This window comes from Candidatus Sarcina troglodytae, from assembly GCF_015708635.1.
In the GTDB taxonomy this organism is placed as follows: Bacteria; Bacillota; Clostridia; order Clostridiales; family Clostridiaceae; genus Sarcina; species Sarcina ventriculi.
In genome coordinates this window covers 1,787,816-1,903,158 of record NZ_CP051754.1, presented here as the reverse complement: position 1 = coordinate 1,903,158, position 115,343 = coordinate 1,787,816, and the positions used below count along the sequence as shown (strand labels likewise).

The 115,343-nt window shown below is 27.4% G+C and carries 109 protein-coding genes (2 of these 109 running past the window's edge); 98 read left to right on the top strand and 11 right to left on the bottom strand.

What is annotated here, in order from left to right; genetic code table 11:
- The 29 genes from HH195_RS08685 to rlmD form a co-directional block, all read left to right on the top strand.
- A protein-coding gene (locus HH195_RS08685; RefSeq protein ID WP_196370871.1) for a DUF262 domain-containing protein crosses the window boundary here: on the top strand, positions 1-1,008 show its 3' portion. 735 nt of this gene lie to the left of the window's left edge; only the last 1,008 of its 1,743 coding nucleotides appear in the window; the start codon falls outside the window, past its left edge; it ends in the stop codon at positions 1,006-1,008.
- 231 nt (positions 1,009-1,239) lie between these two features.
- On the top strand, positions 1,240-2,169 hold the full coding sequence (locus HH195_RS08680; protein WP_196371926.1) for a 3'-5' exonuclease: 930 nt from the start codon (positions 1,240-1,242) through the stop codon (positions 2,167-2,169).
- Between the two features lie 98 nt (positions 2,170-2,267).
- Positions 2,268-2,684: a CBS domain-containing protein gene (locus tag HH195_RS08675; RefSeq protein WP_055259498.1), complete on the top strand. Its 417-nt coding sequence runs from the start codon at positions 2,268-2,270 to the stop codon at positions 2,682-2,684.
- A gap of 118 nt (positions 2,685-2,802) precedes the next feature.
- Entirely contained in the window at positions 2,803-3,006 is a 204-nt protein-coding gene (locus HH195_RS08670) for a heavy-metal-associated domain-containing protein (RefSeq protein ID WP_055259496.1), read from the top strand.
- Positions 3,007-3,156: 150 nt separating this feature from the next.
- Positions 3,157-4,305 (top strand): 30S ribosomal protein S1, encoded by a 1,149-nt coding sequence (gene rpsA, locus HH195_RS08665; protein ID WP_196370870.1) that lies wholly within the window; start codon positions 3,157-3,159, stop codon positions 4,303-4,305.
- Positions 4,306-4,453: 148 nt separating this feature from the next.
- Positions 4,454-5,908, top strand: a complete 1,455-nt coding sequence (locus HH195_RS08660; protein ID WP_196370869.1) for an aminoacyl-histidine dipeptidase — start codon at positions 4,454-4,456, stop codon at positions 5,906-5,908.
- A gap of 188 nt (positions 5,909-6,096) precedes the next feature.
- Entirely contained in the window at positions 6,097-6,900 is an 804-nt protein-coding gene (locus tag HH195_RS08655; protein ID WP_196370868.1) for a hypothetical protein, read from the top strand.
- A 168-nt stretch (positions 6,901-7,068) separates the two neighbouring features.
- Positions 7,069-7,647 carry a Maf-like protein gene (locus HH195_RS08650; RefSeq protein WP_196370867.1) on the top strand — a complete coding sequence of 193 codons (579 nt, stop codon included), beginning with the start codon at positions 7,069-7,071 and terminating at the stop codon, positions 7,645-7,647.
- 75 nt (positions 7,648-7,722) lie between these two features.
- The gene (radC, locus tag HH195_RS08645) at positions 7,723-8,403 is read left to right on the top strand and encodes a RadC family protein (RefSeq protein ID WP_055259486.1); all 681 of its coding nucleotides are present in this window, start codon (positions 7,723-7,725) and stop codon (positions 8,401-8,403) included.
- A gap of 256 nt (positions 8,404-8,659) precedes the next feature.
- Positions 8,660-9,295, top strand: coding sequence for a septum site-determining protein MinC (gene minC / locus HH195_RS08640; RefSeq protein WP_055259484.1), 636 nt, complete (start codon positions 8,660-8,662; stop codon positions 9,293-9,295).
- Between the two features lie 37 nt (positions 9,296-9,332).
- Complete coding sequence (minD, locus tag HH195_RS08635) at positions 9,333-10,136, top strand: septum site-determining protein MinD (RefSeq protein ID WP_055259483.1); 804 nt, start codon at positions 9,333-9,335, stop codon at positions 10,134-10,136.
- A 12-nt stretch (positions 10,137-10,148) separates the two neighbouring features.
- The gene (gene minE / locus HH195_RS08630; protein WP_055259481.1) at positions 10,149-10,421 is read left to right on the top strand and encodes a cell division topological specificity factor MinE; all 273 of its coding nucleotides are present in this window, start codon (positions 10,149-10,151) and stop codon (positions 10,419-10,421) included.
- Between the two features lie 176 nt (positions 10,422-10,597).
- Positions 10,598-11,479, top strand: coding sequence for a site-2 protease family protein (locus HH195_RS08625; protein WP_196370866.1), 882 nt, complete (start codon positions 10,598-10,600; stop codon positions 11,477-11,479).
- 110 nt (positions 11,480-11,589) lie between these two features.
- The gene (locus HH195_RS08620; RefSeq protein ID WP_055259478.1) at positions 11,590-13,449 is read left to right on the top strand and encodes a TIGR03960 family B12-binding radical SAM protein; all 1,860 of its coding nucleotides are present in this window, start codon (positions 11,590-11,592) and stop codon (positions 13,447-13,449) included.
- Positions 13,433-14,134 (top strand): TIGR03936 family radical SAM-associated protein, encoded by a 702-nt coding sequence (locus HH195_RS08615; RefSeq protein ID WP_196370865.1) that lies wholly within the window; start codon positions 13,433-13,435, stop codon positions 14,132-14,134. The genes HH195_RS08620 and HH195_RS08615 overlap by 17 nt, the downstream gene beginning before the upstream one ends.
- A gap of 20 nt (positions 14,135-14,154) precedes the next feature.
- Entirely contained in the window at positions 14,155-15,600 is a 1,446-nt protein-coding gene (locus tag HH195_RS08610) for an Rne/Rng family ribonuclease (protein ID WP_196370864.1), read from the top strand.
- A gap of 119 nt (positions 15,601-15,719) precedes the next feature.
- The gene (rplU, locus tag HH195_RS08605; protein WP_055259472.1) at positions 15,720-16,031 is read left to right on the top strand and encodes a 50S ribosomal protein L21; all 312 of its coding nucleotides are present in this window, start codon (positions 15,720-15,722) and stop codon (positions 16,029-16,031) included.
- Between the two features lie 7 nt (positions 16,032-16,038).
- On the top strand, positions 16,039-16,413 hold the full coding sequence (locus HH195_RS08600) for a ribosomal-processing cysteine protease Prp (RefSeq protein WP_196370863.1): 375 nt from the start codon (positions 16,039-16,041) through the stop codon (positions 16,411-16,413).
- Positions 16,414-16,417: 4 nt separating this feature from the next.
- Positions 16,418-16,714, top strand: a complete 297-nt coding sequence (gene rpmA / locus HH195_RS08595; RefSeq protein WP_055259468.1) for a 50S ribosomal protein L27 — start codon at positions 16,418-16,420, stop codon at positions 16,712-16,714.
- A gap of 186 nt (positions 16,715-16,900) precedes the next feature.
- Positions 16,901-18,187 carry a GTPase ObgE gene (gene obgE, locus HH195_RS08590; protein WP_058992633.1) on the top strand — a complete coding sequence of 429 codons (1,287 nt, stop codon included), beginning with the start codon at positions 16,901-16,903 and terminating at the stop codon, positions 18,185-18,187.
- Positions 18,188-18,206: 19 nt separating this feature from the next.
- Positions 18,207-18,512 (top strand): ribosome assembly RNA-binding protein YhbY, encoded by a 306-nt coding sequence (gene yhbY / locus HH195_RS08585; RefSeq protein ID WP_055259625.1) that lies wholly within the window; start codon positions 18,207-18,209, stop codon positions 18,510-18,512.
- Position 18,513: 1 nt separating this feature from the next.
- Positions 18,514-19,125 carry a nicotinate-nucleotide adenylyltransferase gene (gene nadD / locus HH195_RS08580; RefSeq protein ID WP_055259464.1) on the top strand — a complete coding sequence of 204 codons (612 nt, stop codon included), beginning with the start codon at positions 18,514-18,516 and terminating at the stop codon, positions 19,123-19,125.
- A 3-nt stretch (positions 19,126-19,128) separates the two neighbouring features.
- Positions 19,129-19,704, top strand: coding sequence for a bis(5'-nucleosyl)-tetraphosphatase (symmetrical) YqeK (gene yqeK / locus HH195_RS08575; protein WP_055259462.1), 576 nt, complete (start codon positions 19,129-19,131; stop codon positions 19,702-19,704).
- Between the two features lie 131 nt (positions 19,705-19,835).
- The gene (locus HH195_RS08570) at positions 19,836-20,981 is read left to right on the top strand and encodes an LCP family protein (protein WP_196370862.1); all 1,146 of its coding nucleotides are present in this window, start codon (positions 19,836-19,838) and stop codon (positions 20,979-20,981) included.
- A 2-nt stretch (positions 20,982-20,983) separates the two neighbouring features.
- Positions 20,984-21,874: an RluA family pseudouridine synthase gene (locus tag HH195_RS08565; protein WP_055259459.1), complete on the top strand. Its 891-nt coding sequence runs from the start codon at positions 20,984-20,986 to the stop codon at positions 21,872-21,874.
- 136 nt (positions 21,875-22,010) lie between these two features.
- Complete coding sequence (locus tag HH195_RS08560) at positions 22,011-22,871, top strand: fumarylacetoacetate hydrolase family protein (protein WP_196370861.1); 861 nt, start codon at positions 22,011-22,013, stop codon at positions 22,869-22,871.
- A 99-nt stretch (positions 22,872-22,970) separates the two neighbouring features.
- Positions 22,971-23,627 carry a helix-hairpin-helix domain-containing protein gene (locus HH195_RS08555; RefSeq protein ID WP_196370860.1) on the top strand — a complete coding sequence of 219 codons (657 nt, stop codon included), beginning with the start codon at positions 22,971-22,973 and terminating at the stop codon, positions 23,625-23,627.
- A 146-nt stretch (positions 23,628-23,773) separates the two neighbouring features.
- Positions 23,774-24,022 carry a hypothetical protein gene (locus tag HH195_RS08550; protein ID WP_055259453.1) on the top strand — a complete coding sequence of 83 codons (249 nt, stop codon included), beginning with the start codon at positions 23,774-23,776 and terminating at the stop codon, positions 24,020-24,022.
- Between the two features lie 12 nt (positions 24,023-24,034).
- The gene (gene rlmD / locus HH195_RS08545) at positions 24,035-25,390 is read left to right on the top strand and encodes a 23S rRNA (uracil(1939)-C(5))-methyltransferase RlmD (RefSeq protein ID WP_196370859.1); all 1,356 of its coding nucleotides are present in this window, start codon (positions 24,035-24,037) and stop codon (positions 25,388-25,390) included.
- A 59-nt stretch (positions 25,391-25,449) separates the two neighbouring features.
- Here the strand turns inward: rlmD and HH195_RS12665 are convergent, their stop codons facing one another.
- Positions 25,450-25,575, bottom strand: coding sequence for a hypothetical protein (locus HH195_RS12665; protein ID WP_256437741.1), 126 nt, complete (start codon positions 25,573-25,575; stop codon positions 25,450-25,452).
- A 47-nt stretch (positions 25,576-25,622) separates the two neighbouring features.
- Between HH195_RS12665 and HH195_RS08540 the strand changes: the two genes are divergently transcribed.
- A complete protein-coding gene (locus HH195_RS08540) occupies positions 25,623-26,210 on the top strand; it encodes an aldo/keto reductase (RefSeq protein WP_196370857.1) in 588 nt (195 codons plus the stop codon).
- 90 nt (positions 26,211-26,300) lie between these two features.
- Here HH195_RS08540 and HH195_RS08535 read toward each other — a convergent pair whose 3' ends face one another.
- On the bottom strand, positions 26,301-26,648 hold the full coding sequence (locus HH195_RS08535; protein ID WP_196370855.1) for a winged helix-turn-helix transcriptional regulator: 348 nt from the start codon (positions 26,646-26,648) through the stop codon (positions 26,301-26,303).
- A 222-nt stretch (positions 26,649-26,870) separates the two neighbouring features.
- Here HH195_RS08535 and HH195_RS08530 point away from each other — a divergent pair, with 222 nt between their 5' ends.
- The 7 genes from HH195_RS08530 to HH195_RS08500 all read left to right on the top strand — a co-directional run bounded on the left by HH195_RS08530 (position 26,871) and on the right by HH195_RS08500 (position 33,301).
- On the top strand, positions 26,871-27,344 hold the full coding sequence (locus tag HH195_RS08530; RefSeq protein WP_055259443.1) for a flavodoxin family protein: 474 nt from the start codon (positions 26,871-26,873) through the stop codon (positions 27,342-27,344).
- A gap of 124 nt (positions 27,345-27,468) precedes the next feature.
- Positions 27,469-27,678 (top strand): TOBE domain-containing protein, encoded by a 210-nt coding sequence (locus HH195_RS08525; protein WP_055259441.1) that lies wholly within the window; start codon positions 27,469-27,471, stop codon positions 27,676-27,678.
- Between the two features lie 208 nt (positions 27,679-27,886).
- Positions 27,887-28,696 (top strand): molybdate ABC transporter substrate-binding protein, encoded by an 810-nt coding sequence (modA, locus tag HH195_RS08520; RefSeq protein ID WP_243278496.1) that lies wholly within the window; start codon positions 27,887-27,889, stop codon positions 28,694-28,696.
- A gap of 38 nt (positions 28,697-28,734) precedes the next feature.
- A complete protein-coding gene (gene modB, locus HH195_RS08515; RefSeq protein WP_196370851.1) occupies positions 28,735-29,412 on the top strand; it encodes a molybdate ABC transporter permease subunit in 678 nt (225 codons plus the stop codon).
- Between the two features lie 32 nt (positions 29,413-29,444).
- Complete coding sequence (locus HH195_RS08510; protein WP_196370843.1) at positions 29,445-30,500, top strand: sulfate/molybdate ABC transporter ATP-binding protein; 1,056 nt, start codon at positions 29,445-29,447, stop codon at positions 30,498-30,500.
- 132 nt (positions 30,501-30,632) lie between these two features.
- Positions 30,633-31,547, top strand: coding sequence for a helix-turn-helix domain-containing protein (locus HH195_RS08505; protein WP_196370840.1), 915 nt, complete (start codon positions 30,633-30,635; stop codon positions 31,545-31,547).
- 86 nt (positions 31,548-31,633) lie between these two features.
- Positions 31,634-33,301: an alpha-glucosidase gene (locus tag HH195_RS08500; RefSeq protein ID WP_196370838.1), complete on the top strand. Its 1,668-nt coding sequence runs from the start codon at positions 31,634-31,636 to the stop codon at positions 33,299-33,301.
- Positions 33,302-33,392: 91 nt separating this feature from the next.
- On the opposite strand, the gene HH195_RS08495 is transcribed toward HH195_RS08500, so the two are convergent.
- Both HH195_RS08495 and HH195_RS08490 read right to left on the bottom strand, forming a co-directional pair.
- On the bottom strand, positions 33,393-34,760 hold the full coding sequence (locus tag HH195_RS08495; protein ID WP_055259432.1) for an SLC45 family MFS transporter: 1,368 nt from the start codon (positions 34,758-34,760) through the stop codon (positions 33,393-33,395).
- 268 nt (positions 34,761-35,028) lie between these two features.
- A complete protein-coding gene (locus HH195_RS08490; RefSeq protein ID WP_196370836.1) occupies positions 35,029-35,667 on the bottom strand; it encodes a VC0807 family protein in 639 nt (212 codons plus the stop codon).
- 202 nt (positions 35,668-35,869) lie between these two features.
- Here HH195_RS08490 and HH195_RS08485 point away from each other — a divergent pair, with 202 nt between their 5' ends.
- The 10 genes from HH195_RS08485 to HH195_RS08440 all read left to right on the top strand — a co-directional run bounded on the left by HH195_RS08485 (position 35,870) and on the right by HH195_RS08440 (position 47,035).
- On the top strand, positions 35,870-36,415 hold the full coding sequence (locus tag HH195_RS08485; protein WP_055259428.1) for a DUF6512 family protein: 546 nt from the start codon (positions 35,870-35,872) through the stop codon (positions 36,413-36,415).
- Between the two features lie 122 nt (positions 36,416-36,537).
- On the top strand, positions 36,538-37,800 hold the full coding sequence (locus tag HH195_RS08480) for a 2-hydroxyacyl-CoA dehydratase subunit D (RefSeq protein WP_196370834.1): 1,263 nt from the start codon (positions 36,538-36,540) through the stop codon (positions 37,798-37,800).
- 10 nt (positions 37,801-37,810) lie between these two features.
- Complete coding sequence (locus HH195_RS08475) at positions 37,811-39,469, top strand: acyl-CoA dehydratase activase (RefSeq protein WP_196370832.1); 1,659 nt, start codon at positions 37,811-37,813, stop codon at positions 39,467-39,469.
- Between the two features lie 35 nt (positions 39,470-39,504).
- Positions 39,505-40,284, top strand: a complete 780-nt coding sequence (locus HH195_RS08470; protein WP_196370830.1) for a histidinol-phosphatase — start codon at positions 39,505-39,507, stop codon at positions 40,282-40,284.
- Positions 40,285-40,468: 184 nt separating this feature from the next.
- Positions 40,469-41,023: a flavin reductase family protein gene (locus HH195_RS08465; protein ID WP_196370828.1), complete on the top strand. Its 555-nt coding sequence runs from the start codon at positions 40,469-40,471 to the stop codon at positions 41,021-41,023.
- 346 nt (positions 41,024-41,369) lie between these two features.
- The gene (gene yjeM, locus HH195_RS08460) at positions 41,370-42,893 is read left to right on the top strand and encodes a glutamate/gamma-aminobutyrate family transporter YjeM (protein ID WP_196370826.1); all 1,524 of its coding nucleotides are present in this window, start codon (positions 41,370-41,372) and stop codon (positions 42,891-42,893) included.
- Between the two features lie 124 nt (positions 42,894-43,017).
- Complete coding sequence (locus HH195_RS08455; protein WP_070101197.1) at positions 43,018-43,185, top strand: (2Fe-2S)-binding protein; 168 nt, start codon at positions 43,018-43,020, stop codon at positions 43,183-43,185.
- A 244-nt stretch (positions 43,186-43,429) separates the two neighbouring features.
- Complete coding sequence (locus HH195_RS08450) at positions 43,430-44,680, top strand: YceG family protein (protein WP_196370824.1); 1,251 nt, start codon at positions 43,430-43,432, stop codon at positions 44,678-44,680.
- A gap of 117 nt (positions 44,681-44,797) precedes the next feature.
- On the top strand, positions 44,798-45,259 hold the full coding sequence (locus HH195_RS08445) for a PIN domain-containing protein (RefSeq protein ID WP_196370821.1): 462 nt from the start codon (positions 44,798-44,800) through the stop codon (positions 45,257-45,259).
- A gap of 216 nt (positions 45,260-45,475) precedes the next feature.
- On the top strand, positions 45,476-47,035 hold the full coding sequence (locus tag HH195_RS08440) for a MutS-related protein (protein WP_055259414.1): 1,560 nt from the start codon (positions 45,476-45,478) through the stop codon (positions 47,033-47,035).
- A 96-nt stretch (positions 47,036-47,131) separates the two neighbouring features.
- Here HH195_RS08440 and HH195_RS08435 read toward each other — a convergent pair whose 3' ends face one another.
- Positions 47,132-48,469 (bottom strand): lipid II:glycine glycyltransferase FemX, encoded by a 1,338-nt coding sequence (locus HH195_RS08435; RefSeq protein ID WP_196370818.1) that lies wholly within the window; start codon positions 48,467-48,469, stop codon positions 47,132-47,134.
- 214 nt (positions 48,470-48,683) lie between these two features.
- On the opposite strand from HH195_RS08435, the gene HH195_RS08430 reads away from it, so the two are divergent.
- Together HH195_RS08430 and HH195_RS08425 are read left to right on the top strand one after the other, a co-directional pair.
- Complete coding sequence (locus HH195_RS08430) at positions 48,684-49,559, top strand: hypothetical protein (protein WP_196370810.1); 876 nt, start codon at positions 48,684-48,686, stop codon at positions 49,557-49,559.
- Positions 49,556-50,326 carry a protein-glutamine gamma-glutamyltransferase gene (locus HH195_RS08425; RefSeq protein ID WP_196370808.1) on the top strand — a complete coding sequence of 257 codons (771 nt, stop codon included), beginning with the start codon at positions 49,556-49,558 and terminating at the stop codon, positions 50,324-50,326. Before HH195_RS08430 ends, HH195_RS08425 begins: the two co-directional genes overlap by 4 nt.
- 135 nt (positions 50,327-50,461) lie before the next feature.
- Here HH195_RS08425 and HH195_RS08420 read toward each other — a convergent pair whose 3' ends face one another.
- A complete protein-coding gene (locus HH195_RS08420; protein WP_196370806.1) occupies positions 50,462-51,220 on the bottom strand; it encodes an exodeoxyribonuclease III in 759 nt (252 codons plus the stop codon).
- Positions 51,221-51,446: 226 nt separating this feature from the next.
- Positions 51,447-52,064, bottom strand: coding sequence for a sporulation membrane protein YtaF (gene ytaF, locus HH195_RS08415; RefSeq protein WP_196370804.1), 618 nt, complete (start codon positions 52,062-52,064; stop codon positions 51,447-51,449).
- Positions 52,065-52,543: 479 nt separating this feature from the next.
- Between ytaF and HH195_RS08410 the strand changes: the two genes are divergently transcribed.
- From HH195_RS08410 to HH195_RS08360, 11 genes are all read left to right on the top strand, one after another.
- Positions 52,544-53,944 (top strand): glycosyltransferase family 2 protein, encoded by a 1,401-nt coding sequence (locus HH195_RS08410; RefSeq protein ID WP_196370802.1) that lies wholly within the window; start codon positions 52,544-52,546, stop codon positions 53,942-53,944.
- A gap of 210 nt (positions 53,945-54,154) precedes the next feature.
- Positions 54,155-56,104, top strand: coding sequence for a DNA gyrase/topoisomerase IV subunit B (locus HH195_RS08405; RefSeq protein ID WP_196370800.1), 1,950 nt, complete (start codon positions 54,155-54,157; stop codon positions 56,102-56,104).
- Between the two features lie 18 nt (positions 56,105-56,122).
- The gene (locus tag HH195_RS08400) at positions 56,123-59,059 is read left to right on the top strand and encodes a DNA topoisomerase IV subunit A (RefSeq protein ID WP_196370798.1); all 2,937 of its coding nucleotides are present in this window, start codon (positions 56,123-56,125) and stop codon (positions 59,057-59,059) included.
- An 11-nt stretch (positions 59,060-59,070) separates the two neighbouring features.
- Positions 59,071-59,631 carry a DJ-1 family glyoxalase III gene (locus tag HH195_RS08395; RefSeq protein ID WP_196370795.1) on the top strand — a complete coding sequence of 187 codons (561 nt, stop codon included), beginning with the start codon at positions 59,071-59,073 and terminating at the stop codon, positions 59,629-59,631.
- A gap of 112 nt (positions 59,632-59,743) precedes the next feature.
- On the top strand, positions 59,744-60,970 hold the full coding sequence (locus tag HH195_RS08390; protein ID WP_196370793.1) for a M16 family metallopeptidase: 1,227 nt from the start codon (positions 59,744-59,746) through the stop codon (positions 60,968-60,970).
- A 13-nt stretch (positions 60,971-60,983) separates the two neighbouring features.
- Complete coding sequence (recJ, locus tag HH195_RS08385) at positions 60,984-62,753, top strand: single-stranded-DNA-specific exonuclease RecJ (RefSeq protein ID WP_196370791.1); 1,770 nt, start codon at positions 60,984-60,986, stop codon at positions 62,751-62,753.
- A gap of 24 nt (positions 62,754-62,777) precedes the next feature.
- The gene (locus HH195_RS08380) at positions 62,778-63,851 is read left to right on the top strand and encodes an undecaprenyldiphospho-muramoylpentapeptide beta-N-acetylglucosaminyltransferase (RefSeq protein ID WP_055259390.1); all 1,074 of its coding nucleotides are present in this window, start codon (positions 62,778-62,780) and stop codon (positions 63,849-63,851) included.
- A gap of 167 nt (positions 63,852-64,018) precedes the next feature.
- Positions 64,019-64,447, top strand: a complete 429-nt coding sequence (locus HH195_RS08375; RefSeq protein ID WP_196370789.1) for a flavodoxin — start codon at positions 64,019-64,021, stop codon at positions 64,445-64,447.
- 167 nt (positions 64,448-64,614) lie between these two features.
- Positions 64,615-68,139: a pyruvate:ferredoxin (flavodoxin) oxidoreductase gene (gene nifJ, locus HH195_RS08370; protein ID WP_196370787.1), complete on the top strand. Its 3,525-nt coding sequence runs from the start codon at positions 64,615-64,617 to the stop codon at positions 68,137-68,139.
- 252 nt (positions 68,140-68,391) lie between these two features.
- Complete coding sequence (locus tag HH195_RS08365) at positions 68,392-68,751, top strand: DUF1292 domain-containing protein (RefSeq protein ID WP_196370785.1); 360 nt, start codon at positions 68,392-68,394, stop codon at positions 68,749-68,751.
- 53 nt (positions 68,752-68,804) lie between these two features.
- Positions 68,805-69,446 (top strand): HAD-IB family hydrolase, encoded by a 642-nt coding sequence (locus HH195_RS08360; RefSeq protein WP_196370783.1) that lies wholly within the window; start codon positions 68,805-68,807, stop codon positions 69,444-69,446.
- Positions 69,447-69,491: 45 nt separating this feature from the next.
- Here the strand turns inward: HH195_RS08360 and HH195_RS08355 are convergent, their stop codons facing one another.
- Positions 69,492-71,141, bottom strand: coding sequence for a putative manganese-dependent inorganic diphosphatase (locus tag HH195_RS08355; protein WP_196370781.1), 1,650 nt, complete (start codon positions 71,139-71,141; stop codon positions 69,492-69,494).
- 310 nt (positions 71,142-71,451) lie between these two features.
- Between HH195_RS08355 and HH195_RS08350 the strand changes: the two genes are divergently transcribed.
- Positions 71,452-74,001 (top strand): calcium-translocating P-type ATPase, SERCA-type, encoded by a 2,550-nt coding sequence (locus HH195_RS08350; protein WP_196371925.1) that lies wholly within the window; start codon positions 71,452-71,454, stop codon positions 73,999-74,001.
- Positions 74,002-74,062: 61 nt separating this feature from the next.
- Here HH195_RS08350 and HH195_RS08345 read toward each other — a convergent pair whose 3' ends face one another.
- Positions 74,063-74,470 (bottom strand): hypothetical protein, encoded by a 408-nt coding sequence (locus tag HH195_RS08345; protein WP_196370778.1) that lies wholly within the window; start codon positions 74,468-74,470, stop codon positions 74,063-74,065.
- A gap of 204 nt (positions 74,471-74,674) precedes the next feature.
- Here HH195_RS08345 and deoC point away from each other — a divergent pair, with 204 nt between their 5' ends.
- The 10 genes from deoC to holA all read left to right on the top strand — a co-directional run bounded on the left by deoC (position 74,675) and on the right by holA (position 84,050).
- Positions 74,675-75,328 (top strand): deoxyribose-phosphate aldolase, encoded by a 654-nt coding sequence (gene deoC, locus HH195_RS08340; protein ID WP_196370776.1) that lies wholly within the window; start codon positions 74,675-74,677, stop codon positions 75,326-75,328.
- A 180-nt stretch (positions 75,329-75,508) separates the two neighbouring features.
- Positions 75,509-77,791 carry an AAA family ATPase gene (locus tag HH195_RS08335; protein WP_196370774.1) on the top strand — a complete coding sequence of 761 codons (2,283 nt, stop codon included), beginning with the start codon at positions 75,509-75,511 and terminating at the stop codon, positions 77,789-77,791.
- 115 nt (positions 77,792-77,906) lie between these two features.
- On the top strand, positions 77,907-78,242 hold the full coding sequence (gene spoIIAA, locus HH195_RS08330; RefSeq protein WP_055259371.1) for an anti-sigma F factor antagonist: 336 nt from the start codon (positions 77,907-77,909) through the stop codon (positions 78,240-78,242).
- Between the two features lie 13 nt (positions 78,243-78,255).
- Positions 78,256-78,678, top strand: coding sequence for an anti-sigma F factor (gene spoIIAB / locus HH195_RS08325; RefSeq protein WP_055259369.1), 423 nt, complete (start codon positions 78,256-78,258; stop codon positions 78,676-78,678).
- A 27-nt stretch (positions 78,679-78,705) separates the two neighbouring features.
- Positions 78,706-79,455 (top strand): RNA polymerase sporulation sigma factor SigF, encoded by a 750-nt coding sequence (gene sigF / locus HH195_RS08320; protein WP_371811692.1) that lies wholly within the window; start codon positions 78,706-78,708, stop codon positions 79,453-79,455.
- A 164-nt stretch (positions 79,456-79,619) separates the two neighbouring features.
- A complete protein-coding gene (gene spoVAC / locus HH195_RS08315; protein WP_196370770.1) occupies positions 79,620-80,093 on the top strand; it encodes a stage V sporulation protein AC in 474 nt (157 codons plus the stop codon).
- 4 nt (positions 80,094-80,097) lie between these two features.
- Positions 80,098-81,117, top strand: coding sequence for a stage V sporulation protein AD (gene spoVAD / locus HH195_RS08310; RefSeq protein ID WP_196370768.1), 1,020 nt, complete (start codon positions 80,098-80,100; stop codon positions 81,115-81,117).
- Between the two features lie 18 nt (positions 81,118-81,135).
- Positions 81,136-81,495, top strand: coding sequence for a stage V sporulation protein AE (spoVAE, locus tag HH195_RS08305; protein ID WP_055259362.1), 360 nt, complete (start codon positions 81,136-81,138; stop codon positions 81,493-81,495).
- Between the two features lie 46 nt (positions 81,496-81,541).
- Positions 81,542-82,936, top strand: coding sequence for a ComEC/Rec2 family competence protein (locus tag HH195_RS08300; RefSeq protein WP_196370766.1), 1,395 nt, complete (start codon positions 81,542-81,544; stop codon positions 82,934-82,936).
- A gap of 70 nt (positions 82,937-83,006) precedes the next feature.
- Complete coding sequence (gene holA, locus HH195_RS08295) at positions 83,007-84,050, top strand: DNA polymerase III subunit delta (RefSeq protein ID WP_196370764.1); 1,044 nt, start codon at positions 83,007-83,009, stop codon at positions 84,048-84,050.
- 38 nt (positions 84,051-84,088) lie between these two features.
- Here holA and rpsT read toward each other — a convergent pair whose 3' ends face one another.
- Complete coding sequence (rpsT, locus tag HH195_RS08290; RefSeq protein ID WP_196370762.1) at positions 84,089-84,343, bottom strand: 30S ribosomal protein S20; 255 nt, start codon at positions 84,341-84,343, stop codon at positions 84,089-84,091.
- A 202-nt stretch (positions 84,344-84,545) separates the two neighbouring features.
- Between rpsT and gpr the strand changes: the two genes are divergently transcribed.
- The 26 genes from gpr to cls all read left to right on the top strand — a co-directional run bounded on the left by gpr (position 84,546) and on the right by cls (position 112,403).
- A complete protein-coding gene (gene gpr / locus HH195_RS08285; protein ID WP_196370760.1) occupies positions 84,546-85,520 on the top strand; it encodes a GPR endopeptidase in 975 nt (324 codons plus the stop codon).
- Between the two features lie 56 nt (positions 85,521-85,576).
- A complete protein-coding gene (locus tag HH195_RS08280; RefSeq protein WP_055259354.1) occupies positions 85,577-86,635 on the top strand; it encodes a stage II sporulation protein P in 1,059 nt (352 codons plus the stop codon).
- Between the two features lie 74 nt (positions 86,636-86,709).
- Positions 86,710-87,063, top strand: a complete 354-nt coding sequence (locus tag HH195_RS08275; RefSeq protein ID WP_196370758.1) for a hypothetical protein — start codon at positions 86,710-86,712, stop codon at positions 87,061-87,063.
- Positions 87,064-87,192: 129 nt separating this feature from the next.
- Positions 87,193-88,992: a translation elongation factor 4 gene (gene lepA / locus HH195_RS08270; protein ID WP_055259350.1), complete on the top strand. Its 1,800-nt coding sequence runs from the start codon at positions 87,193-87,195 to the stop codon at positions 88,990-88,992.
- A 142-nt stretch (positions 88,993-89,134) separates the two neighbouring features.
- Positions 89,135-90,268 (top strand): radical SAM family heme chaperone HemW, encoded by a 1,134-nt coding sequence (gene hemW, locus HH195_RS08265; protein ID WP_196370756.1) that lies wholly within the window; start codon positions 89,135-89,137, stop codon positions 90,266-90,268.
- Positions 90,269-90,439: 171 nt separating this feature from the next.
- Positions 90,440-91,462 (top strand): heat-inducible transcriptional repressor HrcA, encoded by a 1,023-nt coding sequence (hrcA, locus tag HH195_RS08260; protein ID WP_195925747.1) that lies wholly within the window; start codon positions 90,440-90,442, stop codon positions 91,460-91,462.
- A 43-nt stretch (positions 91,463-91,505) separates the two neighbouring features.
- A complete protein-coding gene (grpE, locus tag HH195_RS08255) occupies positions 91,506-92,117 on the top strand; it encodes a nucleotide exchange factor GrpE (RefSeq protein WP_055259346.1) in 612 nt (203 codons plus the stop codon).
- Positions 92,118-92,143: 26 nt separating this feature from the next.
- Positions 92,144-93,994, top strand: a complete 1,851-nt coding sequence (dnaK, locus tag HH195_RS08250; protein WP_196370754.1) for a molecular chaperone DnaK — start codon at positions 92,144-92,146, stop codon at positions 93,992-93,994.
- A 117-nt stretch (positions 93,995-94,111) separates the two neighbouring features.
- Positions 94,112-95,263 (top strand): molecular chaperone DnaJ, encoded by a 1,152-nt coding sequence (gene dnaJ / locus HH195_RS08245; protein WP_196370746.1) that lies wholly within the window; start codon positions 94,112-94,114, stop codon positions 95,261-95,263.
- A gap of 169 nt (positions 95,264-95,432) precedes the next feature.
- Positions 95,433-96,374 carry a 50S ribosomal protein L11 methyltransferase gene (gene prmA / locus HH195_RS08240; RefSeq protein ID WP_196370744.1) on the top strand — a complete coding sequence of 314 codons (942 nt, stop codon included), beginning with the start codon at positions 95,433-95,435 and terminating at the stop codon, positions 96,372-96,374.
- A gap of 23 nt (positions 96,375-96,397) precedes the next feature.
- Positions 96,398-97,147, top strand: coding sequence for a 16S rRNA (uracil(1498)-N(3))-methyltransferase (locus HH195_RS08235; RefSeq protein ID WP_196370742.1), 750 nt, complete (start codon positions 96,398-96,400; stop codon positions 97,145-97,147).
- Positions 97,147-98,451, top strand: a complete 1,305-nt coding sequence (mtaB, locus tag HH195_RS08230) for a tRNA (N(6)-L-threonylcarbamoyladenosine(37)-C(2))-methylthiotransferase MtaB (RefSeq protein WP_055259337.1) — start codon at positions 97,147-97,149, stop codon at positions 98,449-98,451. The genes HH195_RS08235 and mtaB overlap by 1 nt, the downstream gene beginning before the upstream one ends.
- Before the next feature lie 99 nt (positions 98,452-98,550).
- Entirely contained in the window at positions 98,551-98,895 is a 345-nt protein-coding gene (locus tag HH195_RS08225; RefSeq protein WP_055259335.1) for a histidine triad nucleotide-binding protein, read from the top strand.
- A gap of 153 nt (positions 98,896-99,048) precedes the next feature.
- Complete coding sequence (rpsU, locus tag HH195_RS08220; RefSeq protein WP_055259333.1) at positions 99,049-99,225, top strand: 30S ribosomal protein S21; 177 nt, start codon at positions 99,049-99,051, stop codon at positions 99,223-99,225.
- A gap of 371 nt (positions 99,226-99,596) precedes the next feature.
- On the top strand, positions 99,597-99,869 hold the full coding sequence (gene yqfC, locus HH195_RS08215) for a sporulation protein YqfC (protein WP_070101196.1): 273 nt from the start codon (positions 99,597-99,599) through the stop codon (positions 99,867-99,869).
- 1 nt (position 99,870) lies between these two features.
- Entirely contained in the window at positions 99,871-100,998 is a 1,128-nt protein-coding gene (gene yqfD / locus HH195_RS08210; protein WP_196370741.1) for a sporulation protein YqfD, read from the top strand.
- A 37-nt stretch (positions 100,999-101,035) separates the two neighbouring features.
- On the top strand, positions 101,036-103,120 hold the full coding sequence (locus HH195_RS08205) for an HD family phosphohydrolase (RefSeq protein ID WP_055259620.1): 2,085 nt from the start codon (positions 101,036-101,038) through the stop codon (positions 103,118-103,120).
- Between the two features lie 5 nt (positions 103,121-103,125).
- Complete coding sequence (ybeY, locus tag HH195_RS08200; RefSeq protein WP_196370740.1) at positions 103,126-103,629, top strand: rRNA maturation RNase YbeY; 504 nt, start codon at positions 103,126-103,128, stop codon at positions 103,627-103,629.
- Between the two features lie 17 nt (positions 103,630-103,646).
- Positions 103,647-104,348: a diacylglycerol kinase gene (locus HH195_RS08195; protein WP_055259326.1), complete on the top strand. Its 702-nt coding sequence runs from the start codon at positions 103,647-103,649 to the stop codon at positions 104,346-104,348.
- 72 nt (positions 104,349-104,420) lie between these two features.
- Positions 104,421-104,819 (top strand): cytidine deaminase, encoded by a 399-nt coding sequence (locus HH195_RS08190; protein ID WP_195925501.1) that lies wholly within the window; start codon positions 104,421-104,423, stop codon positions 104,817-104,819.
- A 10-nt stretch (positions 104,820-104,829) separates the two neighbouring features.
- The gene (gene era / locus HH195_RS08185) at positions 104,830-105,714 is read left to right on the top strand and encodes a GTPase Era (protein ID WP_055259323.1); all 885 of its coding nucleotides are present in this window, start codon (positions 104,830-104,832) and stop codon (positions 105,712-105,714) included.
- Positions 105,715-105,728: 14 nt separating this feature from the next.
- The gene (gene recO / locus HH195_RS08180) at positions 105,729-106,469 is read left to right on the top strand and encodes a DNA repair protein RecO (protein ID WP_196371924.1); all 741 of its coding nucleotides are present in this window, start codon (positions 105,729-105,731) and stop codon (positions 106,467-106,469) included.
- A gap of 5 nt (positions 106,470-106,474) precedes the next feature.
- Positions 106,475-107,119: a DUF4342 domain-containing protein gene (locus HH195_RS08175; RefSeq protein ID WP_196370739.1), complete on the top strand. Its 645-nt coding sequence runs from the start codon at positions 106,475-106,477 to the stop codon at positions 107,117-107,119.
- Between the two features lie 171 nt (positions 107,120-107,290).
- Positions 107,291-107,923, top strand: coding sequence for a transcriptional regulator CcpN (gene ccpN / locus HH195_RS08170; protein ID WP_055259318.1), 633 nt, complete (start codon positions 107,291-107,293; stop codon positions 107,921-107,923).
- A gap of 71 nt (positions 107,924-107,994) precedes the next feature.
- Positions 107,995-110,625 carry a pyruvate, phosphate dikinase gene (gene ppdK / locus HH195_RS08165; RefSeq protein ID WP_196370737.1) on the top strand — a complete coding sequence of 877 codons (2,631 nt, stop codon included), beginning with the start codon at positions 107,995-107,997 and terminating at the stop codon, positions 110,623-110,625.
- Between the two features lie 233 nt (positions 110,626-110,858).
- On the top strand, positions 110,859-112,403 hold the full coding sequence (cls, locus tag HH195_RS08160) for a cardiolipin synthase (RefSeq protein ID WP_196370735.1): 1,545 nt from the start codon (positions 110,859-110,861) through the stop codon (positions 112,401-112,403).
- A 36-nt stretch (positions 112,404-112,439) separates the two neighbouring features.
- Here the strand turns inward: cls and HH195_RS08155 are convergent, their stop codons facing one another.
- Entirely contained in the window at positions 112,440-113,477 is a 1,038-nt protein-coding gene (locus HH195_RS08155) for a CotS family spore coat protein (protein ID WP_196370733.1), read from the bottom strand.
- 554 nt (positions 113,478-114,031) lie between these two features.
- Between HH195_RS08155 and dnaG the strand changes: the two genes are divergently transcribed.
- A protein-coding gene (gene dnaG / locus HH195_RS08150) for a DNA primase (RefSeq protein ID WP_196370731.1) crosses the window boundary here: on the top strand, positions 114,032-115,343 show its 5' portion. Its footprint extends 476 nt past the window's final position; 1,312 of the gene's 1,788 nt are visible here — the first part of the coding sequence; the start codon lies at positions 114,032-114,034; the stop codon falls past the right edge of the window.

The window sequence follows — 115,343 nt, the reverse complement described above, 5'->3', positions numbered from 1 at the left end:
GAAAATTTAAGAGTTATAAGTGAAGATAAGAGAAATATCTATACTGATATGTGGGAAAACATAGAACAAGAATTAGGTAAGGATAAATTAGAGCAAATAATTGGCTTTATGAGGACTATGAAGCAAAATAGAAAAGCAACAGCTACTGTTTATGAAGAATTCAGTAAAAAGATATTTGTTTCTGAACCAGATTATATAGGAATCAATTTTGTAGAGCATTTAAAAGAAATTAAAGATTTATATAATAAATATATAAATGAAGGAAATATAGAGCTTTCAAGTAAAGAGAATTCTATATACTATCAAAATTTAGTAAGAATCATGAGAGATTTTATTCCATATGATGAATGGATGGTTGCTTTAATTAAATTTATTGAGAAATTCAAAAATGATGAAGATATATTAGAATTCTTGAAAGTATTAGAAAAGAGAATAGTAATTGATTGGGTAAATGGAAATTCTTTTGCAGATAGATTAGCAAGGGTTTATAAAATATTAGAGGTTATAGATTCAAGCTCTTCTTTAGAAGAAATTAAAAAGTCTAATGTGTTTATAAGTGATTTAGAAAGAACTACTGCATATTTTAGAAATTCTTTAGATGATATTGAGTTTTACAGTAAAGGAAGGATGTTAGTTCCAAAATATATTTTAATAAGACTTGATATGGAAAAAAGAAATGGTGAAATTTTAGATTATACAAATAAAATAATGTTAGAACATATTTTACCTAGAAATGCTAAAGATGCTTATTGGACTACTAATTTTACAGTAGATGAGAGAAAAAATTGGTGTAATAAGCTTGGAAATTTAGTTATAATAAACGGAACTAAAAATACAAAATTAAATAATAAGGCTTTTGCTGAAAAAGTTGAACAATATTTAAGTAAGAAGAGCGATTTTGAGATAACTAAAGAAGTTTTAGCTCTTAATGATTGGAAAATAGAGTCTGTAGCTGGTAGACAAGAAAGTTTAACGAATAGAGCTTTAAATCTTTGGACAAAATTCTAGTTTGAGTTTAATAAGATGTAAGTAAATTTATATAAATGCTATATTAAAGTGAAATGTTATTCATTTTGATATAGCATTTTATTTAAAATTTGCTAAAAGTAATAATTAAATAAAATATGATTAATTTTAGGGACTTTTAGATATAATTTTTAAAAATATAAAATAAGAGTGAAAAATACCTAAATCCATGGCATAATTATATATGTATTAATGGTGAAGGGATGTAAAATGATGGGATATATAATTATTGACTTAGAGTTTAATAATATGCAGAGTATAACTAAATATTATCCTAAGATTTATGATGAATATGCGGAAATTAAAAATTTATCTATAGATAACGAGATAATAGAGATTGGGGCAGTAAAGCTTAATAAATTTATGCAAAAAATAGATGAATATAAAACTTATATAAAACCTGAAGCATTTAAAATTTTAAATCCTAAAATAACTGAAATAACAGGAATAACAGAAAAGGATTTAAAAACAGGTAAAAATTTCAAAAGTGCAATGGATGAATTAAAAAGTTTTGTTGGAGAAAACCAAATAATATGTTCATGGGCAACAGATGATATAGTTCATATTATAGATAATGCAAATTATCATAATTATAAAAATATACAATGGATAAAGGAATATTTAGATATACAAGAATATTGTACAAAGATATTAGCTCATAAAAAGGTGCTGAGTTTGAAAAATGCCCTAGATGAACTTAAAATAAAGGTGGATAAATCAAAACTTCATGATGCTTTAAATGATGCAAATTATACAGCAGAGGTTTTTAAAAGGCTATATAACAATAAAATAGTTAAAAATTATATTGTAAAAGATGTATACAATATGCCATCTATAAGGATTAAAGAACTCAAAAAATATAATATAGAAAGTTATAATATAGATTTTTTATGCCCTAAATGCAATATAGAAGTTGATAGAGAGCACCCCTTAAGGCTTTTTAGCTGGAGATTTTTATCTCTTGGGAAATGTCCAAAGTGTAATCATAAACTTTTACAAGAAGTTGTATTAAAGAAAACTTTATCTGATGAGGTGGTTTTTAATAAGGTGAATTCTATTTTAAGTGATATAGAATATATGGATATGGCTTATAAGTTTAAAAGAGCACAAAATCACAGTAATAATAAAGTAAATAAATTATAAATTTAATATTTATTTAAAGTAAATTATCAAGACTTATGATAGTATATAAATTGATAAACAATAAAAAAGAATAAATTAAAATAGAGAAGGGATTCAATATGAATATTGCATTTTTTCTAACGCCAAAAAGCGAAGTAGTTTATGAAAATATAGATGCAAACATGCGACAAGTAATAGAGAGAATGGAACGACATGGGTATACTGCTGTTCCTATGATAGATAAAGAGGGAAGATATGTTGGAACGTTAACAGAAGGGGATTTGCTTTGGAAGTTAAAAAACACTCCAGAATTAAATTTCCAAAATGTAAATACTGTAAAACTTAAGGATATACCAAGGCGTGTTAGACATAAAAGTGTTTGTATAAGCGCAAATATAGAAAGTTTAATTTCCTTAGCTATATCTCAAAATTTCGTTCCCGTAATAGATGATAATGGGATTTTTATAGGAATAATAAAAAGAAGTGATATTATAAATTATTGTTATAATAATTTATATAAAGATAAAATAAATTAAATTAATTTGCCTTTTAATATTTAAAAATAAAAGTTTAAATATTATATTGACAATAATTATAAAATGAAATATTTTATAATTGTAATTAATAATTTTAAGGTTAAAAGGGGCGAATTTTATGAGTAAAATTATTTTAGAGATAGACGGCATGGCAGGGACTCATTGTATTAATCATGTGAGAAATACACTTCTAGAATTAGATGGAGTAGATAAGGTTTCAGAGGTTGAAATTGGTAGTGCTGTACTTTATGGAGAAATTTCAGAAGATGAGATAAGAGAAGCTTTAGAAGAAGAAGGCTTTGAACTTTTAAATATTGATTAGATAATTTTGGCTGTATCGATTATGATTAAGTTTTAAAAAACGAGTTTGTAATTTTTAGAATTTTTTAATAATTGATTCAGCTTTTTTCTTGTGCAAAGAAAAGTAATTATGTAAAATAAATGTATGATGTAATCTAAGGAGTTGATATTTTTGGATAAAGAAATAACAATGGAAGAATTAATGAGCGACTTTGAATTGAAAAATTTTCATAAAGGAGAAATAGTAAAAGGTAAAGTTGTTAGCGTGAAAAATGATGAAATAGTGGTTAATATAGGTCATTTTGCAGATGGAATAATACCTAAAAATGAAATTTCCAATAATGACGAATTTGATATCAATTCTCTAAGTATAGATGATATTATATATGTTATGGTTTTAAGTGGTGATGATGGGGATGGAAATGTTTTATTATCAAAAAAGAGAGCTGATAAAGAAAAAACAATAGAAAATATAGAAAAATCATTTGAAGAAAATAAATTAATAAGTGTAAAGGTAAAAGAAGTTATAAAGGGCGGTTTATCTTGTGATGCTAATGGTGTAAAAGTATTTATGCCAGCTTCTCAGTGTAGTATAAGAAGAATTGAAAATTTTAATACTTTGCTTGGAAAGTCATTAGATGTTAAGGTTATAGAGTTTGAAAAAAGAAATAATAAGATTGTTGTATCAAGAAGAGTTGTGGAAGAGACTTTAGCTAAAGAAGAGAAAGAAAGAATATGGAATAGCATAAAATCAGGAGAAAAAAGACAGGGTGTTGTAACTAAACTTGTTAAATTTGGAGCTTTTGTAGACATAGGAGGAGTTAATGGACTAATTCATCTAAATGATATGTCTTGGTCAAGGGTTAATAAGCCAGAAGATGTTGTAAGTGTCGGAGATAATGTTGAAGTTTTTGTTCAAGAAGTTGATAAAAGCAAAGGAAGAATTTCTTTGTCTTTAAAGGATATTTTACAAAATCCTTGGGATAATATAAAAACTAAATATAAGGTTAATGATGTTTTAGATGGAGTTGTAAGCAAATTTATAAAAGTTGGTGCATTTGTAGAAATAGAGCCAGGTGTTGAAGGATTTGTTCATATATCAGAAATAACAGATGAAAATATATCAAAACCATCTGATGCTTTAGAAATAGGTAAAAAGATTAAAGTTAAAATATTAGATATAAATAGTGATGAAAATAAAATAGCCTTAAGTATAAAAGATGCCATAGAAAAATCAAAAGAATATATGCAATATAATGATGAAAATGAAGGTTTTTGTTTAGGAGAATTATTTAAAGATTTTAAATTTACCAATAAATAAAGAATGAAAAAGAGGATTCTAAATTAGAATTCTCCTTTTTTATTGCTCTAAAATTATTAGTTATTATAAGAAAGTTCTGTTATAATAAATAAAAGAATAAATTTGATAACTATATTTTATAATATGATTGATGGAAGGAGTATATATTATGAATATTTTAAAAGACTTGCAACCAAATGATGTATTTAAATATTTTGAGGAGATTTCACAAATTCCTAGAGGATCAGGAGATGAGAAAAGAATAAGTGATTATTTAGCTAAGTTTGGTAATGATTTAGGTCTTGAGACAATACAAGATGAAGCTTTAAACATTATAATAAAAAAACCAGCAACAAAGGGTTATGAGAATGCTCCGACTGTAATCTTACAAGGACATATGGATATGGTATGTGAAAAAAATATAGATACGGTTCATGACTTTACAAAAGATCCATTAGAGCTTAAAGTTGATGGTGATTTTATTTATGCAAATGGTACAACTTTAGGGGCTGATAATGGTATAGCAATAGCTTATGGAATGGCTATATTAGCATCAAATGATATACCACATCCTAATTTAGAACTTTTAGTTACAACTGATGAGGAAACTGGAATGAGCGGAGCTATGGCTCTTAACGGAGAGTATTTAGATGGAAAAATATTATTAAATCTTGATTCAGAAGAAGAAGGTTTTTTCCTTGTAAGCTGTGCAGGTGGAGTTAGAACTAATGTATCTTTAGATATAAAATGGGAAGAAACAAAGGAAAATTTAAGAGCCTTAGAAATTTCATTAAGAAATTTAAAAGGTGGCCATTCAGGAATGGAGATAAACAAGGAAAGAGGAAATTCTAATAAACTTATGGGAAGGGTTTTAAATGCTCTTTTAGAAAATGTAGATTTTTCATTAGCATATATTAATGGAGGTTCTAAAGATAATGCTATTCCAAGAGAATGTGATGCTTTAATAGTTTTAGAAGAAAGCAATATTGAAAAAGTCATAGAAATATGCAAAGAGTTTGATTTAATGTTTAAGAATGAGTTAGAAGCTAATGATAAAGATGTTACTGTTAAGGTTTGTGAAACTTTAGAAATTCCAAATGAAGTATTTTCTAAGGATTCAACATATAAGGCTATAAAGATTCTAAATCTTATACCAAATGGAGTAGATACCATGAGTATGGCAATAAAAGATTTAGTTCAAAGTTCAACAAATCTAGGAGTTGTTGAAACAAATAATAAATCAATAATATTTAAAAATGCTACAAGAAGTTCAGTTGGAACATTAAAAGAAAAAATAGTTAAACAAACAAGTGATATTGCAGAAGTTTTAGGGGCAAAATGTGAAATAGCAGCACCGTACCCAGAGTGGCAATATAACCCTAAGTCAAAGATAAGAGAACTTTGTAAAAAAGTTTATAAAGATGTAACAGGAGAAGATGCTAAAATTATAGCAATTCACGCAGGACTTGAGTGTGGACTTTTAGGTGAAAAAATAAAAGATTTAGATATGATATCTTTTGGACCTAATATGTTTGATGTGCATACACCAAATGAACATCTAAGTATATCTTCAACAATGAATGTGTGGAAACTTTTATTAGAAATATTAAAAGAAATAAAATAATATTTAATATATTAAAATATAGTCTATAAAATAAGCTAGTTTATAAAGTATTAATTGCTAAACTTTATAAATAGCTTATTTTTTTGTTCATTTTTACTAAAAAAATTACTTGTTAAAGAGGAAATTTCAAATATCTGTAAAATAAATATATATAGAATTTTATTAAAGGGTATGGCAGGTGAAGTGAGATGAAGTATACAAGGTATGACTTGAACATAAAAAAAAGGAAGAATGAACGAAAGAAAATGTTAGTATCTGTTTTAGGGGTTATTGTTGTTGCTTTAATTGTAGGTATAGGGTTGTATAGATTTGTTATTTTACCAACTACGGCAGGAGAAAATATAAATAAGATTTTATCTAAGGATACAAATACTAGTGATGCTACATCAAATAGTGAAAATTTAGGACAAAATAAAGATACAGGGAGTGGAGAAGGTAATATTTCAACGGGTAATAAAGAACAAGCTACAAGTGGTCAAGCGATACAAAATTCTAGTAAAGAGCAGTATGTTATGGTACAATGTGGGGTATATTCAAAGGCAGAAGGAGCGCAGAGTGTTTTAAGTAGCTTACAAAATATTAGCTTAGGAGCAATTATAGAGGAAGATGGAAAGTATAGAGTAATTTCTTATATTGGAAATGAAAGTGAAGCAAATAATATTGTGAATACTTTAGAGAGTAATAATATAGCAACTAGCAAAACAAAATTTTCTATATTAAAGTCAGATAATTGTAATAATAAAATAGCTGAAATGTTAAATGGATATATTCAAATTTTAAATAAATTAGATGATGATGCAGTAAGTGGTATTAAAACAGCTGAATTTAAAGAGTGGACTAATGCTTTAGAAGAGGATAAAAATGCTGCAAATAATTCTATATTTAATCAACTAAAAGAAAATATAAATTCATTAAGTGAAGAGATAACAAAAAATGATTTAGAAGCATCATATAATTCAATATATAAAGTTTTAACTAATTTTAGAGAATAATTTTATTTAGGAGGCTATATAAAAGTAAACACTTTTATATAGTCTTTTTACATAATTTTAAATGATTAATGTATAATTATTTGATAGGGTATGATTTTAAAATAAGTATTTATATAAAATACATTATGAAATTTAAAATATAAATAAAAAGAATGGAGTTGAATTTTAATGGAAATAGTTTTAGCATCTAAATCGCCTAGAAGAAAAGAACTTTTAAAGAGAGTAGTGAATGATTTTAAAATAATAGAATCAGATTTTGATGAGGATAGCATAACATTTAATGGAGATGTGGAGGAATATGTAAAGTTATTAGCAAGAGGGAAGGCGTTAGCCGTTAAAGAAAAAGTTAATAATAAATCATTAATTATAGGAGTAGATACAATAGTTTTTTATAATAACAAAATACTAGGAAAACCTAAAAATTATGATGATGCTTATGGTATGTTATCAGTTTTAAGTGGTAATACTCATAAGGTGTATTCAGGAGTTTGTATAGTAAATACTGAAAATTTAGATATAGAAAGTTTTGTCTGTGAAACGAAGGTTAAGTTTTCTGAGTTAACTGGTGATCAAATTGATAGATACATAGAGTCTAAAGAACCTATGGATAAAGCAGGAGCTTATGGAATACAGGGATTAGGAGGCGTTTTTGTAGAGAAAATAGATGGGTGTTATTACAATGTGATGGGCTTACCTATAAATAAATTAAATGCTTTTTTATGTAGTTATAAAATTACTAATTTATAATATAATTTCTGATTAATGTTATAAAAGTATAAGCTATAACTAATTTTAATTTACTTGTTGATATTAGGAGGGTATATGAAAGAAAGTATTAAACTTTTAGATACACCTAAAGATGAAAGACCAAGAGAAAAACTTTTAAAATATGGTAGTAATTTTTTGACAGATAAAGAATTATTAGCTATTATACTAGGTACAGGGAATAAAGATGAGAATGTTTTAGAATTATCGAAAAGAATTTTAAATGATATTGGAGGAATACATGGTCTTTTAACCTGTTCAGTAGAGGATCTTATGGGTATAAAGGGGATAAAAACTGCAAAAGCTACTCAAATTTTATCAGTGTGCGAAATTTATAAGAGATTATCAAAACCTAGAAAAAGAATTACAATAAAAAAACCTTCAGATATTGTTTCATTAATAATGACTGATATTTTTTTTATGCAACAAGAAGTTTTTATGGTTATAACATTAAATGGTAAAAACAATATATTATCTAAAAAAGAAATATTTAAGGGAAGTTTAAATTCATCACTAGTGCATCCAAGAGAAGTTTTTAAAGAAGCTTTAAAAAATAGTGCAGCGTCTATAATAGTTTGTCATAATCACCCATCTGGAGATCCAACACCTAGTAAAGAAGATATAAATGTCACTAAGCGAATTAAAGAGTGTGGCAATATAATGGGAATAGAACTTTTAGATCACATAATAATAGGTGATAATAATTATATAAGTTTAAAAGAGAGAGGTTATTTATAGATGAATAAAAATATTACTTGTATTGTAAAATATAAGTAATATTAAGGTGAAAAATGAAATTAATACAAAATTATTTCCAAAAAAACAAAAATAAAAAACAAATTTTTAAAGTTTTATTTTTATTTTGACAAAAAGACTTTTATTGATAAGGAATTATCTATATAATATATATGAGTCTTGTTGAAATTTATTAATATATTCTAAGTTTCATTAATAAAAAAGCTAGTTATAAGTTAATTTGGAGGACAATTTTACTATGTATGATGAAAGAATTGCTATAAAAGGAAATAAAGATGGATTTAATGTCATAATCCAAATGGATAAATTTGGCGATTTTAATGAAATGCTAGAAGCATTATTAAATAAATTAAAAAAAGGAAAAAATTTTTTTACAGGAGCTAATTTAATCATTACTACAGAATTAAATAGTATTAATGAAAGACAGGCTAAAATATTAAAAGATTCTATTTTTGATCAGATTGCGGTTAAAAATTGTGAATTTAGGCAAAAAGAAGAAAATGTAAAAAAAGTTTTTGATGGAGTCTATGAAGGAAGAACAAAATTTATAAGAACTACCGTTAGAGGCGGTCAAATGCTAACATATCCAGGTAACATAATAATAGTAGGAGATGTAAACCATGGAGCAGAAGTTAAAGCATTAGGCAATATTATAGTCTTAGGAAGTTTAAATGGTAGAGTGTATGCTGGAGATAATGGTAACGAGAAATCAATAATAGCAGCTTTTAGTATGTCACCAGAGTTACTGTCCATTGCAGGAAAAATCACAGTATCACCGGATAATTTTGAAAAATCCGGATATCCAGAAGTTGCAAGTTTAAAAGATGGTGAAATGATTCTTGAACCATACTTACCAGATAAATATATATATTAAATTAAAATCAAACTATATTAAGGAGAGGAATTTTATTATGGGAATATCTATAGTTGTAACATCAGGAAAGGGTGGAGTTGGTAAAACAACTACTAGTGCAAATATAAGTACAGCACTTGCTGCTGAAGGAAAAAAAGTTGTTGTGGTAGATGGAGATACAGGACTTAGAAACCTAGATGTATTAATGGGCTTAGAAAATAGAATAGTATATACAATAATAGATGTAATTGAAGGTAGATGTAGAACAAAACAAGCCTTAATAAAAGATAAAAGATTTCCAAATCTTTGCTTACTTCCAACTGCCCAAGTTAAAGATAAAGATGATATAAGTACTCAACAAATGTTAAAACTTGTTGCAGAACTTAAAGAAGAATTCGATTATGTTGTTATAGATTGTCCAGCAGGAATAGAACAAGGTTTTGAAAATGCTGTAGTAGGAGCTGATAAAGCTATAGTTGTTGTAAATCCAGAAGTTACATCTGTAAGGGATGCTGATAGGGTTATAGGAAAACTAGATGCTAAGGGATTAAATGATCATCAATTAGTAATAAATAGATTAAATTATACTATGACTCAAAATGGTGATATGTTAGATATACCTGACATATTAGAAATTCTTTCAGTAAAATTATTAGGAGTAGTTCCAGATGATAGAGATATAACTATATCTACTAATAAAGGTGAACCAATAGTATTAACAGATGCAAATGCAGGACAAGCATTTAGAAATATTGCAAAAAGAATAATGGGTGAAGAAGTTCCAATAATGGATTTAAGTGGAACAAGTGCAAGTAATGGAGGATTCTTTAATTCATTAATGAAATTATTTAAAAGGGGATAGGAGGAACAAGAGATGGCATTTTTCAATAAAGTATTTTCAGGTAATAAAGCCACTCCAAAGCAAGTAGCTAAAGATAGATTAAGATTAATATTAATACACGACAGAGGAGAACTTCCAAATGAAGTTTTAGAGAAAATAAAAACTGAATTGTTAGAAGTACTTGCAAAATATATTGAGATAAAAGATGAGGATATGGATATAACAGTAGCTAGTCAAGATAGTGTTGAGGGTGAGGCAGGCCCAGCATTAATAGCTAATATTCCAATAAAAAATGTTAAAAGATAATTTTAGTGTTCAACTAATATAAAATTATAGAGGAAATAAGCCTAAGTTAAAATTACAATTTTAACTTAGGCTTATGTAGTTATACTTTGCAAATTTAAATAAGTTTGTTCTATAAATAATTTAAAGAAATATAATAAAATATAGATCTTTGAATAATACATAAAGGAATTTACTATATGGAAAGTTATAAATCAACAGGAAAATTAAATCTAAAGATTAGTAAATGGCTAATTTTTCAGCTTATTATACTTTTCATATTTGGATTAAATAAAAAATTTATTGCTTGTTTTTTCTTTATAGTATTGCATGAACTTACTCATTTAGTAGTAGCAAAGTTTATGAATTTAGAAATTAGACAAGTGAAGTTACATTGTTTAGGAGCAACTTTAGAAATAAAGGATTATGACAATTTAACCCTTAAAGAACAAATAGTTGTGTGTATAGCAGGACCTTTGTTTAATGTTACAATAGGATTGATTTTTTTTGTAATATGGAAATTTTTAAATAAAGATTTTTTTATGACTATAGTTGAAATCAATTTATCTTTAGCATTTTTTAATGTTATGCCTATATGTCCACTTGATGGATTTAAGTTGATTTTATCAATTTTTTCTTTAAAATTTTCTTATATAAATGCTAATAATATAGCCACTTTCATTAGCTATATTACTAATATTTTTTTAATTGTATGCGCTATAATTCTTTTAGTATATAAATATGTATTAGCAATTTTTATAGTGTTTATATGTGTATTTAGTATTTTCACTACAATTAAAAACAGAAAAAGAGCAATGTATATAGTTATGCAGGGATTGTTGAAAAAGCAAGAAATAATATTAAGAAAAAAATATATGAAAAATAAAAGTATCTCAGTATATTGTGAATCATATAGTGTAGATTTGTTGAAATTTTTAGAAAAAGATAAGTTTCATATATTTTATGTATTAGATAATAATATGAAAATTTTATATATTCTTAAGGAAGATGAATTTATAAATATTTTAAACAATTATGGAAATATTAAATTGAAAGATTATTATAATACTAGAAATAAATAAATATTGGTTATTAATTTACTTTGTGATAAAATAAAGAATGATAAAGAGAAGTATTTATGAATACTTCTTTTTTTTTCAAGCATTAAATTAGAAACTTAGGAGGATCTAAATTGGTAAGAATAAGTGATGATATTTTATATAGAGTTGAAAAACCTTCTAGATATGTTGGAGGAGAATTAAACGAGATAATAAAAAATCCAAAAGATGTAAATATAAGATTTGCTTTTTGTTTTCCTGATGTTTATGAGGTTGGAATGTCTCATTTAGGAACAAGAATACTGTATCACACATTAAATGAAAGAAAAGATACTTATTGTGAAAGAGTTTTTGCACCATGGCCAGATATGGAAAATTTAATGAGGGAAAATAATATAGCTTTATATGCTTTAGAATCAAAAGATCCTATAACAAATTTTGATTTTTTAGCATTTACTCTTCAATATGAAATGAGTTATACCAATGTTTTAAATATGCTTAATATGGCAAAGATACCATTAAGAGCATCAGAGAGAAAAAATGATGACCCAATAGTTCTAGGAGGAGGGCCTTGTGCTTATAATCCAGAGCCTGTTTATGATATATTTGATATATTTCAATTAGGTGAAGGTGAAGAGGGATTAGATGATGTTTTAAATCTTTATAGAAAACATAAAGATAGTGGAAATTTTAATAGAGAAGCATTTTTAAGAGAAGCTACAAAAATTGAAAGTGTATATGTTCCATCCCTTTATGATGTTACTTATAATGAAGATAAAACGATAAAAGAATTTAAACCTAAATATAGTGATGTACCTAAAAAAGTTAAGAAAAGGATAATTTACGATTTTGACAAAGTTCCATTCCCAGAAAATGAAATAGTTCCTTATGGGGAAATAGTTCATGATAGGGTAGTGTTAGAGCTTTTTAGAGGGTGTACAAATGGATGTAGATTTTGCCAAGCAGGTATGATTTATAGACCAGTTAGAGAAAAATCAAGAGAAACACTTTTAAAGCAAGCAAGAAACATGGTAAATAAGACAGGATATGATGAAATATCTTTGGTATCTTTAAGCACATGTGATTATTCAGACATTAAAGGGCTTGTTACAGACCTTATAAAAGAACATGGAGTAAATAATACAAGTGTGGCATTACCTTCAATTAGAGTAGATGCATTTTCTGTTGACCTTTTAAAAGAAATTCAAAAGGTTAGAAAAACAGGATTAACATTTGCACCAGAGGCTGGTTCACAAAGAATGAGAGATGTTATAAATAAAGGTTTAACAGAAGAAAGAATTTTAGAAGCGTCAAGAACTGCCTTTGAATCAGGCTGGAGTACATTAAAATTATACTTTATGTTAGGACTTCCTTATGAGACAGTTGAAGATGCTAGAGGAATTGGCGATTTGGCAGAGAAGATAGCTAACGAGTATTATAGCATTCCAAAAGAAGTTAGAAATAAAGGTTTAAAAATAACAGTAAGTACATCAATATTTGTTCCAAAGCCATTTACACCATTCCAATGGGCACCGATGGAAAAAATAGATTCAGTAACAGAAAAGATAAGTGCAGTTAAAAGTTCTATAAAAACAAGGGCTATAAATTACAATTATCATCATCAACAAACATCATATATGGAATCAATCTTTGCAAGAGGAGATAGAAGGCTTTGTGATGTTTTAATAAAGGCTTATGAAAAGGGTGCTAAGTTTGATGGTTGGTCAGAACATTTCAAGTTTGATGCATGGATGGAGGCATTAGAGGAATGTAATGTAGATGGAGATTTTTATGCATACAGACAAAGAGAATATGATGAAATACTTCCATGGGACTTTGTAGACATTGGTGTTAATAGAAAATACTTAGAAAACGAGAATGAAAAAGCTAAAAAATGCGTTCTTACACAAAACTGTAGAAAAGGATGTACAGGATGTGGAGTTAACGTAAACTTTAAAGAAGGAGAGTGTTTCTACGGTGCGATATCTAATTAAATTTACTAAGGGTGATGACATAAAATTTATATCTCACTTAGATCTTATGAGAACAATTCAAAGGGTAATAAGAAGATCTAGAATAAATATAGAATACTCAAAAGGGTTTAATCCACATATGGCACTTGGAATTGCTCAGCCACTATCAGTTGGAGTGTCTTCAGAGGGAGATTATTTAGACATTAATTTAGAAGAGGATATGAAGGAAATAGATGTAAAAAACATTCTTAATGAGAATACAGTAAATGGAATTAAATTTTTAGAAGTTTCTAAAAGTCCCGTCATAGAAAATGTTAAAAGACTTCCTCAAGCTATGGCTCTTATTGATGCTGCAAGTTATATAATAAAGATAAAATATAATGATACAAAAAATCTTTTAGAAAGCCTTGATGAATTATTTAAGAAGGATGAGATAACAGTTCTTAAAAAAAGCAAAAAAGGCGAAAAAATGGTTGATATAAAGCCTATGATAAAAAATATAAAATATTGGGTTAAAGATAATGAACTTGTTGTAAATGCTCTTATAAGTTGTGGTAGTCGTGAGAATTTATCAGCAGACCTTTTAGCAACTCTTATTAAAGATAATACAAAAAATTATGCAGAAAATACTTTCACTTATATAAAAAGGGTAGAAATGTATGCTTATAAAGGAAAAAAATTAGTACCTTTATGCAAGTATATTTAAAATTTTAAGGAAGTTTTATTATGAATGATATATATGTTGAAAGACGAGAAAAAAATTTAAGAGTAGCAATTAAAGAAAATGATATATTAAAAGAATGTTATATAGATGAAGAAAAAGAAGGACCTTCTTTAGGAAGCATATATAAAGGGATTGTAAAAAAGATTGTTCCAGGTCTTAATAGTGCTTTTATAGATATAGGTTACAAAAAACAATGTTATATGATAATAGATTCAAAGCATAAAAATTTAAAACGTGGAGATGAACTTATTTTAGAAGTCATTAAAGAAGGTGTAGGAAGTAAAGGGGCTAAGGTAACACCTAACTTTTCATTGCCAGGAAGATATGTAGTTTTAGAAAATGGAGAAGATTCTCTTATTATATCTAAAAAAATTCAAGATAATAATTTAAAAATGTTTTTTAAAAATAACATAAATACAAATGGTATAAAAGTAACTATTAGAACTAAAGGTCAGTTTGCACATTTAGAGGACATACAAGATGAGATAAATAAGCTCTATACACTTTATGAGGATATCTTAAGACAAGGAAAGTATTCTTTAAAGCCTAAAAAGCTTTATGGTGATGATGATTTTATAGGGAAAATTATAAGGGATAAAATATCTGATAATACTAAAAACATATTTGTTGATTCTAGAGAAGATTATGTTAAATTAAAAGAGTTTTTAGATAAAAATAAAAGTTTAGATGTAGATATTAAGTTATTTGAAAATGGTATAACCTTGTTTGATTTTTATGGAATTGAAAAAGAAATTTTAAGTTTTAGAAATAACAAGGTTTCCTTAAGATGTGGAGGCTCTATAATAATAGAAAAAACTGAAGCTATGTATGTTATAGATGTTAATTCTGAAAAACATATAAATCAAAGAAATATTGAAAAAACTGCTAAAGAAACTAATTTAGAAGCGGCAAGAGAAGTTGCAAGACAAGTAAAGCTTAGAAATTTAGGTGGAATAATTTTAGTAGATTTTATAGATATGCATAAAGATGAAGATAAAAAGCTAATTATAGATACTTTAAAAGAAGAATTTAAAGATGATAAAAATAAAACAAAAGTATTTAACTTTACTGAATTAAATCTTGTGCAAATTTCACGAGCTAGGTTTGGCAAGAGCATTTATAATTATATAGAAGAACCGTGTACAACTTGCAATGGTCATGGTAAAAGACTTAAATTATCATATATATACCTTCTTATAAGAAATGAAATATTAAAAAGAAGTAGCTTAGGGCAAATTAAGGATTTTTATATAGAAATTAATAGTGTATATGAAAAAGACATAAAAGAAGACATATTTGGTTTTTTAAAGGATATTAATGGATTAAATTTGAATATATATTTAGAATTTAAGGAAAGTAATGGATTTTATAAAGTTGAACCTTTAATATTTAAAAATCAGATAGAAAATGTAAAACAATATCTAGTTAACAATATAGAAAAATGCTAAAATTAGCTTTACAAAAGATTATAGCTATGTTAAAATGGCATTTGTAAACCGCACACGACTGGGTTTAAAACAGAGTTTCTGTACCTTAAGTGGCGAGACCGTTATGAGGAGGTGTTTTTATGTACGCAGTATTAACTACAGGAGGAAAACAATACAGAGTTAGTGAAGGAGACGTTTTATTCGTTGAAAAACTAAATGCTGAAGTTGACTCAACTGTTGAATTAACTGAAGTTCTTGCAGTATCAAAAGACGGAGAATTAAAAGTTGGTGCACCAGTAGTAGAAGGTGCTAAGGTTGTTGCAAAAGTATTAGCTCAAGGAAAAGCTAAGAAAGTTGTTGTATTTAAATACAAGAGAAAGAAAGACTATAGAAGAAAAAATGGTCATAGACAACCTTACACTAAAATAGTTGTTGAAAAGATAGAAGCTTAATTTTGTTATGATAAAAGTAAGTATTCAATCTGACAAACAAAAAAATATAATATCGTTCACTATGAAAGGGCATGCTATGGAAAACAGAGATGCCATTTTAGCAGGAGAGGCTTATGATATGGTATGTAACTCTACATCTGTGCTATCTCAAAGCGTCATAATTGGTTTAGATGAGGTTTTGAATCTTAACGTAAATTATGAAATTGGTGAAGGATACCTTAAGGTAGATCTTAATGGATTTACTAAAGAGGAAATAAAAAAAGCTCAAGTGTTGTTAAAAACTTTTGAGAAGAGTTTAGAAAGTTTAATTTTAGGATTAGACATGAGTTTAGGTAAAGAAACTCGTTGCAAATATATAAAGATAAAGAAAGAGGAGGTGTAGTGGTATGTTAATAATGAACCTTCAATTATTTGCTCATAAAAAAGGGGTTGGTAGCTCTAAGAATGGTAGAGATTCTGAGAGTAAAAGACTTGGTGTTAAATGTGCAGATGGACAATTTGTTCTAGCTGGAAATATATTAGTTAGACAAAGAGGAACTAAGATTCATCCAGGTACTAACGTAGGTAGAGGTAAAGATGATACTTTATTTGCTATGGTAGATGGAATCGTAAGATATGAAAGACTTGGAAGAGATAAGAAAAAAGCTTCAGTTTATGCAACAGAAGTTGAAGTAGCTGAATAATTTTTATGCTTTATATAAAAGGAAGCGCCCTATAAATTAGGGGGCTTTTTTTTATGAAATATTAAAATTAATATTTTTCACAATAAATTTCAATCATACACTTGATTTTTTTATGACAGGTAAGGTTATAATATAATGGATTGAGTATATTGTTTTTTAACATTTAGAAGAAAGGATGATAGACATATGTTTATAGATACGGCCAAGATTTTTGTTAAATCAGGGGATGGTGGACATGGTTGTATTTCTTTTAGAAGAGAAAAATATGTACCACTTGGAGGCCCAGATGGTGGTGATGGTGGTAGAGGTGGAGATGTAGTCTTTAAAGTCGATACTAATATCACTACGCTTTTAGATTTTAAATATAAAAAGAAATTTGTAGCCGATAAAGGTACAAATGGGGAAGGATCTAAATGCTACGGAAAAGATGGATCTAAGCTTATTATTAAAGTTCCAATGGGAACAATAATAAGAGATATAGAGACTAATAAAATAATGGCAGATCTTTCTCATAGTGATGATGAATTTGTAGTTTGTAGAGGTGGTAAAGGTGGCAAAGGAAATGTAAAATTTGCAACCCCAACAAGACAAGCACCTAATTTTGCAGAACCTGGTATGCCAGGAGAAGAAAGATGGGTTGGTTTAGAACTTAAGCTTTTAGCTGATGTTGGACTTTTAGGTTTTCCAAACGTAGGAAAATCAACTTTCCTTTCAGTAGTAACTAAGGCAAAGCCAAAGATAGCTAATTATCATTTTACAACATTAAAACCTAATCTTGGAGTTGTTGCGGTAAAAGGAATAGAGCCTTTTGTAATGGCAGATATTCCAGGAATAATTGAAGGAGCATCTGAGGGTGTTGGTTTAGGAATAGATTTTTTAAGACATATAGAGAGAACAAGACTTTTGATTCATGTGGTTGATATATCAGGGTTAGAAGGAAGAGATCCTATTGAAGACTTTAAAAAAATAAATGAAGAGCTTAAAAAATATAATGTAAAGCTATGGGATAGACCTCAAATAGTTGTAGCTAATAAATGCGACATGTTATATGATGAGAGTGTTTATGAAAATTTTAAAAAGGCTGTACAAGAAATGGGATATAATAAGGTATTTAAAATGTCAGCAGCCACATCACAGGGAATAGAAGCTGTTATGCAAGAAGCTTCTAAACTTCTTAAAGAAATACCATTAACTGATTTAGAAATCGCAGATGATGAAAGATTTATACCAGAAGAAAAGAGATTTACTTATACAATTAATGAAGTTGAAGAGGATGGATTAAAAGTATTTGTAGTTGAAGGTACATTTGTAGATAGATTGCTTTTAGCAGTTAATGTAAATGAGCCAGATTCTTTAAGGTATTTCCATAAAGTTCTTAAAAATAAAGGAATATTTGACGAGCTTAGAGAAATGGGAATAGAAGATGGTGATGTAGTAAGAGTAAATGACTTTGAATTTGAATATATGCTATAAGATAAAAGGAGAAATTTATATGATAACAACTAAACAAAGAGCTTATTTAAGAGGATTAGCGAATGATTTATCACCAATATTCCAAATTGGAAAAGGTGGAATAGAAGAAAATTTTTTAAAACAAGTTAAAGATGCATTAGAAGCTAGAGAACTTATAAAGATAAAAGTCTTAGAAAATAGTGGTTTAGAGACAAGAGAAGCTTCAAATTATATATGTGAACAATTAGGTTGTGAAGGGATTCAAGCAATAGGAAGTAAAATAGTCCTTTTTAAACAATCAACTAAGAAACCTAAAATAGAACTTCCTGTTAAAAATTCAAGATAATATGAAAAAAATAGGAATTATTGGAGGAACATTTGATCCAATTCATAATGGTCATATTTATATAGCGTATGAGGCATATAAAAAATTAGGACTAGATGAAGTAATATTTATGCCAAATGGAAATCCTCCTCATAAAAGGGGCAAAAACATAACGGATGATAAAATAAGATGTGATATGATAAAAAAAGCTATAGCCCCATATAGCTTTTTTGCTATAAATTATTATGAAATAGAAAAACAGGGTTTAAGTTTTACGTATGAAACTTTAAAATATTTAAAGCAGAGTTTAGGTGAAGTTGAGCTTTATTTTATAACAGGAGCTGATTGTTTAATAGATTTGCATCTTTGGAAAAATGTTGATCAGATAATGAAGTATTGTAATTTTGTTGTTTTTAATAGACCTGGATTTAGCAAAGAGAGTATTTTAAAGGAAAAGATAAAGGTAGAAAAAAAATATAATACTAATATAATATTTTTAGATTTGCTTGAATTAGATATAAGTTCTAGTTTAATAAGAGAGAGAATAAAAAATGGTTTAGAGGTTAGATTTTTTATGCCAGAGGATGTTTTATCTATTATACAAAGAGAAAATTTATATTTAAAGGAGAAGTAATTTATGTGGACAGAAGATAAAATTCATGATTATCTTAAAAAAAATATAAATGAAGCTAGATATATTCATACATTAGGTGTTGTGGAAACTGCGATAAAATTAGCAAAAATGAATAATGTAGATGAAGAAAAAGCGAAAATAGCAGCTCTTATTCATGATATGGCAAAGTGTATGCCAAAGGATAAACAGTTTGAAATCTTAAAAAATAATGGAGTTAAAATGGATAAATATCTTTTAAATTCTCCTCAAATATTACACGGTGCTGTAGGAGCAATTTTAGCAAAAGAAATTATGGGCATAGAAGATATAGATATTTTAAATGCAGTTAAGTATCATACAACAGGAAAAGAAAATATGACTACTTTAGAAAAAATAATATATATAGCAGATTATGTTGAACCAAATAGAAAATATGAGGGTGTAGATAAAATTAGAGAAGTGGTATTTAAAGATTTAGATAATGGCGTATTTATGGGTATAGAAAATACTATGCTTCATCTATTAAAGGAGAGGCAACTTATACACATAGATACAATAAATGCGAGAAATTACTTATTACTAGAGATAAAGAATAAATAGAGATAGTGGGTTTGGTATCTAGTATGGGGTAGAATATGGGAGTTTTGGAGAGGTTAATAAATATTTTTCAAAATTTAAACAAAGGAAGAAAGAAAGTATATATAATATCTTTTATTATTTTTGTAATCATTATGTTTATGAATTCTGTGCATATTTTCAATAAAAATTTAACTAGTGCAATGCAAAGTGAAACTTTAGATGATACTTTAACAGTTTTGCTTTTAGGAATAGATAGTGAAGATTTTAAGGATAGTGTAGGAGAATTAGATAGTACATTTTTAGTTAATTATAATTTGAAAACGCAAAATTGTCAGATAATATCATTTCCAAGGGATACTTTAATTCCTTATGAAAATAGCAATATGAAATTAAGGTATATATATAAAACTGGAGGAGAAACTCTTGTTAAAAATAGTATAGAGGATATGTTAAATAACATATCATTAGATGGAATAATAAAAGTAAATTTAAATGGTTTTAGAAAAATAATAGATGCTATGGGTGGAATTGATATTTGTATAGAACAGGATATGTATTATGATGATATTGAAAAGAATCTTAATATAAATTTTAAAGCTGGAGAAACTGTTCATTTAAATGGAGAAAAGGCTGAAGAGTTTTTTAGATGGAGAAATAATAATGATACCGAAAATATTTATTTAGATGATACAGATAGAATTGAAAATCAAAAACTGTTAATAGATAAAATTATTGAGAAAGTTATGTCTTTTAGTAGTATAAGTAATGTTAATGAAATATTTAAAATTATAAAAGACAATGTACAAACAGACTTATCATTAAATCAAATAATGGCTTATGGATTATCATTTGCAAAAATGGATAAAGAAGATATAATAGTTACTACATTAAAGGGTGAAGTTAAGGAAGTTGATGGAATATCTTATTTCTTATATGATAAATCACAAATAGAGTCATTAGATACAACTTATGAAAATTTAGAGTCGTTAAATGCATTGGCTTATAAAAATACAATTAAAATTAAAATTATAAATTGTACCAAAATAAAGGGATTAGCATTAGAGGCGAAAGATAAGCTTGAGAGTTTAGGATATAGTAATATATCTGTTTCAGGAACGAATGAGTTAAATAAAACAGAAATATATTTTAATGATGAGAAATATAAAGGACTTATCCTAAAAGATTTTGGTTATTATAAGGTAGAAAAAAATATGCCAAGTAGTTTTGATAAAGATAAAGAATATGATGTAGTTATTGCTCTTGGTAAAGATTATAAAAAAGTTGGAGAAACAAAGTAAAAATGAGTGTTTTAAAAAGCAAAGTAACTAATGAATTTCATAAAAGAAAGATAAGAGAGTTTTTAAAAGAAGAGTTAAATTTATCGTCAAGATTTATTAAGTCAGCTGCTATAGAAAAAAGAATAAAAGTAAATGGTATAGCTGTTAAGATGAATTACGTTTTAGATGGTAATGAGGAAGTAGAGGTTAATTTATCTAAAGAAGAGTCGCAAAATATTGAGCCCGAAAACATACCTTTAGATGTAGTTTATGAGGATGAAGATATATTGGTTTTAAATAAAGCACCTTTTATGGTTGTTCATCCAACAAAAAGTCATCAAACAGGAACTTTAGCAAATGGTATACTTTATTATTTTAAGGAAACTAATCAACAATGTATAGTTCGTTTGGTGAGTAGATTAGATATGAATACATCAGGTCTTATAATAATTGGGAAAAATCAGTATGCTCACATGATGTTATCTAGCGAGATGAAAACTGATAAATTTCAAAAAAGATATTTAGCTATAGTTCATGGAAATCTAAAACAAAAAGAAGGAACTATAAATGCTCCAATTTATAGAGAATCATTAGATTCTATAAAGAGGATAGTAGACCCTAGAGGTCAAGAGAGTATAACACATTATAAGGTAATTAAAAGCTTTAAAAATGCAGATTTAGTTGAATGTTTATTAGAAACTGGTAGAACTCATCAAATAAGGGTTCATTTAAGCAGTTTAGGGCATCCTATATTTGGAGATAGTCTTTATGGGACAGAGGATAAAGATTATATAAAAAGGCAAGCATTGCATGCATATGGTCTTGATTTTTACAGCCCTAAGACTAAAGAAAAATTAAGTTTAAGAGCAAACCTTCCTTATGATATAGAAGAATTGATTCAAAGGTTAAAATAAAGATTGATAAAAAACAGTCTAAAATTTTGGGCTGTTTTTTTATTTTGATTGTTTTATAATAAATTTAGTTTAATATTTTATATGATATACAGAGAAAAGTAGATTAATTTTAAATTAACTAAAGGAGCAGATAAAAATGAGATTATTAAATTTTGTTGACGACGGGAAAATAAAATTAGGAATTGAAAAAGAAAATAAAATAATAGATGTAGAAAAGATAGCGCTAAAATATAATGCTGACGTACCTATTACAATGGAAGAAGTATTAAATGATAGTAGCAGTATAAAGAAAATAGAAAATTTATGTAAAGAAAATGAAGATGGATTAGATAAAAATAATATTGTGTATGCACCTTGTGTAATGAATCCAGAAAAGATACTGTGTGTTGGTTTAAATTATCTTACACATAGAGAGGAATGCAATATAGATATACCAAAAGAACCTGTGATTTTTAGTAAGTTTAATAGTTCTTTAGCTGCACATGAAGAAAAAATAGAATTGCCAAAGGATTTACATGAATTTGATTATGAAGCAGAGTTAATTATTGTTATAGGTAAAGAAGGTAAAAATATAAAGAGAGAAAATGCTGATGAATATATATTTGGGTACAGTATAGGAAATGATTTAACAAGTAGAGAATTACAATTTTTAACTAGTCAGTGGACACTAGGTAAAGTGATTGATAAATTTACTCCAGTTGGACCTATAATAGTTAGTAAAGATGAGTTAAATATAAGCAATTTAGAAGTAAAATGCGAAGTTAATGGTGAAGTTAGACAGTTAGCTAGCACTAAGGATATGATTTTCGATTGTTATTCAATTGTAAGTTATGTTTCAAAATATATAACTTTAAAACCAGGGGATATAATTTTTACAGGAACTCCAGGAGGTGTAATACTAGGAGATACAAATCCTAATAAGCAATGGTTAAAATCAGGAGATGAGATAAAGATATCAATAGAAAATATAGGCACTCTTATTAACGTATTAAAATAAGAGTAGAGTGAAAAAGTAATATCCTAAATATAAATGTTAGAAATAAGAAATTGTGTTAATAATCATATTGTAATAATTATATTTAGGAGGAATTATTTTTTGAAAAATAAAGATAAAATAGTAGGAAGTATTGTTCTTTTAGGAATAATAGCTATATTTTTAGTTTTCGGTTATGTAAATACAAGACCACAAAATATCTCTAAAGATGATTTAGAAAAAATATTTGTAGAATCAGATATGGATGATAAAAAAAATCTTTATAGTGAAGAGAACAACTCAATTAATACTGAAAATAACAATAAAATAATAGTTGAAATTAAAGGTGAAGTTAATAATCCTAATGTCTATACATTAAATGAAGGAAGTAGGATTTATGAACTTATAGATTTAGCAGGAGGATTAACTCCTTTTGGAGATGATAAAAATATAAATAAAGCTTCAGTTTTAGTAGATGGACAATGTATAGTTATAGGAAATATAATGGATGAAGAAAATGTACAAAGCATTGATGAATTAAATAATGGAATAAAAGAGTCTATATCATTATCACAAAATAAAGATGAGAAGATAAATATAAATAGAGCATCAAGAGATGATTTAATGAAATTATCAGGAATTGGGGAATCAAAAGCACAGGCAATTATTAGCTATAGAGATAGTATAGGTGGATTTAAAGATGTAGATGAATTAAAAAATGTTGATGGAATTGGCGAGAAAACTGTTGAAAAGTTAAAGGAGAGTATAACTATTAATTAAAATTATATAGGTCTTATGCATTTAAATAAAAAATTGTATATGAGGAATTGTTAAACCCCATGTTTGCAGTATTTCTATGTTTTACATAAGTATTTAATTGTAGTATTATATAAGAATAATTCATAATAAGAAATGGGAGGGTGACTATGTTAGAAGAAGAAAATGGGCTATTAAGAATGTTAGTTGCTCAAGTGATTGATCAAATTATAATAATATTAATATCACTTATGATTGTATTTATTTTTGCAGCAATACTATCATTTGCAGGTTATTATATAATAAGTGTTGCAAGTGTATTATTAATTGCATATGTAATAATTAATATTTTATACAGACCTATAATGAAGGCATCACCACTTGGAGAAACATTAGGAGGAAAACTAATATATAAATAAGGATGGAAAAAAATGAAAAAAGGTAGCAATATAGAGGTATTAATTGAAAAGATGGAGTTCCCATCGAAGGGATATGGATTCTGTGAAGGTTTAAAAGTATATGCAAAAAATTCATTCCCAGGACAAAAAGTTTTAGGTAGAGTATCTAAAAAGAAAAAAGACTATGCAGAGATAAAGGTTAATGAGGTAGTTGAGAGAGCTGAGTATGAAATAGATACAAAATGCCCTCATTTTGAATTTTGTGGAGGATGTTCATCTCAAACAGTTCCTTACGAAAAGCAATTAGAATTTAAAGTAGAACAAGTTTTAGATTTGTTTAAACAAGGAAATGTACAAACTGGAGAATTTTTAGGTATAGAAACTAGCCCTGTAACATGGGAGTATAGAAATAAAATGGAATTTACCTTTGGAGACATGGAAAAAGGTGGAGAGCTTACACTTGGAATGCATTTAAAAGGAAATCCTTTTGGAATAGTAAATGTTGATGGTTGCCTTTTAGTAGATGCTGATTTTAGACAAATATTAGATTTAACTGTTAGGTATTTTAGAGAAAAAGAACTTCCTTTTTACAAAATAATGCCAAGAACAGGATATTTAAGAAATCTTATAGTTAGAAAATCAGTAAAAACTGGTGAAATACTTATAAATTTAGTTACAACTACTCAAATTAATTTTGATTTAACTGAATATGTTAATATTTTAAAGAAAGCAAGTTATAAGGGAGTTTTAAAATCTATATTACATACAGAAAATGATTCGTTTTCTGAAGCTGTAATATGTGATAAATTAAATGTTCTTTATGGGGAAGACTTTATAACAGAAAATCTTTTAGGATTAAATTTTAAAATATCACCATTTTCATTTTTTCAAACAAATTCTCTAGGTGCAGAAAAGCTTTATAGTATAGTTAGAGATTTTATGGGGAGTGCAGATAATAAAGTTGTATTTGACCTTTATTGTGGAACAGGAACAATTGGTCAAATAGCAGCAGGAAAAGCTAAAAAAGTTATAGGAATTGAACTTATAGAAGAGGCTGTTATAGCGGCTAATGAAAATGCAAAACTAAATGGATTAAATAATTGTAAATTTATAGCAGGAGATGTTGCTGAGGCTATAAAAACAATTAAAGAAAAGCCAGATGTTATAATTTTAGATCCACCAAGAAGTGGAGTTCATCCAAAAGCATTGGATTATGTTATAAAATTTGATGCAAAGGAAATAGTATATGTTTCATGCAATCCAAAATCTTTAGTAGTTGATTTAAGCGTACTTGAGGGCAATGGATACAAAGTTGAAAAAACATTATTAATGGATATGTTCCCAAATACTCCTCATGTTGAAACAGTAGTTAAGTTAATTAAAAAATAATATGTAGTTACTTATATTAAATTGTGGAATGAGAATGTTTATTCTCATTCCACAATTTTTTATTTTTCTGTAACATTTATAAGATTACTATAATAATTAATTTTTCCATTTAGTACATCGTTGTAGAATTGTTGTTTTTGTTCTATATAATCTATAGATTCTTGTAATTTTTTGATTTTATTCAATATAATATGTTTTTGCTCATTAAGGATTACTTTGCGTTCTAAAATTAATGAAAAAATTAAAGGTTGATTACTTAGATTTAGTTTTATTACATCAACCATTTAGTGATTATTATGGTGCATATCATGCATTAGAAGATTTATATAAAGAAGGAAAACTTAAAGCTATTGGTGTAAGTAATTTTTATCCAGATAGATTATCAGATATAGCTGCTTTTAATGAGATTGCTCCTCAAGTAAATCAAGTTGAGGTAAATCCATTAAATCAACAAATTTTTGCGCAAGAAAATATGATTAAAAATAATATTCAAATTGAAGCATGGGCTCCATTCGGAGAAGGTAGAAACAATATGTTTGATAATGAGGTTTTAAAGAACATTGGAGCTAAGTATGGAAAAAGTGTTGCACAAGTTATCTTAAGATGGTTAATCCAAAGGGGTGTAGTTGCATTAGCAAAATCTACTCATGTAGAAAGAATGGAAGAAAACTTTAATATATTTGATTTTAAATTATCAGAAGAGGATATGGAAACAATTAAAAATTTGGATACTGGAAAGAGTTTATTCTTTAATCACCAAGAAGCAAGTACAGTAGACTTATTTGTTAAATTTGTAGAACAAAGAAGAAATAAAAATTAATATAAATTCCCACTATAAGACCTTCTCTTTTGAGAAGGTTCTTTAAATGAAATAAATTATATTTTAATTTTAATTAATAATTTAAAAATATTAATCAATATTAGATATTTGTATTTCATTATCTTTAGCATATGAAGTAGACCATGAACAAATATCATTTAATATGTGCTTAAGGCTATATCCTTGTTCTGTAAGGGAATATTCAACCTTTGGTGGTACTTGAGGATATACATGTCTGTTTATTAATCCTTTTTCTTCTAGTTCTCTAAGTTGAGTAGTTAACATTTTTTGCGTGATGTTAGGCATTAAGCGATTTAGTTGACTAAACCTTTTAGAACCATCAAGAAGATGCCAAAGTATTATTAATTTCCATTTTCCACCGATTAAATCCATAGTTAATTCTAGTGGACAATTATATTTCTTTTGTAAGTCAGCCATTTTTCCTCCTAAAATATAATACTTACTTTTTGAATTGTATAATATAAAAAGATAAGTAGTTAGTTATTATATATCAATTAATATAACATTAATAAAATGCAAATACAATTAATTATTTTATTGTAATTAAAAAAATATATATTATATATTTCTATTTAAGGTAAAATTAATTATATAATAATTTTATATGGTAATAATATAAAATGAATGGAGGAAAATATTGTGAGAGTAAAAGTGATTTTTTATTCCTTAGAAGGAAATTCAAAACTTATAGCGGAGGAAGTAGCTAAAAGTCTTAATGGAGATATTGTTGAGTTAAAACCTAAAAAACATTATGCCAATAGTGGATTTAAAAAATATTTATGGGGTGGAACTAGTGTTTTAATGAAAGAAAAGCCAGAACTTGAAGCCTATGATAATAATTTAGATTACGATTTATTAGTTATAGGGACTCCTGTTTGGGCTGGAACTTTTTCACCTGCAATTAGAACCTTTTTAAAGGAAAATAATTTAGATGGAAGGAAAGTAGCTTTATTTGCTTGTCATGCCGGTGGTGGAGCTGATAAATGTTTTGAGAAATTTAAAAAGTTTAGTCCAAATTGTAAAGTTATAAGTACTATGGATTTTGTAGATCCTTTGAAAAAAGATACAGCAAATAATATTGATAAAGCTGTAAAATGGGCAAAATCATTATAGAATATTAAGGTTAAAAATTATAAAAAAACAATATTTTAAATCATATGTATATATTTTAGCAAATAGAGCAATAATCTAAGTATAATTAATTAAATTATTAGCAGGCATTTTGGAGGTAAGATTAATGAAGCTTAGTGCTAGAAATCAATTAAAAGGAAAAGTAGTTGATATTAAAGAAGGGGCTGTAAATGGTATTGTAAGCTTGGAAACTAAGGGTGGAGAAATTATTACTTCAACTATATCAATGGGTTCAATTAAAGAATTAGGTTTAAAGATAGGTTCAGAAGCTTATGCTGTTATAAAAGCTACTTCAGTAATGATGATGGTAGATTAATTTTGTAAAAAAGGTCTAGAAAAATTGTTTTCTAGGCCTTTTTGTTTTATAAAAATCCATAAATTGTATAATTTATTAATTATTTATAATAATTTTAAAACTTTAATGAATAAAGTTCAAAAACTATTTACAATTAAAGTAAAAATGGTTATATTAGACTGGTAATGATAAATTCAAATAATAATTAAAATTTTAGGAGGAGATGGATTTGAAAGCAAAAAAAATAACAACTATGTTTTTGTTTGGTTTAGTTCTTACAGCAACTGTATTGACGGGATGTTCAACAGCTTCAGTAAAGGAAGAAAGCTTAGATAATACTGAGAAAAAAGAGGTGGTTGTTGCAGCTGCTGCTAGTTTAAAAGAAGCAACTACTGATATAGAGAGTGTTTTTGAGGAAAAGCATAAAAATATAGATTTAGTATTTACTTATGGGGGCTCAGGTTCTCTTCAGCAACAAATAGAGCAGGGTTCTCCAACAGATGTATTTATTTCAGCAGGGGCTAAGCAGATGGATGCTTTAGAGAGTAAAGGACTTCTTTTAGATTCAACTAAAATGGATTTATTAACTAATAAAGTTGTATTAATAACACCTAAGGATAAAGCAGATTTAACATCTTTTGAAGATTTAAATAGTAATAAAGTATCACAAATTGGATTTGGCGAGCCAAGTACAGTTCCTGTTGGACAATATACTGAACAGATTTTAAACAGTATTGGAATATTAGATAGTGTGAAAAATTCTGGAAAAGTTGTTTATGCTAAAGATGTAAAAGAGGTTTTAACTTGGGTTGAAACTGGAAATGTAGATGCAGGTGTAGTTTATGAAACAGATGCTAAGGGTTCGAGCAATGTAAATATAGTTTGTGAGGCTCCAGAAAATAGTCACGATCCTATAGTTTATCCAGTTGCTGTTATAAAAGATAGTAAAAATCCTGAAGAAGCAAAAGAATTTATAAATTTTTTAAATTCAGATGAAAGTAAAGACATTTTTAAAAGTTATGGATTTACAACAAAGTAAAAGTTAAGATTAATTAATAATTAAAAAATAAAGAAAGGGTGCTTTTATTGAATGATTTATCGCCTTTGTGGATTTCGCTTAAAACAACTACAATTTCAACAATAATAGCATTTATACTAGGAATTTATGGAGCACGATTAGTAATGCTTTGTAATAAAAAGTTAAAAGGAATTATAGATGCAATATTTATTCTGCCTATGGTTTTACCTCCTACAGTAGTAGGTTTTTTCTTGCTTATCATTTTAGGAAAAAGAGGAATTGTAGGGAGTTTTCTTTATAATATTGGAATACAGATTATATTTTCATGGAGTGCTACTGTTGTAGCAGCTACTGTTGTATGTTTTCCCATTATTTATAGAACAACTAGAGGGGCATTAGAGCAAATTGATAATAATGTTTTAAATGTGGCTAGAACTTTAGGGATGAGTGAAAGAAGAGTTTTTTGGAAAATAGCATTTCCTATAGCTTGGCCAGGAATACTTGGAGGAATTGTTTTAGGTTTTGCAAGAGCACTTGGTGAATTTGGAGCGACACTTATGCTTGCAGGGGCAATTCCAGGAAAAACAGTAACTATGCCGATTTCGATTTATTTTTTATCTCAAGGTGGGGATATGAAAGGTGCAATGATATGGGTTTTATTTATAGTTGCTATATCATTCCTTAGTATATTTTTTATAAATAGATTATCTTATAAAAGTTATGAAATAAATGTGTAAACAATACTTATTTTAATATACGTGGAGGACAAATGTTATATATAGATATAAAAAAATATCTAAAAAACTTTACTTTAGATATTACTTTGGAAACTGACAATAATAGAGTTGGGATTTTGGGAAAATCAGGTTCAGGAAAGAGTATGATGTTAAAAGCTATTGCAGGAATTATAAAACCTGATGAAGGAATAATAGTTTTAAATGATAGAGTGTTGTTTGATAGTAAAAAGAAAATTAATTTACAGCCTAGAGAGAGAAATATAGGGTATCTATTTCAAAATTATGCATTATTTCCTCATATGACCGTTAGGGAAAATATATTTTCTGGGATGATAAGAGCTTCTAAGTATGAAAAACAAAAAATGAGTAGTGATATGATAAAAAGATTGTGCTTAAACGGATTAGAAAATAGATATCCAAAGGAATTATCAGGAGGGCAGCAACAAAGGGTGGCAATAGCTAGAATGCTTGCTACAAAACCTGAAATTTTAATGTTTGATGAACCATTTTCAGCTCTTGATTATCATTTGAGGGAATATATGCAGGAAAATCTTTTAGAAATATTAAGTGAAGAAAGCACAACTAGTCTTTTAGTTTCTCATGATATAGATGAGGCGTATAGACTTTCTAAAGAAATTGTTGTGGTAGATGATGGACAAATTAAAAGGCAAGATAGAAAAGAGAAAGTTTTTAATGAACCTAAAAATATTGCTACTGCAAAAATAACAGGATGTAAAAATATATCAAGAGCTAGAAAAATAGCTAATGATAAAGTTTTTGCTATGGATTGGGGAGTAGAAGTTAAAATTTTACCTACTAAAGATGAGGTAGACTATATAGGTATAAGAGCACATCATATTGAATATTCTAAGACTTTGGAAGAAAACACATATGCTTATACAATTGAAAGCAGTAGTGAAACAAGATTTGGACAAACTATGTATTTTTCTTTAGGAAAAGAGCATAGCGAAAAGAAAAATCAACTTCGTTTTGAAGCTGATAAAAAGCTTTTAGAAAAGGAATTTTTTGAAGAGAATTTTAAATATATAAAACTGCCGAAGAATAATATTATTTTATTAAGTAAATAATTAAAAATGTTTTTAATTAAGATTTTAGTAATAAATAAGTTATAATTAATATGTATAACTTATTTATTTTTTTTAGTAAATATAAAAGTGAAGTAAATAGATTTAAAGTAATACTTAAGGAGAATGTTTGTTATGGATAAATCTAATTTAAAAGAGCTAATAAAACATGGTAGTATATACTTTCCTTGCGCAGCTTATATAGCGGAAAATGAACAAAATGGTTTATTTGCAAAATATCATTGGCATAATGAATTGGAAATTATTCATTTTAAAAAGGGAAAATTTAGGTTTGAAGTAAATATGGACAAGTATATTATAGAAGATGAGTGTCTTTGTTTTATAAATAGTGAGGAATTGCACTTAGTTAAAGGAGATTATCCATGTATTGAAAGTGCGGTAGTATTTGATTTGAAAATGCTTAGTTTTAATATATTTGATTTAACTGAGAGTGAGTTAATCAATCCTCTTTTAACTGGAAAATTAAAAATGCCGAGATTTATTTACAAAAAGGATGTTTTTTGGAATGATGTATATAAAGAGTATGAAAAAATTATAAATATATATAAAAAAAATATAAATAATATAGATGAAAATTGTAAAAAAAATGTGGTATCTCAAATTGAGATAAAAATAGCTATACTTAATATTTTAGCAGTTTTATATAACAATAATTTATTAGTTAATGAGTGTGGAAATGTTGATAATTATAAGATAGAGTACATAAAAAAAGTTATTTTATATATTGAAAATAATTATAAAAGGAAAATTTGTGTGAAAGAGTTAGCTAAAGAGATTAATATGAATGAACAGTATTTTTGTAGATTTTTTAAAAATATTATTGGAAAATCTCCAATGCAATATATAAATGAATATAGGATTAAGAAAAGTGAGGAATTGTTAAAAAAAACAGACATGAAAATTATGCAGATATGCTTAGAAAGTGGATTTAATAATATGGGGAATTTTATAAATACATTTAAAAAGCAAACTGGATTAAGTCCTATGAAGTATAGAAAAGATAATAAAGAAGATGTCATAAAAATGTAATTTAAAATCAATAATATGTAAGAAATTTTTTGTGGAATGTTTTATTATATAAGTATACATAATGTTAATTTTAGGAGGTTTTAATTATGAAAAAGTGGTGGCACGATAAAGTAGCATATCAAATATATCCAAAGAGCTTTTATGATACTAATGGAGATGGAATTGGAGATTTAAAAGGAATTATAAATAAATTAGATTATTTAAAAGAATTAGGAATTGATATAATTTGGTTGTCTCCCATTTATTGTTCTCCTATGGTTGATCAGGGGTATGATATTTCTGATTATTATAATATTGACCCAAGTTTTGGTACTATGGATGATATGGAAACGTTATTAAAAGAAACTAAAAAAAGAAATATGTATGTGATTATGGATTTGGTAGTAAACCATTGTTCAGATAAGCATGAATGGTTTAGAAAAGCTTTAGAAGATCCAGATGGAGAGTATGGAGAATATTTTTATATACGTGAAGGAAAAGGAAATAAACCACCTTGCAACTGGCGTTCTTATTTTGGTGGAAGCGTATGGGAAAGAATACCTAATACAAATAAGTATTATTTTCATGCATTTGCAAAAGAGCAACCTGATTTAAATTGGGAAAATCCAAAGGTAAAAGAAGAAATATATAAAATGATTAATTGGTGGTTGGATAAAGGATTAGCTGGTTTTAGAATAGATGCTATCATAAATATAAAGAAGGATTTGAGTTTTCAAGATTTTGAAGCTGATGGAGATGATGGACTTTGTGACATGAGTAAGATGTTAGAAAAAGTTATAGGCATTGGTGATATGCTGAAGGAATTAAAAGAAGAAACTTTTGATAAATATGATGCTTTTACGGTTGGAGAAGTTTTTAATGCTAAAGAAGGTGAACTTTATAAATTTATAGGAAAAGATGGATATTTTTCATCTATATTTGATTTTGATATGGAAGTTTTAGGACAAGAACAATCAAATCGTTGGTATTTAAATAAAGATTTCACTACGAATCAATTAAGAGATGTTATTTTTAAAAGCCAAATAGAAGCATTAGGAATTGGTTTTAAGGCAAATATTATTGAAAATCATGATGAGCCAAGAGGGGCAAGTCGTTATATAATAGATGGGGAATGTAATGATATTAGTAAAAAGGCTCTGGCTATTATAGAGGTTATGCGTAGAGGGATACCTTTTATTTATCAAGGTCAAGAAATAGGTATGACAAATAATAAGGTTGATTGTATAGATAAGTTTAATGATATATCTACAATAGAAAATTATGATAGAGCTATAAAAGAAGGTTTTAGTAAAGAAGAAGCTTTAAGGCTTGTAAATAAATTTAGCAGAGATAATGCTAGAACGCCATTTCAATGGGATAATAGCATTAATGCTGGTTTTACAAAGGGCACTCCGTGGCTTCAAGTAAATGAAAATTATAAGGAAATTAATGCGAAATTACAAATAGATGATAAAGATTCTGTGTTGAGTTTTTACAAGAAACTTATAAATTTAAGAAAATCAAATGAGTATAAAGAAGTTGTTGTTTATGGAGAATTTATACCAGATTTAGAAGCGTATGATAATGTTATTGCTTTTTATAGGAAGGGAGCTAATAAATGTTTAATGGTAATAATAAATTATCAAAATAAAGAACAAATAATTAATTTCAACAAAACGTATAAGATATTGATTAATAATTATAAAGATTTGAAGTTTGTTAATAATGAATTAATGCTAAAGCCATATCAAGGGATTATTATAGAAATACTATAATTTAATATACTAAAAAGAAGCTATAAAATGTAGCTTCTTTTTTGTTGAATATAAAAATTTATTTACTGTTATGAATAAAGAAAATAAAACTTTATTTGTTATTAGTGTTATTTTCTTTAATAATTGAAACAGATAATGCTCCAATTATTAGTAAGATACCAGAAATTAAAAGCATTGATGGCATTGAAGAACCTACTAAAGGAAATAGTGCGAAGCTTAAACAAGAAGCTACAATTTGTGGTAAGCAAATACTACCATTGAAAAGTCCAAGATACATACCTATATTTTTACCTGATAAAGCATTAGTTAAAATAGTAAATGGAAACGTCATCATTCCTGCCCAAGCCATTCCTATTAATATAAATGAAATTATTAGTGCAAATTCATTATGAATAAAAAATATTGAACCAAAACCTACTCCACCTAAAATAAGACTAAGAGTATAGAAAAATTTTCTTTTACTATTAGATGTACGAGATAAGATAAGAGACCATAAAACAGCACTAATAGATTGAACTGCTGATAAAATACCAAACCAATTTCCAGCTGATTGATAAGCTTGACTATATGCTTCTGTTGTATGCCATACATTTAATGCAATGGCTCCAGTACCATAAGTCCATAAGTATTGAAAGCCCATCCAACAAAAAAATTGAACTATAGCAACTGTCCAAAATACTTTTGGTGCATTAAGAAGTAATTTGAAAACATTAATTTTTTCTTTGGGTTCGTTTTCATTGATGCCGTGATACAAAGCGTATTCCTTTGGGGGATATTCTTTAACTTTAAATACTGTAAACAAACTACAAATTATCAAAATGATAGCCCCTATATAGAATGAGATTATAACAGATTGAGGGATTACTCCTTCAGGTGCTGTATTGGAAACACCGATTATAGTCAATATAAATGGAAAAATACTAGCTAGTACAGCACCACTGTTTGAAAGAAAACTTTGAATTGAATAAGCAAAGCCTTTTTGTTTTTCATTAACCATATCTCCAACCATCATTTTAAAAGGTTGCATAGCTACGTTTGATGATAAGTCCATAAATAAAATAGTAATTGAACCAAAAAGCAATGCTGCCATAGAGCCAAAGCCAAAACCAAAACTTCCTGCGTTTGGTAGTAAACACATAACGATTACAGCAACCACAGAACCTACTATTAAATATGGAATACGACGACCAATTTTAGGAATCCATGTTTTATCTGAAAAATAGCCTATTAAAGGTTGTACGATTAATCCAGCTAGTGGTGGTAAAATAAAGAAAAAGCCTAAATCATTTGGATTAGCTCCAAGGGTTTGGAATATACGTCCCATATTTGAACTTTGTAATTGAAATGCCATTTGAACTCCGAAAAAGCCAAAACTTATCATCCAAATTGTGCTAATTGGCAAATTGGGTAATTTATTTTTAGGTTTTATTGAAATTTGATTTATTTTCTTTTCTGTCATAGTAATACCTCCGCTGTTAAATAAATTTTGTATTAAAACGTTTTATGTATATATACAATTATATTTTAGAACTTGTTCTTTAAAACTTCTTACGGATTATTGACTTTAAATTACACTTTTATTACTTTTTAATAAACAAAGTAATAAAAGTTGTTTTTTATAAAGAGTTTAATTTTTGTTTTCTATGTAATGATAAAGTAAAAAAATTAATATTTAATTTTTTTACTTTAAACTCTATATGATATGATTTAAATTTGAATTATAGTAATTATCTAGAAAATTTTGATTTGATTTTTTTCCTATAAAAGAAAGTTATAAATGCGGCACAACCTATAAAACCATAAGATACAAGAGGTGATATTAGCATATATTTAGAAACAGATAAAATAAACACTAAACTAATATTGCAAACAGCTTCTAAAACAAGGCATATTCCCCATATAAAAGTTAGAAATTTCATACTAAATCTAAAATGAGGATTTTTCCACTTTTCATCAATGGTTGATTTGTTGTTTTTTGCATATTTATCTTGAGAATTTATAAATTTTTTTGCTAAATAATAGATCATAGGTTTTGGAAAAAACATAGATGTTAGAAATAAGATTCCTATAACAGCTGTTATATAAGATTGTCTAATTAGAAGTAATTTTTGGCTTCCACCAAATAACATTGAAATTATTCCAACGATAAAGCCTAAGATAATAAGACTAGCAAAAATATCTATTTTCTTTTCTTTTGTTATATGATATATATTATCTATTATAGGAATAGTAGTTGAAATTATAAGAGCAGTTATGCTAGGTATATGATTTATTAGTATTTTATATGTAATTAAAGGTAAGATAGCATTTATTAATATGCTTATAATAATGCTTTTTTTAATATTATTTTTGTGATTAATATACATAAAATTATTCTCCATTCGTTACTTTTTACTATATAAACAAATGATTTATATAGTAAATCTTTTGATTTTATAAGTAATTATAAAATATTAAAATTTTTCTGTATTGTGACTTTAGTCATAATTTTAGTCATATGATAAAATATATTTTTAATAAACTCATATAATAATAAAGGAAATAAAGTTAATAAAAGGATTTTAAAGTATGGAGTTCTTATTAGAAAAACAATGGATTTATATGGGGATACCTGTTTTATTTGTGGCAGGTGCATTTATGCATTATTTTTATTCATTAAGTAGAAAAAATGTTTTAGTGGGACTTATAGCACCAGTTAATGAAAGTGTATGGGAACATTTAAAATTGATATTTTTACCAATGATATTGTGGTGGAGTGTATATTATATAATTAAAGGACAAGAATTAGGTATAGATAAAAATAGATGGTTTACAGCAGGGTTGGTATCTTTAGTAGTATCAATGATTGGAATATTTTTTTTATATTATTTTTATGTAGGTGCATTTGGAAAAGAATCAGTTATAATTGATATAAGTATTCTTCTTGTGGCTTTATTTGTTGGGCAAATGTTATCTTTTCACATATATAAACACTTTGAAGGTATAGATGTGCATTTTGTAATTTTAATAGTTGCTATGATATTTTGTGTCTTAGTTATATGCACATTTAATCCACCTCATATACCGCTTTTTAAAGAAAAGAAAACAGGAGTTTATGGAATTAAGAAAAAATAAATGTTAAGAAATATTAAAAATAGGTGGGAGGATTCTTAAAATATTTTTAAATTTTAAAATAGATAGTATAATTAATATGTTTTTATAAATAGCGTATTTATTTTACATATAAAGGAGAAAAAATGGATTTATTAAAAACTTATAGTGATTATTTAAAGAAAAATATGGATAATCCAGAAAAGGTAAGAAAATTAATAAAGCTTGGATATAGCTTAGAATATGGATTTTTGGCAGTAGCGGGAGATAGGTCTCTTCCTAAATCTCTTAGATATTTAGCAAAACTTTGTATGAAGTTTACTTTAGAGCCAATTAAAAACCCGCAAAATACTGCTTTTGTAAATGTGTTTACGCCAACAGAATTTTTACATGCTTTTGGAATGAATTTTCAACTTATAGAAGCATTATCATCATATATGTCAGGAACAAAATTTGAAGATACACTTATAGACAAAGCTGAAACACTAGGTGTAGCTGATAGTTTATGTTCATATCATAAGACATTTATAGGTGCAGCATTAAGTGGAGTTATAGAAAAGCCAAAATTTGCAATAACAACAACTATGGCTTGTGATGGAAATGTTAATACATTTAGATGTCTTTCAGATTTTTATGGTATAGAAAGGTTTGTTATAGATATACCTTATGAATATTCTGAAGATGCTAAAGAATATGTAAAAGAGCAACTAAAAGAAATGGTTGAGTTTATTGAGGATAATTTACATAAAAAATTAAATGAAAACAAATTAAAAGAAATTATTATAAATGAAAATAAATCAATAGATTATTATAATTTATATTTGAAAAAATTAGAAAATAGATACTTTACTAATACTTTAACATCAGAGATGTATAAAATTTTTGCAACACATCCTGGTATGGGAAGGGCAGATACATTAAAATTTTTTAAACTTTTAGATGAAGATATATCAAAGTGTCCAGAAGGAATAACGGGAAAAAGATTTTTATGGGTACATTTATTGCCTTTTTATAGTAAATCTATAAAAGCACTTTTAGATAAAAATGAAATTAATCAACTTTTAATATCAGATATGAATGTAGATTCACTTCAAAAAATAGATTTAGATGATATTTATGGCTCTATTGCAAAGAAGCTTATTTTAAATAAATTTAATGGTCCATACAGTAGGCGTGCTGAAAATATATTAAAGTATTCAGAAAAGTTTAATGCTGATGGAGTAATAAATTTTTGCCATTTTGGATGTAGACAATCAAATGGAGGAAGTATGATTTTAAAAGATTTATTAGATAAGAATAATATACCATCAATAAGCATTGATGGTGATGGTGTGGATAGAAGAAACGGTCAAGATGGTCAAAATAAAACGAGATTAGAGGCATTTTTTGAAATGATAAAAGATAATTAAGGAGAAAAATATGATAGCTTGCATGTGTAAATATAGCCCTTTTGCCATTTTTGAAGGCTTTAATGAAAATGGTATAATTATAGATGATTCAATAGAACAATTTACTGAATCTGAGAAACTTATGCATCCTAGTATGTGTTCTTATAGTAAAGGGCTTTTGGATAAAATAATAGAAAGAAAAATAGATAAAGTCTTTTTAGTTAATTGTTGTGATGCTATAAGGAGGCTTAAAGATACTTTAGAAAAAGTGGATACTATAAAATTTATTTATATAATGGATTTGCCTAAAAAAAATAATTGCTGTTCTAAGGATATATTAAAAAAAGAAATATTAAAATTTATAAAAGCTTATGAAGATTTTAGTGGAAAAAAATTCGATTTAGACAGATTTAATAAATCTATTTATAAGTATGTATCATCAGAGCCTAAAATAGAGAAAGAATACATAAAGGTATTAGGTGCTAAAGTTTCAGAAGATTTTTTAAATAAGGCTAAAGATATTTTAGATTATCCTTTAGTAAATGATACGTGTTTTAAAAGACATTATTTAAGTTATGCAAAAAAATTTGATAATATTGATGATTTAGCTCTATGGTATAGCGAAGAAATGTTATCTTACACTCCATGTATGAGAATGGATGATATAAAGAAGAGAAGGGCATTAGTTGAGGATCCAAATCTTAAAGGAATAATTTATCATACAGTAAAATTTTGTGATCATTATTCATTTGAGTATATGAATCTTCAAAAAAGCAATATACCAATGTTAAAAGTTGAAACAGATTTAACAAATCAAAGTAATGGTCAAATAAAGACTCGTATAGAAGCTTTTAATGAGCAATTATCAGGAGGTAAAGTTAAAGTGAGAGAGGGAATAGATAAAGATAGAGTATATGTTATGGGGGTTGATAGTGGTTCTACATCTACTAATATAGTGGTTTTAGATAAAGATAAAAATGTTTTAAGTAAAGTAATAGTAAAAACTGGTGCTAGAAGTATGGATTCGGCAAATAAGGCTTATGAAATGGCTTTAGATGAAGCAAAATTGAAAAAAGAAGACATATCTTTAATTATTGGTACAGGTTATGGAAGATATAATATTCCTTTTGTTGATGAAAATGTTACAGAAATAACTTGTCATGGAAAAGGTGCTCACTTTATTAATAATGAAATAAGAACTATAATTGATATTGGAGGACAAGACAGTAAAGCCATATCTATAGATGAAAAAGGAAATGTAAAAAGTTTTGTTATGAATGATAAATGCGCAGCGGGAACTGGAAGATTTTTAGAAATGATAGCTAGAACTTTAGAAATAGACTTAAAAACTATGTCAGAAGAAGGGTTATCATATAAGGAAGATTTAACTATAACTAGCGTATGTTCTGTATTTGCTGAATCTGAGGTAGTATCATTAATTGCTGATAATAAAGATAGAAAAGATATAATTCATGGAGTTAATAAATCGATAGCTACAAAAACAGTAGGTCTTGTTGACAGGGTTGGTAGAGTAGAAAAATATATGATGACAGGCGGAGTTGCAAAAAATAAAGGTGTTGTAAAGTGTATAGAAGAAAAACTTGGAACTTCTATTTTTATAGCACAAGAGCCTCAAATATGTGGAGCATTAGGAGCAGCACTTATAGGACTTGAAAAGATATTAAATTAATTTTATATATAATTTAGAGAAAAGGGGCAAAAATAATGAAAACTAATTATCATACACATAATTTTAGATGTAATCACGCTATAGGAAATGTTGAGGATTATATAAAAATTGCTATAGAAGAGGGATTTGATGAAATAGGGATATCAGACCATTTACCACATCCAGGAAAGAATATAGATAATGAGTCTAGAATGACTTATGAAGAGATTCCAGAATATTTTGCTGAAATTGATGAAGCTATAAAGAAATATGGCGATAAAATATCTATAAAAAAGGGTATTGAGGGAGAGTATTTTGAAGATTTTAAATGGTTTTATGAAGAGCTTAAACAAAATTATAATATAGATTACATGATACTTGGAGTTCATTTTTTTCCTTATCAAGGAGAATGGGTTTATGTTGGGCATATAGATTTAACTCCTGAAATATTAAAGGTTTATGTTGATCATGTTATAAAATCAATGGAAAGTGGATTGTTTAAATATATAGCTCATCCAGATCTTTTTGGAATGTCTTATAGGAATTGGGACGAATACGCAATAAAAGAATCAAGAAGAATTTTTGAGGCTGCTAACAGATTAAATATGCCTCTTGAAATAAATGTAAATGGAATGAATAGAGCAAAGATTAAATATAATAATGGTCTTAGATATCAATATCCTATAAAAGATTTTTGGGAACTGGCTAAGGAATATAATGTAAAAGTAATTGTAGGAATAGATGCGCATAAACCAGATAATATGAAAAATTTAAGCAAAGGTATAGAATTTGCAAAAGAGATAAACTTAGATGTAGTAGACCATTTAGAATTTTAATAACTATTGTAAAAAAAGATAAGTTATATCAAAACATTATTTTGATATAGCTTATTTTTTTATATTTTTATGATGTTATAAATAATAAAACAAAATAGTGAAATAATAAAATAGAATTTTAATTTAAAAATTAAAATTATTGAAATAAGTTCTAATAAAAAGTAACAATTTGGAGGTATATTTAATGGGAAGAGTTAATTTAGGAAGCACTACGATAAATTATCCTATGCCAGTTGTTTTAATTGGCTCTAAAACAAATAAAGGTAAATCAGATTTCTTAACTGTATCATGGATTACTATGGTAAGCGAAAATCCATATAAAGTTTTAATTTCTCTTTGTAAAAAACATACTATAAGTGCTGAAATAAAAGAAAATAAAGCATTTAGTATATGTGTTCCATCAAAAGAGCAAGTAAAAAATGTAGATTATTGTGGAGTGGTGGGAATGGAAAATTTAAATAAAGCAGATTTTTTCCACATATTTTATGGTACATTGGATGGAACTCCTATGATAGAGGAATGTAAATTAAATGCTGAATGTAAAGTTGAAAAAATAATAGATTGTGGAAGTCATGATCTTTTTATAGGAGAAATTTTACAAGTTCATGTTGATGATAGTATAACTTCTGATAAAAAAGTATGTTTAGAAAAAATGCAACCAATGATTTTAGATACAGATAATAAAAAATACAGAGAAATAGGAAATATAGTAGATGATGCTTTTAAAAAATATAAGTAAATGTTAATATTAATTATTTATAAATTATGAATAAAAATACAAAATATATTGTAAATTTTTATTTAATAATATGAATTAAATGTTAATAAATAAAGGTTAAATATTTTAATGAAAATGAATAATAAAAATTTCAATATGTTTATAAATGGCTCTATATAAAGAAAAAGCAGGATAAAAATAGAATTATTAACTTGAAAAAAACAATTTGATTGTAAAAATTAATACAATAACACAACAGATATTACAAAAAATTCAAATTGATTTTATGCATTTTAAATGATAATATATGCATGAGATTCAGAGAGTTTTTTATACATATTTATAAGTTATTTTAGGGGGAGTTTACATGAATAAAACTAAAAAAATAGGCATGTATACATTAGTATTAATGATTTTTACATCAGTTTTTGGGTTTACAAATATACCAAGGTCATTTTATCTTATGGGATATGGAGCTATACCTTGGTATATAATATCTGGGATATTATTTTTTATACCATATGCTTTTATGATGACTGAGTTTGGTGCTGCTTTTAAAGATGAAAAAGGTGGTATTTACTCTTGGATGGAAAAATCAGTAGGTAGTAAGTTTGCTTTTCTTGGAACTTTTATGTGGTATACATCTAATATAATATGGATGGTAAGTGTAGCATCATCTATATGGGTTCCAGCTTCTAACTTTTTATTTGGAAGTGATAAGACACAAGAATGGGAATTATTAGGATTAAGTGGTTCAAAACTTTTAGGGATTTTAGGAATTATACTTATAATAACGATAACATATATATCAACTAAAGGGCTTAAAAACATATCAAAAATTGCATCTATTGGAGGAATATTTGTAACAATAGCTAATATTTTATTATTAGTTGGAGGCATTATTGTTTTAGTTGGTAATGGATTTACTCCGGCTGAACCAATTAATTTTCATGCTTTTGTATCTTCACCTAATAAAAATTATACATCTATTATTGGAATGGCAAGTTTTATGGTATTTGCTCTATTTTCTTATGGTGGGCTTGAGGTAGTGTCTGGCTTAGTTGATGAAGCAGAAAATCCAATTAAGAATTTTCCAAAGGCAATAAAATTATCAGCAATAATAATAAGTGTTGGTTATTGTATTGCGATATTATTTGTAGGTTTTTTTACAAATTGGAACAGTATATTAACAGTAGGTAATGTAAATATGGCAAATGTGGCTTACATAGTGCTTAATAATTTAGGAATTCAGATAGGCAACGTGTTGGGATTTAGTCAAGGAAATGCAGTAATCTTAGGAAACTTTTTTGCAAGATTTATAGGGCTTTCAATGCTTCTTGCATTAACTGAAGCATTTTTTACTGTAATTTATTCACCTATAAAACAACTTATAGAGGGAACACCAAATAAAATTTGGCCTAAAAGTTGGACAAAGATTAATAAGAATAATATGCCAACTAATGCTATGTGGATTCAATGCGCAGTAGTTGTTATTATAATAGCATTATCAGCTTTTGGTGATAAAAGTGCAAGTAAGTTTTTAGATTATTTAATACTTATGGGAAATGTATCAATGACAATACCATACATGTTTTTATCTATTGCATTTATATATTTTAAAAAGAAAGAATATATAAATAAACCAATAAAGATATTTAAGTCATATAAGAGTGGAGCAATATGGGGAATAATTGTGACATTTATTATTGGGTTTGCAAATATATTTACTATAATTCAACCAATTATAGAAGAAAATGATTATTTTTCAACTGTTCTTCAAGTGGCAGGACCGATACTTTTTGTAATAATAGGTTTAATACTTTATGCTAGATATAAGAAAAAAAATAAATTAAATAATAAGGAAGATGATTCTCTTTTAAGCAAGATATAATGTAAGTTTAATTGAATAATTTTTATATGTGAATATTAATGTATGCAACTAGTTAAAATAAAATTATATTTAAAGTTAACTTTAAATATAATTTTTTATTTTGTCATATAGAAAGGAGTTATGTATGAGTAATGTTATTTGTAGGTGTCATAAAGTAACGGAAGATGAAATAATAAATTCAATAAAAGAAGGGGCAAAAACTGTTGAAGCAGTTGGAGAAAAAACAAAAGCTGGAACAGGTTGTGGTGGATGTAAAACAAAAATACAGGAATTAATAAATAAAAATAAATAAACAACTATATTTAAACCTCTAAGGAAATTATACTTAGAGGTTTTTTAAATGATTTTTTCTAATATATTATAATGCATAGTTGACTATATATATAAATATTGAGTTATAATATATGGATAGATAGCTTTTTAAATAAAATTTTTAGAGGGGAGCTATACAAAAAAGGATTTAAGATAGCCAAACTACACTTAAAGAATCTTTGTGGCTTTGTGCTCAGGATAGTTCAAAGGAGGAATAATAATTAATGGATAAAAAGAAGACTAAAACAAAAATATTAAAAGAAGAAGTACAAAATATTATTTTTCCTGTAGAAGATGGTTACATTAAAGGAGATATTAAAAATTTTAATTATGAAATAATAACTTTAGATTGTACTGAAGAAGATATAAGCACTTCTTTAGATGAGAGTATTGTTGTTAGACCTTATTTTGAATATAAAAATGAAAAGGTCAAAATTCCTGTATTTTTTACTTGTATTAGAGGCGTTTATAAAGATATAGGAGAATATTTAAAACTTATAAATATATGCAAAAATGCTAGAAATAATATTTTTATAAGAAATGTTAGTGAACTTTTAAATCAAAAATCTATGACAAGTGGATTGTTTAAAAATACTAAAATAGAAGAAATTCTTAATGAAAAAATAAATGTTAATATAAATAAAATTAAGGAAACAGTAAGTTCTGTTTTTAATATAAATGAATATAAATATTCTAAGTATTTTGATAAAGTTTTAAATAAATTTGATGTTGAAAGTATTATAGAATCTAGGGATAAAGGATTATCAAAATATTCTTTAGATATGCAAAGATACTTGTTAAATAAGTTAAATAAATATTTAAATGGATATTATTTTGTAACTCAAATAGATGATACGGAAAAGTTAAAGCTTTTAGAATATATAACAAGCTTAAATGATGAAATAGTATTTAAAATAAATAATTTTGAAATCTCTAATGTTTCACCTAAAATAACATTATTCTTAGAAAATTCTAATTCAACTAATAATTTGGATATACTAATGCTTGGATATCTACACACATTAGGAATAGATATTTTAATTTTTACTCCAGCTGGTGCGGCTAATTTAGAATATATTTTAAGTAAAAATATGTTTTGTGCTTTAAATTTAGAAAATATCAATACTAATGTTAATTTAAGAGTGATAAATGAAATAAATAAACTTTTAAAAAAATTTAAAGTTGATGTAATGGAGCTTGATAATAGCTTGGAAAACTTAGGATATAATGCTCCGATTAAAAAATATCAAATAAGAATCAATTTATTTAAAACACCTATTTTAAAGAAAATAGGAAAGATAATTAAGGGATGGCAATTAACCCTTATAGGAACTTTAGGACTTATAATAAGCATAAGTTTAGTATTGTTTAATACAATAACTTTTGTACCTTTTTTAATAGTTTTAAAGATTATTGTAGTAATCTTTTGTGCAATTCTTATTTTAGGTGTAAAACTTTTATCGTTAGATATGTAACATAATATAAATATTTTTATATAAAATATATTGAATTTTGTCATAAATAGTCTGTGTCTAGATTATAATATAGAAAGATAAAGATTTTATTCTTATTTTAATCAGATGGTGATAGGTATGAAGGATGTTATTTATATCTTAGATTCAAATATAATAATAAATATATGGAATAGCAAAATTAATATTTTAGATGAATTAATAAAAAATAATAATATTAATTTTTTAATACCAAAAGAAGTAGCTAAAGAAATATCAGAAAAAGAATTTATAGTTTATCAAGGGACATCTGTTTTATCAGATAGATTTTTAAAACTCTTACCATATATTGAAGAGGAATTAAATAAAGAAAAAATTAATGATTTTTGTTACAAAATAAAAGCTAAAAAATTATTAAGTGGTATTTATTATGTAAATGGAAATAAATTATCTAAAACAGATTTTATGCTTTTATATCTTTGTAGTATTAATGAGAATTCAGTTATTGTAACTGAAGATAAAAAATTACTAAAAGCCAGCAAGGATATATTAGGAAATAATAAAAGCATTAATTTAAAAGAATTTCTAATAAGGTTAAACTAATATAGAATAATAATTAGTCATATTTAGAGTTTTCTAAATATGACTTTTTAACGTCAAATATTTTTTATATGGTGAATAAAAATATTAAAAAAAAGTTATATTAATTTAATTAAATATATTTTTCTTTTGTAAATTTGTATTTTAGAGTCTAGTTTAATATGATATGATAAAAGATAGGGCAGTAAAAATAAACTATAATGAAAGTGAGGCTAAAACATGGAGTTTGCCGGTGCAGCTGTAAAGGCTGATTATGGAAAAGATTCTACTAAGAAAAGTAACATTAAAAATGTTAGAAAATATTTTGATATGGTAGAAAAACAAGAAGAGACTTTAGATGAACAAACTTGGAATGACTTAGATATGGATAATGTCTATAAAAAAGTTGACAGAACTTATAGTAGTGTAGGGGAAGCAGTTTTATATAAGATGCTTAGAAATCCTACTAAGGATGAAAAAGTTCTTAAGGAAAGAGATAGGGTTATAAGTTACTTTGACGAAAATGCAAGACTTAGAAACAAATTAAGTATTATGTTTTATAAATTAGGTAGAGATAGAAAAAATACTTTTTTAGACATGATACAAGATGAGCTTGTGGTTAATAAGGCTAAATATTTTGTATATAGTTTTTTAGGTAAAATTATGCCAATTATATTAATACTTATGGCTATATTTTTAGGACCACAGTACATAATGGGGCTTTTAGTTTTAGCTTGTATAAATATGCTTATAAACAATAAGGAGAAAGATATAGTTAAATCTCATGGACTTTTGTATTTAAGAGATATAATAAATGCAGCTAATGATGTGTCTAGTGTAAGAGATGAAAAAATAGATTTTTATTTAGAAAAAGTTAGGAAATCTCGTAAAGAAATTAAATCAATAGATTTAGCGACTAAATCTATTCAACTTGCTAATATGTGGGGTGGGCTTTTAGAGTTCATATCAGTATTGTTCTTATTAGAAGAAAGTGCATATTATAAAATATCAGACCTTCTTAAAAATAGAAAAGAAACTTTTTTAAATTTATATGAAGATTTAGGAGAAATAGAGGCTTTGATATCTATAGCAAGTTATAAAAAGAGTATAGAAAATAGATATACAAAACCAACATTTAAGAAAGATTCTAAATTATACATAGTAGATGGAAGACATCCACTTTTAATAGATGGTGTTCCAAATAGCGTAAAAATGAAGAAAAAGGGTATTGTATTAACAGGTACAAATATGTCAGGTAAGTCTACATTTTTAAGGATGATAGGAATAAATATGATTTTTGCCCAAACATTTTATTTTGCAGTAGCGAAAAAATATGAAGCCCCATTCTTTAGAATAGTAACCTCAATAAATCCTAATGATAATTTATCAGAAGGAAAGAGTTACTATATGGCAGAAGCAGAAGCACTTTTAAGAATTATAAATGCTTTAAATGATGAAATACCAGTATTTTGTGCAATAGATGAGATATTTAGAGGAACTAATCCTGTTGAAAGAATAGCAGCATCAGCTGAAATACTTACATATATTAATGAAAGAAATGCAATATCAATTGTAACAACACATGATAGGGAACTTGTTGATATATTAAAGGATAATTATGAATTCCACTACTTTAGTGAGAGCGTTAGTAAGAAAAATGGATTAAATTTTGATTACAAACTTAAAGATGGTGTATCAAAAACTAAAAATGCTATTAAACTTTTAGATTTTATAGGATATCCTAAAGAGATAATTAAGAAGTCTTTTGAGAGAGCTGAAAAAGTAGACGGATTTATTTAATATGGATTTTTACTACTTATAATATCTTAGAATTATAAGTACAAGAGAGAATCTAAATAAAAAACATAGGGATTAATAAATCCCTATGTTTTTTATTTATTGTCTTTTATTCATAAGTGCATTTCTAATTTGTTTGAATTTTGGGAAAGCTTTTTTATATAAATTGAATACAAGTGGATCTGTAACTAAGTTAAATTCACCAAGGAATTCAACAAAATTTCCATTAAATCCTTTTTTGAATTTATAAAGACCGTAAAGTGGGTTATCAGGATTTAAATCTCCAGAAACTCCTCTAAAGTCATAGACATTACAACCAAGATCAATACTATCTTTTATCATAGCCCATTGCATAGCAAAGTTTGGCATTGTATCTCTTAAGATATTTTCTGATGCTCCATAAAGGTACCATGCAATGTTACCATAGTACATATAAATTGAGCCAGATAAATAGATTTCTTGTCCTTTATAAGGTGCTATATCTTTAATTTTTTTATTAAAGCTCTCTATTTGTCTATCAGCTTCTTTTAATCTATTTTTTTGATCATTAAGTTTTTTTTCTACTCTAGATTTTTTATCAGCATCTTCTTCAGATTCAAATTTTTTCTCAAGTTCAGGAATTTTAGCTAGTATTCTTTCCTTATCTTTTTCTTGTTTCTTTAACTTATCAGATAATCTTTTAAAATCCTTCTCATAACTATATTTAACCATATATAATCTACAATAAGGGGCTAAGTCTTCAAGCATGTCTTTAAAGTAACCTCTATGTCTAACTATAAAATTATCTCTTTTACCTGTAGTGACCATTATTTCATGGAATCTAGTTAACACATCTTCATCTAGATTAGACTTATCATATGTTTCCACAGTAAGACCAATTTCTTCTGCAAGTTTTATGTTACGTCTTGTTGGATTAGAGAAAATTTTAAATACTTCGTCTTTTATAGCTTGTTTATCTTCTCCAGTTGGTAGAGGTAATCTAAATACAAAGTTTGGTTGAATAGCTTCAAAGTTTTTTGAATCAGAGTTTCTAAAGCCTAAACTTTTTAAGAAAGTTTTTATAGATTCACCATCTTCAGTTGGTTTTTCATTTTCTTTAAGATGAATATCTGGATCAACAGTTACAAAACTAATATTATTCTTTTTTGCAAATTGTTTTAGATATTCGGTAAATTCTATTAATAATTCTTTGTTTTTATAATCACATGCAAATCCTCTTGGTATGTATCCCATATATTTATTTAAATATGGTGCTTTTCTAATAAGAATTAAAGCAGATAAAACCATATTCTCATTTTGGTCATAGCCACCAATAAATTTAGATTTCCAATCTTTTTTTAGTTTACCCCAGTAAGATGTTTGTAATATATGACCTTTATCAGAAGTAAGGTTAAATTTATCAACTTCTGATGAATTAACTTCCATAAATTTATACAATGTAGGGTCCTCCTTATATTTTAACAATTCCTATTGAATTTTTTATTACTATTAAAAAGCATAAATATATTTTAATATGAAAGATATGTTTCTTCAAGAGAATATAGAATTAAAATTTGGTTTTATAGTATTAATTGGGCAATAAATATAAAAATATTAGTGAATATTAAATCATATAATTATTATAGTTATTATTAATTTAAAGGAAAATATTATGAAAAAAATAAATAAAAAATCAATGGGATTAGATTTTAATAAGATGTTTTCATTGAGAAATAATTTAGATGATAATAATATACAAAATAATTTAGACGATAAAAATAAAATAGCTATAGAGATAATGGACGATGTATTAAAACAAGATATGAGGGCAGGTGAAGATGAATTTTCTATTTTAAACTATATAGAGGAAACAAACAGTGTTATGAGATGGATGTTAAATAGTGCATTATATGCTAAGGATATGGGGAGTGAATATTGTGAGGTTATAGATATAGTAGCTATTTTTTTAATTAAGGTTTATAGAGATTATGAAATGCTTCCAGTAGTAGCAGAGTTAATTTTTCAAAGAAATAAAAATGATTTATATGCTCATGAACTCATTTGGGCATTTTTCCAAAGTTATGATGTGGATAGTTTAAAGTTTATATGTGATAGGTTATCATCAAATGATAAAAAATCTAAAGAATTAGCGTGTGCCTTATTAAGTTTTATTCCTAATATAAATGAGTATGCAAATAATAATAAATCATTTTATGCGAAAAAATGGATAGATAATAATAAAGACTATATATTTTTTACTGATGATAGCAAACATGCAAGAAGCAGACCAGTTTATTGTAAATTAAATTTAGATGGAAAGTACTTAGGAGAAATAGTTAATAAAAAAACTGGAAAAATAATTTCTGACTTAGGAAATGATGATAAAAAGAGATTGAAGGAATTTGAAAATTTAGATGAAGATGAAAAAATAATTCTTTCTAGTTATTCTTTTAAATTAAAAAAATTAAATTTAGACAAATGGTTAAAATGGATAAATTATTCTATAAATGACCAAATAGCAATAGCTAAAAGAGGTATACTTATATGATTATTGTAAATGGAAAACTTATAAATAATAATAAAAAATTCAATTATGAAACCATTAGTATTCAAAATAAAGTTTTAAATATTATGTTTAAAAGTAATATGGAATATGTATATTCATCTTTTGAAGAATTGAAATTTGATTTAGATTTAAAGAATGCTATAGTTGAAAGTTCAAGAGAACTATATGATAGTGATGTTGAATTTAAAACATTTTATAAATCTAAATGCAATAGTAAATATTGGATAAAAAATAGAGATGGGGGATTTTCTTTAAAAAAAAATGTAAGTTCTTATGATGCTATAACGGATATATTTAATAAAGGATCAAAATATGGTACAGAATGTGCAACAGCAATGATAATAGTGTATTATAGAGCATTGACTAAACTTATGAGTAGAGATGTTTTTAATTCAATATATACAGAAATTGAACTTATGAATTGGTCAAACATCGATGAGAAATTAGGTGTTGATTATTATGATAGTGTATCTGACTTTATGCCTGGAGATTGCATATATTTTAAAAATCCAGATGTAAATCCTAAAACTCCTGAATGGCAAGGAGAAAATACAATAGATTTAGGGGATGGAACATATTTTGGGCATGGACTTGGCATAATGTCAGGAGAAAAAATAATAGATAAGTTAAATAAATATAGAAAAAAACATTCAAAAGTATCAGCATATGTTCTTCAAAGCGTTACATGTCAAGGAGGAAAATATTTGTATAAATTAAACGAAAAAACTAAAAAATATCTGCAAATTTAGGTGTATATATTTTTTATTAATATATTATTAGGATTAGTAAATTTTTTTAATTTAAGTGTTGATTTTAAAAGGTTAAAAATTAACAAAAAATCAACACTATATTAAAAATATTCATAAACTAATTAAATTTTTGTTTTAGAAATTTTTTAATATTAATATAACAGGACAATGGTCAGAACCTAGAATTTCTGTGTCTATTAAAGCATCTTCTATTTTGTCTTGCAGTTTATCAGATGTTAAAAAATAATCGATTCTCCAACCAGCATTGTTTTTTCTAGCATTAAATCTATAAGACCACCAAGAATAAATAAATTCTTTATCTGGATAAAGATATCTAAATGAATCTATAAAACCTTCATCTAAAAGGTTGGTTAATTTTTCTCTTTCAAATATAGTAAATCCAGGGTTGTTAATATTATTTTTAGGGTTTTTAAGGTCTATTTCTTTATGAGCTACGTTTAAGTCACCGCATAAAATAACAGGTTTTTTAATGTCTAAATTTTTTAAATAAGTTTTAAAATCATCTTCCCATTTCATTCTATAATCTAGTCTTGCAAGTCCTGTTTGAGAGTTTGGAGTGTATACAGTTATCATAAAAAAGTTTTCAAATTCTAAAGTTATAATTCTACCTTCTTGATCATGCTCTTCTATATTAAGTCCATAAGAAACTGAAAGTGGCTTTTTTTTTGAAAATATAGCAGTTCCAGAATAACCTTTCTTTTTAGCATAGTTCCAATATTGATAATATCCTTTTAAATTTAAATCTATTTGCCCTTCTTGTAATTTAGTTTCTTGTATACAAAATATATCTGCATCCTGCTCATTAAAATAATCTAAGAATCCTTTTTTTACACAGGCTCTTATTCCATTAACATTCCAAGAGATTAATTTCATAAAATAATTCCTCCTAAGTATGTATTTTAGAATTATTATAAATTAATAATTAGATATAATCTAGATTATAAAATAGTATTTTTATTAAAATAATAAATAGTGTTAATATATATTATAGGTCATATTTTAGTAAAGTATTAACTTTAAGTAAAACTAGAAATATTATTTATGTTCAAAGTTGTAGTTGCTAAAAATATAACCTATATTAAAAAATCATAATTAAGTTTTAGAATAAGCAAGTTATAACAGCTAGAATGATTAGTAAAATACCTGATATTAAGCTTCCAGATTTACCAATCCATGTGTTTAGTAATTTTTTAGAACATAAAAATCCTAAAGGTATAAGGATAATTGTTATAATTAAAGTAACAATTGTTGTTAAAGTAACATGAAGCCCTGCAATACTAGCTCCTATACCAAGTCCAACATTATTAAGTGCTAATGCTATTGAAAGGAGTATGGATTCTTTAAATTCAATAGTACCAGATTTATTAGTATCTGCTATTTCAGGTTTTTCAAGTATTACTATTGGAGATGATATATTTAAGTTTCTATCTTTATGATTAGTAGATTTTTTTAAAACTTTTCTATAATCCAACAAGCAATACAATCCAAGTAATAACATTATTATAGAGCCTAAAATATTAACAATTGATAAAGGAATTATATTAGTTAAAGCTAAACCAATTTCCATAGAAATAAATGTTCCTAATGAAGATATAAAAGAAATTACAAAATTAATAGATGGTTTTATCTTTATGTTCTTAAATCCATATGACATAGCTACAACAAATACATCAAAACTTGCAGATAAAACAAATAATATAGTAGCTAATAGATTCATGATTTTTCTCCTTAAAGTATGGTTCATATTAATATATTAAACTTGGAGAAAGAATGTGATTTTTTAAAATTTTTATCTTAATATGATGAATAATATCAATGTATGATATATAATGTATTATAATTATTAAATGAATGAGAAAATTTGCAAGATGAATTCACAAAAAATTCAAAAATTTATAAAGCAAATTAATAAATTCGTAATAATTAATAATTTGTACTGTGGCAAAATTATATTAGCAAAAATATCGTATACACTAAGTTAATATAATTTAATTTTATATTTGTAACACAAATGACTTAATAATGACTCATAGTAATATCTATGGGTCATTATCATGAAAGCAGTAAAAGTTTTAATAAAAAAGAAATTAAATTAAAAAATGACATAAAAAGTGCGAATTTAAAAAATAATGTTTGGCAAAGCCTTAAACACTTGTTATAATTTCAGTTGGTAATTTAGAATAGGAGTGAAATTTTATGAAGGATTTTATATTTTGGATAACCGCCATTTTTCAAATACTAGTTTTTATTGGGGCGTTGTATTATCTAGCAATTGCATTCTTTGGATTTTATAAGAAAAAAGAAGAAAAACAATTTGCACCTCAAAAAAAATTTGCTATGTTGGTTGCAGCTCATGATGAAGAAGTTGTAATTGCCAATATGGTTGAGAGTTTAAAAAATTTAGATTATCCAAAAGAACTATACGATATATTTGTAATTGCTGATAATTGTACAGATAGTACAGCAGCAGTAGCTAGAAAAGCTGGAGCAAATGTATTTGAAAGGTTTGATAAAGATAAACGTGGAAAAGGTTATGCACTTGAATGGATGTTTGGAAAAATTTTTAAGATGAAAACATATTATGATGGAATTTGCATATTTGATGCGGACAACTTAGTCGATAAAAATTTTTTAAATGCTATGAATAATAAAATGTGTGAAGGATATAAGGTTATACAAGGATATTTAGATTCAAAAAATCCTCATGATTCATGGATAACAGAAAGTTATGCCATAGCATTTACAAGTTCTAATAGAATGATTCAATTAGCAAGAAATAATATAGGATTATCAAATCAACTTGGAGGAACTGGTTTTGCAATAAGTACAGAAACTTTAAAAGAATTAGGTTGGGGTGCTACATGTTTAACCGAAGACTTAGAATTTAGTGTAAAGTTAGTTTTAAGTGGTGAAAAAGTTGGTTGGGCTCATGATGCCATAATATATGATGAAAAGCCATTGACTTTAAAAGCTTCATGGAAGCAAAGAAAGAGATGGATGCAAGGTTTTGCTGATGTATCTACAAGATATGGTATGAGGCTTCTTAAAAAAGCATGGCAAGATAAAAGTTTATTATGTTTAGATTGTGCTATATATATGATGCAACCATTTTTAACATTAGGACTTGGTATTGCTGCTATATTAACTCTTATAGCAGGAATGATTCCAAATGAAACAGGTATATTTGTTATGACACATTTATTAGATAGTAACATATGGGAAATATATGCTGTATTCCAATTTTTATTGGTACCATTAGTTTTAATGATAGATAATAAGTTTAGTAGAAAATTATTTGTAGTTTTAGCTATATATTCAACAACTTATTTTATACAACCATATTTAATAGATAATTATTCTATTTTTTCTAATATATTTGTTATAGGTGCATTTAATGTAGCATTTATTGGTGGATTCTTATTATTAACATTTTTAGTTGGTGGAAAATCAAGCTTTAAATTGTTTTATAGATATCTTCTTTATCCAATATTTATATTAACTTGGGTTCCAATTACAATCCAAGGAATTATAGATAAGGATAAAAAAGAATGGTCACATACTAAACATGTTAGACAAATAGGAATATATGAAGTATAAAAAGTGGACACTCAAGAGATTGAGTGTCTTTTTATATATAAAAAATTATCTAATATATGTTGTTTGACAAGGAAAGTTAAAGGAATTATACTATTTTAGTAATTTGGAAAAGACATTATAATGTGATATTATAGTTTTTCTTAGGTATACAATATTGTTTAATTGATAAAATAGAGTATAAATAATTATGTAACTTTTGGGAGGAGTTCTATGAAAGAAGAAAAAAAATTTACTTATGATGTTACGGATTTGACATCTCTAGAAAAATTAGAACCTGTTAGAGTTAGACCTGGTATGTACATAGGTTCAACAGGTATAAAGGGTCTGCATCATTGTATATGGGAAATATTAGATAATGCGATAGATGAAATATCTAATGGATATGGAGATAAAGCTATAGTAATTTTAAATAACGATAAAAGTGTAACTGTTATTGACAATGGACGGGGTATTCCAACTGGTATACATCCTACAAAGAAAAAATCAGGCGTTGAAATGGTGTTTACAGAACTTCATACAGGTGGAAAGTTTGACAATAAGAATTATAAAACATCAGGAGGACTCCATGGAGTAGGTGCGGCTGTTGTTAATGCACTTTCAAAATGGTTGGAAGTTTGTGTAAATCAAAATCAAAAAGTATATAGACAAAGATTTGAGTATGCACTAGATAAAGAATTAAATAAAGTTATGCCAGGGACTCCTGTAACTTCTCTTGAGATTATAGGAACTTCAAAGGAAACTGGAACCAAAGTAACATTTCTACCAGATAAAGATGTTTTTTCATCTACGGATTTTAAATTTGAAGTTATTGATGAAAGATTACAAGAATTAGCGTTTCAAAATAAAGGAATACATTTAGAACTTATAGATAAAAGAAAAAATGAAGAGGTGAAAAAAGAATACTTCTCTGAAAGAGGATTATTAGATTTTATAGATTATTTAAATGAAAGTAAAACTCCTATACATGAAACACCGATATCTTTTGAAGGGGAAAGAACTTTAGGGGATGTAAATATGTATGGAGAAGTATGTATACAGTTTACAGATTCAACGACAGAAAATATAGCAAGTTATGTAAACAACATACCAACAACAGAAGCAGGGACTCATGAAGCAGGATTTAAAACAGGAATGACAAGAGCTTTTAAGGAGTGGGGAAAAAAGCTTAACATAATTAAAGAAAAAGACAAAGAATTTGAAGGTGATGACCTTAGAGAAGGTATGACTGCGATAGTTAGAATAAAACTTACAAATCCAGTATTTGAAGGTCAAACAAAAACAAAACTTGGAAATAATGAAGCATACACTATGATGAATGATTTATCTTATAGTAAGTTTTGTGAATGGATAGAGGATAATAAACAAGTTGCTACTATGATAATAAATAATGCATTAGATGCAGCTTCAAGAAGAGAAAAAATTAAAAAAATAAATGAAGCAGAAAAAAAGAAGATAGGTAAGGGAACAGCACCTCTTGCAGGAAAAGTAGCTGTTTGTACGCTTAAAAATAAGGATTTTATGGAATTTATAGTAGTTGAAGGAGATAGTGCAGGGGGGTCTGCAAAGCAAGCTAGAGATAGAAGGTTCCAAACTATAATGCCGTCAAAGGGAAAAATTATGAATACAGAAAAGCAAAAGATAGAAAATGTACTTGCTTCAGAAGAACTTAGGATATTTAATACTGCTATAGGAACAGGAACTTTAGATAACTATAAAGAAGAGGATTTAAAATATAATAAAATAATAATTATGAGTGATGCAGATGTTGATGGATTCCATATAAGAACTCTATGGATGACATATATATATAGATATATGAGACCATTAATAGCAAATGGACATTTGTATTTAGCACAACCTCCTTTATATAAGGTGTATAAATCATCTAAGGGTATGGATAAAGTGGTTTATGCTTATTCAGATGAGGAATTAGAGAGTGCTAAAAAAGAACTTGGAAAAGGAGCGTTAATTCAAAGGTTTAAAGGACTTGGAGAAATGAATCCAGATCAATTATGGGAAACAACTTTAAATCCTGAAACTAGAACATTAATTCAAGTAACTATAGATGATGCAGCGAAGGCTGAAAAAATGGTTTCACTTCTTATGGGAGATATAGTTGAGCCTAGAAAAAATTATATGTATAAGTATGCTGAATTTTAGATAGGAGATGAGATAAACATGGCTAAAAAACAAATTATAATTCCTAAAGATAATAATATAATAAGATTGCCTTTAGAAGAGGTAATGCCCGATAATTATCTTCCTTATGCTGTTGAAGTTGCAAAAGATAGAGCATTGCCAGATGTTAGAGATGGACTAAAGCCAGTTCATAGAAGAATTCTTTATGGGGCGTATATGTTAAAAGCATTTCCAGATAAACCATATTATAAATCAGCTAGGATAGTTGGGGATATTTTAGGTAAATATCATCCGCATGGCGATACATCAGTTTATGATGCAATGGTAATTTTAGCACAAAATTTTTCAACAAGACAGCCATTAATTGATGGACACGGAAACTGGGGCTCAATTGATGGAGATGGTGCAGCTGCAATGCGTTATACAGAAGCTAGATTGTCTCAAATCTCTATGGAAATGCTTAGAGATATAGAAAAAGGAGTAGTTGAAATGGTTCCAAATTACTCTGATTCAGATATAGAACCAAAAGTTTTACCAGCTAGATATCCAAATCTTTTGGTAAATGGAACTTTTGGTATAGCAGTTGGACTTGCAACTAATATACCACCTCATAATTTAAATGAAGTAATTTCAGGAACGTTAGCATATATAGAAAATAATGATATAAAAACAGAAGAACTCATGGAATTTATAAAGGGGCCAGATCTTCCAACTGGTGGAATTTTAATGGGTAAGAACTCTTTAAGGACTGCCTATGAAACTGGAGAAGGAAAAGTTGCTTTAAGAGCTAAAACTTCTATTGATAAATTAGAAAATGGAAGGCTTGCGATAATTATAACTGAATTTCCTTTTAGGAGAAATAAGGCGAAAATACTTCAAACGATATCAGAGATGACAGCTGATAAAAAACATAGTAAGGCATTAGAATCTATTACAGATATTAGAGATGAATCAGATAGAGAGGGAGTACGGGCTGTTATAGAGTTTAAAAAGGCAGCAGATGAAGTTACTGTTAATAAGGTACTTAAATATTTATTTAAAAAGACAGACCTTCAATGTAATTTAAGTTTTAACATGGTTGCATTGGCTAATGGAAAGCCAGAAACTATGGGACTTAAAACAATAATAACTCATTATGTAAATCATCAAAAAGATGTTGTAACTAAAAGAACTCAAATAGAACTTGAATCTTGTAAAAAAAGATTTCATATAGTTGAAGGTTTTATAAAGGCTATAGGTATTTTAGATGATATTATAGAAACTATAAGAGGTGCAAAATCTAAAAAAGACGCTAATGCAAAACTAGTCGATATATATGATTTTACTACTATTCAAGCAGAAGCTATATTAGAGCTTATGTTGTACAGACTTACAGGTCTTGAAATTAAAGTGTTTGAAAAGGAATATAAAGAACTTTTAAAGAAAATTAGAGCTTTAGAGAAAATATTAGGAAGTGAAAAAGAACTTTTAAAAGTTATAACAAAAGAACTTAAGGAAATTCAAGATAAATATGGAGAAAATAGAAGAACAACAATAGTTGAAGATGAGAAAGAAGCTAAAATCGATTTAAATGAATTGATAGTAGTTGAAGATGTCGTTATAACTTTATCTAATGATGGATTTATAAAGAGGTTACCTTTAAAAAATTATAATCGTTTAAATTCTGATGAAAATGATATAGAGTATAGAGATGGAGATTATTTAAAAACCTTAATAAGGTCTAATACAAGAGATAATTTAATTCTATTTACAGACAAAGGAAATATGTATCAGATAAAGGTTAATAATATTTTTGAAGCTAAATGGAAAGAAAAAGGTGAAAAGTTAGATACTTTAATTAAAAATTTAAATTTAGAAAATGAAAATATAATTTCAGCTATATCAATTTCAGAATTTATGCCAAACAAAGTAATAAAATTTATAACTTCAAATGGATTAATTAAAAAAACAAGTTTAGATAAATTTATTACAGCATATTCTAAGCTTATGGCATTAAAATTGAAGGACAAAGAAAAATTGATAAGTGCTGTTATTATGGATTCGAAAGAAGAGGAAAAATTTATCAAAGTAAAAACTTTAATGGGACTTGAGTTTATAGTAGAAGAGCCTAAATTAGAGTTTGTAGATAGAATTATTTTAGGTGAAAATTTATGTCCTTTAAATTCTAAAGATGAGATAATTTTAGTTGAATATGTAGATAGCATGGAATATAAAGAATTTGTTTGTGGAATAAATAAAAAAGGAAATATAAAAATTTATAAGAATTATTCAAAATCTACGGAAAAATACGAAAAAGTTAAAACAAATTCATTAAGCTATATCGTAGCTTTTTCTGATAAAGGTAAGGTATTTAAATTTCCAAGTTATTTCTTAGATAATTTAACTGAAAATCATTTAGATAATCTTGTAGATAATTTTGATGATGATGAAAATATAATAAAGGTTATATCATTGCCGAAGGAAGAAGAAAGAATAGAAGGAAAATTTTATATATATTTTTCAACTAAACAAGGCTTTGTAAAGAAGATGGATATGAAAGAACTTTATGGTTCGTTTAATAATCAAATTGTTTATAAATTTAAAAATCAATCTGATAAATTATTAAATATAAATATAAATATAGGAACATGTAATATTTTATTTATAACTAAAAAAGGATTTTATATATTATTTTCAGCACAATCTGTTAGTCAAATGGGAAAAAATGCATCAGGAGTTACAGCGATAAGCTTACGAGAAGAAGATGAGGCTATGTTTAGTACATGCTTAGTTGATTTTGTTGATAATAGTATTTTAAAGGAATATAATGAAGTTGCTATAACTTCTGAAATTTCTAAGATAATATTAATATCTAAAGAAAATGTAGAAAAAGAAATATCAATAAGTGATATAAAGCTTCAAAACAGAGCGAGAAGAGGAAATAGTATAATGGTTATTAATATGGATGACTATATAAAAGAAGTGCTTATACAATAGGGAGTGATTTTATGAAAAAAGTATTAGTTCTTTTAGCTGAAGGCTTTGAAATGATAGAAGGCTTGGCTGTAATTGATGTGTGTGTTAGAGCAAAATTAAAATGCGATACAGCATCTATAAGCAATTCAAGAGAAGTTAAAAGTTCTCATGGAGTTATAATAAAGGCTGATAAACTTTTAAAAGATATAGTAGAAAATCAAGAGTATGATGCAATTGTTATACCAGGTGGAATTCCAGGGACATATAATCTAAGGGATAATGAAGATGTTATAAATATTATAAAGGATTATAATAATAAAGGGAAAATAGTAGCTGCAATATGTGCAGGACCTATAGTTTTAAGTAAAGCAGAAATTTTAAATGGAAAAGATGTTACAAGTCACCCAAGTGTTAAAGATGAATTTAAAGATTCAAATTATATAGAAAATAAAAAAGTTGTAGTATCTGAAAATATAATAACAAGTAGAGGGGCAGGGACAGCTTTTGACTTTGGACTTAAAATAATAACACAATTAGGTTATAAAGAAGAAGCTACAAATATTAAAAAAGCGATAATGCTTGACTTTATATAAAAAATAAATTAAAAGTTAATATATAATAAAAAATAATCATAAAGATGTTTATACATTTTTATGATTATTTTTATTTTAAGTAAAATATTTTAACAAAATAAAGGCGGATGTTATGAAAAAAGAAACATTAGAAAATAAAATAAGATTTTTATATAAATATAGAGAAGGAAGTCATACATCTTTTTCTATAGCATTGGAAGCTGGGGCAAATAATGAAAATGAAGAAGAGATAGGTTATGCTCATGCTTTAGAGCATATGATTTTTAAAGGAACATCTACATTAAATGAAGATGAGATAAATAGAAAGTTAGATGAACTTTTTGGTATGAATAATGCTATGACTAATTTTCCGTATGTAATATATTATGGTACTTTGTATAATGATGATTTTAATGAAGGTTTTTCTTTATATAGTCAAATGTTAACTAATGAAAAAATTTCACACTATGGATTTTGTGAAGAGTTAAATGTTATAAAACAAGAAAGTGTGGAATGGAAAGAGGATTTAGAGCAACTTTCAGAAGATTTAATGCTTTATAATGGATTTAGAGACGAAAGAATAAGCAAAATAATAATAGGAAATAGAGAGGATATAGAAAAAATAACAGTAGATAATTTAAAAAAGTTTTACGATAAATTCTATAAAGGAGAAAATATAGTTGTTTCTGTTGTAACTTCTTTAGAATATGACTATGTAAAAAATATAATAGAAAAGAATTTATTATCAATAAATCCATCTTTAGATATAAATATTAAAAATGATAGATTCAATGGAGAAAGAACAATAAATTCTGGTATATTTAAAGATGTTGCGAAAGGTAATAATGGGTGTAAAATATCATATGGGTTTGATATATCTGCTTTAAATTTAAGAGAAGTCACAGCTTTGAAGCTTTTTAATCTTTGGTTTGGTGAAGGTGTAAGTTCAATTTTATATGATAATATAAGAACAAAAATGGGACTTGCATATGAAGTTTATAGTAGTGTAAAGTGGGAAAAAGGAATAGAAATTTTTAAAATAGCTTTAAGCACTGATAAAGCTTCATATAAAAAAGCTTTAAATATAGTTGATAACTGTATAGAAAAGGGTAAAAAATTAGATGAGATATTAAATGATTATGAGTTAAAAAAGCTAATAAAAAGATTTAAACTTAAAATGTCTTTAGAATTAGAAAAAAGTATAGTTTTAGCAAACAGGATGGCCATTTATGAAATTTTATATAATGATGGAAATATGGTTTTTAATGAATTGAATATGATATATAATTATACAGTTGAAGAAATAAAAGAAGTAGTTAATAAGGTATTAAAAAATCCTGTTGTTGAGGTATTATTATAAGGATGGTGATTAGATGGAAGAAAAGTGGGTTTTAATAAATAGAAACATAGATAAAACATTGCATGAAAAATTAAATGTAACACCACTGATCACAAGACTTTTAGCCAATAGAAATATAAAAGGTATTGAGGATTCTAAAAATTTTTTATATGGTGATTTAAACAATCTATTAGATGGCTTTCAAATGAAAGACATGAAAAAAGGTATAGAAAAAATAGTAGATGCTATAAAAAATCATAAGAAAATAGTTATATACGGAGATTATGACTGTGATGGTGTTGTAAGTACAGCTATATTATACAAAGCTTTAGAGGAATGTAATGCAAACTTTACTTATCATATACCCCATAGAGAGTATGAAGGATATGGTATGAATATAGATACTATAAAATCCTTAAAAGATGAAGGTTGTGATATAATTTTAACTTGTGATAATGGTATAGCAGCTCATAAAGAGATAAACTATGCTAATAGTATAGGAATTGATGTTATTTTAACTGACCATCATGATGTACCCATAAAAATTTCAGAGGGAGATTCATATGGAGTGCCAAATGCTTATGCAGTAATAAATCCTAAACAAGATGAATGTCACTATAATTTTAAAGATTTATGTGGAGCAGGGGTAGCCTTTAAATTTGTGATGTGTTTATATGAAATTTTAGGAATAGATAAAAATAAAGCTTTAAAATTAGTAGAGCTTTGTGCTATTGCGACTGTTTGTGATGTTGTTGATATTTTAGGAGAGAATAGAATAATTGTAAAAGAAGGATTAAAACTTATAAACAATACAGATAATTTAGGAATTAAAGAATTGTTAAAGATTAATAATTTACAAGATAAGACTATTTCCTCCTATCATTTAGGTTTTGTAATAGGACCATGCATAAATGCTACGGGAAGATTGGAAACAGCAAAGCTTTCGGTAGAACTTCTAACAACTAAAGACATAGAAAGAGCTAAAATTTTAGCTAAAGAACTTTATGAACTTAATGCAAGAAGACAAGAGATGACAACAGATAGTGTAGAAAAAGTCTTAGAACAAATAGAAAAAGAACATATGAAAAATGATAAAATATTAGTTGTTTATAATCCAAACATTCATGAGAGTATTGCAGGAATAGTTGCAGGAAGAGTTAAAGAAATTTACAATGTTCCAACTATTATATTAACAAAGGGGCATGAAATACCAAAAGGTTCTGCACGTTCTATTGAAGAGTACAACATATTTGAAGAATTATCTAAATGTAAAAAACTTTTAAGTAAATTTGGCGGACATAAAATGGCAGCTGGTTTATCTATAGAGGAAAAAAATATAAGTATTTTAAGGGAAAAACTTATTGATAATTGCACTTTAGACTATGATGATTTTTTACTAAAGGTTAGAATAGATTGTAGAATACCTTTAGAATATTTAAATGAAAAAATTATAGAAGATATAAATATTTTAGAACCATTTGGAAAAGGAAATCCATCTCCAATATTTGCTGAAAAAAATATAAAGGTAAGCAGATTTTTTGTTATGGGAAAAAATAAAGATATGTTTAGATTAAGATGTGATATAGGTAATAGTTATAGAAAAATAGATGCTGTTTCCTTTAAAGGCTTAGATAGATTTAAAGATATGTTTATTGATAAATATGGTGAGGAGAGATATTTAAAGGTCTTAGATTGTGGGCAATTTGATTTTGATTTTAGAATTGATTTAGTATACGTTCCTAAAATAAATGAATATAATGACACAAAAAGTATACAGCTAATTATAAAAAATATAAGGATATAATTTATTTTTAAGGAGATGATTATTTTGAGTAAATATAAAATGATAATGACTGGTGGAGGATCAGCAGGACATGTAACTCCAAATTTAGCATTGGTTCCAAAGCTTAAAGAATTAGGGTTTGAAATTAAATATATAGGAAGCAGAGATGGTATAGAAAAAGGTATAATTAAAAAGGAAAATATACCTTACTATTCTATATCTTCAGGGAAATTGAGAAGATATTTTGATGTTAAAAATTTTAGTGACCCTTTAAAGGTTTTAAAAGGTGTAACTGATGCTTTGAAAATTCTATCAAAAGAAAAACCAGATATAATATTTTCAAAAGGAGGATTTGTAACTGTACCAGTAGTTATAGCAGCTTCAATAAAAAAAATACCAGTTGTGTCTCATGAATCAGATATGACTCCAGGACTTGCAAATAAAATAGCATCTCCGTTTTGTAATAAATTATGCGTAACATTTCCAGAGAGTTTAAAGCATGTTAAGGCTGATAAGGCGATACTTACGGGAACACCTATAAGAGAAAGTCTTTTAAATGGGGATAAAAAAAGAGGAAAAGACTTTTGTAAATTTGATGATGATAAAATGGTTCTTATGGTTATAGGGGGGAGCTTAGGAGCTAAGGTATTAAATGATAATGTTAGATTGGTTATAAATGAGCTTGTTAAAGATTTTAATATTGTTCATATTTGTGGTAAGGGAAATATTGATGAATCATTAAAGAATATAAGAGGATATAGACAATATGAGTATATATCAGATGAGCTTCCAGATGTTATGGCACTAGCAGATATAGTTTTATCTAGAGCAGGTGCAAATACGATTTTTGAACTTTTAACATTGAAAAAACCACATATATTAGTTCCATTATCAGAACAAGCATCAAGAGGGGATCAGGTTTTAAATGCAAGGTCATTTGAAAAATCAGGTTACTCTAAAGTTGTAAAAGAAGAGGAATTTACAGGAAAAGTTTTACTTAAAGTTTTAAAAGAAGTAGTTGTAGAAAAAGATAGATATATAGAGAATATGAATAAAAGTTCTATGGGAAATGGTGTAGATAATATCATAAAAGTTATAATGGATAATATAAAAAAGTAATAATAACAAAATATATAATAAAAAACGATGCAATTTTACAATATTCCTTTATTTATAGATAATAAAGGAATATTATATTATTAGTTCTTGAAAATTTTTATATAAATGGTTTAAAATTATTTTAATGAAGTATTATAAAGTTAAAGGAATAATGAGGTGGCTTAAAGATGAAAAAAGTGGCAATTATTTATTGGAGCAAAGGTGGAAATGTAGAAACTTTAGCAAATATAATTTCAGATAAACTTGAGGAAAGTGGAGTAGAGGTTAATTTAAAACAAGTTTCTGATGCAGATATAAGTGATATAAGCGAAGCAGATGCTATAGCTTTAGGAAGCCCTGCTATGGATGAAAATAAGATAGAGCAAAATGAGATGGAACCATTTATAGATAAATTGCAGAATTTAAACATGAATAAGAAAGTTGTTCTTTTTGGAAGTTATGGATGGGGGCAAGCGGGATTTATTAATGAATGGGAAAAGAGAATGAATTCATATGGATTTAATGTAATTGGAAAATTGGCTATAGGGGAAGCACCTGACGATGAACAGATAGAAGCGTTAAAAGATTTATCTAAAAATTTAATAAATTTAGAATAATTTTAAGATTTAATTAATTATATTAAAAGAAAGATAAAAAAATTTAAAAAAGTATAATATGTAATTAAAAAGTAATAATAATTATATAAAATATGTATTATCATAAATGAGTAAGCGCATTATATATATGTTTTATATACATACTTTTAGAAAGAGGTGTCACGAATATGTCAAAAAAAATGAAAACTATGGACGGTAATACGGCTGCGGCATACGTATCATATGCATTCACAGATGTTGCTGCTATATACCCAATAACTCCATCTTCACCAATGGCAGAACACGTTGATGAATGGAGTGCAAAAGGACAAAAGAATATTTTTGATCAACAAGTTAAAGTAATCGAATTACAATCAGAAGCAGGAGCAGCAGGTGCAGTTCATGGTTCATTACAAGCAGGAGCTTTAACAACAACATTTACAGCTTCTCAAGGTCTTTTATTAATGATACCAAACATGTATAAAATTGCAGGTGAATTACTTCCAACAGTATTCCATGTAGCTGCAAGAGCATTATCAACATCAGCATTAAACATCTTTGGTGATCACCAAGACGTTATGGCTGCAAGACAAACAGGATTTGCAATGCTTGCAGAAGGTTCAGTTCAAGAAGTTATGGACTTATCAGCAGTAGCTCATTTAGCTACATTAAAATCAAGAGTACCATTTGTAAACTTCTTTGATGGATTTAGAACATCACATGAAATACAAAAAATAGAACTTTTAGATTATAATGATCTTAAAGGTTTAGTTGATATGGATGCTGTTGATGCATTTAGAAAAAGAGCTTTAAATCCTAACAAACCAGTAACAAGAGGTACAGCTCAAAACCCTGATATCTACTTCCAAGAAAGAGAAGCAGTTAACAAATTCTATGATGCAGTACCTGAAATAGTTGAAGGATACATGGCTGAAATAACTAAATTAACAGGAAGAACTTACAACTGTTTTGACTACTATGGAGCAGCTGATGCTGATAGAGTTATAGTTGCTATGGGTTCTGTAACAGATTTAATAGAAGAAACTATAGATTATTTAAATGCAAACGGACAAAAAGTTGGTTTAGTTAAAGTAAGATTATATAGACCTTTCTCAAATGAAAGATTATTAAAAGCTATACCAAGTACAGTTAAGAAAATTGCTGTTTTAGATAGAACAAAAGAACCAGGATCAGCAGCAGAACCTTTATTCTTAGATGTTAAAAATGCATTCTATGGAAAAGAAAATGCTCCTTTAATAGTTGGAGGAAGATTCGGTCTTGGATCAAAAGATACAGTTCCAGCTCATATAATCGGAGTATATGATAACTTAGCTAAAGCAGAACCAAAAGATGGATTTACATTAGCTATAGTTGATGATGTAACATTTACTTCATTAGAAGCAGGAGAAAATGTTGATACAACTCCAGTAGGAACTACAGCATGTAAGTTCTGGGGATTAGGATCAGACGGTACTGTTGGTGCTAACAAGAGTGCTATAAAAATTATCGGAGACCATACTGACATGTATGCTCAAGGATATTTCTCATATGATTCAAGAAAATCAGGTGGTGTAACTGTATCACATTTAAGATTTGGTAAACAACCAATAAAATCACCATACTTAATAAATAAGGCTGATTTTGTAGCTTGTCATAACCAATCATATGTTCATAAATATTTTGTACTTGATGGATTAAAAAATGGTGGTAAATTCTTATTAAACACTATAGAAACTCCAGAACAAGTAGCTGCTAGTTTACCAGCAAAATATAAGAGATACTTAGCAGAAAATAATGTTGAATTCTATACATTAAATGCTGTTAAAATAGCACAAGAAATAGGTCTTGGTGGAAGAATCAACATGATTATGCAAGCTGCATTCTTCAAGCTAGCTAACATAATTCCAGTAGAAGATGCTGTTAAATACTTAAAAGAAGCTGTTGTTACTTCATACGGTAAAAAAGGTGAAAAAGTTGTAAACATGAACCATGCAGCAATAGATAAAGGAATAGAAGCTTTAGTTAAGATAGAAGTTCCTGCTGAATGGAAAAATGCTCAAGATGAAGCTCCAAAAGCTGATAGAGTAGCAAAATCAGACTTTATAAAGAAAATAGTTGACCCTATGAACAGATTAGAAGGAGATTCACTTCCAGTTTCAGCTTTTGTTAACATGGAAATGGAAGATGGTACTTTCGAAAATGGTACAGCTGCATTTGAAAAAAGAGGAACAGCAGTTAACGTTCCAGAATGGATACCAGAAAATTGTATACAATGTAACCAATGTTCATATGTATGTCCACATGCTACAATTAGACCACACTTATTAACAGAAGAAGAAGTTAAAAATGCTCCAGCAGCATTAAAATCAGTTGCAGCTAAGGGATTAAAATCAGAATCTCCATTAAACTTCACTATATCAGTAAGTACTTTAGATTGTACTGGATGTGGAAACTGTGCTCAAGTTTGTCCTGCTAAGGAAAAAGCTTTAGTTATGAAACCACAAGATACTCAAAGTGAACAAATGGAACCATGGTATTATTGTGAACATGATATAGCTCCAAAAGCTAATCCAATGAACAAAAATACAGTTAAAGGAAGCCAATTTGAAAAACCATTATTAGAGTTCTCAGGTTCATGTGCAGGATGTGGAGAAACACCTTATGCAAGACTTATAACTCAATTATTTGGTGATAGAATGATGGTTGCTAACGCAACAGGATGTTCTTCAATTTGGGGAGGATCTGCTCCTTCAACTCCATACACTACAAACAAAGATGGTCATGGACCAGCTTGGGCTAGTTCATTATTTGAAGATAATGCTGAATTTGGATTTGGTATGTATCTAGGAGTTAAAGCAATAAGAGAAAAATTAGCTGATAATGCAAGAAAAGCAATAGAAGCTGGAGTAAGCGCTGATGCTAAAGCTGCTTTAGAAGCTTGGTTAGATAAAATGGATGATGGTGAAGGAACAAGACAAAGAGCTGAAAATGTTATTGCTGCTTTACAATCAGAAACTAACGAATTTGCTAAAGAAATCTTAAAAGATCAAGATTACTTAGTTAAGAGATCTCAATGGATATTCGGTGGAGACGGATGGTCTTACGATATCGGATTTGGTGGAGTTGACCACGTATTAGCTTCAGGAGAAGACGTAAATATATTTGTATTTGATACAGAAGTTTACTCAAATACAGGTGGTCAAAGTTCTAAGTCTACACCAACAGCTGCTATAGCTAAATTCGCAGCTTCAGGTAAGAAGACTAAGAAGAAAGATCTTGGTATGATAGCTATGAGTTATGGTTATGTATATGTTGCTCAAATAGCTATGGGAGCTGATAAAAATCAAACTCTTAAGGCTATAGCAGAAGCAGAAGCATATAAAGGACCATCATTAATAATAGCTTATGCTCCATGTATTAACCATGGTATAAAATCAGGAATGGCTAACTCTCAATTAGAAATGAAGAGAGCTGTTGACTGTGGATACTGGGCATTATACAGATACAATCCATTAGTTGCTGAACAAGGAAAGAACGGATTTGTTTTAGATTCTAAAGAACCAACAGGAGATTTCAGAGAATTCTTAATGGGTGAAGTTAGATACGCTTCATTAGTTAAAGCATTCCCAGAAGCTGCTGAAGCTTTACTTGAAAAAACAGAAAGAGATGCTAAAGCAAGATTAGAAGGCTATAAGAAATTAGCAGCTAAATAATATTTTTTAGCATAAATTATAGATTAAGATTGAAGTAACAACAAAAGTGCTTAGAAAACTATTTTGTTTTCTAAGCACTTTTTATATGATTTTAATTTTTTATAAAAAATTATTTATGTAAAAAATAGATTTATATGAAAATATATTTAAATATATGTTGTTAATATTCAAAAATGATGTTAAAATTTATAAAAGCCCCTTAAAATTAAGGGTGCATAAATGATAAGTATTTCCGTAAGGGAGGAAAGTTTTATGTCAGAAAAAGAATTAAATCAATGCTGCGGCGGAAGCTGTGGATGCGAAGGTGAAGATAATCAAGGAAGTTGTGGATGCGGAGGTCATAACCACGATCATGGAAATGAATGTGGATGTGGTGAAGAGCATTATGAAACATTTGTGGTAGACCTAGAAGATGAAAATGGAAATATAGTTTCTTGCGACGTTGTAGAAGCATTTGAATATAAAAATTCAGAATATGTTTTAGTAGAAAATCCGCAAGATAATTCAATATACCTTTTCAGATCACAAGGGGAAGAAGGAGAACTTGTGGTTCCTTCAGAAGAAGAATTTGCTGAAGTAACAAAATATTATGAAGAAGAATTATCTGAATAATATAAATAAAAAGATGGTGCTTGCATCATCTTTTTAAATTCTGAGGAGAATATATGGAAAGACTAGCTATATTTGATGTAGATTTTACGATAACTAATAAAGAAACATTATTAGAGTTTTTTAAATTTATGTTAAAAAAAGATAAGAAGAATATAAAGTATTTGTTACGAGTTGTTGTATCAGGAATTTTATATGGTATAAAGGTTTATGATGAAAAAAGAGTAAAGGAATGTTTTTTAAAATTTATAGATGGTATTAATGAAAAAGATTTAAATAATTTAGTTAAAAATTATTATGATCAACGATTAACTAACATTTTCTATAAAGATGCCATAGATAAAATAAAAGAATTAAAACAAAAGGGATATAAAATATATCTTATATCTGCTTCACCAGAATTTTATTTAAAAGAATTTTATGCTATAAAAGAAGTAGATATGATAATAGGTACTAGATTTCATTTTAATGATGGAAAATTTGCAAGAAAAATGCTAGGAGCAAATTGTAAGGGTGAGGAAAAAGTAAAAAGATTAATGAGTGTATTAAAAGAAAAAAATATAACGGTAGATTTTAAAAATTCACTTATGTTTTCAGATTCCTTATCAGATACACCACTTTTAGATTTAGTAGGTAATGGTTATCTTATAAACTATAAAAAAAATCATGAAAAATATAAAATATTAAAATGGAAATAAAAAGGTATCTAAAGTCTTTAGACTTTAAGGATACCTTTATTTTTGTTATTTACTAATTCTTTCTATGATTGTAGCTGTTACTGGTGGGATAACTTGTTTCTTTCTAGATAAAACTCCAGGTAAAAATACAGTTGAATCTTCTAAAGTAACTTTAAATGCCTCTTCAGCTATTTGAGGAGTGTTTCCTGCAACTAGAAGTTGAGAGCCTTCATTTATAATATCTGTAAGTAATAACATTATAACTGATAGTCCCATATTTTCAGCTTTTTCTTTCATATAACTAAGCATATCTTCTTTTAAAGGCATAAATCCTTCGATATCCATTGTGTTTACTTGAGCAACACCTATTTTAACTCCTTCAATAGTGAATGGCTTAAAATCTTGGTTGAATATTTCTTCAACTGATTTTCCTTTAAGTGAAGTACCAGCTTTAAACATCTCTTTTGCAAATGTTTCTGGGTTTATTCCAGCTATTTTGGCTAATTTATTACACATTTCTATATCTTCTGGAGTACAAGTTGGAGATTTAAATAATAAAGTATCTGATATTATAGCTCCACATAAGAGACCAGCAACTTCTCTAGATGGAGTTAATCCATTTTCAAAAAATCTTTTGGCAACTATAGTTGAAGTACTTCCAAGAGGTTCATTTCTAAAATATATTGGATTTCCAGTTTGTATATCAGCTACTCTATGATGATCTATTATTTCTAAAATTTCAGCATCTTCAAGACCATTTACAGATTGACCTCTTTCATTATGATCAACTTGTATAACTTTTTTCTTGTTATTAGAAATTAAATGGAATCTAGCAATAGTTCCAATAACTCTATTATGTTCATCTATAACTGGATAATTACTATATCTAGTTTCTGACATTTTTACTTTTACATCTTCAACAAGTTCATCAGTTGAAAATGAAATTATGTTTTCTTTAGCCATTACAAATTCAACAGGTAGGCTTTGAACTATAAGTCTAGAAGTTGTAAATGAATCATAAGGAGTTACTATAACTGAAATATTTTTTTCTTTTGCTAAAGTAACAACTTCTTCAGATGGATCAAGACCTCCTGCTATTACCATTAAAGAAATATTAAGATTTAACAGTTTCTTTTGAGATTCAATTCTGTTACCAACTATAGCAATATCTCCTTCAGAGACAAAGTTTATTAAAGAACTAGAACTCATTGCTCCTACTACTATGTTTCCAGGGAAAACTGTTATTTCATTATTCACATTAATAGTTTTAGCATCTAGAGTTTCAACTATGTTTTTTAAACTAGTATTGCTCTTAGCTAAAATACATTTTTCCCATGTGTTCATATATGTTCCTGTTATATCTGATGTTGAAAGCATACCAACTAATTGGTTTTTTGAGTTTGCTACAGGTATTGATTTAAGATTTTTTTCGTTCATGATTGCCCAAGCTTTTCTTAAAGAAACATCAGAAGTTATAGGATTCATTCTATCAATATCTAAATCTTCTATTTTAAGTTTTACTGTTTCTAATAATCTAGGGTTTGAAACGTTAAAATAGTCTAGAATATATTGAGTTTCTTGATTAACTTTCCCTAAAACAACAGGTATAGCTGGTGTGTTTTGAGTTTTGTTTTTAAATTCTGCATATGATATAGCAGCACATACAGAATCAGAATCAGGATTTTTATGACCTGTTACATATATAATATCTTTCATAATAATTACCGCTAAAAACTTTAATTTATGTTTTTAGCGATTCACCTCACTTTCTTATATACAGTATTTTTTATAATGTTTATTCTAAAATATGTTCATAACAAAATAAAAAAAGTGTTGTAATATCTCTAATAATTATTTTAAATGTTACATAAACAAAAGTAAAGTTTATTAATTTAAGTATTAATTATTAATAAAAAAGGATAGGAATTTTAAGGCTGTTTTTGTATACATAATATAAATTAGGTTCTAAATTTAGTATCTTAGCACATATATTACAATATATTTGTAAAAAGGAGGATGAAAAGTGATACAGGAAAAAGAAGTTATTAGAGGTTTAACTTCAAGTGAAGCTCAAAAAGGGCTTGAAAAATATGGACCTAATGAAATTATGCAAAAGAAAAAAATATCTCCCATAAAGATATTTTTAGCGCAATTTAATGATTTTATGGTTTGGGTGCTTATTGGTGCAACAATAATTTCAGGATTTATGGGTGATATTGCTGATGCAGTAACAATATCTATTATAGTAGTTATAAATGCTTTTTTAGGCTTTATTCAAGAATTTAAAACAGAGAAATCTTTAGATGCTTTAAAATCATTAGCAGCTCCAACATGTAAAGTTTTGAGGGATGGAAATATAAAAATTGTAAATGCCTCAGAAGTTACTATAGGAGATGTTATTATATTAGAAACAGGAGACAGAGTTCCAGCGGATGGAGCTATTATAGAATGCAACAATCTTATGGTAGATGAATCACTTTTGACAGGTGAATCAGTAGGAGTGAACAAGGGGTTAATTGGAAATAGCTCAAACATATTCATGGGAACTACTGTTTTAAAAGGAAAAGGAAGTTTTAGAGTAACACAAGTTGGTATGGGAACTAAAATGGGAGAAATAGCGGATGACCTTCAGAATATAGAAGATGAAAAATCTCCGCTTAGAGAAAGATTAGATAGTCTTGGGAAAATATTAGTTGTACTATGTATTATTGTTTGTGTTCTTGTTACAGTTTTAGGTGTTTTAAGAGGAAATGATTTAGGAGAAATGTTCCTTTTAGGTGTTAGTTTAGCGGTTGCTGCAATTCCGGAAGGGTTAGCGGCGATAGTTACAGTTTCTTTAGCTCTTGGAGTGTCTAGAATGCTTAAGAGAAAGGCTTTAGTTAGGAAACTTCCAGCTGTTGAAACTTTAGGATGTACTTCTGTAATATGTAGTGATAAAACTGGTACATTAACTCAAAACAAAATGACAGTAAAAGAAGTTTTTATGAATGGTAAAATTTATAAAATTGATGATGAAAAACTTCCTGAAAATAATGCTCTAATGAAATCTTTTGTATATTGTAATGATTGTAATTATAATTTTTCTAAAGAAAATATAGAGGAGGCACTTTACGGAGATCCAACAGAAACAGCTTTAATAAAGTTGTATTTTAATGATGTAAATTTATTAAAAAATAGAGTAGCATCAATAGATAGAGTTTTTGATATACCATTTGATTCAATAAGAAAAATGATGTCTGTAATTGTTAAAGAGAATGGTAAGGAAATTTGTTATGTAAAAGGTGCTCCAGAACGTCTTATAAACAAGTGTACACATATATATGAAGATGGCACTATAAAACCATTAACTCATCAAAAAAAAACTCAGATACTAGATTCAGTAGAGAATATGAGTAATAGAGCTTTAAGGTGTATTGGTGGAGCTTATAAAGAGAATAATTTAACTAGAGATGAAAAAACTTTAGAAAATAATCTAATATTTCTTGGAATAGCAGGTATTATAGATCCTCCAAGACCAGAGGTTAAAGAAGCTGTTAAGAAATGTAGGCTAGCTGGAATAAGACCAGTTATGATTACAGGAGATCATAAAAATACAGCTTATGCAATAGGGAAGGATTTAAATATTGTAACTTCAAAGGATCAAGTTATAACAGGTGAGGAACTTGAAAAAATAAATGATGAGGAGCTTAAAGAGAAAGTTAAGAATATACGAATTTTTGCAAGGGTTACACCAAAACATAAGTTAAGAATTGTAAGGGCATTTAAGCAAACAGGAAATATTGTTGCAATGACTGGAGATGGCGTAAATGATGCTCCAGCTATCAAGGAAGCTGATATTGGAATCGCTATGGGAATATCAGGAACGGATGTAACAAAAGAAGCATCAGCTATGATACTTATGGATGATAATTTCAGTACCATAGTATCGGCAGTAGAGGAAGGAAGAACTATATACGATAATATAAGAAAGTTTATAAGATATTTATTATCTTGTAATTTAGGAGAAGTTTTAACGATGTTTTTAGCATCATTATTTTATCTTCCAACTCCTATGCTTCCTATACAAATTTTATTTGTAAATTTAGCAACTGATGGACTTCCTGCAATTGCTCTTGGGGTGGATCCAGCCGATAAGGACATAATGAATCAACAACCAAGGGATAAAAAAGAAGGTGTATTTGCAAGGGGACTTACAGAGAAGATACTAGTTAGGGGATGCTTAATTGGAATTTGTACACTTTTATCATTTATAGGTGGAATGTATTACGGAATGAGTTTAGAAACATGCAGAACTATGGCTCTTGCAACTTTAGTAATGTCACAATTATTTCATGTATTTGAATGTAGATCAGAGAGACACTCAATATTTGAAATAAAATTATTTAGTAATCCATATTTGGTTTTGGCAGTATTATCATCTGTTATTATGCTTCTATCAATAATTTATGTGCCATTTTTAAGACAAATTTTCCATACAACAGCTTTAGGAATAAATAATTGGCTTTTAGTTTTATTCTGTTCGTCTGTAATATTTTTTATAAATAGTGTTTATCTTTTTATAAAGGTTAAAAAATAGTATTTTGATTTTGAAATTCTTTAAAATAAAAAAGGCTATGGAATTTTCCATAGCTTTTTTATTATTTGTTTCTGTAAGTTGGTTGTTGAATTCTTTTGATTTGAGAATGATCAACAGGTATTAAATCTTTTTTAGTTGTTAGATTCAAAATATTGCTAATTTCAATGTATTCTTTTTCATTTTCTTTGTTTGATTTAAGACCTTGAATAATAACTGTATTTCCTCTATTTAATTGAATAAATTGAGGTTTTTTAAACCATTTATTTTTTTTATAAACACATTTTATTACAGCTTTTGATCTATCAGGTTTGATTATTACAGTAGCTATAATTTTATGAAATAACCAAAGTATTGATTTTTCTTCTACTTTAACAGAAATTATATTTCCTTGAAATTGAGCCATTCTATCGCCGTATTTTTCTAAGTAAGAGTCTGTATAATATTTTGATAACTTGTCTTTAACTCCCATTATTAAAACTCCTTCACCTTATAATTAAATAATATATTATTGATAATATATTATTTGTAAAGCTAACATGTATTATAGCATATAATGAATTTAATGAAAATAAATTTTTAAATGTTTTGTAATGTTTACATATTTATGAATAATTTATATAATAAAAGATATAGCAATTATATGCAATATAAATAATTGGTTTAGGAGAAATTTATGGAACATAAAGATATATATAAGATAATAGATCACACTTTGTTGAAACAAGATGCAACAAGCGAAGAAATAAAAAACCTTTGTAAAGAAGCGTTAGAATATAATTTTGCATCTGTTTGTGTAAATCCTACTAATGTAGAGCTTGCAGCAAAAATTTTAAATGGAAGCTTAGTTAAAGTATGTACTGTTATAGGTTTTCCTTTAGGTGCAAATACAACTAAAATTAAAGTTTTAGAGGCTAAAGATGCCATAGAAAATGGTGCAACAGAAGTTGATATGGTGATAAACATAGGAAGACTTAAGGATAAGGATTATGATTATGTAAAAAAAGATATAGAAGCTGTGGTAAATGAGGTAAAAGGAAAGGCATTAATTAAAGTTATAATAGAGACATGTCTTTTAACGGATGAAGAAAAAGTTGTAGCTTGTAAACTTGCAAGTGAAGCAAAGGCTGACTTTGTAAAAACATCAACTGGATTTTCAACAGGTGGAGCAACTCCTTTTGATGTAAAACTTATGAGAGAAACTGTGGGAGAAAATATGGGTGTTAAAGCATCAGGTGGGATTAGGACATCAGAGGATGCTAAAGAGCTTATAAAAAATGGGGCAAATAGGATAGGGGCATCAGCATCTATAAAAATTTGTACAGAATAATGTTATAAATATTAGAAAAATCAAGAGTCTATGAAAAGTCATAGGCTTTTTTGTCGAAGAAAATTATATTAATAAATAAAAAAGTATGGTTAAAATAATATTTTTAGAATATTAATATAATAAGTATGTAAAAGGAGGATAAGGCTTAGAATTATAAAAATTTTAAGCAGATTTAGTTTTATGAGAAAACAAATAACTCCACAGGAAATAATATATAAAGAAGATTTTACAAAGGTTAGAGGGGAAAAAAATAATATATTAGAATATGCTGATATATGCAATTCTATTGAAGATGCTTTAAATATAAATAAAGAAGGATACAATGTTTATTTAGTAGATGAATTTTCAAAAGAAAAATTAAATAAGATAACTAAGTATATAGAAAAGATTCTTTGTCAAAAAGAAAAACCTAAAGATATATGCTATATTATAACTGATAATCCTAAATGTCCTAAATCTGTTGTCATAGAAAATGGTACAGGTATTGTTCTAAAAGAGAAGGTTGAGCAGATAAAAGAATTATATTATGATAAAATATTTAGTTTTTATAATTCATCTGTAAGCAATGAAAAGGAAATGATAATAAATGATATTCATGATAAGAGAAACTCTTATATAAGTGGGTTAATAAAAAGAGCAAAAGATGAGGGATTTGATTTAAAAGCAACAGCTGCGGGATTTGCTTTTATACCTATAATAGATGGAAAAACAGTGGATGAAGATGAATATGATTTGTTAGAAAGCGAGTCTAAGGATAATATAAATTTAAAGGCTGATGAACTTAAAAGGGAAGCTGAAAAAATTTTAGAAGACTTAAAAAACATGGAAATAAAAGCAGTTGATAGATTAAAAAAAATATTAGAAGATTATCTTGAAGAGGAAACACGTGAGTTTAAAAATGATTTATATCTTAATTTTAATGGTGTAGATAAAGTTTTAGAATGTTTTGATGATTTGTTTAATGACTTAGAAAGTTCTGTAATAGATAATTATTCCATGAGTTTTGAAGATGATGAAGACAAGATTTCTGAAATATTATCAAGGTATGTAGTAAATATATTAGTTGATAATAGTGAAAACACAGCTCCAAGGGTTATATTTGAAGAGGATCCAACAATTAATAATCTTTTAGGTAGTATAGATTATGAAAATAGAGGTAACACATATGTAACAGATGTTACTCAAATTAAAGCTGGCTCATTAATCATGGCTAATGAGGGATGTTTAATTTTAAGGCTTAATTCTTTGTTTAATGGGGTAAATGTATACTATTATTTAATGAAAGCTTTATTTACAGGAAAGGTTAGCTATGATTTTAATAAAAGTTATTTAGAAGTGCTATCATTAAATGGTTTAACTCCAGAACCAATACCTTTAAATACTAAAGTTATATTAATAGGAGATTATACAAGTTTTGATATTCTTTATAATCAAGATGAAAATTTTAAGAATATGTTCAAAATAAGATTAGAATTTAATCCTTATAAAACCATAAATGATGAAACTAAAGGAATTTTACTAAATACTATACGAGAAATAATAGAAACAAATAAGCTAATGAATTTATCACAAAATGGAATAAATGAAATAGGAAAATACTTATCAAGAAAGGCATCAGATAAAAATAAAATATATTGGGATGTTTCAGAAATTGAAAAAGTTTTAATTAAAGCAGAAAGATTAGCCATTAAGGGTAAGAAAAAAATTATAGATGTACAGGAAATTAGAAATAGCATATATACTATTTCTAATGTAGAAGAAGAGTATATAGATATGTATAAAAAACATAAAATGATAGTAGATGTTAAAAATAAGGTGGTAGGAAGTGTAAATGGGCTTGCTGTTATAGATTTAGGTTATGTAAGCTTTGGAAAGCCACTTAGAATATCTTGTGTTTGTTCAAAAGGCATGGGTAGAATAGTTGACTCTCAAAGAGAAAGTAATTTAAGTGGTAGTATACACAATAAATCTTTGAGCATACTTAAGGGATTTTTAAGCAAGTTTTTAAATAGTTATGAAATAGCATCAATAGATTTTCATTTGAGTTTTGAGCAGGTATATGGAAAAGTAGAAGGGGATAGTGCTTCAGTTGCAGAAGTAATAGCTATGATTTCAGCTTTAAGCAAGATACCTGTCAATCAAAATATAGCAGTTACAGGGTCTATAAATCAATTTGGAGATGTTCAACCAATAGGTGGAGTCAATGATAAAATAGAGGGATTTTTTAATGTATGTAATTCTATAGATACTTATAAAGGTAAGGGAGTATTGATACCAGAAAGTAATTTAGATGAGGTTATTTTAAATCCAAATGTAGAAGAGGCTATAAATAATGGAGATTTTGTTATATATACAATGGAAAATATAAGTGATGCAATAATGGTTTTATTAGGCGATAATGAAACTAGTTTTGAGGACATAGCAGCTTCTATTGATAGGGAGATTAAAAAGTATAAAAACTAATGTTTAGATAAAGATGATTTGTAAAATACAAATCATCTTTATCAGTATTAATTGACAAATTTACATAATATATGTTAAAATATGGAAAAAGAGATAAGAAGATAGGAGGAATTTCATGTATATTGAATTTGAAAAAATAGATTCTAATTTAATTGTGCATCTTTTAGGAGAATTAGATCACCATAGTGCACAAGAAGTTAGGCATAAGATAGATGATATTATTGACAAGGATGCTATAAGTAATTTAGTGTTAGATTTTTCAAGGGTAACCTTTATGGATAGTTCTGGTATCGGCGTTATTATAGGTAGGTACAAGAGAATGAATTCAAAAAAAGGACAAATAGCAATTACATCTATTAATAGTAATATAAAAAGAGTATTTGAACTTTCAGGAATTTTTAGAATAATAAAAACTTATGATAAAATAGAAGATGCTTTAAATTTTAGTTAGTGGAGGGATTAATATGTTTCATAATAGAATGAAGGTAGAATTTTTAGCTAAATCTGAAAATGAAAGTTTTGCAAGAGTTTCAGTAGCTTCTTTTATAGCACAGTTAGACCCAACTTTAGAGGAAATAAATGATGTAAAAACAGCAGTCTCAGAAGCTGTTACAAATTCAATAATACATGGATACGATAATGATGAAAATGGCATAGTTTCAATAGAAACTATAATAAAAAATAAAGAAGTAATAATAACTGTTGAAGATAATGGACAAGGAATAGAGGATATTGAGGAAGCTAGAGAGCCTCTATATACATCAAAACCAGAGCTTGAGCGTTCAGGAATGGGTTTTACTGTTATGGAAACATTTATGAATTCTATAGAAGTGTTTAGTGAATTTGGAAAGGGAACTAAGGTGGTAATGAAAAAAAGCTTTCAATAGTTAAGGTGGTATGTTTTAGTGGATATAATGAAGGTAAGGAAAGAAGATTTTAATTATAACGATAACACTGAACTAATAAAGTTAGCTAAAAGTGGCAATGATGAAGCTATGAATAAACTAGTAGAAGTGAATACACCCTTGGTATCTTCTATTTGCAAAAAGTTTATGAATAGAGGTTATGAGTATGAAGATATATTTCAGATAGGTTCCATGGGGCTTGTAAAGGCTATAAATAACTTTGATTCATCTTTTAATGTAAAGTTTTCAACATATGCAGTTCCTATGATAATAGGAGAAATTAAGAGGTTTTTAAGAGATGATGGGATGATAAAGGTTAGTAGAAATACTAAAATTTTGGCTAAAAAACTTCATTATGATAAAGAAACTCTAGTTAAAGAGTTAAACAGAGAACCAACTATTGATGAGTTAGCAACATTTTCAAATGTAGATAAAGAGGATATAGTTTTTGCTTTAGAATCGGTTAATAATATGCAATACCTTTACGATACAATACACCAAGATGAGGGAACTCCTGTACTTTTAATAGATAAGTTAAGTGAAAGTCCAGATGAAGATAATAATATGATAGATAAGATAGCTTTAAAAGAAGCTATAAATTCTTTAGATATAAAATCTAAGGAAATAATAATGCTTAGATATTTTAAGGACAAGACTCAAATTCAAGTTGCTAAAATGCTTGGTATAAGTCAAGTGCAAGTTTCTAGGATAGAGAAAAAAGTCTTAGTTCTTATGAGGAAATATTTAGAAGATGAATAAGTTTAATAATCATATAATTTTTAGTTGTTTAATTTAGATAATAAAATTATTATCTTTTTAAACAACTTTTATTTTTATATACTTTTAATCATTGTATATATACAATCAAATAAAGAAATAATAAATACAAATCATAATATTTATTATAAGAAGGATGGTATAAGATGCAATATAAAGGAGATAAAGAAATAAAAAAAGATTTTGAAATTTTATCAAATAAGATGAAGCCTAAACCAAAAATTTTTAAAAACTGTGTAAGGGCATTTATTATAGGAGGGCTGATTTGTGTTATAGGTCAGTTTATATTAAATATGCTTATAAGGTTTGGAGTGCCTAAAGATGATGCAACTACATGGCTATCAATAATAATGATATTTATAGGTGCCTTCTTAACAGGAATAGGTGTGTATGATAAAATAGCAGCTATTGCTGGAGCAGGAACTATTGTACCTATAACTGGATTTTCAAATTCTATAGTATCTCCAGCTATGGAATTTAAAAAAGAAGGTTTTGTAATGGGAATTGGTTCAAAAATGTTTACAATAGCAGGGCCTGTTTTGGTATATGGTATAAGTACATCTATAGTTATTGGAATTATATATTATATTTTAATTTTGATAGGTGTTATGGGAGTATAGGATTATGAGTAAATTGGAAAAACGTTTAGGTGGGCAAACGGTAGTATTAGAGAGTAAACCCAAAATAATTGCAACTCATAGCGTTGTTGGGAAAAAAGAAAGTGAAGGACCTTTAAAGGATTATTTTGATGATGTAGTAAAAGATGATCAAAATGGGAAAAAGAGCTTTGAAAAAGCAGAAACAAGCATGATGATAAAAGCTATTAGCAATGTAATAAAAAAAGGTAATCTTAAAGAAGAGGATATTGATTATCTTTTGGCGGGAGATTTATTGAATCAGTTAACATCAACCAGCTTTATGGCAAGAGAATTTAATATTCCCTTTTTTGGACTTTATGGGGCATGTTCTACAATGGCTGAGTCATTAAGTCTTGCTGGGCTTATATTAGATGGGGGATTTGCTAATCATGTAATTGCAGCTACATCATCTAATTTTAGTGCTGCTGAGAGGCAATTTAGATTTCCTTTAGAGTATGGTTCTCAAAGGAAGGAGCAAGCACAATGGACGGTAACAGGAGCTGGGGCTATACTTTTAGGAAGATATGGGGATTTACCTTATTTAACTCATGTAACAACCGGAGTTGTTAAAGATTATGGAATAAAAGAATCAGACAATATGGGAGCAGCAATGGCTCCAGCAGCCGTGGACACGTTATATAAACATTTTAAGGATACAGGACGAGAACCGAAAGATTATGACATAATTGTTACTGGGGATTTAGGTAAAATAGGTAAATCACTTACAGAAAATCTTATTTTAGACTATGGGTATGATATACGCGGAGTTTATACAGATTGCGGTGTAGAAATATTTAATAATGATGATAATGATATAAAATCTGGTGGAAGTGGTTGTGGATGTTCAGCAGTTGTATTTTGTGGGTACTTATATAAACAGTTAATGGCAAAAAAATTAAAAAGAGTTTTGTTAGTTTCAACAGGAGCTCTTATGAGTTCTACATCATCACTTCAGGGAGAATCAATACCAGGTATTGCTCATGCAGTTTCTATAGAATATATGTAAAGAAAGGAAGTAAATTTTATGGGGAGTTATATAGGTGCATTTATAGTTGGTGGAATTATATGTGTTATAGCTCAAATACTTATAGATAAAACCACGCTTACACCAGCCAAAATATTGGTTACGTTTATAACAATAGGTACCATTCTAGGAGCATTAGGAATTTATGAAAAGATAGTTCAAATAGGAGGAGCTGGAGCGACTGTTCCTCTTCCTGGATTTGGATATTCTTTATCTAAGGCTGTAAAAAAAGAAGTTATAGAAAATGGTATATTAGGTGCTTTTACAGGAGGTATAAAAGGAGCAGCTGGAGGAATTGCAGCAGCTATATTTTTTGGCTATATAATGGCGATTATATTTAATCCTAAGCCTAAAGGATAAGAATAAAATAAAAACTTATGGATAAAATTAAAGGCGGAGGTAAAATATGATTAATTATAAAGATACACCTAAGCTTTTGATTAAAAAACCACTATTTTTTATAATCATATCAGTAATTAGTGGTAATATAACATACTTAATTTCTAGAAATAGTTATATAGGTGTAATAGTTTTTATTACATCTATTATTTTTTGCTCTTTTATCCTTATAGAGAAAAATTTTAGGGGGATGTTATTAGTTTTTTTCCTATTTTCTTTTGTATCTTGTTTATTTTATTATTCCATTTATGAAAATAAAGCTAGCATATATACAGTGAGAATAGACAATATAAAGAAAAATGAAGTTGTAGGAACCTTTAGAGGGAGAAAGGTTTATATAAATAATATAGATAGTAATATAAAAACAGGAGAAATTTTAACTTTTAAAGGAAAGTTTAAAAAGAGTATAGACGTTAAAAGTGGAATAGTTGGACATTTGTTTGTAAAAAATCAAATTAAAATAAAAAAAGGGTACAAATATTATATAAATAGATTTAGTGAGGAATATTTTTGTTATATCAAAACGAGTTTAGGAGAGAATAAAAGTGCTTTTCTTACGGCTCTAGTTTTCGGAAACAAAGATTTTTTGTCTTACAGTCAGAAAAATAATTTGTCTAATTTAGGAGTAATACATCTTATATGTGTATCAGGATTTCATATATCCTTATTATTTATGTGTATTAATAAGTTTTTAAATACTAAATTTTCTTTAATTATTTGTTTATTTTACATAATTTCAATAGGATGTCCTATATCAGCTGTTAGAGCCTATATTATGATTTTTTTAGTGATATTATCTAAGAAAATCTCTAGAAATTATGATTCAATTAGTGCACTTTGTTTATCTGCTATAATATTAATTATTTATAAGCCATATATTCTTTATGAAAGTGGTTTTATCTTGTCGTATTTAGCAACTATTGGAATAGTATTATTTGCTAAAATTTTCAGTAAAGCATTTTATATCTTACCTAATTATATCAATAAATTTTTATCATTAACATTAGCAGCACAAGTATTTATTTATCCATATATGGTTTTAAAATTCAATAGTTTTTCTATGAATTTTTTATTAGCAGGATTTCTTTTAGCACCAATTATAAGTATAATGTTACCTTTAGGATTTTTAACAATAATATCTTGGTTAACAATAAAAAGTATGAGCTTTTTATATATACCGATAAATATTTTATTTGTAGTTTTAAATGGAATTTTAATCTTTTTAAGCAAGGTATCTTTAGAGAGTGTATATATACATAGTGCTTATGCAGTTTTTTATATGATGATGTTTATATGTATATACATGTCGTATAGTGGTTTTAAGAAGTTTAATATAGTATTTTATTCAATGATTCCTTTGGTAATTTTATTTTCATTTTATCTAAAAATAACTATGTTATAATATGTTTTAGCTAAATACTTAAATAAGTTTATATTATAAATAAAATCTATGAAAGGATATCGCAGATAGCATGATAGATTTAGGGACTTTGAATAAAAATATAAAAGAAAAAAAAGAGAGTAATTGTTATATATTATGTGGATTAGATGAAATGCTTATGAAGGAAACGATAGATAAGCTGAGTAAAAATTTCGTTGATGATGGACTAGAAAATTTAAATATAAGTAAATTTTATGGTGATGATTTAAGTGCAGAGAAATTAAAAGATGCGTTTGAAACATTTCCTTTTATGGGAGAAAAAAGAGTAGTTATCATATATCGAATACAGTTTTTAAATGAAAAATTAGATAATGATAATAAAAAAATATATGAGGAAATTAAAGAGTATTTAAAAAATACTCCAAAGCAATGTGTAATAATAGGATATATTCTTCTGAGAGATAAGAGAGAAAAGATTAGCAAATTAAAAAAACTTATGGCTTTAGATAAATATATAACAATTGTAAATATAGAGAAGTTAAGAGGGGCTGCACTTTATAATAGGGTATATGAAAAATTTACTTCAAAAGGAGTAAAAATTGGACGAATACAGTTGAGGTACTTTTGTGATATGGTAGACAATAATATGGATATCATAGAAAGAGAAATTGATAAACTTTTAAACTATACACATGGCAGAGAGATAACAAAAGATGATATAGAGGCTCTTCTTCCTAGAAAAGGAGAACAAGATATTTTTGATTTAGTAGAATTTATATCGGTAAAAAAAGTGGATAGAGCGGTAGATCTTATAAATGATTTAATAAATAGGGGAGAAAGTCCAATAGTTATTTTAAGTCAAATAAGAGAGCAATTTCAAAAACTTTATAGAGTTAAAATAAAAATTTCAAAAGGATATAAAATAGAGGATATAAAAGAAGAATTTTTAATGGTTAGTAGAGTAAATTTGCCTAATTTTGTAGTGGAAAAAATGATAACTCAGAGTAAGAAGTTTAATGAAGAGCAGTTAGCAAGATGTATAAAGCTTTGTGCAAATACTGAAAAAATTTTAAAAAGTACTAATGTTAATGCAAAAAGTGAGTTAGAAATTATGATAATAAAAACTGTTATGTAAAAAGAAAATGGTGCTAGGTAATATCTAGCACCGTATAATTAAGCCATTTTATTTAATCTAGCAGCTAATCTAGATTTTTTTCTAGCAGCCATGTTTTTGTGTATTACACCTTTAGAAACAGACATATCTAAAGCTCTAGCGGCAACAGAGAAAGCAGCAGTAGCTTCTTCCTTAGTAGTTGCAACTTCGAATTTTTTTATAGCTGTTTTTAAAGAAGACTTAATCATTTTATTTCTTAAAGTCTTAGTTTCAGTAATTTTAATTCTTTTTTTTGCTGATTTAATATTTGCCATTTTTATTTCACCCCCTTCAACTTTTATAGCGTATCTGCAGTTTTTGGGGAATCTGCGTACGAGTTCATATTTAACAAAGGTTATTATAACATCATAAAAATATAAGTTCAAGTGTTTTTTAAATGTTATGGAAACATAATTCATGATATTTAGGATAAACTAATACTTAATAAATATTGTTTATAAATAGAGAGGATTAGTTATGATTAATGTAAGAACAGACTTAGCTTTAGAAACACGTGAGATGTATAAATTCGAGTTTGGGAAGGAAGTTGATGGACTTGTAGTAGATGAGCAAGAAATTAATGATATAAAAATAACCACAGTAGATATTGTAGATGAACAGGGTGAAAAAATAATGGGAAAACCTAAGGGCAAATATATAACGTTAGAAATGCCCGAATATACTCATTATGATGGTGATATAAAGGACAAAATAGCTCATATTCTAGGAGAAACATTATCCAAAATTATAGAGGTAGGAAAGGATAGTTTGGCTTTAGTAGTTGGACTTGGAAATTGGAATGTGACCCCTGATGCATTAGGCCCTGATGTTGTTGAGAAAATTATGATAACAAGACATTTAAAGAAGGTTATGCCAGACAAAATAGACGATTCTGTAAGACCAGTTTGTGCTATTGCACCTGGAGTTTTAGGGATAACAGGAATAGAAACAGGTGAAATAATAAAATCTTTAGTGGATAAAATAAAACCAGATATTGTAATGTGCGTGGATGCTTTAGCCTCTAGAAGGTTAAAAAGAGTTGCAAGAACTATTCAAATAAGTAATACAGGAATTTCACCAGGGGCTGGAGTTGGTAATAATAGAATGGAAATAAATCAAGCAGTTTTAGGTGTTCCTGTAATTTCTATTGGAGTGCCAACTGTTGTAGATGCGGCTACGGTTGCAAATGATGCTATGGATTTAGTATTAGACGAAATGATAAATCAATCAACTAAAGGCAGTGAATTTTATAAAATGTTAAAATCGGTGAATAAAAATGAAAAGAACTCTTTAATAAAAAGCCTTTTAGCCCCATATGTAGGTGATTTAATGGTGACTCCTAAGGAAGTAGATGATGTTATAGATTCAGTGTCAAAAATAATATCAGATGGTATAAATTTAGCACTTCAACCTAGTTTAGATATGGAAGATATAAATAAATTTTTAAATTAGGTAACATAATATTTCTTGCCCCTACATATAAATTTAAATATGAGGGGGCGAATAATGTGCAGGTGAAAAGCAGGAAGAAGATTCCCATAGAACTTGGAATTTTCTTAATATTTTTAGTAATATTTATGTTTAGATTTATACAAGTAACATTAGAGAAAAATGTAATAGGAAATTTATCTTATGTTCAGTTGTTAAATAAAGGAATGCCATTAATTGAAGCTACATATTACGATAAAGATGCTTATGTTGAAAGTAACGTAACAATAAAAAGTTTAGCTTTAGAAGCCTTAAATATAAAATCTTTTCATCCGATAGATATAGTTTTAAATGAGGTTCCTTATTTTGATGCACTAAGTAGGATTTCAACTGTGGAAAAGCCTGGTTATATAAATAAAATATCTGATATAGTTTCTTTTAGTTTAAATGATCAAAGTATAGATATGAAGGAACAAACGCAGGTTGCTACTACTGATACGTCTAGTGGAGTTTATGATTCAAGTTTAAAGAAAGAGTTAGATCAATCAGTACCTGAAGTTTTAATATACCACACACATACAGCTGAGGGGTATTCAATTAATGATACTACAGATGAAAATTTAAATGTTGTAGGAGTTGGTGATACTTTAGCAAAAGAACTAGAAGAAAATTACGGAATATCCGTTATACATGATAAAACTATGCATTCGATATCTTATAATGATAGTTATAAAAGATCTAGAGAAACTGTCCAATCTTATCTAGCTAAGTATGGAAATTTTAAACTTATAATAGACCTTCATAGAGATGCAGTTTCTGAATCTAGTAAATCAGCTGTTACGACTAATATAAATGGAGAAGATTTGGCTAGATTTATGTTTGTAGTAACTAAGAATAATCCCAATTATGATGCATCAGTGAGTTTAGCAACTAGATTAACTGAAAAATCAGAAGAATTGTTTCCAGGGCTTTGGAGAGGGAAACTCATGACTTATAATCGAGGAAGTAATTATTTTAATCAAGATTTAAGTGCTAATTCTCTTTTGGTAGAAATTGGAGCAAATTGTAATACTCCACAAGAATCTAATAATACAGCAAGATATTTAGCTCGTCTTATAGCTGAGGAGCTTAACAGATAAAATTTTTTGTATCTTTATTGAATAAATAAGATTATTTTGAACATCCTTATAGATATGGTCTAGGGGGTGTTTTTTTGAGAAAAATCATAAGAATTATACCATTTTTTTTATTTCTATCAATTTTGTTATGGGGAACTGTTAATATAAATATGAAAAATACGGCTATATTTAATAATGGTCACACAAATGATGATTCTTCGATTAACAGTAAAGAATTATCACAAAAAACGGGTATAGATTTAAGTATTTTCAATGAAGATAAAAGTATAATTAAAATATATAATGAAAATGATTCTACAAAAATGATTATCAATGGAAAAGATATAGACTTAGATGAATTAATAATAGGAAAAATTATATTACTAATTGTAAATTCTATAGATAATATTATAATGAATTTTAATAATTTAATAAACAATATAGTATAAAGCACTGTTTGATAAAATTAATTATTAACAATTTGTTTTAAACTATGATATAATCTAACATGACTTATTTTACATGGGGGTGAATGCTGCTTAAATCTTAAAAAATAAGATTTAAATGCAGGTTGAAATATGGATAAAAAAAAGTATATAAGAAATTTTTCAATAGTAGCACATATAGATCACGGTAAATCAACATTAGCAGATAGACTGTTAGAAAAAACAGGAACATTAACAGAAAGAGAAATGGAACAGCAAGTTCTAGATACTATGGAACTTGAGAAGGAAAGAGGAATAACTATAAAGTCTCAAGCAGCAAGACTTATATATAAGAGAGCTGATGGACAGGAATATATATTAAATCTTATAGATACTCCAGGACATGTAGATTTTACCTATGAAGTTTCAAGAAGCCTAGCAGCTTGTGAAGGTGCTGTTCTTGTTGTGGATGCAACACAAGGGATACAAGCACAGACACTAGCAAACTGTTATCTAGCTTTGGATAACGATTTAGAGATAGTTCCAGTTATAAATAAAATAGACTTACCTAGTGCGAGACCAGATGAAATAAAGCAAGAAATTGAGGATGTTATAGGAATTGAGGCTGAAAATGCACCTTTAATATCTGCAAAGACAGGACTTAATATAGAAGATGTATTAGAAACAATTGTAGAGAATATTCCAAGCCCTGAGGGAGATGAAGAAGCACCGCTTAAGGCTTTAATATTTGATTCTTATTATGATAGCTATAAAGGTGTAGTTTGTTATATTAGACTTAAGGATGGAAAAATTAAATCAGGGACTAAAATAAAATTTATGTCTACTGGTAAGGTTTATGAAATAACGGAGGTAGGAGTATTTACTCCAGCTTTAATGCCAGTTAAAGAACTTAGTGCAGGAGAAGTTGGGTATATAACAGCTTCAATTAAAAATGTTAGAGATGCTAGAGTTGGTGATACCGTAACCTATGCAGATAATCCAACAAAAGAACCACTTTCAGGATATAAGCCAGCAATACCTATGGTTTATTCAGGAATATATCCAGTTGATGGAGCTAAGTATGAAGAGCTTAAAGAAGCTTTAGAAAAACTTCAAATAAATGATGCAGCGCTTGCTTTTGAACCAGAGACATCTGTTGCATTAGGATTTGGATTTAGGTGTGGTTTTTTAGGACTTCTTCATATGGAAATAATACAAGAGAGAATAGAAAGAGAATTTAACTTAGATATTATTACAACAGCACCATCTGTTATATATAAAGTAATAAAGACAGATGGAGAAAAAATAGAACTTACAAATCCAACTAATCTTCCGCCAATGACTGAAATAGATTATATGGAAGAACCTGTTGTTAAGGCATCAATAATAGCTCCAACAGAATATACAGGTGCTATTATGGAACTTTGCCAAGAGAGAAGAGGAAAATATATTGATATGCAGTATATAGAGGAAACAAGGGTTGTTATAAACTATGATATTCCTTTAAATGAAATAGTTTATGATTTCTTTGATACTTTAAAATCAAAAACTAGAGGATATGCATCTTTAGATTATGAACTTAAAGGATATGAACAATCTAAGCTTGTGAAACTTGATATACTTTTAAATGGAGAAACTGTAGATGCTTTGTCTATGATAGTTCCAGAGTCAAGAGCATATCATAGAGGAAGAGCGATTGCTGAAAAGCTTAAAGAAATAATCCCAAGACATATGTTTGAAGTTCCAATTCAAGCAGCAGTGGGTTCTAAAATAATTGCTAGAGAAACTGTAAAAGCTATGAGAAAAGATGTATTAGCTAAGTGTTACGGTGGAGATATCTCAAGAAAGAAGAAACTTCTTGAAAAACAAAAGGAAGGTAAAAAGAGAATGAGACAGTTAGGTTCTGTCGAGGTTCCACAAGAAGCGTTTATGGCAGTTTTAAAAGTTGATTAGAGTTTATTAATATTATTTAGTAAAGCTATATTTGTTGATTTCAATAAGTATAGCTTTTATTTTAAATTTTTTGGAATTTTAATAGAAAATATGCTTAAATAATATTTTAATAATAAATTATATTTAAAAATTGGAGGTAAATATGAAACATTTAGGGCTTTACGTGCATATACCATTTTGTAAGCAAAAATGTTATTATTGTGATTTTGCATCTTTTGCTGGAAAAGAGAGTATGCAAAATGATTATATAAAAGCATTATGTAAAGAAATTAGAAAAACATTTAAAGAAATAGATGAATATATTATTGATACTATATTTATAGGTGGTGGTACACCTAGTATTTTAAGTGTTGAAAATATGAAAATTTTATTTAATGAAATAGATAAATTAAATAAATCTTTGGATGTAGAATATTCTATGGAGTGTAATCCTGGAAGTTTAAACGAAAAAAAATTAAAAACTATGAAAGAATATGGAGTAAATAGAATAAGTATAGGTCTTCAAACAACTCAAGAAAAACTTTTAAAATCGATAGGAAGAATACATACATTTAATGATTTTAAAAATACTTTTGAATTGGCAAGAAAAGTAGGTTTTAAGAATATAAATGTAGATTTAATATTTGCTCTTCCAAATCAGAGTTTAGATGAATTTAAAGAAACTTTAGAAATTGTATGTAAAATGAAACCAGAGCATATATCAAGTTATAGTTTGATTATAGAAGAAGGAACGGTTTTTTATAGGCTTTATGAAAAAAATAAGTTGGATGTGGTTTCTGAGGATGTAGAAAGTGATATGTATAACGAGGGTAAAAAGATATTAAAGAAATATGGATATGAGCAATATGAAATATCAAATTATAGTTTAAAAGGAAAGAAATGTAAGCATAACTTAAAGTATTGGAATATGGAAGAATGGATAGGTGTTGGAAGTAGTAGCTCATCATATGTAAATAGTAAAAGAATTAAAAATATATCAGATATAAAGACATATGTAGAAAAAATAAATAATGATGACATGTGTTATGAAGAGGTAATAGAAAATAGTGAAAATGATAATATTGAAGAATTTATGTTTATGGGGCTTAGAAAAGTAGAAGGTATAAATGAAATGGAATTTTATAAAAGATTTAATAAAAAATTAGATAATATATACAAAAATGTAATTAAAAAATATGAAAAAGAAGAATTTTTAGTTAGAAATAAGGGAAGATTATATTTAACTGAAAAAGGAATGTTAATATCAAATATTATTATGGCTGATTTCTTGATTTAAAATATAATTAGGCATAGGAAAAAAATAAGTAAAAATTAAATATACATCACTATTTGAAGTTAAATATTAAAATTTAATAAATTTAAGTATTGACAAAAAAATAAAAAAGCGATATATTAAAAAAGTAGTCGTTAGCACTCGATATTAATGAGTGCTAATAAAAGAGGTGAGATAGTGATAGATGAAAGAAAATTAAAAATTTTGCAGGCTATAGTTAATGACTATATAAATACAGGAGAGCCTGTTGGTTCAAGGACTATCGCTAAAAAACATGACCTTGGTATAAGTTCAGCAACTATAAGAAATGAAATGGCTGATTTAGAGGAGATGGGATTTTTAGAACAACCTCATAGCTCATCAGGTAGAATACCGTCAAGTAAGGGCTACAGACTTTATGTGGATAGAATAATGGAATATGAAAAGCTTAGTTTGGATGAAGAGTCTATGATAACAAAAGCTGTCTTAGATGGTGCGCTTTATGAAATTGATAAAATTTTAAAACAGGCGGGTACACTTTTATCTGAATTAACTAATCTTACATGTTTAGTTACACCACCTTCTATGCAAAAGAGTTATATTAAATCAATACAACTTGTACCTATTGAGGGCAATGATATAATATGCGTTCTATTAACTGATAGTGGAGTAATAAAAAATAATGTTATTAAAGTGAATAATATTCCAAGTTTAGAAGTATTAAATTATATAAGTCAAGTCTTAAATAGAAGATTAAAAAATCTTACAATAGAACAAATTAATCTTCAAGTTATAAATGACTTAAGAAATGATTTAGTTGGCTATGAAAATATATTTAATGCTTTGATTCCAACTTTATATGAAAGCTTGAAAGATGATGAATCTTCTAAAGTATTTATGGAGGGTACAACTAATTTATTAGACTATCCAGAATATAGTGATATAGAGAAGGCGAAAAAAATATTGTCGTTGCTCTATGATAAGGACTCTATTGAGAAACTTATAGACAGTGATGAGAATATAACTATAAAAATAGGCGATGAAAACTTTATTCCAGAGGCTAAGGAGTGTTCAGTTATTTCGGCATCTTATTATTTAGATAATAAACCAATTGGCTCTATTGCATTAATAGGACCAAGAAGGATTAATTATTCAAGAGTAATAAGTGTTATGACAGGAGTCATGAAAAAATTAAATGATGCCTTAGAGCAAAGATAATTTTTTTATAAGCAATAAGTTAAGTGAGGTGTATGTTCTAGCAATGGATAATATTAACGATAATCAAGAGGAAATAATTAATGAAAAAGTAGAACTAGATAGTCAAGATTCAGAAACTTTAAATTCTGAACAATCTAATGTAGAAGAAAATATAGAAGAAAACAATGTTTCTAATTTGGATGAATTTAAAAAATTAAAAGAAGAAAATATGACTTTTAAAGATAAAAATAAAAAATTAGAAAATGAATTAGAGGCATTAAAAGATAGATTGCTTAGACTTTCTTCTGAGTATGAAAACTATAGAAGAAGAACTGATAAAGAAAAAGAAGGAATTTATACAAATGCTTGCGAAGATATCTTAAAGAGGATACTTCCAGTTTTAGATAATTTAGAAAGAGCTGCTGTGGTTGAGGGAGATTTAGATGATATTAAAAAAGGTATAGATATGACTATCAGACAGTTTATAGATGCCTTAGAAAAACTTGATGTTGTAGAAATTGATGCAACTGGAGAGTTTGACCCAAATGTTCACCAAGCAGTAATGCATAATGAAGATGAGGCATTTGGTGCAAATCAAGTAGCTGAAGTATTTCAAAAAGGGTATAAAAGAGGCGATAAAGTCATAAGACATACTATGGTAAGAGTAGTTAATTAATAATTTAAATTTTGGAGGAATATATTATGAGTAAAATAATAGGAATTGACTTAGGAACAACAAATTCATGTGTATCTGTTATGGAAGGTGGAGAAGCTGTAGTTATAACTAACTCAGAAGGTGCAAGAACTACTCCATCAGTAGTATCTTTCCAAGCTAATGGTGAAAGATTAGTAGGTCAAGTTGCTAAAAGACAGGCAATAACAAACCCAGATAAGACTATAATTTCAATAAAAAGAGAAATGGGAACAGACCATAAAGTTACAATAGAAGGAAAAGATTATACACCACAAGAAATATCAGCAATGATACTTCAAAAATTAAAAGCGGATGCTGAAGCTTATTTAGGTGAATCAGTATCTCAAGCTGTTATAACAGTTCCAGCTTATTTTAATGATGCTGAAAGACAAGCAACTAAAGATGCTGGTAAAATAGCAGGATTAGAAGTTTTAAGAATAATAAATGAGCCAACAGCAGCAGCTTTAGCTTATGGTATAGATAAAATGGAAGATGCTCACAAGGTATTAGTATATGATTTAGGTGGTGGTACATTCGATGTATCTATCTTAGATTTAGGAGATGGAGTATTTGAAGTTGTATCAACAAATGGTGATGCTAGACTTGGTGGAGATGACTTTGACCAAAGAATAATTGATTATATAGCACAAGATTTTAAAGGACAATATGGCGTTGATTTAAAACAAGATAAAATGGCTCTTCAAAGATTAAAAGAAGCAGCTGAAAAGGCTAAAATTGAATTATCATCATCAACTCAAACAATAATAAATTTACCATTTATAACAGCTGATGCTACAGGTCCAAAACACATTGACATGACTTTAACTAGAGCTAAATTCAATGAATTAACAAGTGATTTAGTAGAAAAAACAATGACAATCATGAAAGAAGCATTAAAAACAGGAAATGTTTCAATGAATGATGTAGATAAAATACTTTTAGTTGGTGGTTCAACTAGAATACCAGCTGTTCAAGAGGCAGTTAAAAACTTTACAGGAAAAGAACCTTCAAAGGGAGTTAACCCAGATGAATGTGTTGCTATGGGTGCTGCAATACAAGCAGGTGTACTTACTGGAGAAGTTAAAGATGTATTATTATTAGATGTAACTCCATTATCACTTGGAATTGAAACTTTAGGTGGAATTGCAACTCCTTTAATAGAAAGAAATACAACTATTCCAACAAGAAAGAGTCAAATATTCTCAACAGCTGCAGATGGTCAAACATCAGTTGAAATTCATGTAGTTCAAGGTGAAAGACAAATGGCTGCTGATAATAAAACTTTAGGAAGATTTACATTATCAGGAATAGCTCCAGCTCCAAGAGGAATTCCTCAAATAGAAGTTTCATTTGATATAGATGCTAATGGATTAGTTAAAGTTTCTGCAGTTGATAAAGGAACTGGAAAAGAAGCAAATATTACAATAACAGCTTCAACAAATCTTTCAGATGATGAAATAGATAAGGCTGTAAAAGAAGCAGAAAAGTATGCTGAAGAAGATAAAAAGAGAAAAGAATCAATAGAAGTTAAAAATACAGCAGAACAAACTGTTTATCAAACTGAAAAAACATTACAAGAACTTGGAGATAAAGTTTCAGCAGAAGATAAACAAAGTATTGAAAGTAAGGTTAATGCACTTAAAGAAGTTAAAGATGGAACAGATTTAGAAGCTATAAAGAAAGCTATGGATGAATTAAATCAAGCATTCTATGCTGTATCATCTAAAATGTATCAACAAAATGGGGCAGCACAAGGTCAAGGATTTGATCCAAACAATATGGGTGGAGCAGGACAAGAGCAAGCACCTCATGATGATAATGTTGTTGATGCTGACTTTGAAGTACAAGATGATAAATAATTTATCTAGTAAAAATATTAGACCTTTGATAAAATAAAATTAATTCAAAAGGGGAGGCCAATTAGTCTTCCCTTTTGTTGAAGTTTAGGATATTTAAAAATAGGTGGTGTAGAAACAGTGGCGAAGAAAGATTATTATGAGGTATTAGGCCTTAAAAAGGGTGCCTCAGATGATGAGATAAAAAGAGCTTTTAGAAAGTTAGCATTAAAATATCATCCAGATAGAAATCCAGATAATAAAGAGGCAGAAGAAAGATTCAAAGAGTTAAATGAAGCTTACCAAGTTTTAAGTGACCCAGAGAAAAAATCTAGATATGATCAATTTGGTCATGCTGGAGTAGATGGTCAAGGCTTTGGTGGTCAAGGCGGATTTGATGGTGGATTTGACTTCTCAGAAATGGGTGGCTTTGGAGATATATTTGAAAGTTTCTTTGGAGGCGGATTTGGAGGCGGTTCATCTGCTAGAAGAAGAAATGCTCCTCAAAGAGGTTCAGATTTAGAGTATAGTTTAACTATATCTTTTGAAGAAGCTATGAGTGGGGTTGAAAAAGAGATTTCAATATCAAGAAATGAAAAATGTACAACTTGCAATGGAACAGGAGCAAAACCTGGAACATCTCCAAAAACATGTTCAAAATGTGGCGGATCAGGTCAAATAAGAGTTCAAAGACAAACTCCTTTAGGAAACTTTGTATCTAATACTACTTGTGATGCATGTGGAGGAAAAGGTCAAATAATAGAAGAAGCATGTCCAGATTGTAAAGGAAAAGGTAGAATTAGAAAACACAGAAAAATAACTGTTAAAATACCAGCAGGAGTTGACACAGGAAATGTATTACCTTTAAGAGGTCAGGGAGAAGATGGTGTAAATGGAGGACCAGCTGGGGATTTATATATAAGAATAAATGTTCAACAATCTAAAGTATTTAAGAGAAATGGTGCAGATATATACTATGACTATAAAATATCAATAGGTAAAGCTACTTTAGGAGAAGAAATAATAGTTCCAACTATTGATGGAAATGTTAAGTATAAAGTTCCAGCAGGCACACAACCAGGTACAAGATTTAGATTGAAGGGTAAAGGTGTTCCAAGAGTTAATTCTCAAGGCAGAGGAGACCAATATGTAAATATAATTGTTGAAGTTCCTAAAAATTTAAATAAGGAACAAGAATCAGCTTTAAAAGCATTTATGGCAACAATGGGAGAAGTTGAATCAGGACACCATGAAGAAAAGAGTGGTTTAAAATCATTTTTTAAGAAGAAATAATGAATTTTAAAAATTAAGGACTTTATTTAAAGTCCTTAATTTTTTATATTTGACTCTTAATTAGTTTTATGCTTATAAATTTAAAAAAGGACAATAATGTAGACAGATATAATTATGAAGTGTAAAATATATTATTAGTCAAAATAGAAATTAGGAAGGATGATAAATAATGGAAGGAACTTGGATTGAGGTTAATGTAATAACTAAAAGTGAAGCGTTAGAACCTATATCAGGAATATTTTATAGTTTAGATTGCAAAGGCGTAGCGATAGAAGATCCAAATGACATATTAACTAGAGAACAAGGCCCATTAACTTGGGATTTTGCAGATATAAATATATTAGAACATAAAGGAAAAGTTGCTTGTGTAAAAGGATATTTTGCGGAAGAGGACAATATAGAGGAAGTATTAGAATATATAAAACAAAAAGTGCAAGAACTTAAAGATTCTGGTTTGGATGTTGGAGAAGGAATAGTTACTTCTAAAAAGATGTTTGAGGAAGATTGGGCAAACAATTGGAAAAAATATTATAAACCAATACATATAGGTGAACATATAGTTATAAAACCTATATGGGAAGATTATATAGCAAAAGATGGAGAGATGATTGTAGAGCTTGACCCAGGAATGGCTTTTGGAACAGGGGATCATGAAACTACAAGTATGTGTATTAAAGCTTTAGATAAGTATATAGAGAAAGATACAACTGTTTTTGATATAGGAACTGGTTCTGGAATACTTGCAATAGTTGCTTCAAAGCTTGGAGCTAAAAAAGTAGTTGGAGTTGATTTAGATCCAGTTGCAGTAGACTCTGCTAAAGAAAATATAAGCTTTAACAATTTAGATAATATAGAAGTTTTATATGGAAATTTAGTTGAAGTTGTAGAAGGAAAAGCAGATATTGTTGTTGCAAATATAATAGCTGAAATAATTTGTGTATTAATAAATGATGCTAAAAAGGTATTAAATAAGGGTGGAGTATTCATAACATCAGGAATAATTCATGATAGACGTCAAATGGTTATTGATGCTTTAGAGAAAGAAGATTTTGAAATAATAGAAGTTAATAAAGATGGGGAATGGAATTGTATTGTTGCAAGATTAAAATAATTTATTTTTAAAGGGGATTTTAAATGCATAAATTTTTTACGCCTATTGAGCTTTTTACTGATACTCACGCAACTATAATAGGGGAAGATGTAAGGCATATATATAAAGTCTTAAGAGTTACTCAAGGAGAGAAAGTAGTTATAAATAACCTAAACGGTGAAGAATTTTTAGGTGAAGTAGAGAATGTAAATAAGCAAGAGGTTTTAATAAAAATATTAAAAAAATTAGATATAAACAATGAAAGCCAATTAAATATAACGTTGTTTCAAGGAATTCCAAAGGCTTCAAAAATGGATTTAATAGTTCAAAAATGTGTGGAACTTGGAGTATCACAAGTGATTCCAACAATAACTAATAGGGTTGATATAAAAATTAAAGGTGATTTTAAAAAGTTAGATAGATTAAATAAAATTGCTTTAGAGGCTTCTAAACAAAGTAAAAGAACTATAATTCCAACGGTTGAAAATGTCATGGAGTTTGAAGATGCAATAAAATCTATGGAAAACTTAGATTTAGTAGTTGTACCTTATGAGAATGCTACTGGATTTGGAATTAAATCAATGGTAAAAACTTTAGATTTATCTAATGTTAAAAACATAGGCATAATGGTAGGGCCAGAGGGTGGATTTGAGGAAGAAGAGATAGAGATACTAAAATCAAAAGGAGCAAATATTGTAACCTTAGGACCTAGAATACTTAGAACAGAAACTGCTGGGTTTACATGTATAGCTATATTACAATATGAGCTTGGAGATGTAGGAGGAAATATTTAATGAAAGTTGCATTTTCAACATTAGGATGCAGAGTTAATACTTATGAGTCAGAAGCTATGGCAGAAAAGTTTGTTAGAGAAGGTTATGAAATTGTAGACTTTAGTGAAAAGGCAGATGTTTATGTAATAAATACGTGCAGTGTTACTAATATGGGGGATAAAAAATCAAGACAAATAATAGGAAAAGCTAGAAGATTAAATGAAGAGGCTATAATTGCAGCTGTTGGATGCTATTCGCAAATAGCACCAGATGAAGTAAGTGCTATAGAGGGTGTTGATGTAGTTTTAGGAACAAGAAACAAGGGTGATATAGTATATTATGTAAATAAAGCAAGGGATGAGCAAAAGCAGCAAATACAAGTTGCAGAAGTTTTGAAAAATAAAGAATTTGAAGATTTAAGCATAGCTGATTATCAAGATAAAACTAGAGCTTTTTTAAAGATTCAAGATGGATGTAATAGATTTTGTGCATATTGTTTAATACCATACACAAGAGGTGCAGTTTGCTCTAAAGATTTTAATAAGGTAATGCAAGAAATTAAGGATTTAGCAAGTCATGGATTTAAAGAGATTATATTATCAGGTATTCATACAGCATCCTATGGTGTTGATTTAGAAGAAAAAGTATCAGTCGTTGATATTTTAGAAGCCATAGAAAATATAGATGGGATAGAGAGGGTTAGAATAGGATCAATAGATCCAACATTTTTTACAGAAGATGTGGTTAAAAGAATAGTGTGTCTTAAAAAGCTATGCCCACAATTTCATTTATCACTTCAAAGTGGATGTGATGCTACTTTAAAGAGAATGAATAGAAGGTATTCTTCAAAAAAGTATGAAGAGATAGTAAATCTTTTAAGAGATAAAATAAAAGATGTATCAATAACAACAGATGTAATTGTAGGATTTCCAGGAGAAACAGATGAAGAATTTAATGAAACATATGAATTCTTAAAAAGAATAAAGCTTACAAAGACACATATATTCAAATATAGTCAAAGAACTGGTACAAAAGCATATTCTATGGAAAATCAGGTAGATGGAACTGCTAAAGATAAGAGAAGTAAAATTTTAATAGAACTTAACAAAGTAAATGAAGAAAATTTTATAAAATCTTACATAGGAAAAACTTTAGATGTTTTATTTGAAGAAAAATATTCTAAAGAAGAAAATTATTATGTGGGATATACTAAAAATTATATAAGAGTTATAGCTAAGGCAGATTGTGATATTTCAAGTAAAATATTAAATGTTAAAATAGAGAATGCACAAGGAGAAATAGCAAAAGGAACTTTAGAAATTTAATAAATTTTATTTTGTATTAGTAATTTTTATTGAGTGAGTTATAATAAATATGTAAATATTAATATATTTAATAAATAAACTAGAGTAGGAGGTGGGAAAATGAGTGATTGTATTTTTTGTAAAATAATAAAAGGCGAAATACCAAGTAAAAAAGTATATGAAGATGATAAAGTGTTAGCTTTTAATGATATAAGCCCAGAAGCTCCTGTGCATTTTCTAATAATTCCTAAGGAACATATAGAAAGTGTAAATGATATTTCAGAGAAAAATAGCGAAATAGTTGCACATATTTTTAGAATTATTAATAAGATAGTAAAGGAACTAGGGATAGATGAAACAGGCTATAGAATAGTTAATAACTGTGGAAAAGATGGAGGGCAAACAGTAAATCATATGCATTTTCATGTTTTAGGTGGTAGAGATTTAAAGTGGCCTCCAGGCTAAATAATAAGCTAAATTTAACTATAAAATTTAAACAATATAAGTTAAAGTTGTTGACATGTTTAAAAAGAATATTGTATAATATAGCGTGTGTTATTTAGACCCACAGCTGTGAATTAAAATAATAATTTACGCTAGCGGAGGGAGGGATAAAGAATGTCAGAAATCAGAGTAAGAGAAAATGAATCATTAGAACAAGCATTAAGAAGATTTAAAAGACAATGCGCAAGAGCTGGAGTTCTTTCTGAAGTAAGAAAAAGAGAACACTATGAAAAGCCAAGCGTTAAGAGAAAGAAAAAATCAGAAGCTGCTAGAAAGAGAAAGTTCAAATAATATATAAATAGATAAGTTTAAAACTTATTTAAGGTATAATAAGCTTAATGATAATATTAGGTAAGATTAGTTATATAATTATTACTACCTTCCTCAGCAGTTAAGTGAAAAAATAATAAACTAAACAATATATACGGCTGATGCATGGGCATATAACATCATTAATAAGACATTAATAGATTATTTTAAATGCTTTTAAAACATATAAAATAACCTAAATCAGTCAAAATATTAAATAAACTTTTAAATAAGCAAGAGTTCACAATTATTTGTGAACTCTTTTAATTTTCATAAAATACCTTCTAAAAGTATATTTATAGTAAATTTTTCATAGAAATTATTATTAAATTATTTTTATGGGGTGTTTATTTATGGATAATAAAATAAAAAGTATAATAACTAAAGAATTAGATTTACCAATTGAAGTTATAGATAATCTTCCTAAAATAAATATAATAGGGGATAATGAAATAACAATAGAAAATCATAAAGGAATATTAAGTTTTGATAGAGATAACACAAAAATAAAAACCGTAATAGGAATTTTAGATATACAAGGGGAAGAAATAGAAATAGTATTTATAGGAGGTAGTACTATAACTATTTCAGGAAAATTTAAATCCCTAGGGTATGGGGTGGAATAAAATGAATTCTAAGTTCTTTAAAAACGGTATTATAAAAATAGAGGTTAAATTATTTAATAGTGAACAATTTTTAAATATTCTTTGGAATAGTGGTATTAGGATACATAATATAAAAAAGATAGATAAATCTACAATAATTATGGAGATAAACTATGAAGATTATAATGCGGTAAAAGAAGTAGTAAAAAAAATTCAAGGAAAGGTTTCTATAATTTCTTCAAAGGGAGGTATATTCTTTTTAGGGAGAGTAAAAAGAAAAGTTGGAATTGTCATAGGATTTTTTTCTTTTATAATTTTTTTGTATGTTTTATCTAATTTTATATGGAGTATAGATATTCAAACTAAAATGTATATATCACCATACGAGATAAGAGCTCAATTAAAAGAACTTGGAGTTTTAGAAGGGGTAAGTAAATCTTCAATAGATGTTTATGAACTAGAAGAAAAGCTTCAAAATTTAAATAGCGATATAATGTGGTCTAATATAAGAGTGGAAGGTTCTACATTAAAAGTTACAATAGAAGAAAAGATAACTCCACCATTAGAAGTTGAAAAAGATACTGATTTAGGTGTGGTAGCAAAAATGGATGGAGAAGTAAAGAGAATATATACAACTTCTGGAACAGCAGCTGTAAAAGCTGGAGATGTTGTAAAGGCTGGGGATATTCTTGTTTATCCATATGAAGGAACAGGAGAATATCAATATGATGTAGCTGCGAGGGGAAGTGTTTTAGCTAATACTTTTTATGAAAAAGTTATAGAACTTCAAATAAGTGGAGAAAAAATATATAGAACAGGTAATCTGGATTCAGAAATATATATAAAGATTGCAGATAAAAAAATTTATCTTAAAAAGTCTACAAAAAACTTTAATAATTATGATAAAATAGAGGAAGATGGTAAATATGTTCACAAGAATATTTATTATGAAAAGAAATCATCTAGTATAGAAGAAACGGAAGAAGAAATCGTAAATGAAGCTGTGGAGCGTTTATATAATAGTACTAAAAAAGAGATTACGAGAAAGGCTCAAATTGTGGATAAAATTATATCAAAAGAAAGCATTGAAAATGGTAAAATTTTGTTGAAAGTTCTTTTTGTGGTAGAACAAGATATTGCATCAAACTAATTATTCTTAGATAAACTAAAAGAGGAGAAGAGAGTTGATTATTAAAAAGAGTGGGAGAATATTGAATTTTCTTGGCGATTACAAAAGAATAGTTGTGTTTATAATTACTTTTATGATTATATTTGCCACACTAGCTACATCAGTAGTTACTAAAAAATATGATTTGCGAGTTGGAGAAATAGCAACTACAGATATAAAAGCTTCGAGGGAAGTAGTAAACACTGTTGAAACTGAAGCGAAAAAGATTGAAGCGATAGAAAAGGTTGGAAAACAATATTCGCTTCAAACTGATATACAAAAAAATAGTCAGATAACACTAGAAGAGTTTTTTCTGAATTTGAAAGAGGCCATAACAACAAAAGATACAGAAAGTTCAAATGGAAATACGACATCTAAATTACAACTTGAGATATTAAATGAAGATAATCCTTTTGATTTAACAACTAGTGAAGAGATGTATTTGTTAACTCTAAATGAGGAACAGATAAATAAAATGTATGATGTTTTATTAAATGCAATAAATGATGCATATAATATATCAATAAATGAGGATAGTACAGAAACGTTAAATAAGGCAATACAAATAGCACAAGATGTAGTTTATAATAATTATAATGATGAACATATAATATCAATTTCAGATAAGATTATAAATGTTTTAGTTAAACCAAACTTATTTTATGATAATGAAAAAACAGAAGAGGCACAGCAAGAAGCAGCAAAAAATGTTACTCCTGTTGTTTATAAAAAAAATCAAACAATAGTTGAAGAAGGGAAACCAATAACGGAAGCTCAAATTCAAGCATTAGATGAGCTTGGACTTTTAAATAACTCTAAGTTTAATATATCGTTGTATTTAGCTTTAGCTATCATGGTTATAATTGTTATGTATATACAAAATAGATATTTAAAAAAATACTATAAAGATATATATAATAATTCTTCAAAGCTTATTATGATAAACATAATAACTATAATGACCATAGTTTTTGCAAGAGTATTTAGTATAGCTTCACCGTATTTAATTCCATTAGCATGTACGCCAATACTTCTTACACTTTTATTAAATTATAGAATATCTTTAGTTGTAAGTATAACTAATATAATTTTAATGGCAGTAGCTGTAAGCTTTAATACAGAAATAATTATTTTAGCTATTGTATCGGTTATAGTAGGTGCTACATTCTTAAAAAAAATGCAACAAAGAAATGATATAGTATATTCATGTATTTATATAGCTATTTTAAATGGAGTAATGACACTTAGTATATCAGCTTTAGTAACTAGTAACTTAAAAGAGATTTTATTAGATACAGCTTTTATACTTGTAGGATCGCTTCTATCAGGGATTTTATCTACGGGGTTGTTACCATTTTTTGAATCTATGTTTGATATTGTTACAAATGTTAAACTATTAGAACTTTCAAATCCCAATAATCCATTACTTAAAAAGCTTTTAATGGAAGCTCCAGGAACGTATCATCATAGCGTTATAGTTGCTAATTTAGCAGAAGTTGCAACAGAAGCTGTTGGAGGAAATGCTCTTTTAGCTAGAATAGGAGCTTATTATCATGATATAGGGAAAACAAAAAAACCTTACTTTTTTAAGGAAAATCAATTAGGAAAAGAAAATCCTCATGATGATATAACTCCAGAACTTAGTAAACTTTTAATAATATCTCATGTTAAAGATGGATTAGAGCTTGCAAGAGAATATAAGCTTCCAAAAGTGATACAAGATTTTATTCCAACTCATCATGGCAAGACTTTAGTTAAATATTTTTATTTAACAGCTAAAAATAATGCGGAAAATCCAGATGATATAAAGGAAGAGGATTATATGTATCCAGGGCCAAAACCAAAAACTAAAGAACAATGCATATTAATGCTTGCAGATTCAGTAGAAGCTGCTGTAAGATCTATAAATAATCCAACAAAGGAAAAAATAGAAAATATGGTTGATAATATAGTTAAAGATAAATTAAGTTCAGGACAATTAGATGATTCTCAGCTTACGATAAGTGATGTGAAAAAAATAAAAAAATGTTTTTTAAAAACCTTAAATGGAATATATCATGAAAGAATAGAATATCCAAAAGATGAAAGAAAGACGGTGAAATAAGTTTAATGATATTTATTGATAATAGGCAAAAGGAAATAGATATAAGTGATGGTTTTATATCTCATCTTGAAAAAGTCATAGAGTTTGTTTTAAAAGAAGAGCAAGTAAAAGAAAAGTGCGAAGTATCACTAGTATTTGTTAATAATGATGAGATTAGAAATATAAACAGAGAAACAAGAAATATTGATAAAGTTACAGATGTTTTATCATTTCCTATGATAGATTATAAGAAAGGGAAAGTCTATAAAGATTTGTATTTAAATTTTAATTTTGATTCTATGTTTTTTGATAATGGTAATTTAGTTTTGGGAGATATAGTTATATCTTTAGAAAGAGCGTTAGAACAAAGTATAGAATTCAATCATTCATTTTTTAGAGAGGCAAGTTATTTAGTAATACATTCTGTTTTACATTTATTAGGTTACGACCATATGGATGAAATAGAAAAGAGAGCTATGAGAAATAGGGAAGAATATATTTTAAATAAATTAAATATTCCTAGAGAGTAAAAGTAAAGGGAGGGTTTATGGAGGTTAAAAAGCTATTAGATAGTTTCAATTATGCTATAGATGGTATAATACATGCTTTAAGGACACAAAGAAATATGAGAATTCATTTTCTAGCAACAATTGTGGTTTTAACAGCTTGTTTTATATTTCATGTTAGCATAATTGAAATAATAGCACTTAGTATATGTATAGCTATGGTCATTTCAGCAGAACTTTTTAATACTGCAATAGAAAGTGCAATAGATTTAACGGCTAATTATTATCATCCATTGGCCAAAATAGCTAAAAATACGGCGGCTGGAGCGGTGTTGGTTACTGCTATAAATGCAATTTTAGTTGGGTATTTTATATTTTGGGATAAAATATCCAACATCACTTATAGGGTTGTAAGTGATGTTAAAGCGTGGGAGCCATACACTGTATTGATAATGCTTATAATGGTTTGTATATTAACTATTGCGGCAAAGGCATATTTAGGAGAAGGCACTCCTTTAAAAGGAGGAATGCCATCTGGGCATAGTGCAATATCCTTTGCAATAGCTACTGCAATATCTTTGATATCTCAGTATCATACAGTTATAATATTAAGTTATATAATGGCTTTTATAACAGCTCAAAGTAGAGTAGATTCAGAGGTCCATAGTATTTTAGAGGTTGTGGTTGGCGGAGTATTTGGAGTTTTAGTTACTATTTTTATATTTAAAATATTTAGTTTTTAAAATATATTTGTAAATAATATAAATAGTGATATAATTTAATAATTATACTATGTAACTAAAGGGGGAATTGGTTTGTATAATAAACTTATAAAAGAGGCTATAGATGCTAGAGAAAAAGCGTATTGTCCATATTCTAATTTCAAAGTTGGAGCAGCTGTACTTTTTGAAGATAATAATATATATTCAGGATGTAATATAGAAAATGCATCTTTTGGTGCAACAAATTGTGCTGAGAGAACTGCTATATTTAAAGGGGTATCTAAAGGGCTTAGAACGATAAAAGCATTAGCTGTTATTGGAGATACAGATGATTATACCTATCCATGTGGTATATGCAGACAGGTAATAAGTGAGTTTGCAGAAAGTCAAGATATAAAAATATTTATAGTAAAAAACGAAAATGATTATATAGAAACAACATTAGAAAAAATTTTACCAGGTTCTTTTACTAAAAAGGATTTAGTAAAATAGAGGAGGGTACATGTTTAAATCAGGATTTGTAACTATAGTTGGTAGACCAAATGTTGGAAAATCAACACTTTTGAATTTACTTATGGGGGAGAAACTATCAATAGTTTCTAATAAACCTCAGACGACAAGGAACAATATTCAAACAATATTGACAGGGGATAATTATCAAATTGTTTTTGTAGACACTCCTGGCATACATAAGCCTAAGCATAAGCTAGGTGAATATATGGTGGATAGTGCTAAAAATTCAATAAAAGATGTTGATTTAGTATTGTTTTTAACAACACCTGATGTGGAAGTTGGTAGAGGGGATAAATTTATAATAGAACAGCTTAAACAACAAAAGGCTCCAATATTTTTTGTATTAAATAAAATAGATGAAAATACTCAAGATAGAGTAGCTAAAACACTTGAGAATTATTCTAAAGAAATTAATTTTAATGAAATAATTCCTATATCGGCTATTAAGGGAAAAAATACTGATAAATTATTAGAACTTATGGTAAAATATATACCAGAGGGACCTAAATATTATCCAGATGATATGATAACTGATGTACAAGAAAGATTTGTAATAGCAGAAATTGTTAGAGAAAAGGCTTTAAGAAACTTGTCACAAGAAGTTCCTCATGGAATAGCGGTAGATATAATACAAATGAAACAAGATAAGAGTGGAAAATACAATATAGAAGTTGATTTAATATGTGAAAAAGATTCACACAAGGGTATAATAATAGGCAAAAATGGTCAAACTCTTAAAAAAATTGGAGAAACTTCAAGATATGAAATCGAAAGATTTCTAAAAAACAAAGTTAATATAAAAATATGGGTAAAGGTTAGAAAAGAGTGGAGGGATAATTCCTTATATCTTAAAGAATTAGGATATAAAAAATAAAGGAGGAGTTTAATCTGTCACTTACTAAAGTTAATGGAGTTGTTATAAAAACTCAAGAATACAAAGAAAATGATAAACTTTTGTGGATTTTCACTCAAGAATTAGGGAAAATATCGGTAATTGCAAAAGGGGCTAAAAAAAGTAAAAACAAATTATTTTCTGTAACTACTCCTTTTTGTTATGGAGATTATCTGGTGTTTAAAGGGAAAAATTTATATTCTTTGTCAGAGGGGAAAATCAGAAAGTCTTTTCAAAGTTTTTTAGATAATTTAGAAAAATTAACCTATGCCTCATATATATGCGAACTTATAGATATATGTATTGAAGATAATGAAAAAAATTCATATCTTTATAAAGAATGTATAACATGTTTGTATCTTTTAAATACTGATGCAATAGATTATGAAACCTTAATAAGAGCCTTTGAACTTAAGATATTAAGAGCAACTGGCTATGGGTTAAACTTAGACAATTGTGTGTCGTGTAAAGAAAAGATACAAAATTCTAATTATTTAGATTTAGCTTATTTTGGTGGTGTATGTGAAAAATGTAGGAAGGAAAGAGGTATTTATATAGATAAAGCTACTTTTGCATCTTTAAAATTTTTAAACAAAACCACTTTAGATAAAGTATACAAACTTCATTTAAGTGATGATACAAAAAGTGAGATATATAAAATAACTCACTATATAATTTCATCTGTTTATTCAAGAAAACCTAAAAGTCTAGAGATGCTAAATTTTATTAAGGAGTGATAAATATGAATGAAATAACATTAGAAAAAGTTGATTTAGTTAAAGAAAGAGCTTTTGTAACTTATTTAGAGGCTAAGGAAGCGTTAGAACATTCAAATGGTGATGTTTTAGAAGCTTTAATTTATATTGAAAAAAATCAAAAGAAAAAGTATGAAGAAGAAATTTCTTTTGAAGAAGCTGCTGTGGAATCAGAAACCATAAGTGATTTTAAAGAATGGATTAAGAATTTAATTAAAAAAGGCACTGTGTCTAGAATTAAAATTAAAAGAGATGATAAAGTTTTAGTTGATGTACCAGTTAATGCTGGCTTAGCAGCTGGTGTTATAGCTATTTTAATGCCACAATTGTTAGCGATAGGTGTTGTTACAGCTGTTGCAACAAAATTAACAATAGAAATACAAAAAACAGATGGTTCTGTTGAAATTGTTAATAAAGCAATTAAAAGCGTGGCTAAAGATTTTACAAGAAAAGTTAAAGTTGTAGCTGAGGATGTAAAAGATATAGCACAAGAGAGGGCACAAGATATTAAAGATGTGGTTTCAGAAAAGAAAAATCGCATATCAATGGATAAGCAAAACACAGATTATAAAATGGATAATGAATCTAACTATACTTATACTGTTAGATTTGATGATAACGACAACGAATAATAAATGAAAATAGGAAAAAATAAGGTAAAAAAGGGATATTCATTTAATTTGTTAAAATTTTCTTAGCTTTTATTGTACTATTTTTAACCATACGACGGTAAAATAGTTAGTAGGTATTAGAGAAACAAATTTTATAGAATATTCCTTTTTATCTAGAAAGGAATAACTAAAATGAAATTAACACCTAGACAAGAGGAAATTGTTAAACTTGTTAAAGAAGGGGAACCTGTTACATCAGAAACATTAGCTACGAAACTTGGAGTAACTAGAGCTGCCCTTAGACCAGATTTAGCTATTTTAACAATGATAGGAATATTAGATGCTAGACCAAAAGTTGGCTATGTTTATTGTGAAGGAAATAAAACAAATATTTTATATGAAGAAATTATGAACTCAAAGGTTTTAGATATAATGTCAAAACCAATAACTGTAAATGAGGAAACTATGGTTTATGATGCTATAGTACATTTATTTCTAAATGATGTGGGTACAATGTTTGTTGAAAATAAGGGTGTTTTAGTTGGAGCTGTTTCTAGAAAAGATTTTTTGAAAATAGCAATAGGTGGAACAGACATATATAAGGTACCAGTTGGCATAATAATGACTAGAATGCCAAATATAATATATGCACTAGAGGATGAAACGGCTTATAATGTTGCAAAAAGAATTATAGAGCATGAGATAGATTCCGTTCCAGTAGTTAGAAAGCTTAAAGATGATCTTGGTAAAGAGAAATTATTAATAGTTGGTAAGATTTCAAAAACTAACATAACAAGATTATTTGTGAATCTAGGAAATTATTAGGTTAACTATCAGGACAAATTGCCTGTTAGAATATATAAATAATTTATAGTATGGAATGAAGGAGTGTTGAGATGAAAGGAAAACAATTTGTTTATCTTTTTAATGAGGGGAATGCAAGTATGAAAAATTTGCTAGGTGGCAAGGGTGCAAATCTAGCAGAAATGACTTCTTTGGGGATCCCAGTACCACAAGGTTTTACAGTTACTACTGAGGCTTGTAATAAATATTATGAGGATGGAAAACTAATATCACAAGATATTATTAATGAGATTTATGAAAAATTAAAAGTTCTTGAAGAAGAAACAGGTAAAAAATTTGGATCAGTAACTAATCCACTTTTAGTATCAGTAAGATCTGGAGCTAGGGTTTCAATGCCAGGAATGATGGATACAATTTTAAACTTAGGTTTAAATGATGATTCAGTAGAAGCACTAGCAAAACTTACTAACAATGAAAGATTTGCATATGATTCTTATAGAAGATTTATTCAGATGTTTTCAGATGTTGTAATGGGTGTTGAAAAAAGACTTTTTGAAGATCTTATAGATAAGGTTAAAGCAAAAAAAGGTGTTTATTTTGATACAGATCTTGATGCTAATGATTTAAAAGAATTGGTTTTAGAATTTAAAAATCTTTATAAGAAAGAGAAAAATGAGGATTTTCCAACTGATCCAAAGGTTCAACTTATAGAAGCAATAACTGCTGTATTTAGGTCATGGGATAATCCAAGAGCTATAGTTTATAGAAGGCTTAATGACATACCAGGAGAATGGGGAACAGCTGTTAATGTTCAACAAATGGTATTTGGAAATAAAGGCGAAACTTCAGGGACGGGGGTTGCGTTTTCAAGAAATCCAGCAACCGGAGAAAACAAAATATATGGAGAATATTTGATGAATGCTCAAGGTGAAGATGTTGTTGCAGGAATTAGGACTCCACAGCCTATATCTAAATTAGAAGAGCAAAACCCTAAGATATATAATCAATTTGTAAATATAGTAAATAAATTAGAAAAACATTATAAAGATATGCAAGATATGGAATTTACTATAGAAGATGGAGTATTATATTTTCTTCAAACTAGAAATGGGAAAAGAACAGCACAAGCAGCACTTAAGATAGCTGTTGATTTAGTTAATGAAAATATGTTATCAAAAGAAGAAGCCATATTAAAAGTTGAACCAAAACAACTAGATACACTTTTGCATCCAACTTTTGATATAGAAAATTTAAAAACAGTTAAAGCTGTTGCAAAAGGACTTCCAGCATCTCCAGGAGCTGCATGTGGCAAAATAGCATTTACTGCCGAGGAAGCAAAAGAAAGAAATGGAAGTGGAGAAAAAGTTGTTTTAGTAAGACTTGAAACGTCTCCAGAAGATATAGAAGGGATGATAGCATCAGAAGGAATTTTAACAGTTAGAGGTGGTATGACTTCTCATGCAGCAGTTGTTGCTAGAGGAATGGGAACTTGTTGTGTTGCTGGATGTAGTGCTATTAAAGTAAACGAAAACAATAGAACTCTAGATATAAATGGAAATTTATTAACTGATAACGATTATATATCTATAGATGGTTCAACAGGAAATGTTTATTCAGGAGAAGTTAAAACAGTTTTACCCGAAATAACAGGATATTTTGCAACATTTATGGGATGGGCAGATGAAATTAGAAAATTAGGTGTTAGAACAAATGCAGATACTCCAAAAGATACAAGACAAGCAATTCATTTTGGAGCGGAAGGAATAGGGCTTTGTAGAACTGAGCATATGTTCTTTGCAGAAGATAGAATAGCAGCAGTTAGAGAAATGATAGTGGCTAAGAGTTTAGAACAAAGAGAAAAAGCTTTAAATAAAATACTTCCTATGCAAAGAGAAGATTTCATAAAAATGTATGAAGAACTTCAAGGAAAACCAGCTAATATAAGGTTGTTAGATCCTCCATTACATGAATTCTTACCAACGGAAGAGCAAGATATAGTGGCTTTAGCTAAAGAAATGAATATAAAAGTAGATGATTTAAGAAATACAATCAATGATTTACATGAATTTAATCCAATGATGGGACATAGAGGATGTCGTTTAGATGTTTCCTATCCTGAAATTGCTAAAATGCAAACAAGAGCTATAATTGAAGCGGCTATATGTGTTAAAAAAGGAAAAGGTTACGATGTAAAGCCTGAAATAATGATTCCATTGGTTGGAGAGATAAAAGAATTAAAATATGTTAAGGATTTAATAGTTAAAGAGGCTACTTCTATAATAGAAGAAAGTGAAATTGATTTAGAATATAAAATAGGTACAATGATAGAAATACCAAGAGCAGCAATAACAGCAGATGAAATAGCAAAAGAAGCAGAATTCTTTTCTTTTGGAACAAATGATTTAACTCAAATGACTTTTGGATTTTCAAGAGATGATGCTGGGAAATTTTTGAAGGATTATTATGATAAAAAGATATATGAACAAGATCCATTTGCAAAACTTGATCAAAAAGGAGTAGGTTCTCTTATAAAAGTAGCAATAGAAAAAGCAAAATCTACAAGACCAAATTTAAAACTTGGAGTATGTGGAGAACATGGTGGCGATCCATCATCAGTTGAATTTTTCCATAATGTAGGATTAGATTATGTAAGTTGTTCACCTTTTAGAGTACCTGTTGCAAGGCTTGCAGCTGCACAAGCACAGGTTAAAAATAAAAGATAAGTTTAAATGTTAATATTAAGAGACTCTTTGAAAATTTATTTTCAAAGAGTTTTTTATCGAAATGTATTTAAAAATCTAAGTTTAAACAAGAAGTATAGTTAATGATGTTTACAAATTTAATTATGTATGTAAAAATATAATAATATAATTAATAAAAGTATTTATTAACGTTTTAACTTTAAAGTTAAAACTTATTATGTATTAAACTTAAGATTAAAGGGAGAGTTAAAATTTTGAGTAAAGGAAAAAAAAGTTTAGTTAAGGTTGTTTATGGAAGAACTTTAATAGTTATTGCAATAGTATTAATTCAATTAGCTGTACTTTTTTCGATATATGTATTCTTAATGGAATATGTCACATATATTGTAGGTGCATCTACTGTTTTAAGTGCTATAGTTCTCTTGTATATAATAAATAATAGGACAAACCCAATGTATAAAATATCATGGATAATTCCAGTGGCTCTTATGCCTATTTTTGGAACTTTATTATACATATTTATACATTTGCAGATTGAAACAAGATTAATTGCTAAAAAATATGATAAATCGTTAGAAGAAACTAGATGTTATTTAGAACAAGATAATGATGTTTTAAAAGAATTAGATAGTTTGGATAAACATGTGGCATCTATAGGTAAATACATATCAAATTATGGAGTATATCCTGTTTATAAAAATACTAATGTAGAATATTTTCCACTAGGGGAAGATAAGTTTAAAAAAATGATAAAAGAGTTGGAAAAAGCTAAAGATTTTATATTTATGGAATATTTCATTATAGAAGAAGGCGTAATGTGGGACACTATTTTAGATATATTAAAGAGAAAAGTAAAAGAAGGTGTTGAAGTTCGGGTTATGTATGATGGGTTATGCTGTTTGGCTCTTCTTCCATATAAATATCCTGAAACATTAAAAAAAATGGGCATAAAATGTAAGATGTTTTCTCCAATAAAGCCAGCCCTATCAACCTATCAAAACAATAGAGACCATAGAAAAATATTGGTCATAGATGGGAAGGTAGCATTTACGGGAGGAGTAAATTTAGCTGATGAATATATAAATGTGAAAGAACGTTTTGGTCATTGGAAAGATATAGCCGTGTGTTTAGAAGGTGATGCTGTTAAAAGTTTTACTATGATGTTTTTACAGATGTGGAATATAACAGAAAATAAAAAGGAGGATTATGAAAAATATATATTATCAAAAGAAAATGTATCAGTTAAGTCAGATGGATTTGTAATACCTTATGGAGACAGTCCTTTAGATTTTGAAAATCTTAGTGAAGAGGTATATTTTGATATTATACATCAAGCTACAAAATATGTGCATATAATGACTCCATATCTTATATTAGATAATGAAATGATAACAGCTTTAACTCATGCAGCTAAAAGAGGAGTTGAAATTATTATTATAATGCCTCATATTCCAGATAAACCATATGCTTTTTGGGTAGCTAAAACTTATTATGAAGAACTTATAGAAGCAGGAGTTCAGATTTATGAATACACTCCAGGGTTTGTTCACGCAAAATGCTTTGTGTCAGATAACGATAAGGGAGTAGTTGGTACTATAAACTTAGATTTTAGAAGTTTATATCTTCATTTTGAATGTGGAGTATTTTTTTATAAAAATAGCGTAATATCTAAAATAGAAGAAGATTTTAAAGATACTTTGGAAAAGTGTGAAAAAATTACTTTAGAAAAATGTAAGAGACAACCTTTGAAACAAAAAGCAATTGGAAGTGTGCTTAGAATATTTGCACCACTTATGTAAAAAAACTAGCTGTATTAAATAATACAGCTAGTTTTTTTAATAATAAATTTTTTCCAAATCTTTTATGAAATTTATTTGAGTTTTTGTAGTTAATGATAATTTTTTTAAAGCTATGATGGATTCATCTTTTGTAAATTTAGGTTTTTTGCTGTAATAATCTTTACTTATTCTAAAATATTTTTGTGGATATGATATATAAGATAAAATATATTTTAAATCGTCTTTAGTTAAAGGGGTTATAGAATCATATATGGAAATAATGGATTTAGTCAAACCTACATTCCAATTTATAGAATTTCTTTTTAGAAGTCTTCTTAAGAAATGAGATATGTCATGAGAAGCATAATCAAATGCGCAGTTATCAAAATCGATTAACCACATATTGTTATCTTTAAAAATTATATTTTTGTTCACATAATCTCCATGACATAAGGTTTTACTTAAATTATTAATACCTGAGGCTATAATGGTAGCATTTTGGGCTAAATAAAAGTTCTCACTAAAAGATGAAATAAAAATTTCTGAAAAGTAATCATGTCTTTTCATAGCTTCATTGTAATAATATAAAAGTTTTTCGGTTCGACTTTTAAAGGATGTATAAATATCTTCGCAGTTTTCTTTTGTGCAACTACCATTAATAGGAAAAAAATTATTGCTACATTTGTGTAAAAGGGCTAGGTTTTTAGATGCAATATAAATATTATCTAAATTATCAAAATCGCATTTTTCACCGTAAATCCAAGGGGTTAATATAAATAAAAAGTTTTTATATTTAACAAATCTATTTTTAGATATTGAAGGAATTAATGTTGGCACATTTATATTGTTTCGATATAGCCATTCTAAGGCAGAATAAATAAATAAAAGTTTACCTTCATCATAATACACCTTTTTCAAGCAAAATGACTTATTATTACAAGTTATTTTAAAAACAGCTCTGTCTTTATTCGTATTTTTTACTTTAATCTGCTCTATGTTACAGGAATGTATGTTATATAAGGGTAATATGTTGTTTTTTATCAGATTAAAAGAATCATTGCAAGAAAAATTGAAGTTATTATAATTTGTAGGCATTTTTGATTCTCCTATATTAATAAATTATTGTACGGTTAAACATATTAATTTTTTTTTAATATTATACTTTAAAAATTTAGATTGACTTTAAAATTTATGAAAATATTACTATAAACTTAATATATTAAAATAATTATTCTTTGATATAATATAAATATGATGTATAATAAAATATTGATTGCATTTTATTATACATTGTATTTAACATTGTTTAATAAACTTATATTTAAAATAATTTAATATAGGTGGGTGATTGTTTTGAAAATATATGAAAAATTAAAAAATAAAAATTATGTTAGTGATTGTATATTATATTGTTTTTAAACAAAATTCATAAGTTTATGGAATATAAGGACAAGTTATAAAATATGTTTAAATATTATGTAACAAATTTAGAATCAATATTAAAATTTAAAATCGATAATTTTTTTAAAAATATTCTATACATAAAATATAAAAATAAATAAATTGAAAAAAATATTAAATCTTAAAAGGGATTTATCATTTGATGTCGAATTAGGTATAATGAAAATATAAAAAAGAGGTGGGATTTTTTGCCTATTCCAGAGCATATTATAGAAAAAGTAAAGGAAGAAAATGACATAGTTGATGTTATATCAGATGTTGTTAGGCTTAAAAGAACTGGAAAAAATTATAGTGGGTTGTGTCCTTTTCATCATGAAAAGACACCATCTTTTAGTGTTTCTCAGGATAAGCAGATATTTAAATGTTTTGGGTGTGGTGAAACAGGAAATGTTATAAGTTTTGTTATGAAAAACAAATCTATGACTTTCCCGGAAGCAGTAAGATATCTAGCAGATAGAGCAAACATTACTTTAGAATTTGAAGATAAAAAATTATCTGTAATTCAAAAAAAGAAAGAAAATATATATAAAATAAATCGAATAATGGGAAGATATTATTATAGCAATCTATTGAAAAATAAAATTGCTATGGAGTATTTTTTAAGAAGGGGTATAAATGAGAATATATTAAGAAAATTTGGGCTTGGATATTCTCTTGAAGGATGGCAAAATTCGGTAAATTGTTTAAAAAAATTAGGTATAAGTGAAAATTTAATGCTTGAAACTGGATTTGTTGTAAAAAGTGAAAAGGGTAGAATATACGATAGATTTAGAAATAGAGTGATGTTTCCTGTTTTTGATCATAATGGAAAAGTGATTGGTTTTGGTGGGCGTGTATTAGATGATTCTAAGCCTAAATATTTAAATTCTCCAGAAACTATATTATTTCAAAAGGGAACAAATCTTTATGGATTAAATTTTGCAGTTAAAGCTGGCCTTTCAAATAAAGAAATAATTATAGTTGAGGGATATATGGATTGTATATCATTACATCAATGTGGAATTACCAATTCAGTAGCATCTTTAGGAACTGCACTTACAGAAAAACAAAGTAGACTTTTGAAAAGATATGTAGATAAAGTTATAATAGCATATGATGCTGATGTTGCAGGACAGATGGCAACTCTTAGAGGGCTTGATATTTTAAGAGAAGCAGGTCTTGAAGTTGCAGTTTTAAATATTCCTATGGGAAAAGATCCAGATGAATTTATAAGAGCAAATGGAAAGGATGCTTTTTTAACTCTTATAAAAAATTCAGAGAGCCTTATGGATTATAAACTTAGAAGAGCTAAGGAAGGGTTAAACTTTAACAATTTTAAAGATGTAGATATATATTCTCAAAGATTGGTTGATATATTTAAATTTTTAGATCCATTAGAGAGAAGTATTTATATAAAGAAAGTTTCTGAAGATACAAAATTTTCGGAGCAAGCTTTAATTGATTTATTAAATAGAAATCTTAAGATAGATTATAAAAATGAATATAAAATGAATAATATAA

Bases quoted from the DNA above. Each gene is read 5' to 3' on its own strand.
- HH195_RS08680 (WP_196371926.1), top strand. From the start codon at position 1,240: ATGGGATATATAATTATTGACTTAGAGTTTAATAATATGCAGAGTATA.
- HH195_RS08675 (WP_055259498.1), top strand. From the start codon at position 2,268: ATGAATATTGCATTTTTTCTAACGCCAAAAAGCGAAGTAGTTTATGAA.
- HH195_RS08670 (WP_055259496.1), top strand. From the start codon at position 2,803: ATGAGTAAAATTATTTTAGAGATAGACGGCATGGCAGGGACTCATTGT.
- HH195_RS08660 (WP_196370869.1), top strand. From the start codon at position 4,454: ATGAATATTTTAAAAGACTTGCAACCAAATGATGTATTTAAATATTTT.
- HH195_RS08655 (WP_196370868.1), top strand. From the start codon at position 6,097: ATGAAGTATACAAGGTATGACTTGAACATAAAAAAAAGGAAGAATGAA.
- HH195_RS08650 (WP_196370867.1), top strand. From the start codon at position 7,069: ATGGAAATAGTTTTAGCATCTAAATCGCCTAGAAGAAAAGAACTTTTA.
- radC (WP_055259486.1), top strand. From the start codon at position 7,723: ATGAAAGAAAGTATTAAACTTTTAGATACACCTAAAGATGAAAGACCA.
- minC (WP_055259484.1), top strand. From the start codon at position 8,660: ATGTATGATGAAAGAATTGCTATAAAAGGAAATAAAGATGGATTTAAT.
- minD (WP_055259483.1), top strand. From the start codon at position 9,333: ATGGGAATATCTATAGTTGTAACATCAGGAAAGGGTGGAGTTGGTAAA.
- minE (WP_055259481.1), top strand. From the start codon at position 10,149: ATGGCATTTTTCAATAAAGTATTTTCAGGTAATAAAGCCACTCCAAAG.
- HH195_RS08625 (WP_196370866.1), top strand. From the start codon at position 10,598: ATGGAAAGTTATAAATCAACAGGAAAATTAAATCTAAAGATTAGTAAA.
- HH195_RS08610 (WP_196370864.1), top strand. From the start codon at position 14,155: ATGAATGATATATATGTTGAAAGACGAGAAAAAAATTTAAGAGTAGCA.
- rplU (WP_055259472.1), top strand. From the start codon at position 15,720: ATGTACGCAGTATTAACTACAGGAGGAAAACAATACAGAGTTAGTGAA.
- HH195_RS08600 (WP_196370863.1), top strand. From the start codon at position 16,039: ATGATAAAAGTAAGTATTCAATCTGACAAACAAAAAAATATAATATCG.
- rpmA (WP_055259468.1), top strand. From the start codon at position 16,418: ATGTTAATAATGAACCTTCAATTATTTGCTCATAAAAAAGGGGTTGGT.
- obgE (WP_058992633.1), top strand. From the start codon at position 16,901: ATGTTTATAGATACGGCCAAGATTTTTGTTAAATCAGGGGATGGTGGA.
- yhbY (WP_055259625.1), top strand. From the start codon at position 18,207: ATGATAACAACTAAACAAAGAGCTTATTTAAGAGGATTAGCGAATGAT.
- nadD (WP_055259464.1), top strand. From the start codon at position 18,514: ATGAAAAAAATAGGAATTATTGGAGGAACATTTGATCCAATTCATAAT.
- yqeK (WP_055259462.1), top strand. From the start codon at position 19,129: ATGTGGACAGAAGATAAAATTCATGATTATCTTAAAAAAAATATAAAT.
- HH195_RS08570 (WP_196370862.1), top strand. From the start codon at position 19,836: ATGTTTATGAATTCTGTGCATATTTTCAATAAAAATTTAACTAGTGCA.
- HH195_RS08565 (WP_055259459.1), top strand. From the start codon at position 20,984: ATGAGTGTTTTAAAAAGCAAAGTAACTAATGAATTTCATAAAAGAAAG.
- HH195_RS08560 (WP_196370861.1), top strand. From the start codon at position 22,011: ATGAGATTATTAAATTTTGTTGACGACGGGAAAATAAAATTAGGAATT.
- HH195_RS08550 (WP_055259453.1), top strand. From the start codon at position 23,774: ATGTTAGAAGAAGAAAATGGGCTATTAAGAATGTTAGTTGCTCAAGTG.
- rlmD (WP_196370859.1), top strand. From the start codon at position 24,035: ATGAAAAAAGGTAGCAATATAGAGGTATTAATTGAAAAGATGGAGTTC.
- HH195_RS08540 (WP_196370857.1), top strand. From the start codon at position 25,623: ATGAAAAAATTAAAGGTTGATTACTTAGATTTAGTTTTATTACATCAA.
- HH195_RS08535 (WP_196370855.1), bottom strand. From the start codon at position 26,648: ATGGCTGACTTACAAAAGAAATATAATTGTCCACTAGAATTAACTATG.
- HH195_RS08525 (WP_055259441.1), top strand. From the start codon at position 27,469: ATGAAGCTTAGTGCTAGAAATCAATTAAAAGGAAAAGTAGTTGATATT.
- HH195_RS08510 (WP_196370843.1), top strand. From the start codon at position 29,445: ATGTTATATATAGATATAAAAAAATATCTAAAAAACTTTACTTTAGAT.
- HH195_RS08505 (WP_196370840.1), top strand. From the start codon at position 30,633: ATGGATAAATCTAATTTAAAAGAGCTAATAAAACATGGTAGTATATAC.
- HH195_RS08500 (WP_196370838.1), top strand. From the start codon at position 31,634: ATGAAAAAGTGGTGGCACGATAAAGTAGCATATCAAATATATCCAAAG.
- HH195_RS08495 (WP_055259432.1), bottom strand. From the start codon at position 34,760: ATGACAGAAAAGAAAATAAATCAAATTTCAATAAAACCTAAAAATAAA.
- HH195_RS08490 (WP_196370836.1), bottom strand. From the start codon at position 35,667: ATGTATATTAATCACAAAAATAATATTAAAAAAAGCATTATTATAAGC.
- HH195_RS08485 (WP_055259428.1), top strand. From the start codon at position 35,870: ATGGAGTTCTTATTAGAAAAACAATGGATTTATATGGGGATACCTGTT.
- HH195_RS08480 (WP_196370834.1), top strand. From the start codon at position 36,538: ATGGATTTATTAAAAACTTATAGTGATTATTTAAAGAAAAATATGGAT.
- HH195_RS08475 (WP_196370832.1), top strand. From the start codon at position 37,811: ATGATAGCTTGCATGTGTAAATATAGCCCTTTTGCCATTTTTGAAGGC.
- HH195_RS08470 (WP_196370830.1), top strand. From the start codon at position 39,505: ATGAAAACTAATTATCATACACATAATTTTAGATGTAATCACGCTATA.
- HH195_RS08465 (WP_196370828.1), top strand. From the start codon at position 40,469: ATGGGAAGAGTTAATTTAGGAAGCACTACGATAAATTATCCTATGCCA.
- yjeM (WP_196370826.1), top strand. From the start codon at position 41,370: ATGAATAAAACTAAAAAAATAGGCATGTATACATTAGTATTAATGATT.
- HH195_RS08455 (WP_070101197.1), top strand. From the start codon at position 43,018: ATGAGTAATGTTATTTGTAGGTGTCATAAAGTAACGGAAGATGAAATA.
- HH195_RS08450 (WP_196370824.1), top strand. From the start codon at position 43,430: ATGGATAAAAAGAAGACTAAAACAAAAATATTAAAAGAAGAAGTACAA.
- HH195_RS08445 (WP_196370821.1), top strand. From the start codon at position 44,798: ATGAAGGATGTTATTTATATCTTAGATTCAAATATAATAATAAATATA.
- HH195_RS08440 (WP_055259414.1), top strand. From the start codon at position 45,476: ATGGAGTTTGCCGGTGCAGCTGTAAAGGCTGATTATGGAAAAGATTCT.
- HH195_RS08430 (WP_196370810.1), top strand. From the start codon at position 48,684: ATGAAAAAAATAAATAAAAAATCAATGGGATTAGATTTTAATAAGATG.
- HH195_RS08425 (WP_196370808.1), top strand. From the start codon at position 49,556: ATGATTATTGTAAATGGAAAACTTATAAATAATAATAAAAAATTCAAT.
- HH195_RS08420 (WP_196370806.1), bottom strand. From the start codon at position 51,220: ATGAAATTAATCTCTTGGAATGTTAATGGAATAAGAGCCTGTGTAAAA.
- ytaF (WP_196370804.1), bottom strand. From the start codon at position 52,064: ATGAATCTATTAGCTACTATATTATTTGTTTTATCTGCAAGTTTTGAT.
- HH195_RS08410 (WP_196370802.1), top strand. From the start codon at position 52,544: ATGAAGGATTTTATATTTTGGATAACCGCCATTTTTCAAATACTAGTT.
- HH195_RS08405 (WP_196370800.1), top strand. From the start codon at position 54,155: ATGAAAGAAGAAAAAAAATTTACTTATGATGTTACGGATTTGACATCT.
- HH195_RS08400 (WP_196370798.1), top strand. From the start codon at position 56,123: ATGGCTAAAAAACAAATTATAATTCCTAAAGATAATAATATAATAAGA.
- HH195_RS08395 (WP_196370795.1), top strand. From the start codon at position 59,071: ATGAAAAAAGTATTAGTTCTTTTAGCTGAAGGCTTTGAAATGATAGAA.
- HH195_RS08390 (WP_196370793.1), top strand. From the start codon at position 59,744: ATGAAAAAAGAAACATTAGAAAATAAAATAAGATTTTTATATAAATAT.
- recJ (WP_196370791.1), top strand. From the start codon at position 60,984: ATGGAAGAAAAGTGGGTTTTAATAAATAGAAACATAGATAAAACATTG.
- HH195_RS08375 (WP_196370789.1), top strand. From the start codon at position 64,019: ATGAAAAAAGTGGCAATTATTTATTGGAGCAAAGGTGGAAATGTAGAA.
- nifJ (WP_196370787.1), top strand. From the start codon at position 64,615: ATGTCAAAAAAAATGAAAACTATGGACGGTAATACGGCTGCGGCATAC.
- HH195_RS08365 (WP_196370785.1), top strand. From the start codon at position 68,392: ATGTCAGAAAAAGAATTAAATCAATGCTGCGGCGGAAGCTGTGGATGC.
- HH195_RS08360 (WP_196370783.1), top strand. From the start codon at position 68,805: ATGGAAAGACTAGCTATATTTGATGTAGATTTTACGATAACTAATAAA.
- HH195_RS08355 (WP_196370781.1), bottom strand. From the start codon at position 71,141: ATGAAAGATATTATATATGTAACAGGTCATAAAAATCCTGATTCTGAT.
- HH195_RS08345 (WP_196370778.1), bottom strand. From the start codon at position 74,470: ATGGGAGTTAAAGACAAGTTATCAAAATATTATACAGACTCTTACTTA.
- deoC (WP_196370776.1), top strand. From the start codon at position 74,675: ATGGAACATAAAGATATATATAAGATAATAGATCACACTTTGTTGAAA.
- HH195_RS08335 (WP_196370774.1), top strand. From the start codon at position 75,509: ATGAGAAAACAAATAACTCCACAGGAAATAATATATAAAGAAGATTTT.
- spoIIAA (WP_055259371.1), top strand. From the start codon at position 77,907: ATGTATATTGAATTTGAAAAAATAGATTCTAATTTAATTGTGCATCTT.
- spoIIAB (WP_055259369.1), top strand. From the start codon at position 78,256: ATGTTTCATAATAGAATGAAGGTAGAATTTTTAGCTAAATCTGAAAAT.
- sigF (WP_371811692.1), top strand. From the start codon at position 78,706: ATGAAGGTAAGGAAAGAAGATTTTAATTATAACGATAACACTGAACTA.
- spoVAC (WP_196370770.1), top strand. From the start codon at position 79,620: ATGCAATATAAAGGAGATAAAGAAATAAAAAAAGATTTTGAAATTTTA.
- spoVAD (WP_196370768.1), top strand. From the start codon at position 80,098: ATGAGTAAATTGGAAAAACGTTTAGGTGGGCAAACGGTAGTATTAGAG.
- spoVAE (WP_055259362.1), top strand. From the start codon at position 81,136: ATGGGGAGTTATATAGGTGCATTTATAGTTGGTGGAATTATATGTGTT.
- HH195_RS08300 (WP_196370766.1), top strand. From the start codon at position 81,542: ATGATTAATTATAAAGATACACCTAAGCTTTTGATTAAAAAACCACTA.
- holA (WP_196370764.1), top strand. From the start codon at position 83,007: ATGATAGATTTAGGGACTTTGAATAAAAATATAAAAGAAAAAAAAGAG.
- rpsT (WP_196370762.1), bottom strand. From the start codon at position 84,343: ATGGCAAATATTAAATCAGCAAAAAAAAGAATTAAAATTACTGAAACT.
- gpr (WP_196370760.1), top strand. From the start codon at position 84,546: ATGATTAATGTAAGAACAGACTTAGCTTTAGAAACACGTGAGATGTAT.
- lepA (WP_055259350.1), top strand. From the start codon at position 87,193: ATGGATAAAAAAAAGTATATAAGAAATTTTTCAATAGTAGCACATATA.
- hemW (WP_196370756.1), top strand. From the start codon at position 89,135: ATGAAACATTTAGGGCTTTACGTGCATATACCATTTTGTAAGCAAAAA.
- grpE (WP_055259346.1), top strand. From the start codon at position 91,506: ATGGATAATATTAACGATAATCAAGAGGAAATAATTAATGAAAAAGTA.
- dnaK (WP_196370754.1), top strand. From the start codon at position 92,144: ATGAGTAAAATAATAGGAATTGACTTAGGAACAACAAATTCATGTGTA.
- prmA (WP_196370744.1), top strand. From the start codon at position 95,433: ATGGAAGGAACTTGGATTGAGGTTAATGTAATAACTAAAAGTGAAGCG.
- HH195_RS08235 (WP_196370742.1), top strand. From the start codon at position 96,398: ATGCATAAATTTTTTACGCCTATTGAGCTTTTTACTGATACTCACGCA.
- mtaB (WP_055259337.1), top strand. From the start codon at position 97,147: ATGAAAGTTGCATTTTCAACATTAGGATGCAGAGTTAATACTTATGAG.
- HH195_RS08225 (WP_055259335.1), top strand. From the start codon at position 98,551: ATGAGTGATTGTATTTTTTGTAAAATAATAAAAGGCGAAATACCAAGT.
- rpsU (WP_055259333.1), top strand. From the start codon at position 99,049: ATGTCAGAAATCAGAGTAAGAGAAAATGAATCATTAGAACAAGCATTA.
- yqfC (WP_070101196.1), top strand. From the start codon at position 99,597: ATGGATAATAAAATAAAAAGTATAATAACTAAAGAATTAGATTTACCA.
- yqfD (WP_196370741.1), top strand. From the start codon at position 99,871: ATGAATTCTAAGTTCTTTAAAAACGGTATTATAAAAATAGAGGTTAAA.
- ybeY (WP_196370740.1), top strand. From the start codon at position 103,126: ATGATATTTATTGATAATAGGCAAAAGGAAATAGATATAAGTGATGGT.
- HH195_RS08195 (WP_055259326.1), top strand. From the start codon at position 103,647: ATGGAGGTTAAAAAGCTATTAGATAGTTTCAATTATGCTATAGATGGT.
- era (WP_055259323.1), top strand. From the start codon at position 104,830: ATGTTTAAATCAGGATTTGTAACTATAGTTGGTAGACCAAATGTTGGA.
- HH195_RS08175 (WP_196370739.1), top strand. From the start codon at position 106,475: ATGAATGAAATAACATTAGAAAAAGTTGATTTAGTTAAAGAAAGAGCT.
- ccpN (WP_055259318.1), top strand. From the start codon at position 107,291: ATGAAATTAACACCTAGACAAGAGGAAATTGTTAAACTTGTTAAAGAA.
- ppdK (WP_196370737.1), top strand. From the start codon at position 107,995: ATGAAAGGAAAACAATTTGTTTATCTTTTTAATGAGGGGAATGCAAGT.
- HH195_RS08155 (WP_196370733.1), bottom strand. From the start codon at position 113,477: ATGCCTACAAATTATAATAACTTCAATTTTTCTTGCAATGATTCTTTT.